Source organism: Pseudonocardia sp. Ae505_Ps2 (assembly GCF_001932425.1).
GTDB lineage: Bacteria > Actinomycetota > Actinomycetes > Mycobacteriales > Pseudonocardiaceae > Pseudonocardia.
Genome location: NZ_MCIP01000001.1, coordinates 5,283,159 through 5,393,332 on the forward strand (window position 1 = coordinate 5,283,159; position 110,174 = coordinate 5,393,332).

Consider the following 110,174-nt stretch of genomic DNA (forward strand, 5'->3'; position numbering starts at 1 on the left):
CACCACAGGTCGACCCCGGGGGTGAGGCCGAGCGCGCGGCACCGGTCGGTGGCGATCAGGGTGCCGTCGAGATTCACGTGGGTGTGCCCGGCTGTGCGGGCGGCGAGCAGGGCTCCGTGCAGGCCGGGTGCGGCCGCGGCGAGGACGTCGATGCCTTCGTGCAGGTAACGGTAGGCCGTTGCAGTGCTGATCGCGTTGTCACCGGCCGAACATCGGACCCGGGTAGCATCACAGAACCAGCGGATCACCAGCACTGCCTGGGCGAACGGGGTCAACGCCCGCCGCCGGGTGCCACGTCGACGGCGTTGAAGGACCAGGAGCCGCGCCAGATAGGCCACGGTGCGCTCCCCGATCGGGAGGACAGCGGTGTAGGTGACAGGATCAGACATGCAGGACCTCGGTGACGGTGTCGATCTGTGCTGGACCGAACCGATCTACCGGGGTCCTGCCCCGTTCCCGCTCATCTCACCACCCTCGGCGTGTCGCCACGACCTGCCACCCCGCTACTGAGAACACCTCAGTGAGCAACCGTGGCATCACCTTGACCGTGACCGACGCCCGCGCAGTCGACTCGATCCAGATGAACGAGTCCAGTTTCCGACCGGGCTCGGGCTACGAGAAGTACACGAAGACGACGCCACAGACAGGCGGCCGATTCGTCTCCGTCACCGCGCACGTCGTCAACAACGCCAAAGTGGGCCTCGACCTCACCTGCAGCCTGCCGATCAACACCAAGCTCGTCGACTCGCAACAACGCAACTTCGACGCCATCGACGACCTCTACAAACTCAGGGGCAACCCTGAGTGCAACGATCAGCTCCAGCCGGGCTTTGAGGCCGACATGACCTGGGTCTACCTCGTGCCGCAGAGCGCCAAGGTCATCGGCTGGGGCTTCCAGGACACCACCGACTTCTCGGGCACGGTCGACTTCACCACGGTCCGCTTCGACGCCTGATCCGAGTGGTCCCGCCCCCTCCTCGTCGTACTGACCGAACCGCCCTGGTGGCCGCGACCGGGGCCAAGGAGATCCTGGAGGTCCTAAAAAGACATCGACCCCCGGAACCCACTAGTAGTGGACTTCCTGGGGGTCGATCTTGAGTCGCTACCCGGGTCAAGCTATCGACCTCGGAAAATGCTCCTCCGATTGGACTCGAACCAATAACCGCCCGATTAACAGTCGGGTGCTCTGCCATTGAGCTACGGAGGACCGTTCATGCCGCTCCAGGTGGTGTTCCCGGCGACGAGAAGAACTCTACAACACCCCGCACAGTCGTCTCGCAACCCCCCGTTCGGCCGCTGTTCCCGCAGGTCGGAGCCCCATCCGGGTGGCGGTCGGGCAGCGGCCGCGGTCCGGGTACGGTCGCGGTCGGAGGTGAGGGGAATGGTCAGATTCCTCGTGGGTGTCGCCGTCGGGTACGTCCTCGGCACCAGAGCCGGTCACGAGCGCTACGAACAGCTCGTCCGCGCCTATCACCGGGCGGCCGACCACCCCGCGGTGCAGGGCGCCGCAGGCATCGCTCGGGCGGGCGTCGAGGGCGCGATCGACAAGGTGCGCGGGGGCCAGAACACCGGGCGCTGAGGCCCGCCCCGTCCCATGACCCCCGTCCCGGGGGCGCGGGACAGGGCGGCTCAGCGTGTGCGGGCGACCGCGAAGACGCGGCGGAACGGGAACCAGGTGCTGCCGTCGGCGCTCGGCGGGTAGGCCGCGCGCAGCCGAGGAGCGAGCTCGCGGACGAACGCGTCGTAGGCGTCGTCGTCGAGGGCGTCGCGGACCGGGCGCAGGGCGGTGCCGGAGATCCAGCGCAGGACCGGGTCCTCGCCGTCGAGCCGCTGCAGGTAGGTCGTCTCCCACACGTCGACGTCGGCACCCGTGGCGGCCAGGAGGTCAGCGTAGCCGAGCGGGTCGAGTACGGTCCCGTCGCCGCGCAGCACGATCCGGTCGCGCCAGTGCGGCAGCGAGGCGACCTCGCGGGTCAGCACGTGCGAGGGCGCGTCGAAGTTGCCGGGGACCTGCACCGCGATCCACGCACCGGGCGCGAGCGCGGCCGTCCAGCGGCGCAGCACCTCGGGGTGCTCGGGCACCCACTGCAGCACCGCGTTGGACACGAGCACCCCGGTGTCGCGGGGCGGGGTCCAGTCGCGCACGTCGATCTGCGCGGCGTCGACGCCCGCGGCCCGGGCCGCGGCGACCATGTCCGGGGAGGAGTCGAACGCCTCCACCGTCGCCGTCGGCCAGCGGTCGGCCAGCAGCCCGGTCAGGTGGCCGGGACCGCAGCCGGCGTCGACGACCCGGTTCAGGGCCGGGTCGGGCTCCCCCACCCGGGCCAGCAGGTCGAGGAACGGGCGGGAGCGGTGGTCGTCGAAGGCGCGGTAGAGGGCGGGGTCCCAGCTGGTGCTCACGGGTCCTCCGGCAGGCGGGCGGCGATGCCCTCGGCGAGGCGGCGCGCGGCGACGGGGTCGGTGCCCGGGTCGGGCCGCACCTGGAGGACCAGCCCGTCGCGGCCGGGGACCCGGCGCTGCAGCACCCAGGCCCCTCCCCCAGGAAGCTCGCGCCGGTTGCGGGTGCGGATGGACTGGGTGACCCGTTCCTGCACCGCCTGCGGCACCTTCCCCGGGTCGGCGAGCCGGAACCGCAGCGGGCGCCCGTCGGCCAGCAGCTCGGTGCCGGGAGCGATCTGCTCGGCCGAGGTCGGCGTCACGACCAGGCTGACCTTGTCCCAGGTCGCCTTCGCGATCTCGTGCCAGCCCAGCCGCTCACCGCCGGGGGGCCAGATCCCCCACGAGGTGACCACGAGCATCCCGTCCGGGGCCTGCGCGGTGGCGACGACGGCCTCGGAGTCGGCGAGGGCGTCGGCAACCGTGTCGGGCACCGGCTCGCGCCCGAGCAGCCGCGCCCAGAAGCCGGTCACGACGCGACCCCGGAGGCCTGCTCGCGCAGCTGGATCTTGTACTGCTCCAGCGGGACGAGCACCCCGAACAGGTCCATGTACTCGTCGTGGTCGGTCTCGGCATTGGTGCGCTGCAGCTGCGACTTGAGGTCGGCGATCTCGCGCTCGACCAGGCCGAGCCGGACCCCGGCGAGCACGCCGTTGACGTAGCGGACCTCGTCGGTGTTGCGCTTGGGGAGCTCCAGGTCCTCCACGGCCAGCTCGCTGACCAGGCGTTTCACGTCGTCGCCCGCACTCTCGGCGACGACGGCGTCGAGCCAGTCCGACCCGTCCAGCCCGGCGCACACCCCGCCCGCGGCCATGATCGCCCGGTGCACCGCGGCCAGCTGCGGGTGGGTGAACCCGGCCTCGGGCAGCTCGTCGAACGCGGGGCCCACGACGCCGGGGATCTGCAGGGCCGCCTTGAGCGCCTCGCGCTGCAGGTGCAGCTGGGTGTCGTCGCGCTTGGGGGCGGGCAGCGGGGCCCGACGTCGGGAGCGGCCCCCCTCCGGCGAGACCCCGGCGCTCTCGCGCACCCGGCGCACGACGACGGCGATGTCGTCCCAGCCGACCCAGCCGGCGAGCCGGCGCGCGTACTCGTCCCGCAGGTCCTCGCGCTTGATCTGCGCGACCAGCGGGACGGTCCGCTGCAGCGCCGCGACCCGGCCCTCGGCGCTGGCGAGGTCGTGGCTGCGCAGCTCGGTGCGGATGGCGAACTCGAACAGCGGCTCACGACGGGCGACGAGGTCCCTCACGGCCGCGTCGCCGTGGTTGTTGCGCAGGTCGCAGGGGTCCTGACCGTCCGGTGCGACGGCGACGAAGGTCTGCGCGGCGAAGTTCTGGTCGCCCTCGAACGCCTTCATCGCGGCGCTCTGGCCCGCCGCGTCGCCGTCGAAGGTGTAGATGACCTCCCCGCGGTCGAAGGAGTCGTCGCCGATCAGCCTGCGGATGACCGAGACGTGCTCGGTGCCGAACGCCGTGCCACAGGACGCGACCGCCGTGGTCACCCCGGCCAGGTGCATCGCCATCACGTCGGTGTAGCCCTCGACGACGACCACCTGCCGGGTCTTCGCGATCTCCCGCTTGGCCTGGTCCAGGCCGAACAGCACGTGGGTCTTGCGGTAGACCGGCGTCTCGGAGGTGTTGAGGTACTTGGCCTCGATGCCGTCGTCGTCGAACAGCCGGCGCGCGCCGAAGCCGACCACGTCGCCGCCCAGGTCGCGGATCGGCCACAGCAGGCGCCGGTGGAAGCGGTCGATGGCGCCGCGGCGGCCCTCCTTGGAGATGCCCGCCTTGATCAGCTCGTCGAGCTGGTAGCCCTGGGACAGCAGGTGCTTGGTGACGACGTCCCAGCCGGCCGGGGCGTAGCCGCAGCCGAACTTCTCCGCGGCGGCCTCGTCGAACCCGCGGTCGGCGAGGAACTGCATCCCGGCCCGCCCGGCGGGGGTGCGCAGCTGCTCGGCGTAGAACGCCTGGGCCTTCTTGTTGATCTCCAGCAGACGGCTGCGGGTACCGCGGTCGCGCTGCACCGAGGAGCCGCCGCCCTCGTAGGTGAGCCGGACCCCGCACCGCTCGGCGAGCCGCTCGACGGCCTCGGGGAACCCGATGACCTCCATCTTCATGACGAAGTCGATGACGCTGCCGTGCTCACCGCAGCCGAAGCAGTGGAACGTGCCGTGCGAGGGACGGACGGTGAACGACGGGGACTTCTCGTCGTGGAACGGGCACAGGCCCTTCAGCGAGCCCGCCCCGGCGCGGCGGAGGGCCACGTACTCCTCGACGATCTCCTCGACCCGCGTGCGGTTGCGGACCTCGGTGATGTCGGCGTCCCGGATCCGTCCTGCCACGACGGCCAGTCTAGGCGCCTCCGGCCCGGCGTCCCGGTCCGCCCGCCGGCGGTGCGGCGGTGTCGGCGTCCGGCCGCTCCACCGGGGCGGCGGCGACGGTGTCCGGCTGCTCTGCGGGGACGGCGGCGTCGGCCGTCACCGGGTGACCGCGCAGGCCGGGCACCCGACCCAGGCCGACGAACATGCCGACCAGCGCGATGCCGAGGCCCAGCACCGCCTGCACGGTGAGCGGCTCCCCGAGCACGGGCACGGCGACCAGCGCCGTCGTCGCCGGGACCAGGTTCAGCAGCGACGACACGAAAACCGTGGACCGCAGGCGTAGCAGCACGAACATCAGCACGAAGGCGCCCGCCGAGTTCACGACGCCCAGGAAGGCCACGGCCGCCCACCCCGACGGCGCCCGGGGCAGCCAGTCCGCACCGAGGAACGGCCAGGCGACCAGGGTCGCGATCAGCGAGGTGGCCATCTGGACCACGACGCTGGTCACCACGGGCGTGCCGTCGTTGAACCGCTTCTGGTAGAGCGTGCCGGCCGCCAGCGACAGCATGCCCAGCACCGGGAAGACGAGGTTGCCGCCGAGACCGGCACCGAGGTCGTCAGCCAGTACGACGTAGACGCCGGTGGCGCCGATCAGCAGGCCCAGCACCGGTCCGACGCCCAGGCGGGTCGCCAGCAGCAACGGGGTCAGCAGCCCGACCAGCAACGGCGCCATCCCGAGGATGAGGCTCGACAGCCCGGCGGGCACACCCGAGGCGAGCCCGCTGTAGACGAAGCTGAACTGCCCGACCTGCAGCAGCAACGCCGTGACCGCGAGGTGCAGCCAGGCCCGGCCGCGTGGCAGGCCCGGCCGCTGCACGGCGACGGCGACGAGCATCACGACCAGCGCGATCACGAACCGCCAGAACAGGACCGCGGGGACGTCGGTGGAGCCGGTCGCGATCTTGCCGGCGATGAAGCCGGACGCCCAGAGCGGCACGAAGAGCACGGCCAGCACCGGGACGAGCCAACGCGAGGAGGTCACGCCTTCACTTCATCGCAGTGCTAACGACCGGGGCAAGCCGGGGTGGGGGGAGCCTCACCCCACCCCGGTCCGATCAGGCCGCGACGACGACCGACGACGGCAGCTCGGCGAGCGCGGAGTCCAGGTCCGGGTGGTTGCGCATCCCGTGCAGCACCGCCCGGACGTCCGGCACCGTCCGCGGCGCGACGCGGGCGGCGCCGATCAGCCGAACGTCCAGACCGCGGTTGCGGGCCACGTGCCGCAGATGGTGCAGCGCCCGCGCGCCGCGCGCGGTGACCCCGGTACCGAGATCGACCAGGACGTGCCGGACCGGCGACCACCCGGCACCGGCGACGGCGAGGTGCGCATCGACCTGGCGCAGCAGCGACGCACCTGCCGCCGCGTCCAGCTCGCCGTCGACGCGGACGTGGAGGACGTCCTCGCGGGGGCGGTCGGTGCGGACCCTGCTCCTGTTCATCGCGTTCTCCTTCCGGATCGTCATCTCTCCAATACCTCTAGCGTATGGTTAAGATTTTCGCCATCACGTGGCCACACTCAGGTTCGCGGACGACCGGCTCCGGCACCCGAGCGTGCGCCGCGGACCGCGAGGGAGGAACCGACATGGCACTGGACCGGCTCGACGACCCCGACTACCCGACCGTCGCGATGGGCCAGGCCGCGCACCTGCTGGAGGTCGAGCCCGCGTTCCTGCGCAGCCTCGACAGCGCGGGCGTGGTGAACCCGCACCGCTCCCCGGGCGGGCACCGCCGCTACTCGCGCAACCAGCTGGAGCAGGCCGCGCGCCTGCGCACCCTGCTGGACGACGGGCATCCGCTGGGCTCGGCGTCCTGGATCGACCGACTGCGCGGCGAGCTCGCCGACAGCGAGAACCGCCTCGGCGCGGCACACCGCGAGATCGAGCGCCTGCGCACGGAACTCGCACGCCTGCGCACCGAGCTCGGCGACACGAATCCAGAGTAGCCCTTGACAACAGAAAATCTCCAGCTATAACTGAAGATATCCGGAGCGGGACTCCGGAGGACCGACATGACGAAGGACAACGAGGAGTCAGCCGGTCGGTCGTGAACCGGCACGGCTGGAAGGGAGTGGTTCGAGATGCTGCTGCGTACCGACCCGTTCCGAGCCCTGGACCGCATCGCTTCGCAGGCGTTCGAGTCCGGCGGCACCTGGTCGCGCCCGGCGGCGATGCCGATGGACGCCTGGCGTCACGGTGACGAGTTCGTCGTGGAGTTCGACCTCCCCGGCATCGACCCGGACGCCGTCGATCTCTCCGTCGAGCGCAACACCCTGACGGTCAAGGCGGAGCGGCGGCCCGCCAACGCCGGGACCGACCAGGTCGAGTGGGTCGCCTCCGAGCGGGCCTACGGCGTGTTCGCCCGCCAGCTGTTCCTGGGCGACAACCTCGACACGTCCTCCATCCACGCGTCGTACGACGCCGGGGTGCTGCGCATCCGCATCCCGGTCGCCGAGGCGGCCAAGCCGCGGACGATCGCCGTCGAGTCCGGGCACGACTCCGACCGGGCCGCGATCAACGCCTGATCTCGGTTCCGGGCCCGGCCGCGTGCCGGGCCCGGAACCGGCGTCGGACCGGCGGGACGGCCGGTCGACGGCGCCGTCACGACGAGCACGCGTAGCCCGAGCGTGCTCCCGCCCCACCCCGGCCGTGGTGGCCCGAGGGCCTGTGAGCGTGATCACGAGGCCACCGACCACCCCGACCCTGTGAACGGACCGACCCCGTCCTGGCAAGTCACTTCACCCTGAGTGACGAACACGCGGCGTGTTGGCGTGGTTCCGGCGTTCGCATTCGCGAACATCTCCGGTGTGCGTGTTCGAGGTGTGCGGGTCGCCGGACTGCTGGCGACGATGATGGTGATGGCCGGGTGCGGATCCCCCGGATCGTTCGTGGACGTGCTGGACGCGGCGCTCGACACCGGCGGCGTCGACGTCGGCGCGATCGCCCCGGTGACCCCCGGGACCGTGGAGGGTGCGGCCGCGGGCAGCGCGTCGGCGACGCTGAAGACGCTGGCGGTGAAGGGCCGGGCACCGAAGACCGGCTACACGCGCCAGCAGTTCGGGCGTAGCTGGGCCGACATCGACCGGGACGGTTGCGACCAGCGCAACCAGGTACTGGCCCGGGACATGGACCGCGAGACGTTCAAGGCGGGCACGCACGACTGCGTCGTGCTGACCGGGACGCTGCGTGACTCCTACACCGGCACCACCATCGCGTTCACCCGTGGCCAGGGCACCAGCGAGAAGGTGCAGATCGACCACGTCGTCGCGCTGTCCGACGCCTGGCAGAAGGGCGCCCAGCAGCTCGACGCGGCCACCCGGGAGAAGATCGGGAACGACCCGCTGAACCTGATCGCCGTCGACGGGCCGACCAACGGCCGCAAGAGCGACGGCGACGCCGCGACCTGGCTCCCGCCGGACAGCCGCTACCGCTGCGCCTACGTCGCGCGGCAGGTCGCGGTGAAGAAGAAGTACAAGCTGTGGGTGACCAGCGCCGAGCGCGACGCGATCGACCGGGTCCTCGGGACCTGCCCGACCCGGGCCGTGACCAGCGAGGCCGACGCGGCGAAGCCCGCGATCACCCTGCGCTGAGCCCCGCACCGACCCCGGCCACCCGGCCCCGCCGCCCCACCCGGACGGCGGGGCCGTCGGCGTCTCGGGGCCGGCCGGTGTCGGGGGCCGGCAGGTGTCAGGGGCCGGCAGGTGTCAGGGGCCGGCAGGTGTCAGGGCCGGCAGAGGGTGCGGTGCCAGGCGTGCGCCTGCGGGTCGGTCAGCGTCGCGACCTGGTCGATCACGACACGCAGCCGCGACCGGTCGTCGGGGGCGGCGGCCCAGTCCTCCGCGCGGGCCGGGTCGAGGGCGTCGGGCCCCCGGTCGTACAGCGCCGCGACGAGGTCGTGCAGCAGGTCGCGCTGGCGGGACTGCATCGCCAGCCGCCGCGGGTCGCTCATCACGTAGCGGGTGGCCAGCGCCTTGAGCACCACGACCTCCGCCACGGCGACGACCGGCACCACCAGGTCCGCGCGGTGCCGGGCCAGCGGCGCGTCGCCGTAGGTGTCCAGGGTCGCGTCGGTCGCGGCGAGGGCGAACCGGCCGACCAGCTCGGAGGTCATCCGCTTCATCGCGACCAGGTCGTCGCCCGCGGCGGTGGCGGCGTCGAAGCCGCGGACCGCGCGGACCACCGGCAGCGCGTCGAGCCGGGCGGCGGCCTCGGCACAGGCACCCTCGTCCTCGCCGAAGCGCAGCGACGCCTCCACCGCGAGCGCCGCGCGCTCGGCCGGCGAGGACAACACCGCCAGGTCCATCCGGCCGGCGTGCACCGCGTCCTCGACGTCGTGCACCGAGTAGGCGACGTCGTCGGCCCAGTCCATCACCTGGGCCTCCATGCTCCGCACCCCCGGCCGTGCCCCGGCGCGCACCCACTCCAGGGCCGGCAGGTCGTCGGCGTAGGCACCGAACTTGCGTTCCGCGCCGCGGCGCGGCCACGGGTACTTGGTGGCGGCGTCCAGGGTCGCCCGGGTCAGGTTGAGCCCGCCGGGGACGCGGCCGTCGCCGGAGCGGGCCTTGGGCTCCAGGCGGGTCAGGATGCGCAGGGTCTGGGCGTTGCCCTCGAACCCGCCGCAGTCGGCTCCCGCGACGTCGAGCGCACGCTCGCCGTTGTGCCCGAACGGCGGGTGGCCGATGTCGTGGGCCAGCCCGGCGGCGTCGACGACGTCGGGGTCGAGCCCCAGCTCCTCGGCGATGCCGCGGCCGATCTGGGCGACCTCGAGCGAATGCGTCAGCCGGGTCCGCGGGATGCCGCTGACCTCGGCGCCCTCCCCCGGCCCGACCACCTGGGTCTTGCCCGCGAGCCGGCGCAGCGCCGCGGAGTGCAGCACCCGGGCCCGGTCGCGGGAGTAGGGACTGCGCCGCTCGACGCGGCCGCGCTCACCCAGCCCGGAGCCCTTCGGTGCCTCCGGATGGCGGCGCTCCGCGTCGGCGGCGGTGTATCCCGGGTCGACCGGGGCGTGCTGGAGGGTCATCCCAGCCCGCTGCTCGCGGTGTCGACCGACGCGTGGGTCAGCTCGTAGAACAGCAGCGCGCCGGTCTCGCGGTAGATGTAGCGCAGCTGGGTCTCCCGGGTCTGCACGATCGGGCCGCTGCGCGTCGGGGAGGTGTAGGCCTCCAGCCCGGCGTCGCGCGCCATGGTGCGGGCACGGAGGCTGTGCCACGGGTCGGACACCAGCAGGGCCAAGGACCAGCCCTGCTGCCGCGCGGTCGCCGCGACCGCCTGCAGGCTGCCGAGCGTGTCCGCACCTTCGGGGACGGCCTCGACCGCCGAGGACGGCACGCCCTGCTCGACCAGCCAGTCCCGGCTGGCCTCGGCCTCGGTGTACCGGTCCCCCGTGCGACCGCCGCCGACGGTGACGATCCGCGGGGCCACGCCGTCGCGCCACAGCTGCTCGGCGTGCTTGAGCCGGTTGGCCAGGACCGCGCTGGGCTCACCGTTGTACTGGGCCGCGCCGAGGACGACGACGGCGTCGCTGGGGCGCTGGTCGTCGTCCCGGGCGACCTGCCACACCCGCAGCGCGGTCACCCCGACCACCGCGACGAGCATGACCAGACCGCCGACGAGCAGCCGCGCGCCCCAGGTCATGCCGGTCCGCACCGGACGGCGCACGGTGCGCCGGTCCGGACCGGGCTCCGGCGGGGCGCCGCCGAGCCCGCGCCACGACGAGGTGCCGGTCATCCGCCGATCCGACCGGCCGAGGAGGCGAGCGCCGAAGCCGAGCGCCCGGCGCGCAGCGCGACGACCTGGGCGACGATCGACACCGCGGTCTCGGCCGGGGTGCGGGCACCGAGGTCGAGACCGACCGGCCCGTGCACCGCGGCCAGGGCGTCCTCGGTGACCCCGGCGGCGAGCAGCCGCTCGCGGCGCGCGGCCTGGGTGCGCCGCGACCCGAGCGCTCCGAGGAACCCACGGCCGTGGGCCAGGCCGTCGAGCAGGACCGCGTCGAAGGCCGGGTCGTGGTCGAGCAGCACCAGCACGTCGGCCTCGGTGAAGGCGGCGACGGCGGCACGCGCGTCCTCGACGGTGGTGACGGTGCGGGCGCTCCAGCCGAGCAGACCGGCCTGGGCGTGCAGCGCCGCGCCGAGCGCCCCCTCGCCGACGACCAGCACCGACGGGACCGGCACCAGCAGGTCGACCAGCACCGCGGTGCCGTCGACGTCGAGCCGCTCGGTGGCCGTGGCGCCCCGGCGCAGCAGCGCGCGGGTCTGCTCGGCCGCCGCGGCGGTGACCCCGCCGAGGTCACCGGTGGCCTCCTCCAGGCCGGGCCCGGTGAGGACCAGGGCCGCGCCGGTGTCCACGACCGACAGCAGCGCGGCGGGCCGCCCGGTCTCCAGCGCCTCCCCGAGCGCGGCGGCGGGACCGGCGGCCAGCGGGTGGGCGAGCAGCGTCGCCCCGCCCGCGCAGGCGAGCCCGGCCGCGACCGCGGAGGCCTCCCCCACGTGTGCCTCGCGCACCGTCGCCACCCCGGACGCCGCCTGCACGGCGAGCGGATGCGCGGAGTCGTCGAGGGCGCCGAGGTAGAGCAGGCCGCCGACCTCGCCGTCGGTGGTGCCCGCGACCAGCTGGCCGGACTCGACGGAGCCGAACCCGTGCCGGTCGAGCACCCGGACGACACCGATCCCCGAGCCGCCGATCCCCGACCCGCCGGTCACCGCCCATCGGCGCAGGGCCGCGCCCAGGTCACGACGGGGGTCGGCCGGTGGCCGTGCCGCGGAGGAGGTCGCCGAGGTGCTCACGGTCGCCAGGGTAGCGACGGGGCCTGACGGTGAGCTGAGAACGGGCGGGACGTGGCCACGACGGGACGATCCGCGGCGCCGGTGCGTCGACACCGGTACCGCCGTTCGGGCCATGAGAGAGTGATCAGCGCGACGGCAGCGTTCCGGAACCGTGCGATTCCGGCACGCGTTGAACGCCACGTACGCCCATCAGACCGCGAGTCAGGAGTCATGGACCCCACCTGCAGTCCGCGCGCCGACCGTCCCCGTGACGGCCGGCGACCCCGCATCGTCCTCGTCCCCGCCCGCGCCGTGCACCTCCCGGCCGGGCCCGAGACCCGGGCGGTGACAGCCCGGTGATCGGAACGATCCTCGGCATCCTCCTGGGCATTCTGGTGGTCCTCGTGATCACTGCCCTGACCGGCTACTTCGTGGCCCAGGAGTTCGGCTACATGGCCGTGGACCGCTCCCGCCTCAAGGCCCGTGCGGCCGAGGGCGACACCGGAGCGTCCCGTGCCCTCGACATCACCCGTCGTACGTCGTTCATGCTGTCGGGCGCCCAGCTCGGCATCACCGTCACCGGTCTGCTGGTCGGTTACGTCGCCGAACCGCTGATCGGCAACGGCATCGCCGAGCTGCTCGGCCTCGTCGACGTGCCCCAGGGGGTCGGCCTGGCGATCGGCATCACGGTCGCGCTGCTGTTGGCCACCGTCATCCAGATGGTGTTCGGCGAGCTGTTCCCGAAGAACCTCGCCATCGCCCGGCCGGAGCCGGTCGCGCGGTGGCTGGCGCTGTCCACCAAGACCTACCTGGCGCTGTTCGGGTGGATCATCCGGATCTTCGACGCGGCCTCCAACCTGCTGCTCCGCTCGCTGCGGATCGAGCCGGTGCACGACGTGGAGCACTCGGCGACCCCCCGCGACCTCGAAGCGATCATCGACGACTCGAAGGACTCGGGTGACCTCAACCCGGAGCTCGCGGTGCTGCTGGACCGCGCCGTCGACTTCGGCGACCGCACCGCGCGGGCCGCGATGATCCCGCGGCCGCGGGTGTCGTGGGTCCGTGCCGACGCGACCGTCGAGAGCCTGGTCGGCCAGATGGCCGTCCAGCACTCGCGCTACCCGGTGCTCGGGCCCCCCGCCGAGGCGGCGGACCCGGAGAACGCCGAGAACGCCCTGGAGCTGGTGGGCGTGGTCTGCCTGAAGGACGTGCTGGCCCTCGCCGACCGCGACGACCGGCCGTTCGACGAGGTGCTGGTCTCCGACCTCATGCGGGCCCCGGTGCTGGTGCCCTCGTCGCTGCCGCTGCCCCAGGTGCTGGCCCAGCTGCGCGCCGACGACGAGGAGCTGGCGTGCGTGCTCGACGAGTACGGCAGCCTGGCCGGCGTCATCACCGTCGAGGACGTCGCCGAGGAGCTCGTCGGCGAGATCACCGACGAGCACGACCAGGCCGGGACGGACCAGGCACTGCGGTCCGACGACGGCTGGGTCGTCCCGGGTGACCGGCACGTCGACGAGGTCGGCAGGCTGATCGAGGCCGAGCTGCCCGAGGGTGACTACCAGACCGTCGGCGGTCTGGTGATGGCCGAGCTGCAGCGGCTGCCGGTCGTCGGGGACGCGGTCGTCGTGACGATCGCGGCGGAGGGCCCGGACGACGAGGACCGCGCCCTGCGGCTGGTGGTGCAGGAGGTCGACCGGCGGGTCCCGTCGGCGGTCGCCCTGGAGTGGACCGAACCGGTGGCCGCCGGTTCCGAGCAGGACGGCGACGACCGGGAGGTACGGGCATGAGCGTCTTCGAGATCGTGGTGTCGATCCTGCTCATCGCGGCGAGCGCGTTCTTCGTGGCCGTCGAGTTCGCGCTCGTCGCCGCCCGGAACTACCGCCTGGAGGAGGCCGCGCAGACCTCGGCCTCGGCGCGGGCTGCGTTGCGCAGCGCCAAGGACATCTCGCTGCTGCTGGCGGGGTCCCAGCTGGGGATCACGCTGTGCGTGCTGGGGCTCGGTGCGATCACCAAGCCGGCGGTGGACTACGCGCTGCGCCCGCTCCTCGAGGGCTGGGGCGTCCCCGGTGGGGTCGCGGGTGTGGCGTCGTTCGTCATCTCGCTGATCGTCGTGACGTTCCTGCACCTGGTCGTCGGGGAGATGGCCCCGAAGTCCTGGGCGATCTCGCACCCGGAGAAGTCGGCGATCATGCTGGCGCTCCCGATGCGCGGGTTCATGATCGTCGCGCGGCCGCTGCTGCTCCTGCTCAACGGCGCGGCCAACCGCTGCTTGCGCTGGTGCGGCGTCGAGCCCGTCGACGAGATGGCCTCGGGCCGCAACGCCGACGACCTGCGTCAGCTGGTCGACCACTCGGCGAAGACCGGCACCCTCGACCAGGGGCGCCGTGACCAGCTGGTCACGGCCCTGGAGCTGGAGCGGACCCCCCTGGGCGAGCTCGCGCGCGAGCCCTCCGGGGTCGCCGCGGACGACGACGTCGCCGCCGTCCAGGCGACCTGTCGCCGGACCGGCCACCTCCGGCTGGTCGTCTGGGACGGGGACACCCCGATCGGGTACGTGCACGTCCGCGACACGCTGACGCGGGCGCCGGAGACCCGGGCCCGGGACCTGATGCGCCCGCTGCTCACCCTGCCGGCGGACACGCAGTACCACACAGCGGTGAACACGATGCGTGAGCAGCGTGCGCACCTGGCGCTGGTGGAGTCCGACGACCGCCCGGTCGGCATCGTGACCCTGTCCGACCTGGTGGAACGCCTGCTGCCGGAGCCGGTGTAGGAGCACTCCCCGGACCGGGTGCCCGAGCTGCGCCCGGTCCGGGACCGCCCTACCCTGGGTCGCCTCCCGATCACCCACGGAGGTTGTGATGACCGCTCCGACGCTGCGCCCCGCCGATCTCGACGAGGCGGCACTGGCCAGGCTGAGGCAGCTCGAGGACCGCATCGGCGGCCCGCTCGTGGCCTACCGACCCGAGTCGCCCTACGCCACGCTGTCCGCCGAGCAGCTGGAGGAGGTGCGCCGCACCGAGGCCGAGCTGGGCGTGCAGCTGCTGGCCTACCGGCGCTGACCCCCTCGACGACGAACGCCCCCGCCCGGGATCCGGGTGGGGGCGTTCGTGGCGCGGGTTGGTCCCAGCGTCGTCTCAGCAGCCGAGCAGGCGCGTCGCCAGGTAGGTCTCGACCTGGTCGAGGGCGACCCGCTCCTGCGCCATCGAGTCGCGCTCGCGGATCGTCACCGCCTGGTCGGTGAGGGTGTCGAAGTCGACCGTGATGCAGAACGGGGTGCCGATCTCGTCCTGGCGGCGGTACCGGCGGCCGATGGCGCCGGCGTCGTCGAAGTCGACGTTCCAGTTCTTCCGCAGCTGCGCGGCCAGGTCCTTCGCCTTCGGCGACAGGTCGGCGTTGCGCGACAGCGGCAGCACCGCGGCCTTGACCGGTGCGAGCCGGCGGTCGAGCTTCAGCACGACGCGCTTGTCCACACCACCCTTGGCGTTGGGCGCCTCGTCCTCGGTGTAGGCCTCGATCAGGAACGCCATCATCGACCGGCCGACACCGGCGGCGGGCTCGATCACGTACGGCTTGTAGCGGGTGTCGGAGGCCTGGTCGTAGAACGACAGGTCGACGCCCGAGTGGTTCGAGTGCGCCGTCAGGTCGAAGTCGGTGCGGTTCGCGATGCCCTCGAGCTCGCCCCACTCCTGGCCGGTGAAGTTGAACCGGTACTCGATGTCGACGGTGCGCTTCGAGTAGTGGGAGAGCTTCTCCTTGGCGTGCTCGTAGTGCCGCAGGTTCTCCGAGGAGATGCCCAGGTCGGTGTACCAGCGGGTGCGCTCGTCGATCCAGTACTGGTGGATCTCCTCGTCGCTGCCGGGCTCGACGAAGTACTCCATCTCCATCTGCTCGAACTCGCGCGTGCGGAAGATGAAGTTGCCCGGGGTGATCTCGTTGCGGAAGCTCTTGCCGATCTGGCCGATGCCGAACGGCGGCTTCTTGCGCGAGGTCGTCTGCACGTTCAGGAAGTTCACGAAGATGCCCTGCGCGGTCTCCGGGCGCAGGTAGTGCAGCCCCTCCTCGGACTCCACCGGGCCGAGGAAGGTCTTGAGCATCATGTTGAACTCGCGGGGCGCGGTGAACCGGCCGCGGGTGCCGCAGTTCGGGCAGGGGACCTCGGAGAGGTCGTTCTGGTCGGCCTGCTCCGGGTCGCGGCCCTTGCGCTCGGCGAACTCCTCGGCGAGCTGGTCGGCGCGGTAGCGCTTGTGGCAGGACTCGCACTCGACCAGCGGGTCGGAGAAGGTGCCGACGTGGCCCGAGGCGACCCAGGTCTGGCGCGGGAGGATGACCGAGGAGTCCAGGCCGACGACGTCGTCGCGGCCGGTCACCATGCTCTTCCACCACTGGCGCTTGATGTTGTCCTTCAGCTCGACGCCGAGGGGCCCGTAGTCCCACGCCGACCGGGTACCGCCGTAGATCTCACCGGAGGCGAAGACGAATCCGCGCCGCTTGGTCAGCGCGACGATGGTCTCGATCTTGGCTGAGGTGGGCTTGCTGGCCACTGGCGGCGCTCCAGAGAAGGTGGTTCGGAGGTCCCCGGATACGGGGCATCCCAGATTACCGACCCGCCATGTATCCCCACTCCCTGCCCCTGCCCCCCGACCCCGCCGCGGTGGCTCCGCCCGACCGACCTCGCACAGGTTCCTGCGACCTCGCACCGTGTGCAACGGCTGCGAGGTCGCAGGACGGTGCGCGAGGTCCGAGGGTCAGCTCAACAGGCTGGGGTGGTGGACGGGCGCGGCGCCGGGGGTCACGGTCACCAGGGACTCGTAGGTCGCCTCGGTGGTCGTGTCGGCCTCGGCCAGCAGCGGGTGCACGTGCTCGCGGACCTCGAACGGCCCCAGGGCACGCCGGTAGGCGTCGACGGAGTCGAAGCGGACGGTCAGGACCCACTGCCCGGCGTCCTCGATCGCCCGGCCCGCCTCACCCCCGCGGAAGCCCGGCCGGGCGGCGAGGAGTTCCAGGGCGCGGGCCACACGCGCGGTGAACGCGGCCTCCTCGGAGGGAGACACGCGGAAGCGGCAGACCAGCAGCACGGCGCGACGATAACGAACACGCCTACCATGTCGGGTGCGGCCTGTACGGCACAGCAGCGCCGGAGGGTGTGGCCGCCGCCTCCGGGGGAACGGACGGGTCCACCACATGTCTGCCGCAGCCCAGACCACGCACGCACCGGGAGCCGGCCCGGGCGCGGACGACGACCACCACCCCGCGCCCGAGCCGGGCCCGACCCGCGACCCGCGCACGCTGGCCGCCGCGGGCGACCTGCTGCGGGCACTCGCCGCACCGGTCCGGATCGCCATCGTGCTGCAGCTGCTGGAACACTCGCGGTGCGTCCACGACCTGGTGGACGCGCTCGGGGTCACCCAGCCCCTGATCAGCCAGCACCTGCGGGTCCTCAAGGCCGCCGGGGTGGTCGAGGGCGAGCGGAAGGGCCGCGAGGTGCTGTATTCGCTGGTGGACGACCACCTGGCGCACATCGTGGTGGACGCCGTCGCCCACGTCGAGGAGGACACGTGACGGAGACGACCGGCCGGACGACCGCGGCGGCGGTCACCGAGCGGTCCACCGCCGGGCCGCGCGGCATCCGCGCCACCCGGCAGCGGGCCGCCGTCACCGCGCTACTGGACCGGCTGGACGACTTCCGGTCCGCCCAGGAGATCCACGAGGAGCTGCGGCGCGCCGGCGAGGGCATCGGCCTGACCACGGTCTACCGGACCCTGCAGACCCTCGCCGACGGCGGCGAGGTCGACGTGCTGCGGGTCGCGTCCGGCGAGGCCGTCTACCGGCGCTGCGAGACCGAGCACCACCACCATCACCTCGTGTGTCGCCGGTGCGGCGCCGCCGTTGAGATCGAGGGGCCGGCGGTCGAGTCCTGGACCGAGTCGGTCGCCCAGAAGCACGGCTTCACCGAGGTGTCGCACACCCTCGAGATCTTCGGCCTCTGCGGCCGCTGCTCGGCGGGCTGAGGCCCGGGCTCAGTCCCCGCAGCCGGGGACGGCGGGCAGCTCCCGGTCGCGGGCGAACGGGTCCGCCGGGCGCGGGTCCGGGGTCGGCGCCCACCGGCCGTCGACGAGGGCGTAGGTCCAGGCCGGGCCGCGCCGTGCCAGATCGGTCAGCGCGTCGACCAGCCGGTCGACGTCGGAGGAGCCGGTGCGCAGGCCCAGCGACGCGCGCACGGCGTCGCGGCCGCCGGTGAGCCGCGCCAGCAGCGGGTGGGCGCAGAACCGGCCGTCGCGGACCCCGATGCCGTACTCGGCCGACAGCGCCGCCGCGACCAGCCCGGCGGGCAGCTCGCCCAGGGTGAACGAGACGGTCGCGGTGCGGTCGCCCGCGTCGTCGAAGCAGGACAGGGCCCGCAGGCCGGGGACCGTCGCCAGGCCGGCGTGCAGACGGTCGGCGAGCTCGCGCTCGTGGGCAGGCACGATGTCGTCGATCAGCGGGTCCAGGGTCCGGCAGGCCGCGCCGAGTGCGGCGGTACCGAGGACGTTCGGGGTGCCGCCCTCGTGCCGCTGCGGCGACGGCAGCCACTCCGTGACCGTGCCGCCGCCCGGGCCGTCGGCGACGGACACGGATCGGACCGCTCCCCCGCCCGCGACGTGCGGTTCGGCGGCGTCGAGCCAGTCCCGGCGGCCGACGAGGACCCCGGCGCCGTAGGGCGCGTAGAGCTTGTGCCCGGACAGCGCGACGTAGTCCGCGTCCCACCCGGCCAGGTCGACGCGCCGGTGCGGGGCGAGCTGGGCGGCGTCGACGCACAGCCGGGCACCCGCGGCGTGCGCGATCCGCGCGATCTCGGCGACCGGGAGGAGCTCGCCGGTCACGTTGGACGCCCCGGTGACCGCGACCAGCGCGGCGTCGGGACGGGCGGCGAGCTCGGCCCGCAACGCATCGAGCGTCGAGGCAAGGGTGGCGGCGGCGGGCACGACGCGGTGCTCGCGGTCGCGCCAGGCCAGCAGCGTCGCATGGTGCTCCAGGTCCAGCGTCACCACCGGGCCGGGGACGGCGCGGGCGAGCAGGCCGAGCGCATCGGTGGTGTTGCGGGTGAACACCACGACGTCGTCGGCGCGGGCCCGGACGAACCGGGCGACGTCGGCGCGGGCGTTCTCCACGAGCGCGGTGCAGACCTTCGAGGTCCAGCCGGCGCCGCGGTGCACGCTGCCGTGGTACGGCAGCACCTCGGCGACGTGCGCGGCGACCGGCTCCAGCGCCGGCGCGGACGCGGCGGAGTCGAGGTCGCAGTAGCGGGCCCACCGGCCGTCGACGAGCGGGACCGTGAGGTCCGCACCGACGACGCGGGGCAGGGCGTGCTGGACGGGACGTGGCAGGGCGAGGGTCATGATCGGGCCTCCGGCCGATCTCGGGGACCCGGCGTGGCGCACGGATCCGCGCTTGCCGACTGCGGGTGTCGCGTCGGCCCGGTCATCACCCGGGGCACCCCACCGCGGAGGAGGGTTGCCGTCCAGCGAGCCGGGGCTTCGCGCTGGCACTCGTGACCTTCGGCGACGAAACTAGCAGACCGTCTCAGATGGAGACACGTGAGCATCGCCACCCCGGATAGCGTCTGACCGATGACGGACACGCACCCCGCGCCCACCACGGTCCGGCGGATCGACGTCCCGGAGTCCGGCGAGCTGGCCCAGCTCGCCGCCGTCTTCGAGGACCTGCAGTACGTGCTGCGCTGCTGCGAGCACCTGGTCACCGCCCTGGGCGGACCCGAGTCCGGGCCGGTGCGGGTGGACGCCGACCCAGCGCTGGTCGAGGCCCTGTGGACCGGCGCCCTGATCGGCTACGTGCGGTGCTTCTCCGGCCGGACGAAGACGCTGACCACCGACGACCTGACGTCGCTGGAGCTCGACGGGGACGTCAGCGGGTTCCACGACATGGTGTTCAAGCTCCGCGACCACTACGCCTCCCGGCACGTGAACCCGCGCGAGTCGTACTCGATCGGCGTGGCCCAGTCCAACGACGGGACGCCCCGGGGCGTCGCCGTCGTCTCCACCCCGCGCCCGCTCGTCGACGAGACGACGGTCCGGCTGCTCGGCCGGGTCGCCTACAGCCTGTCCGGCCTGGTGGACGCCCGGATGAAGAAGTCCCAGAACGACGTCCTCGGCGTCGCGCACGGGATGACCGCGGGCCAGCTGGCGGGGCTGCCGCTGGTGCACCTCGACGGCAGCGGCGAGGCGGCCCCGGAGGACGCGGTGACCCGGGACGGCACCGCGGACGGCCCGGGGAACTGATCCCCGCCGGATGCATCATCCGGCGCACAGCGGCTACCCGGTCGGGACACATCCCGACGAGAGGTGACCTCATGACCACTCGCACGACGACGTCCGACGCCGTCCGCACCGCCCTGCACGGCCTGGAGTTCCCCGCCGGCAAGGACGACCTGGCGTGGACCGCCGAGCGCAACGAGGCCGACGCCGCGACGGTCGAGGCCCTGCGGGCGGTGCCGGCCGAGGAGCACTACGCCTCGATCGCCGCCGTGGTGGCCGCCGTGGACCTGGCCGACGACGACCCGGCGCGCCAGACCTCGGGCGACACCGCGGACGAGTCGGCCGAGGAGACCGAGCAGCTGCGCGCGCAGCGGCGCACCGAGCACACCCGTCCCGGGCTGTCGGAGTCCACGAAGGACGTGGACCCGGTCAACCCGATCGCCGAGGAGCTCGGCACCAACCGCAAGAAGTGACCCGCGCGGCCGGGGCGGGCACCGCCCTGGCCGGCCGGTCAGCCGCCGACGAGCTCGGCCCGCATGCTCGACGCGGAGGACACGACGAGCATGAGCAGCGTCCCCATCGGACCCTCGCCCAGCCCGGCCGCGGGGAAGGCGTAGCGCAGCGTCACGTCCCAGCCGCGCTCGCCGCGCACCACCCGGGGCGTGCCGAACAGGCCCTCCCCCACCCCGAGCCCGACCCGTCGCGGCACGTCGTGCTCCGGGTCGGCGGAGTCCGGCAGGTCCCACGCCACGACGCAGGTCAGGTTGAGGACGGGCAGCCCCTCCTCCAGCTCCGTCCCCTGCACCACGCACAGCACGCCGCCGTGGGCGAAGGTCAGCGCGCCGTCGTCGTCGGCGGTGACGTCGTGGAACCGCTCCAGCGCACCCTTCGCGGTGGCGAGCATCCCCGTGATCACATCGGTGGTCACGGTGTCACCCCCGTCGCGGCGTCGCCCGTCGCGGCGTCCACGGCCCCGCCGAAACGCCGGTCCCGGCGTGCGTAGATCTCGATCGCCTGCCATATGTGGCGCCGGTCGAAGTCCGGGAACAGCGTGTCCAGGAAGACCATCTCGGCGTAGGCGCTCTGCCAGAGCAGGAAGTTCGAGGTCCGCTGCTCCCCCGAGGAGCGCACGAACAGGTCGACGTCGGGCATGTCCGGCTCGTCGAGGTGGCGGGCCAGCATCCGCTCGTCGATCTTGTCGGGGTTGATCCGGCCCTCGGCGGCGAGCCGGGCGATCTGGCGCACCGAGTCGACGATCTCGGCGCGGCCGCCGTAGTTGACGCACATGGTCAGATTCAGCACGTCGTTGCCGCGGGTGCGCTCCTCGGCGATCTCCAGCTCCTTGATCACCGAGCGCCACAGCCGCGGGCGGCGGCCCGCCCAGCGGACCCGGACCCCCATCGCGTCCATCTCGTCGACGCGGCGGCGGATGACGTCGCGGTTGAAGCCCATCAGGAACCGGACCTCGTCGGGGCTGCGCCGCCAGTTCTCGGTGGAGAACGCGTACGCCGACAGCCAGCGCACACCGAGGTCGATGCAGCCGCGGGCGACGTCCATCAGCGACGCCTCGCCCCGCTTGTGCCCCTCCGTGCGGGGCAGACCACGGGCGTTGGCCCAGCGGCCGTTGCCGTCCATGACGAGGGCGACGTGGCCCGGCACCAGCTCCGGCGGGATCGCCGGGGGCCGGGCACCGGACGGATGCGGTGCGGGAGGCTGGAACGGCACGTCACCGACCCTACGTCGGGGCCGATGGCCGGGCTCGGCCGCGGTGGTCGGGCTCAGTCGCGCTGGTCGGGCCGGGGCCAGGCCGGCACGGCCGGGTCCTCCAGCCGCTCGATGGTCTCGCGCAGCCGGCGCATCCCGCGGTGCCCGTGGACCCGGTCGACCTCCGACAGCGGTTCGGACTCGTCGGGCCGGATCACCGGCAGCATCGGGATGGCCGGCCAGGCGCCGTCCTCGGTGCGGGCCCGGACCTGACGCATCGCACGGGTCGGCCCGTCCTGCGGGGACTCCGGCATGACCTCGGTGCGGGCCGGGAGCTGCTGGGTGGGCGGCACCGGGATCCGCTGCGTCGCGGCCGGGAGACGATGGGTGCGAGCGGTGTGGTCGTCGTCCGGCGGCGGTGTGTGGGGTCGGTTCACGACTGCCTCTCCGACGGGGCTGGGGTCCCCTCGATCACAGGAGGATAACGAGACCGCGCAACCGGTTGCCTGTCCTGAGCGACGTTCACCCGGTGGAGTCGGCGGAAGCGCCGTGCGCCGCGACCGGCGGCACCGCGGCGGGCGGCGCACCGGGAACGTCAACCGCTCGACGAAGCATACGGGCCGCTCACGGCAGCCCGATCGGGACACCGGGCCGATCGCACTAGTCGGACAGCGCGTCCGGAGGTGTCGGCGCACCGCCGTCCGGCGGTTCCGGGGCGGTCCCCGGCGCACCCGGCGCGACGACGGCGGCGGGCCGGACCCGGGCGCGGCGGTCGACCAGGGGCAGCGAGCGCAGCTGGCGCTCCAGGTGCCACTGCAGGTGCGCCGCGACCAGGCCGCTGGCCTCCCGCCGGGTCGGGGTGCCCGAGGCGTCGGCGGTGTCCCAGTCACCGTGCAGCAGCGCCATGAGCAGGGCCACCGTCTCGGGGGCCGGGGTGACCGAACCCGGCGGGCGGCAGCGCGGGCACACCATGCCGCCCCCGGCGACGGTGAACGACCGGTGCGGGCCGGGCGTCGCACAGCGCGCACAGTCCGACAGCGACGGCGCCCACCCCGCATGGCTCATGGCCCGCAGCAGGAACGCGTCGAGCACCAGGGCCGGTTCGCGGGCGCCGTCGGCCAGCGCCCGGGTGGCACCGAGCAGCAGCAGGTAGACCCGCAGGCTCGGCTCGCCCTCCTCGGACACCAGCCGGTCCGCGGTCTCCAGGATCGCGCAGCCGCAGGAGTAGGCCGACCAGTCCGCGACGATCGCCGGCGCGAACGCGTCGACGGTCTGGGCCTGGGTGACCACGTCGAGCGTGCGCCCGGTGTAGCACTGGACGTCGACGTGGTTGAACGGCTCCAGCCGGGCGCCCCACCGCGACCGGGTGCGGCGCACGCCCTTGGCGACCACCCGGATCTTGCCGTGCTGACGGGTCAGCATCGTGATGATCCGGTCCGCCTCGCCCAGCTTCTGCACCCGGAGCACGATCCCGGTGTCGCGGTAGAGCTGGGCCATCCACCCAGTCTAGGTTCTCCTCAGAACCCCAGCTTGCGCAGCTGCTTCGGGTCCCGCTGCCAGTCCTCGGCGATCTTCACGTGCAGGTCCAGGTGCACCCGGGTGCCCAGCAGCTTCTCGATCTGGCGACGGGCGTCGCTGCCGACCTGCTTGAGCCGGGCACCGCCCTTGCCGATCACGATGCCCTTCTGGCTGGACCGCTCGACGTAGATGATCGCGTAGATCTCCAGCAGGTCCTTCTTCTCGATCGTCTCCTCGACGACGACGGCGATCGAGTGCGGCAGCTCGTCGCGCACGCCCTCCAGCGCCGCCTCCCGCACGAGCTCGGCCACGAGCACGTCGGTCGGCTCGTCGGTGAGGTCGCCGTCCGGGTAGAGCTGCGGGCCCTCCGGCAGCAGCCCGACCAGCAGGTCCGACAGCAGCGAGACCTGGAAGCCCGACTTCGCCGAGGTCGGCACGACCTCGGCGAAGTCCATCAGCGCCGCCACCTCGGTGAGCCGCTCGGCGACCTGCTCGGGGCGGGCGGTGTCGGTCTTGGTGACGACAGCGACCACCGGGGTGTGCGCGGCGATCCGGCTCAGCTCCTCGGCGATGAACCGGTCGCCCTTGCCGACCTTCTCGTTCGCGGGCACGCAGAACCCGACGACGTCGACCTCGGACCACGTCTCGCGCACCAGGTCGTTGAGCCGCGACCCGAGCAGGGTCCTGGGTCGGTGCAGGCCCGGGGTGTCGACCAGGACGATCTGGGCGTCCGGTCGGTGCACGATCCCGCGGATCGCGTGCCGGGTGGTCTGCGGGCGCGAGGAGGTGATCGCGATCTTCTCCCCGACCAGCGCGTTGGTCAGGGTCGACTTGCCGGCGTTGGGCCTGCCGACGAAGCAGGCGAACCCGGACCGGAAGCCCTCGGGCTGTGCGCCGGTCATGCCGCACCGAGCCGGTCGAGGATCTCGCGGCCGATCGGCAGCGCCGCCGTCGCCGCCGGGGACGGTGCGTTCAGCACGTGCAGGATCGAGCCGGGGCGGCCCGCGCCGTCCGGACCGGCCTGGTCGAGGAACAGGAAGTCGTCGACCAGCGTGCCGTCGGCCTTCACGGCCTGGGCCCGCACCCCGGCGCCTGCCGGGTGCAGGTCGGAGGCGGTGACCTCGGGCAGCATCCGCTGGATCTGGCGGACCATCGCGCGCGTCGACAGCGAGCGGCGGACCTCGCCGATGCCGTAGCGCCAGTGCGTGCGCGCCACCTTCACCATGCCCGGGTAGGTCAGCGTCCCCAGCAGCTCCTTCGGCTTGACCGTGCGCCAGTCGTAGCCCTCGCGGGCCAGCGCGAGCACGGCGTTCGGGCCGGCGTGGACGGTGCCGTCGATGCCGCGGGTGGCGTGCACCCCGAGGAACGGGAACGCCGGGTCCGGGACCGGGTAGATCAGGCCGCGGACCAGCGAGGCGGCCCGCTCGGAGAAGCCGGAGTACTCGCCGCGGAACGGGATGATCCGCACACCGGGGTCGGCACCGGCGAGGCGGGCGAGCTCGTCGCAGCGCAGTCCGCCGCAGACCACGGCGCGGGTGCCGAGCAGGTCACCGCGGGTGGTGCGCACGACGACGTCGGACGGGCGGCGGGCGAACCCGGTGACGGTGCGGCCGAGGTGGACCTCACCGCCGTTCTTCTCCACCAGCTCGCCCAGCTTCTCCGCGACCAGCCGGTAGTCGGTGATGCCGGTCGAGGGCACCCAGAGCGCGGCGAGGCCACGGACGTCGGGCTCGTAGGTGCGGATGCCGTGCTCGTCGAGGCGGTGGTTCTCCACGCCGTTGGCGTCGCCGCGGCGGGCCAGCTCGTCGAGCCGGGGCAGCTCCTCGGGCTCGGTCGCGACGACGAGCTTGCCGCACACCTGGTGCGGCAGGTCGTGCTCGCGGCAGAACGCGATGGTCTCGGCGCAGCCGGCGACGGCCAAGCGGGCCTTGTAGCCGCCGGGCGCGTAGTAGAGCCCGGAGTGCACGACGTTGGAGTTGTTGCCGGTCTGGTGGTTCGCCAGGCGCTGCTCGCGCTCGACGACGGCGACGCTCAGCCCGTTGCGGGTGGCGGCGTACGCGGTGGCCAGGCCGACGATCCCGCCCCCGACGACGACGAGGTCGTAGCGCGGTGTCGCGGGCAGCCCGGTCACCGGGCACGCTCCGCGGGGATGGTCGTGCGGGCAGCCATCAGGTCCTCCTCGCGTCCCGCCCGCGGCGGGACGGTCACGTCCGTCGGTCGTTCCCCGTGCCCGGGGACGGCCAGGTCAGGGCCGTTCAGTGCCGGTCAGTGCCGGTCGGCGCCGGCGTGCTCGGTGGGGTCGCCCGCGACGTGGTCCGGCACGTCGGACTCCGAGGCGCCCTGGCGCGGCCCGTCGTGGCCGGTGTCCTCGGTCTCGGCCGGCTCCAGCGGGCTGACCAGCACCGAGGTGATGCGGACCCGGCCGCGGGCGTCCTTGCCGCCCTCGCCCTGCAGTCGCAGCAGGCCGTCCAGCTCGGCGGTGGCCCCGGGCAGCGGCACCTTGCCGAGGCGCTGGGCGAGCAGCCCGCCGACGGTGTCGACGTCGGCGTTCTCCAGTGCCTCGTGCAGCTCGTCCTCGCGCGGGGTGCCGCGGAACCGCCCGGCGAACAGCTCCTCGAGGTCCTCGACGGGCAGCCGGGCCGCGACCCGGAAGGCGCCGTCGGAGACCTCGGCGACCTCGGGCACCTCCTCGGAGTCGTACTCGTCGGTGATCTCGCCGACGATCTCCTCCAGGATGTCCTCGATCGTCACCACCCCGGCGGTGCCGCCGTACTCGTCGACGACGACGGCCATGTGGTTGCGGGTGCGCTGCATCTCGCGCATGAGGTCGTCGCTGCGCTTGGAGTCCGGCACGAAGGCCGCGGGGCGCAGGATGTCGAGCAGGGCGACCTCGCGCTCGCCGCGCCGGGCCTCCTCGCGGGCCCGCACCAGGTCCTTGAGGTAGGCGATGCCGATGACGTCGTCGATGCCCTCGCCGAGCACCGGGATGCGCGAGTAGCCGCTCTTGAGCGCCAGCCGCAGCACCTTCTCCACCGGGGTGTCGCGCTCGGTCCAGATCAGGTCCGGCCGCGGCACCATGATGTCGCGGACCGGGGTCTCCCCCAGCTCGAACACCGAGTGGATCATCTTGCGCTCGCCCTCGTCGACGACGCCGCGGTTGCTGGCCATGTCGACGAGCTCGCGCAGCTCGACCTCGGTGGAGAACGGGCCGTCGCGGAAACCGGGGCCCGGGGTGATCGCGTTGCCCAGCAGGATGAGCAGCTTCGCCAGCGGCGAGAGCACCGTGCCCAGGGCACGGATCGGGGCGGCGAGCAGCAGCCCGATCCGGTACGGGTGCTGGCGGCCCAGGGTGCGCGGCCCGACCCCGACCAGCACGTAGCTGGCCAGCACCATGAGCACCGCGGCGAGCAGCAGCCCGATCCAGGGCGCGGAGAACAGCGGGGCCAGCGCGATCGCCAGCAGGATCACCGCGACCGTCTCGCAGGCGACGCGCAGCAGCATCAGCAGGTTGACGTGCCGCGGCCGGTCGGCGACGACGGCCGACAGCGCCCGCGCACCGGCCCGCCCGGACCGCACGACGGCGTCCACCCGGGCACGGGAGATCGACATCAGGGCCGAGTCCGCGGCCGCGAACACCCCGGCCAGCAGGACGAGCAGGACCGTCGCGACGATCAGCCAGACGGGGGTCACTTCTGCTCCTCGGAGAACGGGGTCGTGGGTCGTCCGGTCACCGGCCGACCTCGTCCTCGAAACCGGCGGCACCGAGCAGCCGGTCGTCGCTGCGCTTCTGGGCGTCCCGGGCGCGCTCGCGGGCCCGGTCCTCCCGCCAGCGGACGAGCAGCCGGTTCTGCAGCGCGAACATCTCGCGCTCGTCCTCGGGCTCGAGGTGGTCGTAGCCGAGCAGGTGCAGGATGCCGTGCACGGTCAACAGGTGCAGCTCGTCGGCCAGGGTGTGCCCGGCCTTGCGCGCCTGGTCCCGGGCGAAGGCCGGGCAGAGCACGACGTCACCGAGCAGGGCGGGGCCCAGGTCCGGTGCGTCGGGCCGCCGGGTGTCCTCGGCGAGCGCGTCCATCGGGAAGGCCATGACGTCGGTGGGGCCCGGCTCGTCCATCCAGCGGACGTGCAGCTCCTCCATCGCGTCCAGCCCGACGGCGGTGATCGCCAGCTCGGCGGACGGGCTCACCTTCATCGCGTCCAGCGCGTACCGGGCGACCGACACGATCTGCGCCTCGTCGACCGCGACCCCGGACTCGTTGACGACCTCGATGCTCACGTCGCCGCTGCCCTGCCCCTGCTCGCCGATACGGATGTACGGGGCAGCCTAGACGGCCGCACCGACGGTCCCGGGCGCCACCCGCCCCTGGCCACCGTCCCCGGTCACCGCCGCCGGTCGGGACGCCGCGCGGGGCCGTTGCGGGGTGCGCCGTTGCCGACGGCGGCCGCGCGGTGCTCGACGGCGTCGAACCGGGCGTAGGCGTCGACGATGTCGGACACCAGGCGGTGCCGGACCACGTCGGCGCTCTCGAGCCGGGAGAAGTGCACGTCGTCGACGCCGTCGAGGATGTCCTGCACGACCGCCAGCCCGGACCGGGCGTTGCCCGGCAGGTCGACCTGGGTGATGTCGCCGGTGACCACGATCCACGAGCCGAAGCCGAGCCGGGTGAGGAACATCTTCATCTGCTCGGGCGTGGTGTTCTGCGCCTCGTCGAGGATGATGAACGCGTCGTTGAGCGTCCTGCCACGCATGTACGCCAGCGGCGCGACCTCGATCGTCCCGGCGGCCATCAGCTTCGGGATCGACTCCGGGTCGATCATGTCGTGCAGCGCGTCGTAGAGCGGGCGCAGGTACGGGTCGATCTTCTCGAACAGCGTGCCGGGCAGGTAACCCAGCCGCTCCCCCGCCTCGACCGCGGGCCGGGTCAGGATGATCCGGTTGACCTGCTTGGCCTGCAACGCCTGCACGGCCTTGGCCATCGCCAGGTAGGTCTTGCCGGTACCGGCCGGGCCGATGCCGAAGACGATGGTGAACGCGTCGATGGCGTCGACGTAGCGCTTCTGGTTGAGCGTCTTGGGCCGGATGGTCTTCCCGCGCCGGGACAGGATGTCCAGGCTCAGCACCTCGGCCGGGGACTCGCCGAGCCGCTCGTCGGCGGTGTTCTCCGCCGAGAGCATCTGCACCGTGCGGCGCACGGTGTCCGCGCCGACCAGCTGGCCGCGCTCGGCCAGGGTGATCAGCTCGGTGAAGACCCGCTCGGCGAAGGCGACGTCGCCGGGGTCCCCGGACAGGGTCAGCTCGTTGCCGCGGACGTGGACGTCGGCGGTCAGCTCCTCCTCGGCGGCGCGCAGGCTCTCGTCGCGCGAGCCGAGCAGGGCGAGGAGGGCGGTGTCCGGCACGGCCATCCTCGACCGGACGGTCCCGCCCGGTGCTGCGTCGGACCGCTCGTCGGTCCGAGGGGTGGGGCCGGGTTCGGTGCCGGTCAAGAGTGTGTTCGCCTGCCTCGTACGTCGGGTCGCCGGACTGCGCCGATCGTACCGGTCGGACCGCGGACGGCACCCGCGGATTCGGCAGCGGGTCAGGCGGGCGCGCTCAGGCGTTCCACCGCCGCCAGCGCCGCCGCCCAGCCCGGATGGCGCACGTCGATGAGCTGCAGGTGGTTCGCGCCCTCGACCCGCACGAGCTCCGAGCGGTCCCCGGCGGCCGTCGCGGCGGCGACGAAGTCCTCGCTCTGGGAGAGCGGGACGACCTCGTCGGCGGTGCCGTGCACGCACACCGACGGCACCCCGAGCGGGACGGCCTCCATCGGGCTGGTCGCGCGGAACCGGGCCGGGTCGGCGGCCGGGGTCGCCGCGACGAGGTCGGCGACGGCGCCGTCGCCGAGCAGCATCCCGCCGGCCAGGTCGAGCACCCCGGCCAGCGAGACCACCCCGGCCGGCCGCACCGCGGGCGCGGCGCCCGGGTCACCGGGGGTGAGCTTCGCGCGCATCGCGAGCCAGCCCGCGAGGTGCCCGCCCGCCGAGTGCCCGAGTACGACGAGCCGGCGCAGGTCCAGGCGGGTGGAGCGCAGGGTGGCGAGGTGGTCGGCGGCCATCGCGACGTCGTCGAAGGTGGAGGGCCAGCCGACGCCGGCGTTCACCGTGCGGTACTCGATGTTCCAGACCGCGAAGTTCGCCGCGACCAGCGCGTCGACCACCGGCCGCATGACCGTGAGGTCGGTGCCGGCCCGCCAGAACCCGCCGTGCACGACGAGCACGGTGCCGCGGGGCAGGTCCCGGGTGGCCGGGAAGGTCAGCTCGCCGAACTGCTGGGGCTGGCCGCCGTAGGCCATCCGCTCGGTCCGCGGTACGGCTTCGTCACGCGGGGGTCGGCGCGGGGCCGCGGGGGCGTCGTTGCCGCAGGCGCCGAGCAGCGGGGAGGCGGCGAGGCCGGCCAGCAGCGCGCGACGTCCGATCCGGGGAGCATGGTCACTCACGCGGCGGATGATGGCATCCGAACCCGGCCCACGACGACGGAATCGCCGGAAAGAGACGGCCCCGGCGGGGTCAGCGGGCCCAGCGGCCGGTGCGCACGGCGAGCGCGCCGAGCGCGACGCAGGCCGCGGTGGAGGCCCGCAGCACCTCCGGTCCCATCCGGACCGGGACGGCGCCGGCGTCGGCGAGGCGGTCGAGCTCGGCGTCGTCGACGCCGCCCTCCGGTCCGACGGCGAGCAGCACCTCCCCCGCGGCGGGCAACGCGACCGAGGCGAGGTCGTCGCCCGCGGACTCGTGCAGCACCAGCGCGGTGTCGGCGGCACCGACCCGGGCGGCGAGCTGCGCGGTGGTCACCGGGTCGGCGACCCCGGGCTGCCACGGCCGCCGGGCCTGCTTGGCCGCCTCCCGCACGGTGGACCGCCAGCGTTCGAGGGCCTTCGCCCCGCGCGGGCCGTCGTCCCAGCGGGTGACGCAGCGCGCCGCCTTCCAGGGGACGAACCCGTCGGCACCGGCCTCGGTCGCGGTCTCCACGGCGAGCTCGCCGCGGTCGCCCTTGACCAGCGCCTGCGCGACGACGACGCGGACCGCGGGTGCGGGCACCCGGGTCACCTCGTGCAGCCGCACGGTCAGCGCGTCCCGCCCGGCGACGTCGACGACCTCGGCGCGGGCGAGCCCGCCCCGGCCGTCGGAGAGCACCAGCGCCTCGCCGGGGCGCAGCCGTCGCACGGTCGCGGCGTGCCGCCCCTCCGGGCCGTCGAGCACCGTGTCGGAGCCCGGGCGCGGGAGGGACGCGACGTCGTCGACCAGGAACAGCGGCGCCGTCGTCACCGGGTCAGCGTCCGGTCCAGCTGTCGCGCAGCTTGGAGAACAGGCCGTGACCGTTGCGCGAGCCACCGATCAGGTCCGGCTGTGCCTCGCCGCGCAGCTCGGCGAGCTTGCGCAGCAGGTCGGTCTGCTCCTTGTCCAGCCGGGTCGGCACCACCACCTCCACGTGCACGAGGAGGTCGCCGTGGCCGTCGATGCGCCCGGTGGAGCGCAGCCGGGGGATGCCCTTGCCGCGCAGCGTGCGGACCGTGCCGTGCTGGGTGCCCGGCTCGACGTCGATCTCGGCGATCGTGCCGTCGAGCAGCGGCAGCGGCAGCGTGGTGCCGAGCGCGGCCGCGGTCATCGGCAGCGGGAGCGTGCAGTGCAGGTCGGCGCCGTCGCGGGTGAACAGCTCGTGCGGCGCCTCCTCCACCTCGACGTAGAGGTCACCGGCGGGACCGCCACCGGAGCCGACCTCACCCTGCCCGGACAGGCGCACCCGCATGCCCTCGGCGACACCGGCCGGGATCTTGACCGAGACGGTGCGTCGCGACCGGACCCGGCCGTCTCCCGCGCACTGGCGGCACGGGTCGGGGATGACCTCGCCGAACCCGCGGCAGGTCGGGCAGGGCCGCGCGGTGACGACCTGCCCGAGGAACGAGCGCTGCACGCTCTGGATCTCCCCGGAGCCGCCGCAGGTGTCGCAGGCGGTGGGACGGGTGCCGTCGGCGCAGCCGGAGCCCTGGCACTGGGTGCACAGGACCGCGGTGTCGACGGCGAGGTCGCGCTGCACACCGGCGGCGCACTCCTCCAGCGTCAGCTCCATCCGGATCAGCGCGTCGGCCCCGGGCTGGACCCGGCTGCGCGGGCCGCGCCCGCGTCCACCGGCCGCGGTGCCGCCGAAGAACGCGTCCATGATGTCGCTGAAGCCGCCGAACCCGGCGAACGGGTCACCGCCGCCGCCACCCCCGCCGCGGGCGTCGAGGGGGTCGCCACCGAGGTCGACGACCCGGCGCTTCTCCGGGTCGGTCAGCACCTCGTGGGCGGCGCTCACCTCCCGGAACCGCTCCTGGGCGCCGGGATCGGGGTTGACGTCCGGGTGCAGCTCACGGGCGAGCTTGCGGTACGCCCGCTTGATCTCCGAGGCGTCGGCGCCGCGCTCGACGCCCAGGATCCCGTAGTAGTCGCGTGCCACCTGGCTCTTTTCCTCTGAGAAGTACCTACAACGACGATGAAAGGGCCTACCGACCGGTCAGGATCTCACCCACGTACCGGGCGACCGCATGCACCGCCGAGATCGTGCCCGGGTAGTCCATCCGGGTGGGCCCGACGACGCCCATCCCGCCCAGTGGGGTCCCCGAGCCGTACCCCACGGTGACCACGGACGCGGTGCGCAGGTCCTCGGCCTCGTTCTCCTCGCCGATCCGGACGGTGACCAGCCCGGACTCCTGCGACGCCGCGAGCAGCCGCATGACCACGACCTGCTCCTCCAGCGCCTCCAGGACCTGGCGCAGCGAGCCGGGGAAGTCGGCGTGGCTGCGGGTCAGGTTCGCCGTGCCGCCCAGCACCATCCGCTCCTCGGGGTGCTCGACGAGGGTCTCGATGAGCACCGTCGCGAGGTGCAGCAGCGGGGTGCGCAGGTCCTCCGGCGCGGTGTCGGGCAGCTCGGCGACGGCCGCGGAGGCCTCGGCGAGCTTGCGACCGTTGAGGGCGTTGCCGAGCATCTCGCGCAGCCGGGCGACGTCGTCGTCGGCGAGCACGTCCCCCAGGTCCACGACGCGCTGGTCGACGCGCCCGGAGTCGGTGATCAGCACCAGCATCAGCCGGGCCGGGGTCAGCTGCACGACCTCCAGGTGGCGGACCGTGGAGCGGGTCAGCGTCGGGTACTGCACGACGGCGACCTGGCGGGTCAGCTGCGCGAGCAGCCGCACCGAGCGGCGCAGCACGTCGTCCAGGTCGACCGCACCGTCCAGGAACGTCTGCACGGCCCGCTTCTCCGCCGACGACAGCGGCTTGACCTGCGAGATCCGGTCGACGAACTGACGGTAGCCCTTGTCGGTCGGGATCCGGCCGGCGCTGGTGTGCGGCTGGGCGATCAGCCCGTCCTCCTCGATGACGGCCATGTCGTTGCGGACCGTCGCGCTCGACACCCCGAGGTTGTGTCGGTCGACGATGGCTTTGGAGCCCACGGGCTCCTGCGTCGACACGTAGTCGGCCACGATGGCCCGTAGTACGGCGAAGCGCCGTTCGTCGGCGTTCATCTCATCGCACCTCCCCCGGTATGCCCCGTCCATCCTAAGCTCCGCCGCGGCCGCGGCACACGGCGTGGCACGGTGGGTGGGGTGATGTCCGCACGCCGCTTCGGCCGGCGCTCCCTGATCGTCGGCGCCGGCGCCCTCGCCCTGGTCGCGGCCGGTACGACCGACCGCTGGCTCCCCGTCGACGGCGTCGCCGGGACGCCGGACCCGGTCGCGCTGCGGGCCCGGATCCTGGCGGGTGTCGTCCCCCACTCCGGGCTGGCGACGGCGACCGGCCGGCTCGGGCTGCCCACCGTCGCGCCGATCGGGTCCGCGGCCCGGCTGCTCTCCACCACCACCCGGATCCGCGTCCAGGTCGCCGACGCCGGCCGCTGGCGGGTCGACGAGCTGACCCCGGTCGGCGAGGTCGACACCTACCGCGACGGGCAGGTCGAGCAGGTCTGGGACTACGGCGCGAACCGGCTCACCACGATCGAGCCACTCGCCCCGGTGCGGTTCCCGCGGGCCTCGGACCTCGCCCCGGCCGACCTGGCCCGCCGGCTGCTCGGCGCCACCCCGGACGACCCGGTGATGGCGCTGCCGCCGCGCCGGGTGGCCGGGCTCGCCGCGGCCGGGCTGCGAGTGACCCCCGCCGACCCGGACAGCCTGGCCGGCCGGATCGACGTGTGGTCGGTCCCCGTCGGCGACGGCGCCCTCCCGGTCGCTGTCGAGATCGCCGCCCGGGACGGCGCGGGCCCGCTCCTGGAGACGGCGTTCGAGGCGGTGGAGACCGTCCCGCCGGCCGGCTCCGGCCTCGTCCCGGCGCCGCCGTCGTCGGCGGAGCGGGTGCGGACCCGCCCGGACGACCTGACCGGGTCGCTGCAGGGGGTCGGTGCGGTCCCGCCGCCGGACCGGCTCGCCGGCCGGGACCGGGTGGAGCTGCCGCTGTCCGGGGATGTCCCGGCCGCCGATCTGCTGCCCGGGGTCGGCGTCTACGGGACGGGGGTCGGCCGGTTCGTGCTGGTCCCGGCCGGACCGGAGGTCGTCGACGGGATCGTGCGCGGCTCGGCCGCCGCGGGCGGGGTGGACGTGCCGGGCCTGCCCGGCGGCTCGGCCGCCCGGGTGGCGACGCCGCTGCTCAGCCTGGTCGTCGCCCGTCGGCGACGGCGCGGGGTGCTGCTGGCCGGGACGGTGCGGCCCGGTGTGCTGGAGTCGGCCGCCGTCGAGCTGATGGGGGCGGGCCGGTGAACGACCCGGTGGTGGCGACGCACGCCCTGACCAAGCGGTTCGGCCGGGTCACCGCCGTCGACGGCGTCGACCTGGCGGTGCCCGCCGGGTCGCGGTTCGGGCTGCTGGGCCCGAACGGCTCGGGCAAGACGACGCTGGTGCGGATGCTGCTCGGACTGGTGCACGCCACCTCGGGGTCGATCGAGGTGCTGGGCTCGCCGATGCCGCGTGCCGCGGCCACGGTGCTGCCCCGGGTCGGGGCGCTGGTCGAGTCCCCCGCCGCCTGGCCGGGACTGTCGGGGCGGGCGAACCTGACCCTGCTCGACGCGGCGGGCTCGGTGGGCGGCCCGCTGCAGCGGCCCGCCGACCGGCGACGACGGGTGCAGGACGCGTTGGACCAGGTCGGCCTGGGCGGGGTCGACCGCCGCCCGGTGCGGGCGTACTCGCTGGGGATGCGCCAGCGCCTGGGCATCGCCTCGGCGCTGCTGCGCACCCCGGAGCTGCTGCTGCTCGACGAGCCGACCAACGGCCTCGACCCGCGCGGCATCGGGGAGATGCGTGCACTGCTGACCGCACTGAACGACCGGGGCACGACCGTGGTGCTGTCCAGCCACCTGCTCGCCGAGGTGGAGACGCTGTGCACCCGGGTCGGGGTGATGGACGCCGGGCACCTGGTGCTCGTCCAGGACCTCGACGAGCTCCGCGCACCCACCGGCCGGGTCGTGGTCCGCACCCCGGCCCCGGCGGCCGCGGCGCGGGTGCTCGGCCGGGCGCTGGAGTCCGCCGACGGCGACCGGCTCGTGGTGCGGGCCGTCGACCCCGCCGACCTCAACGCGCACCTGGTGCGGGCCGGGGTGCCGGTGGCGTCGCTGGAGCCCGAGCGCCGCACTCTGGAACAGGTGGTGCTGGAACGCACCGGTGACGGCTCGGACCGGGTGGCGACGGCCGGGCGGGAGGTGGCGCGGTGATCCTCGTCGAGCTGGCGCTGCTGCTGCGCCGCACCCGGGTGTGGCTGTGCTGGCTGCTGCTGTGCGCGCTGCCGGCGCTGGTCGCGGTGGTCGTCTCGGCCACCGGGATCCTCCCGCCGCCGGGGCAGGGACCGGCGTTCCTGTCCGCGGTCGCGACGAACGGGCAGATCTTCCCGGCGTTCGCGCTGGCGCTGGTGCTGCCGATCCTGCTCCCGATCACCGTGGCGGTGGTCGCCGGGGACACCATCGCCGGGGAGGCTGCCGCGGGGACGCTGCGCTACCTGCTGATCCGGCCGGTCGGACGGCTGCGGCTGCTCGTGGCGAAGCTGGTGTCGGTGGCGTTCTTCGTGGTCACCGCGGTGACCCTGGTGGTGCTGACGTCGTACGTCGTGGGGATCGCGGTGTTCGGCACCGGCACCACCACCGCCACCGGGGGCCTGACCCTGCCCCCGGTCGACGCCGGGCCCGGCTCGGTCGCGTCGCTGTCCGGGACGGTGATCGAGCCGGCGGACCTGGCGACCCGGACCGGGCTGACCGTGGCCTACCTGGCGCTGTGCATGCTCACCCTGGGCGCGCTGGGGATCTTCTTCTCCACCCTGACCGACTCGCCGCTGGCGGCGGCGCTGGCGGTGCTCGCGGTCGTGGTGACCAGCGCGTCGCTGCAGGCCCTCGACGCCTCGGCCGCGTTCGTCGACTTCCTGCCGACGGCACACTGGCTCGCCTGGATCGACCTCTACCGCGACCCGGTCCTCTACGACGCCGCCCGCACCGGGGCGTGGGTGCAGGCCGGCTGGGTGGCCGTCGCCGTCGGGGCGGCGTGGGCGAACCTGGCGACCAAGGACATCGCGAGCTGAGCGCCCGCCCGCAGCAGCCCGCCTCAGCTCCGCCCGCCTGAGCTCGCCCGGCTCGGCCCGCCCACTTCAGCCCGCGGCGCGCAGGGTGCCGCAGTCGGCCGGTGCCGCCTCGATCGGTGCGGTGGACAGCGCACGGACGACCAGACCGATCACGGCGTCGTCGGCGGGCAGGGCGCCGTGGCCGACGGTCGAGCCCGGGCACAGCTGCTGCAGCTCCACGTTGACCGCGCCGTCGAGGCGGGCCGAGGTGGGCGGGGTGACGACCCGGTCGCGGTCGGTCCACACCGACAGCCACGGCACCGCCGTCCCGGCACCGGCGAGCTCCCCCAGCAGCGCCGAGCCCGGGACGAGCTGGCGGCAGGCCTGCGGGCACGCCTCCGGGGCGAGCGCGGCGGCGGACCCGGCGACGGTCGTCCCGGCCAGCGGGGAGCCGATCGACACGATCCGCCGGGCCCGGGCCGGGCCGTCGTCGCGGACCGCCCACAGCCCGGCGACGACGCCGCCCGCGGAGTAGCCGACGACGTCGACCGACGGCGCCCCGGAATCGGTGGCGACGGTGACCGCGCGGTCCAGCACGTCCACCTGCCGGTCGAGGTCGCCGGTGCCGTCGCCGTCGAGGGCCAGGACGCGGGCGTCGCGGCCCTGGGCGCGCAGGGCCCCGGCGAGGACCTCCAGGCCGGTGCGGTCGCCGCCGTAGCCGGGGACGAGCAGGACCGGTCCCGGCCGGTCCTGGGCGACGGGCCCGCGCGCGCCGCGGGACGCGCCGGGCAGGGCGACGACGACCGCGGCCACCACCCCCACCGCGACCAGCAGCGCGACGACGACCAGCAGCGCCCGGCGGCGCGGGCTCACCGGACCCCCGCCGGGCCTGCGGTGCCGAGCACCCCCGCGGTGGCGGGACCGCTCGCGGTGGCGGGACCGGTCGCGGCGGGTTCCTCGTCGGCGATCAGCAGGTCGGTGACGACCCGGTCGGCCAGCAGCCGTCCGCGGTCGGTCAGCACGGCGCGGCCCGCCGCGTGCGCCACCGGGTCCAGCAGCCCCTCGGCGACGGCGCGGGCGGCGGCCGCGCGACCGCCGTCGTGCAGCAGGGTCAGGGCCATGCCCTCGGCCAGGCGCAGCCGCAGCATGACCCGCTCGGTGTGCCGCTCGTCGGCGGTGAGCTCCTCGCGTCCGCCCTCGGGCGTCTCCCCCGCGGCGAGCGCGCCGGCCCAGCGCGCCGGGTGCTTGACGTTCCACCAGCGCGTCCCGGCCAGGTGGGAGTGGGCACCGGGGCCGATCCCCCACCAGTCGCCGTCGCGCCAGTAGCCCAGGTTGTGCCGGCACTCGGCCCCGGGCAGCGACCAGTTCGAGACCTCGTACCAGGCGAGTCCGGCGTCGCGCAGCCGCGCGTCGAGCAGCTCGTAACGGGTGGCGGCGACGTCGTCGTCGGGGGCGGGCAGCTCGCCGCGGCGGACCCGGCGGGCCAGCGCGGTCCCGTCCTCGAAGATGAGCGCGTAGGCCGAGACGTGGTCGACACCGGCGTCGAGGACGGCGTCGGCGGAGGCGCGCAGGTCGTCGTCGGTCTCGCCGGGGGTGGCGTAGATCAGGTCCAGGTTGACGTGGGCGAACCCGGCGGCACGGGCCTCCCGGGCGGCGGCGACGGCGCGCCCGGGGGTGTGCGTGCGGTCGAGCACGGCGAGCACGTGCGGGGCGGCGGACTGCATACCCAGCGAGATGCGGGTGAACCCGCCGGCCCGCAGCCGGTCGAAGAACTCCGGGGAGACCGACTCGGGGTTGGACTCGGTGGTGACCTCGGCGTCCTCGGCGAGCGGGAGGTGCTCGCGGACGCAGTCGAGCATCGCGACGAGCCGGTCGGCGCCGATCAGCGACGGGGTGCCGCCGCCGACGAACACCGTCTCCACGGTGCGGTTCCCCACCGTCCGGGCGGCGAGCGCGATCTCGGTGCGGGCGGCGGCGAGCCAGCCGTCCGGGGACGCGGCGTCACCGGCCAGCTCGGAGGCGGTGTAGGTGTTGAAGTCGCAGTAGCCGCAGCGGGTCGCGCAGAACGGCACGTGGACGTAGAGCCCGAAGGCCGGCGGCACGGAGGTCACGTCCGGCGAGTGTGCCACTACCGGGTCGGACGGGTCGGCACCCGGACCTCGACCGGGACGCCGAGGGCGCGGGCCACCGCCGGGACGTCGAACCCGTCGAGCGGGTACTCCACGATCCCCGGATCGGTCTCCAACAGCTCGTACACGGCGTCACCGACCGGCGGCACCGACAGCTCCAGGCGCAGGAACGCCGGGACCGGGAGCAGCCGGGGCGTGGACCGCATCGCGGTGTGCACGGTGACCCGGCGGACGACGCCGCGGGGCAGCCGCACCGGACGGTCCGGCTCGACGGGGGCGACCAGCTCGACGGCGTCCGGCCCGACGACGACGCGGCGGGCGAGCCGGATCCGCGCGGCCGTGCCGAAGAAGGCGACCGCCACCACCAGCGCGATCAGGCCGAACACCAGGCCGATCAGCCGGGTCACGACGGTGTTGCCGGGGCGGCCGTCGTCCATCACCGACCAGCCGGTGGCCGCCGCCCGCAGGAAGGCGATCGCGGCGAGCATCGCCACGGCCGAGACCACGACCCCGACCGCGCCGCGCACCGGCTGCGGCCGAAGACGCACCACGTCCGTCGACGGGGTCGGGTCGTGCTGCCAGGGGGTGGCGTCGGGCGTCGTCATGGGCGGAGAATGGCCGAACCGGCACCCGCAGCGTGGCGTTTCCGGCCGGAACGGCCGTCCCGGCGGTGAACGTCCGGACCTATCCACCCACCTCTCCCAGGATGCGAACATCACTTTGTGGCGAGTCCGGACACCGTGGCACCCTGTATCCGTGCCCGCACTCCGTCTCCGCCTCGTGGCGCGTCGCCACGTGGACCTGAACCGGACCCGTAGCGCGCTCTGTCGTCGGCACTGACCCGACGGCCCCTTCTGAACCGCCCGGGCCGCTCCGCGCCCCGTCCCGGGCCGGAGTGCGCCCGAACCCACATCGGAGCACCCACCACATGGCGCCCTCGAAGACCGCACCCCGCCGCCCGAAGGGCCAGGGGCAGTGGAAGCTCGGCCACCGCGAACCGCTGAACCCCAACGAGCGCAGCAAGCGCGACGACAACCCGCTCAACGTGCGCGCGCGGATCGAGAACGTCTACGCCAAGCGCGGCTTCGACTCGATCGACCCCGCCGACCTGCGCGGCCGGTTCCGCTGGATGGGGCTCTACACCCAGCGCAGGCCCGGGATCGACGGCGGCTGCACCGCGGCGCTGGAGCCCGAGGAGCTCGACGACTCCTACTTCATGATGCGCGTGCGCCTCGACGGTGGCTCGGTCTCGGTCGAGCAGCTGCGCGCGCTCGGTGAGGTCTCGCAGCGCTACGGCCGCGACACCGCCGACGTCACCGACCGGGAGAACATCCAGTACCACTGGATCCGCGTCGAGGACGTCCCGGCGATCTGGAACCTGATCGAGCCGCTGGGCATGCAGACCACCGAGGCCTGCGGCGACTGCCCGCGCGTGGTCATGGGCTCCCCCGTCGCCGGCGTCTCCGCCGACGAGGTGGTGGACCCCACCCCGGCGATCGACGAGATCGTGCGCCGCTTCATCGGCGACCGTGAGCTGTCGAACCTGCCGCGCAAGTTCAAGTCCGCGATCTCCTGGCAGCAGGACGTCGCGCACGAGATCAACGACATCTCCTTCGTCGGCGTGGAGCACCCCGAGCACGGCCCCGGCTTCGACCTGTGGGTCGGCGGTGGCCTGTCGACCAACCCGCGGATCGCGGAGCGCCTCGGCGCCTGGGTCCCGCTGGACGAGGTGCCCGACGTGTGGCACGGCGTCATCCAGGTCTTCCGCGACTACGGCTACCGCCGCCTGCGCCACCGCGCCCGCATCAAGTTCCTCATCGCCGACTGGGGCCCGGAGAAGTTCCGCCAGGTCCTGGAGGACGAGTACCTGGGCCGGAAGCTGGTCGACGGCCCCGCCCCGGCGGTCCCCGAGCGCCCGATCGACCACGTCGGCGTCCACAAGCAGAAGGACGGCCGCAACTACGTCGGCGTCGCCCCGCCCTCGGGCCGGGTGTCGGGCACGACGCTGCTCGCCGTCGCCGACGCCGCCGAGCGCGCCGGGTCGGACCGCATCCGGTTCACCCCGTACCAGAAGATCGTCGTGCTGGACGTGGCCGACGACAAGCTCGACGGGCTGGTCGAGGACCTGAACAAGCTCGGGCTGCCGGCCCGGCCGTCGACCTGGCGTCGCGCGACGATGGCCTGCACCGGCATCGAGTTCTGCAAGCTCGCGATCGTCGAGACCAAGGAGCGGGCGATCCGGCTGGTCGAGGACCTGGAGAAGCGCCTCGCCGACGTCGTCCCCGACGTGCCGATCACGCTGCACCTCAACGGCTGCCCGAACGCCTGCGCCCGCACCCAGGTCGCCGACATCGGCCTCAAGGGCCAGATCGTCACCGACGCCGACGGCAACCAGGTCGAGGGCTTCCAGGTGCACCTGGGCGGCGGCCTCGGGCTCGACTCCGGGTTCGGCCGCAAGCTGCGCGGGCTCAAGGTCACCAGCGCCGAGCTGGGCGACTACGTCGAGCGGATCGTGCGCCGCTTCGCCGAGCAGCGCGACGGCGACGAGCGCTTCGCCCAGTGGGTCCTGCGGGCCGACGAGGCGGACCTGAAATGAGCGAGCGCGCCGCGACGTTCTACTGCCCGTACTGCGGCGAGGAGGACCTGCGTCCGGCCGAACGGTCGGACAAGGTCCCCGGCGCCGCCTGGTGGTGCGCCGGCTGCCTGCGCACCTTCGTCGTGACCTTCGTGGGGATCGGCGTCCCCGAGACCTCGGGAGCGGAATCATGAGTGTTGCCCTGGAGACCGACCTGCGGGTCACCGCCGAGCGCGGTGCCGCCGACCTCGGTCCCGACGCGACCGCCGAGCAAGTGCTCGCCTGGGCCGCGGAGACCTTCGGTGACCGGCTGATCGTCGCCTCCAACATGCAGGACGCCGTGCTGGTCGACCTCGCCCAGCGGGCGAAGCCGGACGTCGACGTGCTGTTCCTGGAGACCGGCTACCACTTCGCGGAGACCATCGGCACCCGCGACGCGGTCGACGCCGTCTACCCGCAGCTGCGCATCGTGAACGCGCAGGCGGACCAGTCTGTCGCCGAGCAGGACGCCGTGTACGGCAAGGACCTGTTCGCCCGCGAGCCGGACCGCTGCTGTGCGTTGCGCAAGGTCGTCCCGCTGGAGCGGACCCTGTCCGGCTACGACGCCTGGGTCACCGGCGTCCGCCGGGTGGAGGCCCCGACCCGGGCGAACACCCCGCTGGTCACCTACGACGAGAAGTTCGGCCTGGTGAAGGTCAACCCGATCGCCGCCTGGTCCGACGACGACATGGACGCCTACATCGCCGAGCACGGGATCCTGGTGAACCCGCTGGTCGACGCCGGATACCCGAGCATCGGCTGCGCCCCCTGCACCGCGAAGCCGAAGCCCGGCGAGGACCCCCGCTCCGGTCGCTGGGCCGGTCGCGCCAAGACCGAGTGCGGGCTGCACGCATGACCGCCCTGGAGGAGACCGCCGTGACCCCCGCCGTCACGACCCCGGCCCTGGACGCGCTCGACGCCCTGGAGTCCGAGGCGATCCACGTGTTCCGCGAGGTCGCCGGCGAGTTCGACCGCCCGGTGATCCTGTTCTCCGGTGGCAAGGACTCGACACTGCTGGTGCACCTGGCGATCAAGGCGTTCGCGCCGGCCAAGGTGCCGTTCGGTCTGCTGCACGTCGACACCGGGCACAACTACCCCGAGGTCATCGAGTTCCGGGACCGGGTCGCCGCGCAGCACGGGCTGCGCCTGGACGTCGACCGCGTCGAGGACTACCTCGCCGACGGCCGGCTCGTCGAGCGCGCCGACGGCACCCGCAACCCGCTGCAGACCCAGCCGCTGCTCGACGCGATCGCCGAGCACCGCTACGACGCCGTGTTCGGCGGCGGGCGGCGCGACGAGGAGCGAGCCAGGGCCAAGGAGCGGATCATGAGCCTGCGCGACGCGTTCGGCCGCTGGGACCCGCGCAAGCAGCGCCCGGAGCTGTGGAACCTCTACAACGGACGGCACGCCCCCGGCGAGCACGTTCGTGTGTTCCCCATCTCCAACTGGACCGAGCTCGACGTCTGGCGCTACATCCGGCGCGAGGGCATCGAGCTGCCGTCGATCTACTACGCGCACGAGCGCGAGGTGTTCCAGCGCGACGGCATGTGGCTCGCCGAGGGTCCCTGGGGCGGAGCGCGCGACGGCGAGAAGCTGGAACGCAGGTCGATCCGCTACCGCACGGTGGGCGACGGCTCGTGCACCGGAGCCGTCGAGTCCACCGCCACCACCCTCGACGAGGTCATCGCCGAGGTCACCGCGTCGCGGCTCACCGAGCGTGGCGCGACCCGGGCCGACGACCGGCTGTCCGAGGCCGCGATGGAGGACCGGAAGAAGGAGGGCTACTTCTGATGACGGGCACTGCCGACACCGCCTCCCGGTCCCTGCTGCGCTTCGCCACGGCGGGCTCCGTCGACGACGGCAAGTCCACCCTGGTCGGGCGCCTGCTCTACGACACCAAATCGGTGCTGGCCGACCAGATCGAGGCCGTCGAGCGCGCCTCGGTCGACAAGGGGATGTCCACCCCGGACCTGTCGCTGCTCGTCGACGGCCTGCGCGCCGAGCGCGAGCAGGGCATCACCATCGACGTCGCCTACCGCTACTTCGGCACGCCGACGCGGGAGTTCGTGCTCGCCGACACCCCGGGTCACGTGCAGTACACCCGCAACACCGTCACCGGCGCCTCCACCGCCGAGCTGGCGGTGCTGCTGGTCGACGCCCGCAACGGCGTGGTCTCCCAGACCCGCCGGCACGCCGCGGTGCTGTCGCTGCTGCGCGTCCCGCGTCTGGTCCTGGCGATCAACAAGATCGACCTCATCGGGTACGACGAGGCCAAGATCGCCGACATCGAGCGCGAGTTCACCGAGCTCACCCGCTCGCTCGGCTTCGACGACGCCGCGGTGCAGGTCATCCCGGTGTCCGCGCTGGTCGGGGACAACGTGGCGTCCCGCAGCGGGCACACCCCCTGGTACACCGGGCCGACGCTGCTGGAGCACCTGGAGTCGGTCCCGGTCGAGGGCCCGGACACCACGGCCCCGTTCCGGATGCCGGTCCAGTACGTGATCCGGCCCCGCACGGACGAGCTCCACGACTACCGCGGCTACGCGGGCCAGGTCGCCTCGGGCACCGTCCGTCCGGGCGACGAGGTCGTCGTCCTGCCCGAGAGGCACCGCACCACGGTCTCCGAGGTCCGGACGGCCGACGGCCCGCTGGCGGCCGCCGGGGCCGGGCTCAGCGTCACCGTGCTGCTCGCCGACGACATCGACGCCCCCCGCGGCGCCCTGATCGCGGCCGCGTCCGACGTCCCGGAGGTCACCTCCGAGATCGACGCGACGCTGTGCTGGCTGGCCGAGAAGCCGCTGCTGCCCGGCGCGCGACTGCTGCTCAAGCACGGCACCCGCACCACCCAGGTGATCGTGGGGGCGCTGGGGTCGCGGCTGGACACCGAGACGGTGTCCTACGCCCCCGCCCCGGAGAAGCTGGAGATCAACGACATCGGACGGGTGTCGCTGCGCGTCGCCGACCCGCTGCCGGTCGACGCCTACGCCCGCGTCCGCACCACCGGCGGGTTCCTGCTGATCGACCCGCCGACGGGCAACACGCTCGCCGCCGGGCTGGTGGGCGACCCGCTCGCGGCGGTGCCGGCCGCCGGCTGACGGTGACCACGCCCGACGGCCCCGCACCCGCTCCGGGTGCGGGGCCGCGGTCGTCCCCGGCCCCGCGACGACGACCGCGACCGACGGGACCGTGGCGTCGCGACCCGGCGATGATCGCGACGAGTGAGGGGATCGGTGCCCGAATCGGCACCGATCCCCTCACTGCTGGCGATCACCGGGTGGGCGCGACGGCGCACGGTGTCCGGACCGGCCCCGGTGTGTCGGGTCACAGCCGTGGCCCACGACAGCGATTCGTCCACGCCTCCGCCCGGACACCGGCTGGTCACAGGAGTTGTCCGGACACCTTCACCGCGGTCCCGACCTGCGGACGTCGGCTTGTCGACACCCCGCTCGCGTTCCACCATGGATCGGTGACCACCACCGCCACGCCCGCCGACCGGGTCCTGTCGCCCGGCCGCTCGCAGGCGGATCCGGCGGTGTCCTGGCACCTCGTCGCGCACCTCGAGCGGTTCTGGCCGTCGCGCCGGCTCGACGCGTTCGACGAGTTCTGTCGCGCTCGCTGACCCGTCCCACGGCGCCGAGCGCCACCCCACCACACCACCGGTCACCGTGACCGCGGCCGCCCCGCACCCGCGTCCCCCACCGGGACGCGCCGGGGCCCGGGACCGCGTCCGCCGGCAGTCCGGGAAGGATCGTCCGTGCCCACACTCATCGTCTTCGCCCTCGTCGGCCTCGCGGCCCAGCTGGTCGACGGCGCGCTCGGCATGGCCTACGGCATCACCTCGACCTCGCTGCTGGTCTTCGCCGGGATCAACCCGGCCACCGCGAGCGCCTCGGTGCACCTGGCCGAGGTCGGCACCACGCTCGCCTCCGGCGCCTCGCACTGGCGCTTCGGCAACGTCGACTGGAAGCTCGTGCTCAAGCTGGGCGTGCCGGGCGCGGTCGGCGCGTTCCTGGGAGCGACGCTGCTGTCGGCGCTGTCCACCGAGAACGCCGCCCCGTTCATGTCGGGGATCCTGCTCGCCCTCGGCGTCTACGTCCTGCTGCGCTTCAGCGTGCGGCCGCCGAAGGTCGCCACCGCCCGCACCTCCCCGCACGGCGCCCGGTTCCTGTCCCCGCTCGGCCTGGTCGCCGGCTTCGTCGACGCGTCCGGCGGCGGCGGGTGGGGCCCGGTCTCCACCCCGGCCCTGCTCGGCGCCGGACGGACCGCACCGCGCACCGTCGTCGGTTCGGTCAGCGCCTCGGAGTTCCTGGTGGCGCTCGCCGCGAGCGCCGGGTTCCTCGTCGGGCTCGGCCACGAGGTGCTCGACCCCTCCACCATCGGCGGGCTGCTGATCGGCGGGGTGCTGGCCGCGCCGCTGGCGGCCTGGCTCGTCACCCGCATCCCGGCGCCGGTCCTGGGCTCGGCGGTCGGCGGCGTCATCATCCTCACCAACGCCCGGACGCTGCTGCGGGCCGCCGACGCGAGCGGGGCGGTGACCGCGGCCGTCTACGCCGTCATCCTCGTGCTGTGGGCGCTGGCGATCGGTGCGGCGGTCATCCGGCTGCGCCGCAGCCGGACCGAGGACGCGGCGACGCCGGTCGACCAGGAGCAGCCGGTCTCCACCAGCTGACCTCCCCACGGGCCGGGCGGATGCGGTGTCCGGACACCCCGTCCGTCCCGTGGGCGACACCTTGTCCGCTTCGTCCCGACGGCGCACGATCGGGGCCATGACCGCCCCGGTGTCCCGTCGCTGCGCGACGCACCCCGCGGTCCTCGCGTACCTCGCGCGACACCGGGAGGAGTTCTGGCCGTCCCGGCGGCCGCACGCCTACGACGAGTTCTGTCCACGGTTCTGACGCGCGTGGCCCGGCCGGGCCACGCGCCGCCGTGTACCCGCACCCACTCGTCGTGGAGGAACTCCATGTCCCGCACCACCTCCGGGGGCCACCCGTGAGCACCCCGTCCGACACCCCGCCCGGCACCCGCGCCGGCACCGACCACGAGCCCGGGGACGTCCCCGCACAGCGCCGGCTCGCCCTGAACGAGGACTGGGCCGCGACGGTCGTCGGCCTCCTCCTGCTCGTGCTGATCCTGTCCGGGCTCTGGCCGGGGTGGCTGGTCCCGTGACCGACCAGCACGCCGGCCGACCGGCCGAACCCCAGACCCCACCGCCGCCCCAGCCGGAGACCGGGCCCGACTCCGGGTCCGGCTCCGGGACACAGGCGTCGACCCGCTCCCCCGTCCTGTGGGGGCTCGGCGGCGTCGCGGTCGTCCTCGTCCTCGGCGGACTCGTCCGCTTCCTCGAACAGACCGTCCCGGACGCCGCCGAGGGCACCGCGCTGTCCGGGATCGCCGACGCGATCGAGTACCCGGTCTACGCGATCGCGCTCGGGCTGCTCGGCAACGTCGTGCTCACCCTGACCGGGCTGCGCGAACGGCTCTCGGGCGGCTTCCGCACCGAGTTCTTCATCAAGACCGGTCTGGTCCTGCTCGGCGCCTCGATCGACTTCTCGGTCATCGTCCGCGCCGCCGGACCGGCCGTGGTGCAGGCGGTCGTCCTGATCACCGTGGTCTTCGGCTTCACCTGGTGGCTCGCCGGGCGGGCCGGGGTCGACGACAAGCTCCGCGCCCTGCTGGCGTCCGCGGTGTCCATCTGCGGCGTCAGCGCGGCGATCGCGGCCGCCGGCGCGGTGCAGGCCCGCAAGGAGCAGCTCGCCTACACGGCCAGCCTGGTGATCCTCTTCGCGCTGCCGTCGATCTTCCTGCTGCCCGCCGCCGTCGGGGCGCTGGGGTTGTCGCCCGCCGTCGCCGGTGCGTGGATCGGCGGCAACATCGACACCACCGCCGCGGTCAGCGCGGCCGGGGCGATCGTCGGCGAGGAGGCGCTGCAGATCGCGACCATCGTGAAGACCACCCAGAACGCGCTGCTGGGCGTCGTCGCGGTGGCGCTGACGGCCTATTTCACGCTGAAGGTCGAGCGCAGCGGCTCGGCGGGCCGGCCGGGCCTGCGCGAGTTCTGGGAGCGCTTCCCCAAGTTCGTGCTCGGGTTCCTCGCCGCCTCGGTGATCGCGACCGTGTTCGTCGCGACCGCCGGCTCCGACGTCGCGAAGCCGCTGATCAGCGACGTCAACGCCTTCCGGACGACGTTCCTGATCCTGGCCTTCGTCTCGATCGGCCTGGAGTTCCGGGTGGCACCGCTGCGGGAGGCCGGGTGGCGCCCGATCGGGGTGTTCGCCGCGGCGACCGGGGTCAACCTGGCCGTCGGCCTCGGACTGGCGGTCCTGCTGTTCTCCGGTCTGACGGTCTGAGTCCGGTCCCGCCCGGGGCACACCCCGGGCGGGACGGCTCAGGCCGCCGGGACGGCGCGGGCCGCGGCGCCGGGCAGGGCCCCCAGCACGGCCCGGGCGACGGCGTCGTTGTAGCGCAGGCTCTGCGCGTTCATCCCGGGCCGGGTGAACGCCCCCGCGACCTTGACCGTGGTGTGCGGCCCGACCGCGAACCGTCGCTCGTGCACCCCGCCGTCCGCGGTGTGCAGTGCGCCGTCGGCCGGGCGGACCGACAGCAGTCCGGTGTTGCGCAGCGGGGCGCCGTCGTCGTCGTACAGGACCTCTTCGACGGCCTCACCACGGGCGAGCAGCCCGCCCAGCAGCCCGTCCACGGTGCGCGAGACGCTCGGGTCGGGCAGCCGGGCGTCGACCAGCACCCGGGAGGTGACCGGCTCCGCGCCGGCGAGGGTGGTGCTCGTGGCGTGGAACCCGTCGGCGTCGACGTCAACGGTCATCCCCGCCCCGAGGAACCGCAGGTACCCGGCACGGGAGAGCGCGAGCATCTGGCGGACCCGGAACCCCGGCGGGCCGGAGGCGACGGAGTTGAAGAACGACTGCCACCACGGCAGGTCCCGCGCCCGCGAGCGCGGGGAGAGCACCCCGGCCCCGGCGAGGCGGGTGGTCTCGGTGTAGACCGACAGCATCGCGACGAACGCGCCCAGGTGCGGGGTGTGCCGCTCGTCCACGTGCTGGCGCAGGTCCTCGGCGATGCGCTCGCGCACCAGCGGTTGCAGCGTCTCCAGGTCCGGGGCGTGCACGCCGTCGAGCGGCCGGTCCAGCGCGGTGAGGTCGAGGCGGTCGAGCGGGTCGGGCACCAGCTCGGCGATCAGCGCCGTCTCCTCGGGCGAGCCGTGCGCGACGGCCGCGAAGCGCTCGGCGAACTCGTCCCACCCGGCGCGGACACGGTCGGGGTGGCCGACGAACAGCTCGTGGTACCAGCCCCAGCCGATCTCCTTCGCCATCAGCGGCCACACCTGGGTGGCGACGTCGACCGGGCCACCGGAGGCGATCAGGGCGTCGACCACCTCGGGCGTGAGGAACCGCGGCAGCGGCGGACGCCCGCCCCGCAGCTGGTAGTGGGTCTTGGAGTGGTAGATCGCGCCGCGCGGGGACCCGCCGACCAGCACCGGCTCCCGCCCGCACGGCTCGTAGCGCAGCCGGTCCGGGTCGGTGTCGTCCGGGTCCGCCACGAAGCGCCCGCCGCGGCCCTCGAACAACAGCACCACGAGGTCGACGAACGCCAGCCCCAGCCCGCGGGCCAGCACGGTCTCGCCCGGGGCGATGACCGAGAGGTCGGAGTCCGAGGTCTGCTCGGGGGGCAGGTAGAGCAGGCCGAGCTCGGCGGCGCGGGCGGCGAGCGCGATCTCGTCGTCGGTGGGGGTGGCGTCGAGGTGCCCGGAGGCCAGGACGACGGCGTCGCCGCGCAGGACGGTGCCGTCGGCGAGGGTCACGACCTGCCGGCCGTCGGCCTCGTCGAGGGCCTCGGCGGTGCTGCGGTGCACGTGCACGCGCATCCCGGCCGGCGCCCGCTCGACGACCTCGCGCAGCACCGCGGCGAGGTAGTGGCTCTGCAGCCGCCGCGACGGGAACGTCGACGCCGTGACCTGCGCCAGCTCGTCGGCGAGCTCCGGACCGAGCTCGGCAACCGGGTCACCGTGCTCGCGCAGGTCCCGTGCCCAGTCCCAGAACGACGGGCCGGGCGCCACCGGGCCGTCGCAGACGACCGAGTCGTCGGTCCACATCGTGACGTCAGCGGCCATCGAGTTCATCGCGAGCAGCGGGGACTGCGCGTGCCGCCAGATGCGGCCCGCCCCGGCCGGGAACGGGTCGACGAGGTGGACGTCGACGCCGGGGCCCGCGAGGGCGTCGGGCAGCAGCTCGGGGGCACTCGTGACCATCCGCTCGAGCACACCGGCCCCGCGGGGGCCGGCGCCGACGATCACGACGGACGGGGCGTGCGGAGTACGGGACATGGGGGCGCTCCTGGTTCGGCGGGCGGAGGGGGACGACCCCTCACAGCGCCCACCGCAGGCGGCACAGGTCGACGTGCCTGCGCCTCACCAGCCGGAGACCCATGGCGTCCACGGTAGGTCTCCTCCCCGTCCACGGCCACCCGTCACGGACCGTTCCTCGGGGTCAACGTCGTGACGCACCCCTGGGATTCCGGGCGTGGCGGTTCAGGTCGCCGGACCCGCCAGGGTGACCCGCAACGGCCGGTCGGTGCCCGCCGTCGTCTCGACGGCCTCGGCGAGGATCTCCAGGACGGCCGCGTGGGTGCCGGGGTCGGCCGCGGCGAGCGGCCCGTCGGCGACGACGAGCTCGACCGGCCCGGGGGGCAGCCAGGACAGGTCGCCCAGGCAGTCCGCCAGCGCGTCGAGGTTGTGGCCGTAGTACTCGGGGAAGCTCAGCGCCCGGCCGAGGGCGGACAGGACCGCGGTGCGGTCCGCGGCCCCCTCGACGACGGCGACGAGACCGGAGCCACCGGCCCGCCCCCGGGCCGCGTCGACGGCGGGGGCGGTTCCGGCGCTCTCACGGGGAAGGGTGCTCACCTCGAGACGTCTACCACGACGAACGAGGCGTAGTGGTCGGCCGTGTAGTAGTACTCCCCGCCCGATCCGGTGACGATCCGCCGGGCACCGCGGGTGCTCGACCCGGGGGTCGTCACGGTGAACTCCTTGTAGTAGCCCGAGGACTTCGCGGGCAGGATCCCCTCCCGGTTCTGGAAGGTCGTCCCGTCCTGGCTGTACGGGTACGGCCCGCCGGAGCGGATCAGCCGGTAGGTGTCGGTGGCCTGCGACGGCAGCGACGACAGCGCCCGCACCGGCAGCCCGGACTCCTCCTCCCCCGGCACGGCGGCCGGGGCGGCGGGAGCGGCGACGGCGGCCGGCGCGGCCGGGGCGGGTGCGGCGACGGCCGCGGCGGGCAGGGCGAGGCCGAGGACGGCCAGTACAGCGACGAGCGCCCCGACGATCAGGGCACGCAGCCCGGTCCGCGCATCCGGTCGAATGATCATGGTCCGGACGCTAGGTTGCGTCACCCTTTCGGGTACAGGTGTCGCAACGAACCGTCACGGGCTCGTCACCCGCCGTTTCCATGACCGGCGCGACGACCACCCTCCGTTCGCCCGCCGACCGCGCCGACCGGCCCCTGACAGGCGATGATCACGACCGGTCACCGCGCCGGCGCACCCGGTCACCGTGTCCTGCGTCGCACCGGTGTTCTACGCACAGTAAAAGAGCGTTGGAGCGGGTACAACGGAGTTCGAGAGACCAGGAACGACTGCGCATGACACGCCCCGACCCCGACACGTTCAACGGAGAACGTCGCATGACCGCAGAGTTGATTCACCCCCTGCCCGAGGCTCCCCCACCCGTGGAGACCCCGGCACCCCAGGCCGGCCGCTCGACCGTGGACCGGCTGCTGGACTCGATCGACGACCTGGTGCGCCGCCACCGCGCGCTCGCCGCACACGACGACGCCTCCGCCGCCCTGCACGCCGAGCTGATCGCGGCCGAGCTGGACCAGCAGGTCGCGATCCTCCGGACGATGCCCCGCCAACCCGGCGGCTGACCGGACGGGTCAGAGTTCGGCGGCCGCCGGGATGATCTCCGACCCGAACACCCGCAACGGCTCGATCGCCGCCACGTCCGGCACCATGGTGTGCACGTGCTGCACGCCGAGTGCCGCATAGCCGCGCAGCTCCTCGACCGCCGCCTTCGGATCGGCCGGGTCGAGCCGCGTCATGACCGTCTTCTCGATCTCGTCGTAGTCGCGCCCCACCTCCTCGCAGCGGGTGCGCAGCACGTCCAGCTTGCGCTCCAGCTCGGGGCCGCCGAACAGGTTGCACGCGTCGGCGTACTGCGCGACCAGGCGCAGCGTCTTCCTCTCCCCACCACCGCCGATCAGGATCGACGGGTGCGGCCTGCGCAGCGGCTGCGGCGTGTTCAGCGTGGCGCCGAGCCGGTAGTGGGTGCCCTCGAAGGGGCCGTCGTCGTCGCTCCACATCTGCCGGGCGATGCGCAGCGTCTCCTCCAGCCGCTCGAACCGCTCCGCCGTCGGCGGGAAGAACAGTCCGAGCCCGGTGGCCTCCTCGTCGTTCCAGGCGGCTCCGATGCCCAGCATCGCGCGGCCCTTCGACAGCACGTCCAGAGTGGTCACGGCCTTCACCAGCAGACCAGGGTCGCGGTAGGTCACCGCGGTCACCCAGGCCAGCAGGTCGACCTTCTCGGTGCGGGCCGCCAGGTAGCCGAGCACGGTGTAGGCCTCGAGCATGTCGGTCTCGACCGGTCCGACCGGCCGGATCTGCCAGAGGTGGTCCATGACGCTCACCCGCGCGAAGCCCTGTTCCTCGGCCGCCGCGGCGATCCGGGACAGGTCGTCGGCCAGCCCGGCCGGGCCGGCCGGGTAGGTGAAGTCCGCGATGTGCAGTCCGATCCTCACAGCTGTCCTCCCATAAACGGAGCAATCTCCGTTTACGAGCGTAGCCCTCTCCCGACGACGGGCGCCACCGCACGCATCGGACCACGGGCGTCGCCGGTTCGGTCGACTCCATCACGTCGCGCACAACCGTTCGGTGCGGTTCACTGGCGTCGTGATCGCGCTCGTGCGGAGGCTGCACATCGACCTCGCCCGGACGGCCGGGGCGCTCTGTCCGTGTCCCTGAACCGCCGCCTCTGATCAGCGGCCCCCGCACACGTATCGCACCCCTGGGAGTTTCACCCATGCCCCTCGTCACCTTCGCCGTCAGCGGTCAGGGCACCGGCGTCGCGCAGACCGTCGCGGTCGACGGCGCCGACTACGTCATCGAGACCGACGCCTACCCCGCCTTCGGCGGCAAGGACGAGCACCCCAGCCCGCTCGCCTACACGCTCGCCTCGCTGTCGTCGTGCAACCAGGTCACCAGCTCGATCGTCGCGAAGGAGCTCGGCATCACGATCGAGCACGTGCGCTTCGACGTCGCCGCCGACTTCAACCCGACGACGATGACCACCGGCACCCACCGCGACGGCGAGACCACCTTCCAGAACCTGCGGATCGACGCCGTCATCACCACCGACGGCACCGACGAGCAGGTCGCGCAGCTCGCCAGCGAGACCGAGCGCCGCTGCCCGGTGTCGCAGCTGTTCGCCCTGGCCGGGGTGTCGATCACCAGCACCTGGACGAAGGCCTGAGGTCCTAGTACTGCAACGGCAGTTGATCAGCTCGGGGGTCGTTCGCCGCGTCGGCGGTAGTGGCAGTCGCGGGCCTGTTGTTGGCGTTCACGGCGCCAGGTCGACCAGTGCATGACGTGGTCGATGCAGGTGAGCGGGGTGAAGGCGAGCGCGGCGAGGAGACGGCGGATCTCGTTGCCCGACAGCTGAATCAATGCGCGCCGGCTGGCTGAGGATCCCCCTTTTCGGCCTCGCGTGCGTGTTCGGCGGCGCGGGTGACGGCGAGGTAGGCCGCGGTGAGCATGGCCAGGGTGATGTGGGCGTGCCAGGCTCGGTAGGAGCGGACTTGGTAGTGGTCGAGGCCGGCCTCGTTCTTCGCGGTCTGGAAGCATTCCTCAATCGCCCACCGCGCCCCGGCGACTCGAACGAGGTCGCGCAGCGGCGTGTTCGCCGGGGCGGCGCAGCGGTAGAACGCCAGCTCACGGATGGTCTTGCCCTCTGCGGGCTCGGTCTGGCGGCGCACCAGCAGCCAGTGCCCCCAACCCGCCGGGAGGCCGTCGATGGCCAGCGCAACCGCGGTCCAGTCATAGACCCGCATCCCGTGCGCGCCCGGCCCGATCGCGCGGCGCTCCCACCCGTCGTGCCCGGTGTCGAGATCACGCGCCCCGGCGATCGTGGCCAGGGCCTTGGCCGGGCGACGATTCCCGTCCGGGCTGGTGAGCATGTCGTCATTGCGGGTGGCCAACACGAACGGGATCTCCCGCTCGGTGAGCCAGTCGCGAAAGCCCGGGTTCTGCCCGTAGACCTCGTCCGCGGTCACCCACGACCCGGACGTGAGTGCCCCAGCGGCGTACGTGCGGGCCAGCATCGCCGTCCCCAGCTGCGGTTTCGTGGCGAACTCGACGTCATCGGGGACATCCGCGCGCTCGCAGCGTTCGCGGTCCTCGGTCCACGAGGTCGGCAGGTAGAGCTCCCGGTCGATCAACGCCCGCCCCCGCTTCGAGGCGTAGGCCAGGAACACACCGAGCTGACAGTTGTCGATCTTCCCGCTGGTGCCGGTGTACTGGCGCTGCACCCCGGCCGAACGCAGGCCCTTCTTGATGAACCCGGTCTCGTCCACGATGAACACCCCCGACGCGGTGTCGGTGAGATGTTGCAGGACGTAGCCGCGCAGGTCGTCGCGGACCCCGTCGACGTCCCAGTCCGCGGTGCGCAGCAGCCGCTGCATCCCGTCCGGCGACATCGCCCCGGCGTGTTCGGCGAGGGTCCAGCCGTTCTTCCGCTCGAGCCCCGCGAGCAGGCCTCGCAGGTAGGTTCCGACCCGCCGGCGCGGCTCGACCCTGCGGAAACGGCCAGAGATCAGCTCCACCACCGCGTCCAACGAGGCCACCCACCCGGCAAGATCAACCACGCGGTGATCATCACCGCCGAACGGCCGTCAGCCTCTCACCACACGCCGAACTGCCGTTGCAGTACTAGTCTGCGGGGGTGGCAGACACCGTCGACTCCCCCGCACTCGTCCACCTGGCCGTCGAGGCCGGGATCGCGACCATCACCCTGGACTCGCCGCGCAACCGCAACGCGCTCTCGGCGCAGCTGCGCCGGGAGCTGATCGCGCACCTCGACGCGGCGATCGCCGACGACGCGGTGCGGGTGATCGTGCTGACCCACACCGGCACGGTGTTCTGCGCGGGCATGGACCTGCGGGAGTCGCGGGGCGCGGGCGCCGAGCAGCAGGGTGTCACCGAGGTGCCGCGGATCCTGACCACGCTGTGGGACTCCCCGAAGCCGGTCGTCGCCCGCCTGTCGGGGCCTGCCCGCGCCGGCGGGGTCGGGATCGTGGCGGCGTGCGACATCGCCGTCGCCGCCGAGTCGGTCACCTTCGCCTTCTCCGAGGTCCGGATCGGGGTGGTGCCCGCGGTCATCTCGGTGACCGTCCTGCCCCGGCTGTCCGCCCGCGCCGCGCACGAGCTCTTCCTCACCGGCGAGACCTTCGACGCGCGGCGCGCGGTGGCCGTCGGGCTGATCAACAGCGCCGTCCCGGCCGAGGCCCTCGACGACGAGGTGGCCCGCTACACCGGGATGCTGCGCCTCGGTGCGCCCGGCGCTCTGGCCGGGACGAAGGCGATGCTGCGGCGCGAGCGCCCGGCGGCGATGAGCGACGACTTCGCCGCGATGAACACGCTGTCCGCGTCCTACTTCGCCTCCGAGGAGGGGCAGGAGGGCATCCGGGCCTTCGGGGAGAAGCGGACGCCGTCCTGGGTGCCGCAGGGCTGAGCCCGTTGCCCCCGGCCCTGGCCCGGCCTGCCTGGCCCGGCCTCGCCTCGCCCCGCCCTGGCCCGGCGCGCCTGGCCCCGCCTCGCCCTGACCCGGCCCGGCCCGCCCACGCCCTGGCCTGAGCCGGCCCGGCCCGGCCCGGCCCGGCGAGTGGCACGTCAGGCACCTCGGACCCCCTCGGACGGGTTCACGACGTACCACTCGGCGCGTGGTCCAGGGCCCGGCCGATCTCCGCGACGATGCGCCCGGGCTCGTCGCGCAGGTCGAACCGGGTGTAGCGGTAGATCCGCCACCCGGCGTCGACGAGGCGGGTCACCCGGGCGGCGTCGCGCAGGACCCGGTCGGGGCCGGTGTGGTCGGCACCCTCGTACTCGATGCCGACGCGGGCCGCGGGGTAGGCGAGGTCGAGCCACACCGCGCGGCGCCGGACGTCGTCGCGCACCGGGTGCTGGGCCTGCGGTCTCGGCAGCCCGGCCCGGACCAGGAGCAACCGCAGCCGGGTCTCGGGTGGCGACGCGGCGCGCCGGTCGGCGAGCCCCAGCACGCCGGGGACCCTGGACACCCCGCGCAGCCCCCGGTAGCGGACCGCGAAGTGCAGCAGCAGGTCCGGGGAGAACCCGTGCCGGAACGCCAGCGCGTCCACCGCGACGACGGCGTCGGTCTCGTCCTCACCACGGGCGAGGTCGAACGCGGTGCGCAAGGGCGTGGTGACCCGGATCCCGTCGCGCCACTCGATCTCACCGGGGTGCAGCCGGTCGCGGCGCACGCGCACCCCGGCCGGGGCCCGGGCCCGGACCGGGAGCAGCACCTCGACCGGCGCCCCGGCCGGCGCCCCGGCCGGCGCGCACGGAGCACCGGACAGCTCCGCCGCGGCCCATCCCGCGATCACCCCGCGACCGCCGGACCAGCGGGACACCGCCCGGCACCGGTCGGCGTGCCCGAGCGGGACGAGGTGTCGGGCGGCCCAGGTGTCGGGCAGCACCCGGACGAACGCCGGCCCCTGCAGCCGTCGCGCCGTCACGAGACCGGCTCGGACAGCGGCCGAGCCGCGGAAGATCAGGGGCCACCCCGGTACGTCCACCGGCGCAGGATCGCCGGGACACCGCGCCGGCGGGGCCGTTCGGCGTCCCTGGTGTGCGATCGCGAACCAGTTCGGTCGCCGGGGTGCGCCGAGTGGCACACCACGGACCCGGGACCGGCCCCGACGGGTTCACCGCGTACCACTCGGCGGGCCCGTTCGGCGCCCCGGCGGGGCCGAGCGCGTGCGGCGGGGCGAGAGGCGCGCGGCAGGCAGGGGTGCTCGGCGGAGCGGGAGGTGGAGCGAAGGGGCGGCAGGGCGGAGCGGTGACGCCGGCCGTCGGAGCGCGGGGTGCCGCCGGGCGCGCCTACTCTGGAAGGCATGCCCTCCCCCGCCGTCACCACCGACCCGGGTGCGGCGCTGGATCTGCTCGCCGGGCGACGCCTGGTCGTCCTCACCGGGGCCGGGCTGTCCACCGACTCCGGCATCCCGGACTACCGCGGCCCGGGCTCGCGCCCGCGCAACCCGATGACCTACTCCGAGTTCGTCTCCGGGAAGCCCGCGCAGCAGCGGTACTGGGCGCGCAGCCACGTCGGCTGGGCCCGAATGCGCCGCGCCGACCCCAACCCGGGTCACCGCGCGCTGGCCGCGCTGGGGGCCGCGGGCGTCGTCGACGGGCTGGTCACGCAGAACGTCGACGGCCTGCACACGGTGGCCGGCAGCCGCGGCGTCGTCGACCTGCACGGGCGCATCGACGAGGTCGTCTGCCTGGACTGCCGGCGGATCACCGCCCGCGACGCGCTGGCGGCCCGGCTCACCGCGCTGAACCCCGGCTTCACCGAGGCGCACAGTGCGCAGGTCGAGACCGCCCCGGACGGCGACGCCGCGGTGGAGATCACCGACGGGTTCCGGATCGCGCCGTGCGCGTCCTGCGGCGGGGTCCTCAAGCCGCATGTCGTGTTCTTCGGGGAGAACGTGCCGAAGGACCGGGTGGCGCGGTGCTACGCGATGGTGGCCACGCTGACCCCCGAGGACGGTGCGCTGCTCGTCGCCGGGTCCTCGCTGACCGTCATGTCGGGGCTGCGGTTCGTCCGGGCCGCCCACCGGGCGGAGGTGCCGGTCGTGATCGTCAACCGCGGGGCGACCCGGGGCGACGAGCTCGCCGACCTGCGCGTCGACGCGGGCTGCTCGGAGGCCCTGACCGCGCTGGCGGCCCAGCCGGTCTGAGTGCTCAGGCCCCGCCGTCGCGGCGCCCGCGGGGCGTGTCGAAGCGCCGGGTGGCGCGGTCGGCCCCGATCGCGACCAGCGCGCACGCGGGCAGGACCACCACCGTCACGAACACGACCTGCACCACGAACGGCAGGCCGGTGAGCCACAGCTCGAACGCGTCCCAGCCGTCGATGATCGTGCGCACACTCCACACGGTAGTCCCCGCGCCCAGGCATTAGGTTCGGGGCCATGTTCGCTGTCTACGCGCAGGAGCCCAACGCCGACGCTCCCCTCGACTCCCTCGTCGTGGGCGAGCGGCCCGACCCCGAGGTCCCCGACGGCTGGGTCTCCGTCACCGTCTCCGCCGCCAGCCTCAACATGCACGACCTGTGGACGCTGCGCGGGGTCGGCATCAAGCCCGACCAGTTCCCGATGATCCTCGGCTGCGACGGCGCCGGGACCCTCGACGACGGCACCGAGGTCGTCCTCTACCCGATCATCGGCGACCCGGACTGGCGCGGCGACGAGACCCTCGACCCGAAGCGCACCCTGCTCACCGAGCGCCACCAGGGCACGATGGCCGAGAAGGTGATCGTCCCGGCGCGCAACGCGGTCCCCGCCCCGACGGGCCTCACCCCCGGCCAGGGCGCCGTGCTCGGCACCGCCTGGCTGACCGCGTACCGGATGCTGTTCACCAAGTCGGGCCTGCAGCCGGGCCAGACCGTGCTCGTCCAGGGTGCCTCCGGCGGCGTCTCGACGGCGCTGATCCAGCTGGGCCGCGCCGCGGGCCTCCAGGTGTGGGTCACCGGCCGCGACGAGGAGAAGCGCGCGCTGGCCGAGCGGCTCGGCGCGCACGCCACCTTCGAGTCCGGCGCGAAGCTGCCGGGCAAGGTCGACGCCGTCATGGAGTCGGTCGGCGAGGCCACCTGGAAGCACTCCATGCGGGCGCTGCGCCCCGGTGGCCGCATCGTCATCTGCGGCTCCACCTCGGGCCCGAACCCGCCCGCGGACCTCCAGCGGCTGTTCTTCCTCCAGCTCGAGGTGGTCGGGTCGACCATGGGGACGCGGCAGGAGCTCGTGGATCTCATGAACTTCGTCGCGACGGCCGGGATCGCGCCGGAGATCGGGACCGAACTGCCGATGGACTCCGCGAAGGAGGCGTTCGAGGCGATGTCCGCGGGGCGGACGGCGGGGAAGATCGTCCTGACCCGCTGATCCGTTACGAGATCCGGGTGTGATGCATTCGTGATGTCGTTGGGTCACGTCAAGCGGTCTACGAAATGCCTGGTCGTCGCCCTGTCGGTCATCGCTGCGTGACGACCGCCCGGCGCTCGGGGGACGTTTGCCCAGGACAGGGTCGGATTTCGCCCGCTCGGCAAGTACAGTGCGTCATCGTGACCGAGCCTTTCAGTCGACGGGCGTCGGGGACTGCCACCATGGCTGCCCCGACGCCTGGAGCCGCGGGTGTCGTCGAGTTCCTGGACCGGGTCGACCACGCCGTGGCCACAGCCCTGTCCACCAACCCGTCCTCGACGGACGTCAGCCGTGACGGCTGGCGCGTCCTGTTGATGCTCGCCCGCGGCACCGGCCGCAGCATGGGCGAGGTCGCGGGACACACGTCGCTGCCCGCCCCCACGGCCACCCGGATCGTGGACCGCCTCGTCGAGAAGAAGCTGGCCTACCGGTCGGCCGACCCGCTCGACCGGCGCCGTGTGCTGGTGCACCTGTCTGCCGAGGGACGGACGGTCGTCGAGTCCGTCTGCCAGCGGGTGCAGCGCATCCTGTCGCCGCGCCGTGCCCCCGCCGCCCGGCCCGCGCCGTGCGACGGGCCGATCCCCGGCCCCCGGGCAGGCCTGGCCATGTAAGCGGCCCCCGCGCTCCCCGCCCCCCCCACCACGTACACGTCGGGCCCGACTCCCCCGCTGGGAGTCGGGCCCGCTTCGCGTCCGGGGCTACTTCTTGGGCTTCTCGGTGGCCGTACCGCCCCCGGTGGACAGCGCGGCGACGAAGGCCTCCTGCGGGACGTCGACGCGGCCGATCGTCTTCATCCGCTTCTTGCCCTCCTTCTGCTTCTCCAGCAGCTTGCGCTTGCGGGAGATGTCGCCGCCGTAGCACTTGGCGAGGACGTCCTTGCGGATCGCGCGGATCGTCTCGCGGGCGATGATCCGGGCGCCGACGGCGGCCTGGATCGGCACCTCGAACTGCTGGCGCGGGATGAGCTCGCGGAGCTTGGTCGCCATCGAGGTGCCGTAGGAGTACGCCGACTCCTTGTGCACGATCGCGGAGAACGCGTCGACGGCCTCGCCCTGCAGCAGGATGTCGACCTTGACCAGGTCGGCGACCTGCTCGCCGGCCTCCTCGTAGTCGAGGCTGGCGTAGCCGCGGGTGCGCGACTTCAGGTTGTCGAAGAAGTCGAAGATGATCTCACCGAGCGGCATCGTGTAGCGCAGCTCGACGCGGGTCTCGGACAGGTAGTCCATCCCGCCGAGCTGGCCGCGCCGGCTCTGGCACAGCTCCATGATGGTGCCGACGAACTCCGACGGCGCCAGGATGGTGATCTTGGTGATCGGCTCGCGGACCTCGGCGACCTTGCCCACCGGCCAGTCGCTGGGGTTGGTCACCTCGATCTCCTCGCCGTCGTCGGTGGTGACCTGGTAGACGACGTTGGGCGCGGTGGAGATCAGGTCGAGGTCGAACTCGCGCTCGAGGCGCTCGCGGGTGATCTCCAGGTGCAGCAGGCCGAGGAAGCCGCAGCGGAAGCCGAAGCCGAGCGCGGCCGAGGTCTCCGGCTCGTAGGTGAGGGCGGCGTCGTTGAGCTGCAGCTTGTCCAGCGCCTCGCGCAGGTCGGGGTACTGCGACCCGTCGATCGGGTAGAGCCCGGAGTAGACCATCGGCTGCGGCTCGCGGTAGCCGGTCAGCGGGTCGGTGGCCCCGTTGCGCTTGGAGGTGACGGTGTCGCCGACCTTGGACTGGCGGACGTCCTTCACCCCGGTGATGAGGTAGCCGACCTCGCCGACGCCGAGGCCGTCGGACGGTTTGGGCTCCGGGGAGACGATGCCGATCTCGAGCAGCTCGTGCTCGGCGCCGGTGGACATCATCTTGATCTTCTCGCGCGGCGAGAGCTTCCCGTCGACGACGCGGATGTAGGTGATGACGCCGCGGTAGGTGTCGTAGACCGAGTCGAAGATCATCGCCCGGGCGGGCGCGTCGGCGTCGCCGACCGGGGCGGGGACCTGGGCGATGACGGCGTCGAGCACCGCCTCCACACCCTCACCGGTCTTCGCGCTGCACCGCAGCACGTCCTCCGGCTCGCAGCCGGTGATGTGCGCGATCTCCGCGGCGTAGCGCTCCGGGTCCGCGGCAGGCAGGTCGATCTTGTTGAGGACCGGGATGATGTGCAGGTCCTTCTCCATGGCCAGGTACAGGTTGGCCAGGGTCTGCGCCTCGATCCCCTGCGCGGCGTCGACCAGCAGGATCGCGCCCTCGCACGCCTCGAGCGCCCGGGACACCTCGTAGGTGAAGTCGACGTGGCCCGGGGTGTCGATCAGATGCAGCACGTGCTCGGTCTCGACGCCGTCGGCGTTCTTCGCGGTCCACGGCAGCCGGACGTTCTGCGCCTTGATCGTGATGCCGCGCTCGCGCTCGATGTCCATCCGGTCCAGGTACTGGGCCCGGGCGTCACGATCGCTCAGTACCCCCGTGACCTGCAGCATCCGGTCGGCCAGGGTCGACTTCCCGTGGTCGATGTGGGCGATGATGCAGAAGTTCCGGATGCGCTCCGGCGGGGTGAACGTGCGGTCGGCGTACGTCGTCACTCGGCTGTACTCGGCTTTCGCTCATGCGTGGGGCTTCGGGCACTTCGGGTGCTCAGGGCACTCGGGGCTCGGGGCACTGGGACCCATCGTCCCATGTCGGGCCGGGCGGCCGCCGTGGTGGCACCGCAGGTCGTCACACGCTGTTCACGCCGGGCGTCCCCGCGTTGCCCCGACGCGGCCGATCGCGCACGATCGAACGGCCAGGAGCCCAGTCCCCAACCCGGAGGAGTCACCGTGTCGGTCACCCCCGTCCCCCCGCTCGACCGGCTGAGCGCGGCGCGTGTCGTGCTCGCCCGGAAGAAGAAGCTGGGCCTGACCTGGGACAAGATCGCCGAGGCACTGGGCCGCTCGCTGGAGTGGTCCACCTCGGCCCTGCTCGGGCAGCAGACGCTGACCCGCGAGCAGGCCGAGGCCGCAGGCTCCCTGCTGGACCTGGACGACGACGTCGTCGACGCCCTCACCCTCCCGCCGGAGCGCGGCGCGGCCGCGGTGGACCTCACCGACCCGCTGGTCTACCGCCTCTCGGAGATGGTGCAGGTGTACGGCACGACGATCTCCGAGCTGGTCCGCGAGGAGTTCGGCGACGGCATCGTGTCCGCGATCGACTTCGAGCTGGACCTGCAGCGCGTCGCCGACCCGAAGGGCGACCGGGCCGTGATCACGCTGAACGGGAAGTTCCTGCCCTACCGCGTCTGGTGACCCGGAACAGGGGGCGAGGACGCCGCTGGTAACCTTGTGCGTCGAGCGCTCGGCGTGCTCGCCCGAAACGGCCTGGACCCTCTCTCCAGTGATGCTGTTCGGTGCCGCCGGAGCGGACCCGGACGTACACAAGACCAGCCGACCAGCAGGCAGGAAGACCAGAGGCAGACGTGGCCAACATCAAGTCGCAGATCAAGCGTGTCAAGACCAACGAGAAGCGCCGGCAGCGCAACAAGTCGGTGAAGTCGTCGGTCAAGACCGCGATCCGCCACTTCCGCGAGGCCGCCGACTCCGGCGCCGACAACGTCGTGGAGCTGCAGCGCAAGGCGGCCAAGGCCCTCGACAAGGCGGCCGGCAAGGGCGTCATCCACAAGAACCAGGCAGCGAACCGCAAGTCGGCCCTGGCCAAGCGTCTCAACGACGTCCAGGCCTGAGCCACCCCGGTTCCCCACGACGGCGCCGCCCCATCGGGGTGGCGCCGTCGTCGTGTTTCCGGACCTGTCGTGCCCCCGGGCCGGAGCCCGTGCGCGTGCTGCGGGCGCGGGGCTCAGCGCGGGGTGCGGGCGGACACGACCGCCAGCACGGCCCGCTCCAACGCGTACCCCGCGTCCGCGGCGACGCCCTTGACGTCGGCGTTCACCCGGGCGGTCGCCGCGATGGCGACGGCGAGCTGCTCCGGACGCCACTGCCGGACCGTCTGTTGGGCCTTACGGATCTTCCACGGAGGCATGCCCAGCTCACCGGCCAGCCGGTTCGGGTCGCCCCGCCCGGCCGAGCCGACCTTGGCCAGGGTGCGCACCGAGTCCGCGAGCGCGTCGGCGATCAGGACGTGCGGGACACCGAGCACCAGCGCCCACCGCAGCGCCTCCATCGCCGCCCGCCGGTCCCCCGCGACCGCCGCGTCGGCCACCGCGAAGCCGGAGGACTCGGCCCGGCCGCGGTGGTAGCGCCGCACCCCGGCCTCGTCCACGGCGCCGCCGGTGTCCGCGACGAGCTGCCCGGCCGCAGCCGCCAGCTCCCGCAGGTCCGACCCGACCGCCTCGACCAGTACCGCGAGCGCACCGGGAGTGATGGTGCCGCCGTGGCGACGCACCTCGTCGCGCACGAAGTCCGACCGCTCGTCGGCGCGGGTGATGCGGTTGCAGGTGACGGTGTGCGCCCCGGCCTTGCGCATCAGGTCCAGGACCGCCTTGCCCTTCGCCCCCCCGGCGTGCTGGACCACCAGCACGATCCCGTCGGCCGGGTCCTTCACGTAGTCGGCGAGGGCGGCGGTCATGTCCTTGTTCGCATCCTGGCCATGAGTGAGCACGATCACCCTGCCCTCCGCGAAGAGCGAGGGGCTGAGGTGCCCGGCGAGCTCGCCGGGTGCCACCTCGGAGGTGCGGAAGCGGCGCAGCTCGGTCTCCGGATCGCGCTGCCGGGCGCGCCGGACCAGGTCGGACACCGCCCGCTCGGCCAGGAACTCCTCGTCCCCGACGACCAGCTGCAGCGGGCCCGGTTCGCTCGTGCTGCTCACACCCCCATGGTGGCCCACACCCCCGACAACGGGTGAGCCGCGTCCCGGCACGACGACCTCGTCTGGCGGTGCGGTGCCCCGTTCGCGTACCGTCGTCGTCGATTCCGGCGCTCGGCGTCCGGAGCACCACAACCGCATATGGCTCATCCAGAGGGGCAGAGGGAACGGCCCGTTGAAGCCCCGGCAACCGGCGTCGCACGACGATCCGCCCAGACCTGCGCCTTCCGCGCGGCGAGGACGTCGACGAACACGGTGCCAATTCCGGCCCGCCACCTCCGGCGGGACAGATGAGGAGATCTCGTGACTCTCACTGCTGCGCCCGAAACCACCTCTGCCTACGACCTGGGCTCCGCGCGCGCTCTCGCGTGCCGCGAGTGCCGCCACGAGACCCCGCTCGCCGCGGAGTTCGCGTGTCCGCGCTGTTTCGGCCCCCTCGAGGTGGCCTACGACTTCCCGACGGTCACCCGCGCCTCCATCGAGGCCGGCCCGAAGTCGATCTGGCGCTACAAGGACCTGCTGCCGGTCCCCTCGACCGTCGAGCAGCACGCGAACACCGAGCCCGGCCTGACCCGGCTGATCGAGGCCGACAACCTGGCCCGCGCGCTCGGCGTCCGCAAGATCTGGATCAAGGACGACACGGGCAACCCGACGCACTCGTTCAAGGACCGCGTCGTCGCCGTCGCGCTCGCCGCCGCCCGTGAGCTCGGCTTCTCGGTGCTGTGCTGCCCCTCCACGGGCAACCTCGCCAACGCCGTGGCCGCCGCGGCCGCCCGCGCCGGCTGGGACTCGGTCGTGCTGGTCCCGTCCTCCCTGGAGCAGGCGAAGATCGTCACCACCGCGGTCTACGGCGGCACCCTGCTCGCCGTCGACGGCAACTACGACGACGTCAACCGGCTCGCCACCGAGCTGGCCGCCGAGCACGAGGACTGGGCGTTCGTGAACGTCAACGTCCGCCCGTACTACGCCGAGGGCTCGAAGACCCTGGGCTACGAGGTCGCCGAGCAGCTCGGCTGGCGGCTCCCGCAGCAGGTGGTCGTCCCGGTCGCATCCGGCTCCCAGCTCACCAAGATCGACAAGGGGTTCACCGAGCTCGGCACCCTGGGTCTGGTCGAGCCCACCCCGTACACCGTGTTCGGTGCCCAGGCCACCGGCTGCTCGCCGGTCGCGCGGGCCTTCGAGGCCGGTCACGACGTGATCCAGCCGCAGAAGCCGGACACCATCGCGCGCTCGCTGGCGATCGGCAACCCGGCCGACGGTCCGTACGTCCTCGACTCGGTGCGCCGCACCGGCGGCTCGGTCGGGCACGTGTCCGACGAGGAGGTCGTCGCCGGCATCCGGCTCCTGGCCCGCACCGAGGGCGTGTTCGCCGAGACCGCGGGCGGGGTCACCATCGCGACCACCAAGAAGCTGCTCGAGGCCGGGGCGCTCGACCCCGACGCCGAGACCGTCCTGATGATCACCGGTGACGGGCTCAAGACCCTCGACGCCGTCTCCGGCGAGGTCGGCCCGACGGCGACCGTGCCGTCGACGTCCTCCGCGGTCCGCGAGGCGCTGGCGAACCGGGGCTGACCGGCCCCGCCGGCCGGGAGCCGGACGGGGGTCGCCACGCGCGACCACCGTCAGCCCGGCCGGGTCGTCGCCGGTCAGGGCCAGGTCACCGGACCGGTCGGTGCGTGCGACGACGACGCCCGCCCCGGCCAGCCGGTCCACCAGCTCCGGGTTGGGGTGCCGGTAGCTGTTGCCGTTGCCGACGCTGATCACCGCCGCACGCGGCGCGACGGCGGTGATCAGGTCCGGGACCACCTTGCGGGACCCGTGGTGGGGCATCTTCAGGACCTCGGCCCGCAGGTCGACCCCGGAGTGGAGCAGGTCGTCCTGGGCCGCCAGTTCGGCGTCGCCGGTCAGCAGGATCGTCGCGGCCGGGGTGGTGGCGCGCAGCAGCAGCGAGATGTCGTTCACCGCCGTCCCGTCGCCGCCGTCGACCGTCAGGGGCGGGTGGACCGGGCCGAGGACCTGCAGGCGCAGCTCCGGCCACCCCAGCTCCATCCCGCGAACGAGCCCCACCACCGGAGCCCCGGCCCGCTCGGCGTGCCGGGTGATCTCGCGCAGCCCCGACGCCGGTTCCCGCACCGGCCCGACGGCGATCCCGCCCGCGGCCCGACCGCGCAGCGCGCCGGCGAGGCCGCCGTCGTGGTCGGCGTGGAAGTGGGTGATCACCACGAGCTCCAGGACCCGGACCCCGAGCCGGTCCAGGCAGGTGTCGACGGCGTCGTCCGTCGGCCCGGTGTCGACCAGGACGGCGTGCCCCGGGGTGCCGGTGGCGAGGACGAGCGCGTCGCCCTGACCCACGTCGCAGGCCACCATCCGCCACCCGGTGGGCGGCCAGCCGGGCGGGGCGAACCGGGTCGGGACGAGGACGACGAGGAGCCCGACCAGCAGCGCCAGCAACAGCGTCCGCAGGCGCGGCACCCGGCCCATCGCCAGCAGCACGACGAGCACCCCGGTGAGCAGCAGCGCGCCGCCCGCGCCCGCGGGCCACGGCACCGTGGCACCGGGCACCGCGGCGGCCCGGTCCCCGACCACGACCAGCCACCACACGAACGGCCCCGCCAGCCAGGCGCAGCACCACGCTGCGGCCGGGCTCACCGCGGACAGCACCGCACCGAGCACGCCCAGCACCGTCGCGGGGGCGACCGCGGGCGCCGCGAGCAGGTTCGCCACCACGGTGACCAGCCCGACTCCCCCGTTGAGCCCGGCGATCACCGGCGCGGTGGCCAGCGCCGCGGCGACCGGGACGACCAGCGCCTCGGCCGGCCCCGACGGCAGCCCGCGCCGTCGCAGCGCCGCCGTCCACCCCGGCCCGAGCAGCACCAGCGCACCGGTGGCGACGACGGACAGCACGAAACCCGCGTCGACGGCCAGGGCGGGGACGGCCAGCAGCAGGCCGAGCACGGCCACTGCCAGCGCGGGCACCGCGGACCGCGCCCGGCCGGCGGCGAACGCGATGAGCACGACCCCGCCCATCACCGCCGCACGCAGCACCGACGGCGACGGCCGGGCCAGCACGACGAACCCGACCAGGGCGACCATCGCCACCGCGGCCGCGATCCGCGGGTCGGTCCGGAACAGGCGCAGCAGGAGCAGCACCGCCCCGGTCACGATCGCGACGTTGGCGCCGGAGACGGCCGTGAGGTGCGCGAGCCCCGCGGTCCGGAAGTCCTGCTCGGTCTCGGCGAGCTGGGCGCGGGTGTCCCCGATCGCGAGCCCGGGCAGCAGCCCCGCCGGTGCCTCGGGCAGTGCGGCGACCGCCGCGTCGCGCAGGCCGTCGCGCAGGGCCCCGGCCCCGGTCTGCCACCACGGCGGCGCGGTCACGTCCTGCGGTGCGCCGCGGACCTTCAGCACGGCGACCGTGAGGTCGGGACGCTGTGCGGGCATGAGCAGCCCGGCGGCGGAGACCTCCTGACCGGGGAGCAGCCCGGTCCACTCCGCTGCCGGGGCCAGGAGCAGGAGCTTCCCGCCGGTGGTCGCCCGACCGCCACCGACGGTGGCCGTGACGAGCTCGGTGGGGACCAGCGCCATCGCCCGGGCGGCGCCGGACTCGTCGCCACCACCGGTGGTGCTGCGCAGGATCCGGGGGTCGTCGGTGAGCCGGACGCGGACCTCGGCGGCGGCGCCGCGGTCGGCGGGCCCGCGCAGCGGGTGCGACGCCAGCGCGGCCGCGTGGACGGTGCCCAGGACGGCCGCGACGAGCGCGCACCCGGCCGCGGCGAGCACGATCGAGGACGGCGCCGCGGCGCGGGCGCTGGTCCGGGCACGGAGCAGCGTGACCGTCAGGGCGAGCGCCGCGAGGACGGCGGCGGTGATCCCGCCCGCGGTGCCGCCGAGCAGCCCGGCGAGGACGGCGGCCCAGGTGGCGAGCGCGGCCGGGACGAGGCGCAGGTCGGGTGGGGCGGGACGTTCCTGCTGCTCCGCACGCTCGTCGTCGCGCTCCCCGGGCACCGGTTCGGGCCGGCGGGCTCCGGCGCGGGTCACACCCGCACCAGTTCCTGGAGCTGGGCGAAACGGCGCTCGCCGATGCCGTCGATCTCGCGCAGCTGCTCGACCCGGCTGAAGCGCCCGTTGGCGCTGCGCCAGTCGATGATCTTCTTCGCGGTGACCGGGCCGACGCCGGGCAGGGCGTCGAGGTCCGAGAGGGTGGCGGTGTTCAGGTCGATCTTCCCGCCGGGTGCGGCGGGTGCGGCGGCCGCGCCCGGTTCGGCGCCCGACGCCGGCTCGGAGCCCGGGGCGGGCAGGACCGGGGCGGCGTCGGGCGCCGGTGGGACGCCGACCGCGATCTGCTCCCCGTCGCCGAGGCGGCGGGCCAGGTTCAGCGCGCCGAGGTCGACCTCGGGCAGCGCGCCGCCCGCGGCGTCGAGGGCGTCGGCGACGCGTGCGCCGTCGGGGACCCGGACGAGACCGGGCCGGGCGACCCGCCCGACGACGCTCACGACGAGCGGCCCCGCGGTGACCGGTGCCGCCGCGACGGGCGCCGGCCCACCAGGACCCGCGGACCGGTCCGTCTCCCCCGTCGCCGCCCCACCGGGCACCGCCGTCACCTCGGGCAGGCCGCCGACGGGCTGCACGGTGGGACGGTCGAGCCACACCCCCACCCCGGCGACCAGCGCCCCGGCGAGCACCACCGCCACCAGCGCGAGCGCACCGGGGCGGCCCGGGTCCACCCGCGCCCCGGCCAGCGACGGCGGCAGCCACCGCTGGGCTCGGCGGCGCAGCCACGACGGCCGCCCGCCGTGCGGGACGTCGTCGCCGAGCTCCTCGGACGGTGCGGGGTCGTCCCGGGCCAGCAGGGCCAGGGGGTGGCCGGCATCGGGGTCGGCGGTCCACACCGGTGCCGGCTCCTCCGGCGCGACGGGGCCGGTCGCTCCGCGGTGCGTGGCGGAGGGATCGGCGGTCCACACCGGTTCCGGCCCGTGCGGGGCGGCGGAATCGGGCCGGCCCGGTGTCGCGCCGTGCAGGGTGGCGGGGTCGTGCCGGAGGGGCGTCGCACCGGGCCAGGTGCCGGGCCGGGACGCGGACGGCGCCGCCACGGGCGGCCCGGCAGCGCGGTGGGCGCGCGGCGGAGGCGGCCCGACGGCGCCCGGTCCGTGGGCGGGCGGTGATCCGGGACGTGGTCCGGACGCGCCGGGAGCCACCGGCAGCGCGGGCAACGGGACGGTCGGGGGATCGAGCCGGTCCGCGACCGCGTCCACCCGCCCGCGCGTCCCGATCCCGGCGAGCCGCCGGGCCGGGTCGAGGGAGGCGTCGGTCCTGGTCACGCACCCGACGCTAGGTGCGCCACCCCCGTTCCGACCGGCCGATGCCGGGCCTGTGGACGGATCGATCGATTGGGGACCGATGCGCTGCCGTGGGCCACGGCGCGGCCGGATCGTCGGCGGTCCGTGCTACACACCGGCGGGGCCTGTCGGCCCGGGGCGAGAGCCGGGCATGTCGGCGTCACCCGGAGCATCCGACGGCCTCGCGCGACGACCCGAGAGATCATCGCCCGGCGGTCAGACGGCGGGCACCACCACGATCCCCACCAGACCGGCTCCCACGTGCGCCCCAATCACCGCGCCGACCTCGGAGACGTGCACCTCGGCGGCGTCGGGCAGCTGTTCGCGCAGCCGGTCGGCGATGTCCTCGGCCCGGTCCTCGGCGCCGAGGTGGTGCACGGCGAGGTGTGCGCCCGGACCCGCCTCGGCGACGGCGAGCGCGACGAGCCGTTCGGTCGCGCGCGAGGTCGTCCGCACCTTCTCCAGCGGCGCGATCCGGCCGTCGCGCAGGTGCAGGATCGGCTTGACCGACAGGGCCGTGCCCATCAGCGCGGACGCGGCGCCGATCCGGCCGCCGCGGCGCAGCCGCTCCAGGTCCTGCACCGCGAACAAGACCCGTGCCCGTGCGGCGACGGCGCCGGCCACGGCCTCGACGTCGTCGGCGGTGGCGCCGGCTCCGGCGGCGTCGGCGGCGGCGAGCACGGCGAAGCCGAGGCCCATCGCGATGGCACCGGAGTCGACGACCCGGATCCGGTCCGGGGCGACCTCCTGCGCGGCGAGCCGGGCCGCGTCCCAGGTGCCGGACAGCGCGCGCGACAGGTGCACGGCCACGACGGCGGGGACGCCGTCGTCGAGCAGGGCGGTGAAGCGCTCGGCGAACGCGGCCGGGGTCGGGCGCGAGGTCTGCACGAGCAGGGTGCGGTCGGCGAGCGCGACGATCAGCTCGGCGGCGGAGACGTCGACACCGTCGCGGGCGGTGCGCTCGCCGAGCCGGACCTCCAGCGGGACGACGTGGATGCCGCGCCGTTCCGCGACGCCGGGCGGCAGGTGTGCGGTGGAGTCGGTGACCACGGCGACCGGCGAGGGGGGCACGGCCGGACCCTATCCACCCGGCGGGCGGAACAGCGGTGCCAGTGCCCGCTGCGCGGCGAGGTAGCGGCCGTGCGCGTCGTCCAGGCGGCCGCGGGTGCGCGGGTCGGGGGTGAACTCGCGGTCGACCCGCACCATCCGTCCGGCGAGCTCACCGACCGAGGCGGCCCGGCCGGTCGCGAGCGCGGCGAGCATCGCCGCGCCGAGCACCCCGGCGTCGCGTTCGGCGGTGCGGCGCAGCGGCCGGTCCAGCACGTCGGCCTTGATCTGGCACCAGAGGTCGCTCGCCGCGCCACCGCCACAGGCGGCGATGGTCTCGGGGCGGCGGCCGGCGGCCGACTCCAGCGGGCCCAGGACGTGCCGGGCGGCGTGCGCGACCCCCTCCAGCACGGCGCGGCCCAGCTCGGCGGACCCGGTGGCGAAGCTCGCGCCGAGCCAGTGCCCGCGCAGGTCGGGGTCCCACAGCGGGGCCCGTTCCCCGGCGAGCTGGGGCAGGAACAGCACCCGCCCCGGTTCGGCATCGGCGGCCCGGGCCAGCAGCTCGGCCGGTGCGACGCCCAGCACCGCGGACGCCCAGGTCAGCGCGTCGCCGCCGGCCTGGGTGGGTCCTGCGTGCACGTGCAGCCCGCGCCACGGCGGGAACGTGACGATCCCCGGGGCGCCGCCGCCGGGCGCCGCGGCGAGGGCCAGGACCTCCGAGGTGCCCGCGATGTCGATCGCGTCGCCGGGGGCGGCGATCCCGCCGCCGAGCAGCGCCGCCCAGGCGTCCATCGTCCCGACGGCGACGGGCAGCCCGGCCGGGAGCCCGCCCGCGCCGGTGGTCTCCCCCGCGACCGACGCCGGGTCGGCCAGGGGCGCCGGCATCGAGCGCAACCCGGGGACGAGCAGGTCGAGCCACTCCGGGTACCGGCCGTCGGGGTCGAGGAGTCCGGTCGAGGAGAGCGGATCGGCCACTGCGGTGCCGGTGAGGCGTTCGAGCAGCCAGTCCTTGGGCGCGAGCACCCTGCGCGCGCGGGCCCACGCGTCGGGCCGGTGTTCGGCGAGCCAGGCGGCGCGGGCGGCCGCGTGCGAGGCGTCGACGGAGCCGGTCCCACCGCGGCGCCGGGCCCGGTCCGCGGACGACAGCCGGTCGGTGAGCGTCGCCGCGACCGCGCCGCACCGACCGTCCTGCCAGGTGATCGCCGGGTGCACCGGCGCGCCGGCCCCGTCGACGAACAGGTGGGTGTCGACCTGGGCGCACAGCCCGACGGCGGTCACCCCGGCCAGTGCCGGGCCGAGCGCGCCGACCACCTCCGTCAGCCCGGACCACCAGTCGTCCGGGTGCTGCTCGGCGTGGCCGGGCGCGGGACGCGCGGTCGGGTGCGTGGCGCGGGCCGCGGCGACGCGGACGCCGTCGTCGTCGAAGACCGCCGCCTTGACCGAGGTGGTGCCCAGGTCGATGCCGAGCAGGGTCACGGCCGGGCCACCGTGGGCTCCAGGAGCCCGGCCAGCGCCTCCCCGACGGCGGAGTGTCCCGCCCAGCCCCAGTGCAGGCCGTCCGGGTTGCCGTGTCCGCCGAGGACGTGCTCGCCGACCAGCGCGGGCACGTCGAGCACGGTCACGGCCGGGGTGCCGGCCGCCCAGCGGCGGACCGCGGCGTCGGTGGCGGCGCGGTGCGGGTGGGCCAGGCCGTAGTCGGCGGCGCGGTGCACCGACGGGGCCAGCGCCACCACCGGCAGCCCGGGCCGCAGCGCGTGCACCCCGGCCCGGCAGCGTTCCAGGTAGGCGGCCGTGAGACGAGGCGGCAGCGTCGCCGGTCCCCCGCCGGGCAGCCGCGCCAGCACCGGGGCGATCCGCGGCTGGGCACGCCGGTAGGCGGTGCGGACGGTGTGCCGCAGCGGGGCGGGGCGCAGCACCGGGATCAGCTCGCGCAGCGCCGTCGGCAGCAGGGACGGCAGGGAGTCCATCCCGGACACCCCGAGCACGACCGCGCCGACCCGCGGCAGCGCCGCCCACACCCGTGGGTCCCCGCTGATCGCCGACCAGGCGTGCCGGGCGGTCCACCCGGCCCGGGCGACGATCTCGGCACGACCCCCGAGCCGGGCGGCGGCGACGTTGGGCCACAGCCGCGGCTCGTCGGCCGGGCAGGGTCGCTCGGGTCCGTGGAAGGCCAGCGAGTCGCCGACGACCAGCAGGTCAGGCACCGATGTTGTACCCCGCCAGGCGCCAGCGGGGGTGGTCGTCACGACGGGCGACGACGGCCCAGCGCGTGTTGCCCAGCCCGCCGATCACCGGCCAGGACGACTGCGGGAGGTCGAGCAGCCCGCACACCATCCCGGCGATCATGCCGCCGTGCGCGACGAGCAGCACCGAGCGGTCCTCCGGGTCGGCGGCGTACTCCAGGTCCAGCTCCTCGACGACCGGCAGCGACCGGACGACGACGTCGACCCGGGACTCGCCGCCGGGCGGGGTGAACCGCGGGTCGGACCGCCACTCGGCGATCGCGCCCGGGTCGTCGACGCCGATCTCGTCGATCGTGCGCCCCTGCCAGTCCCCGAGGTGGGTCTCCCGCAGCCGCTTGTCCACCGACAGCGGCAGCCCGACGGCCTCGGCCACCGCGGTCGCGGTGTCGTGGGCGCGGGTCAGGTCCGAGGTGATGATCCGGTCGAACCGCTCCTGCGCGAGCCGCGGCGCGACGGCCGCGGCCTGCGCGCGGCCGACGTCGGTCAGCCGGGTGTCGAGATGTCCCTGCATCCGGCCGACGGAGTTGTACTCGGTCTGCCCGTGCCGCAGCAGGGTGACCCGGCGCAGCGTCATGCAGTGCCGTCCGGGTCGCCCTGGGGGTCGGGCACCTCGATCGCCGGGCAGTCCTTCCAGAGCCGGTCCAGGCCGTAGAAGCCGCGCTGCTCGGTGTGCATGACGTGCACGACGATGTCGCTGAAGTCCAGCAGCACCCAGCCGTTGTCGTTGTCGCCCTCGCGCCGGGTCGGCTTGCTGCCGCGCTCGCGCAGCTTCTCCTCGACCTCGTCGACGATGGCCTGGACCTGACGCTCGTTGGCCGCCGACGCCAGCACGAAGCAGTCGGTCAGCGCGAGCTGGTCGGACACGTCGAGCGCGACGATGTCGACGGCCTTCTTGTCGGCCGCGGCGGCCGCGGCCACCTTCGCCAGCTCGACCGCCTCCGGTGATGCCGTCACCACACTGTTCCCTTCACGACCACGATTGACCTCGACAGTGTGTCAGCCGGGCACCGGGGACTTGGGCGGCGGGCACCGGGCGGGATAGGTTTCCGCCTCACGGTGGAACGTCGAAGGAGACTCCCCATGCCCCTGGCGCCCGATCTCGAGGGCACGCAGTGCGAGCCGGTCAGCTTCGCGTGGGCACGGGACGACGTGCTCCTGTACGCGATCGCCGTCGGAGCGGGGGGTGAGGACCCCACCGCCGAGCTGTCGCTGACCACGGAGAACACCGCGGGCGTGCGGACGGCGGTGCTGCCGTCGTTCGCGGAGATCGTCACCGCGGGCGCGAAGGTCGACCTGGGCGAGGTGGACGCCGCCCGTGTCGTGCACGCCGAGCAGGCGTTCCGGGTGGTCGCGCCGCTGCCGGTGGAAGGACGGGTCCGGGTGACCGCGACGGTCACCGAGGTGCTGGACAAGGGGTCCGGGGCGCTGGTGCGCACCGAGGCCGATGCCGTCGACGCGAGCACCGGGGAACTGGTGCTGACCAGCAGGAAGACGTTGTTCCTCGGCGGGGAGGGCGGCTTCGGCGGCACCCGCGGGGACAGCGTGCCGAGCCCGGTTCCCGACCGCGCGCCCGACCACGAGGTGACCTACCGGACCACGCCGGGCCAGGCGCTGCTGTACCGGCTCACCGGGGACCGCAACCCGCTGCACAGCGACCCGGCGTTCGCCGCGAAGGGCGGGTTCGACCAGCCGATCCTGCACGGCATGTGCACCTACGGGTTCACCACCCGCGCGCTGGTCGCGACCGTCTGCGGCGGCGCCCCCCGCCGCCTCCTCGCGATGGACGCCCGGTTCACCCGGCCGGTCGTGCCCGGGCAGTCGCTCACCGTCTCGGTGTGGGACACCGGCGGCGGCACGGTCGCGTTCCGGACCGCCGTCGACGGCGAGGTGGTGCTGGACCGCGGCAGCGCGGAGATCAGCACGGAGAGCACCGCGTCGTCGCCGGCCGCCTGAGCGCTCAGGACGGCGCCGCGGTCACACTCGGCGGCGCCGGGTACCCCGGGTGGTCCCGCCCGCCCCGACGAGCCAGGGCGGACAGCGCGTCGAGCGCCGCCAGCTGCGGGTAGCTGCGCTCCGGGTCGTCCCGGTGCGGCCACCGGTGGTCCAGCTGGCGGAAGGTCACCGCGCGATGCAGGGTGATGCCGAAGAAGCGGGGGTTGTCGCGCACGAACCGGGCGTAGGCGTCCCGGAGGCCGGGATCGCGGTCCAGCTCGGTGCGGACGAACCGGTCGACGTCGGTGCCGATCTCGTGGACGTACTCCCCGCACGGCGCCACCACGAACGGCACCACCCACGCCTCGGGCACGCCGAACAGCTCGCGCACGGCACGCTGGCGGTGCCCGGCGTTCTCGCTGCGCGACATCCACGCGGCGACGACGGCGCGGCGGCGCGGGCTCAGCCGGCCGAGGACCGCAGCCGGCGGCCAGGGGAACGACACCCGGAACGGGATGTGGACCGGATCGCCGTCGACGTGCACGTCGTGGTCGGCGACGCCGCCGCCGGAGTCCTGGACGAGCTGGGCTGACACCGCACCCCACGGGGCGAGGACGTGCATCGCGGCGTGCGCGTCCCGGCGTACGGGCTGGGGCACCGCGCGGAGCAGCAGCCCGGCCACCGACGGGGTGGGGACAGCGATCACGAGGGGCACCGTAGCCCGATCGGCGCAGCTCGGCGTCACCGACGGCCGATTATCGCGCTGCGTCGTCACCCTTTCGGCGCTGCGTGACCGGCAACCGGTAGAGCGCGGCCACCGGTTCGCGGCCGTCCGGGAACCGCCACCCGGCGGGTGCCGTACCGGTGCGGAGCCAGCCCACGGACCGGTAGAGGCGTTCGGCCGGGACGGACTCGACGACGTCGAGCACCCCGTCGCGGCCGCGGGCCGCGAGTTCGGCGGTGATCCCGTCCAGCAGGGCACGGGCGTGGCCGGCCCGGCGGACGGCCGGGTCGACGAACACCCGGGTCAGCCGCAGCGCTCGGGGTTCGTGGTCGTCGGTCAGCAGGGCGGCGTGCCCCGCGACCCGCCCGCCGTGACGACCAACGCGGTGACCAGCCCCGGCGGGGACAGGAACGCCACCGGGTCGGCCGGCCAGGTCGACGGGTACCGGTCGGTGTCGTGCACGGCGCGCAGCACGGTGACGCAGGCGGGCAGGTCGTCGTCGGTGCGGGGGCGCGGGGCAGGTGGCACGACGGGGGTCACGACCGGCGACCGTACCGCCGCGTCCGGGCCCGGCCGGGTCAGCGCGGGGTCACCCCGGCCGGGTAGACGGCGTCGACCTCGACCTCCACCAGCCAGCCCGGGACCGGCAGGCTCGCCACCTCCAGCGCGAACCGGCTGGGCCGGGCGGGGTTGCGCACCAGCGGCGCGGCGGGCGCGGCCGTCCCGGTCGGGACCAGCACCGTCTCCCCGGTGGTCAGGTCGGTGTTGGCGAAGTACTGGCGGTAGGCGCGGTTCCAGCCGGCGTAGTCGGCGCGGGTCGTGCCGGGCGCGTTGTCGAGGAACACCCGCATCGAGGTGACGTCGTCGAGGCGCAGGCCCCGGGCCTCGAGGTTCTCCTTGATCCTGGCCAGCACGTTCATGCCCTGGGCCTCGGTGATCGTGACCCCGGCGGGGAGGGTGCCGCCGGGGAACTGGCCGGCGTCGATGTAGGCCTGCGGGGTGCCGTCCGCGGCCGCGGGGTTCGCCGCGGCCGGGCCGAGGCCGCTGGACTTGTACAGCGACGCCCCGCTCACCAGGCTCACCCCCTCGGCGATCATCGGGTTGGCCTCGCCTGCCTCCAGCACGGGCAGGGCGGGCGGGCCGGGCTCGGCGGCGTCGGGCGCGGCGCCGGCGCAGCCGGTGGCCAGCGCGGCGGTGACGGACAGGGCGATCAGGGCGGGAACGGGACGTCGCATCGTGACTCCTCGGGGGAACGGGGGTGGGGTCAGGCGCCGCCGGCGACCCGGGCGTGCAGCGCCGAGACCGTCGAGCGGGCGGAGGTGAACGCGCCGTGCTGCCAGGCGATGGCGTGCGAGAGGTGGTCACCGGCGAACCAGATGCGGCCGGCGGGCTGGGTGAGCAGCCGGTACTCCGGGCTCGTGGCCTCCCAGCTCGCCCAGGCCGACTCCGACCAGCGGGTCACCGCCCACGAGCCGGAGAACGACGACGCGATGTCGGAGCGGTACTTCTCGCCGTGGATCGCGGCGCCCTCGTCCAGGGCCTTCGCGAGCCGCTGGCGGTGGGTCAGGGACTCGAAGGCCCGCTGCCGCTTGCCGGAGCTGTAGTAGCCGACGACGACGCCCCGGTCGGCGTGGAAGTGGTCGTAGGGGAACATGATCTGGGCGATGTCGCGGTCGGTGTTGCTGGCGCCGCCGTAGATCCGCTCGTCGGTCTCCCACCAGCGGCGGGTGTACTCGATGCCGAGCTTGCCCGAGGAGCTGGGCTTCGCCGCGCGCTGCGCGGCCAGCACGGCGGCGGGCAGGTTGGTGTCGAGCCGGGTCACCAGGTGCGGCGGCAGGGTGCAGACGACCTCGTCGGCCACCAGCCGTTCGACCGGGCCGCCCGCGGCCGGGACGACGTCGACGGTCACCCCGTCCGGCGTGTTGTGCAGCCCGGTGACGGCCGTGCCGTAGCGGATCCGGTCCGCGCCGATCCGTTCGGCGAGCGCGTAATGGATCCGGTCCATCCCGCCGACCGGGGTGAACATCATCGTGGCCTGGTCGTACTCGTAGTCGAAGGCGAAGTTCCGGCCGAGTCCGCTGCGGATCACCGAGGAAATCGGGTACGGAACCGTGGGGGTGCCCGCGTCGGTCCCCGCGCCGGGCTCACGGGCGTAGCCGCGCCGCGGGGAGCCGAGGTAGCGGCCGTCGGAGGACAGGTCGCCCAGCGAGACGAGGAACTCCGAGAGCGCCTCCTTGTCCGCGGCGCTCAGGACGTCGTCGAGCGCGCCGCGCGCGGTGGCCTTGTGGAGCAGCTCGGAGACGTAGCCGAAGGTGTCGGCCTTCGCCGCGCGGTAGGTGACCGAGGTTCCGGCCAGCGCCCCCGCGTCGGTGTAGTTGACGACGGTGTTGGCGTTCTGGTTGCCGAACGGCTGGATCTCCACCCCGAGCTCGCGGCAGTAGTCCAGCGTGACGTGGCTCTGCGGGATCCGGGTCGCGCCCAGGTTGAAGAAGTGTCCTGGCGCGAACGTGCAGCGTTGCGTCTCGCCGTTCAGGTCGGCCTCCTCGGTGCCCGCACGCACCGACCAGACCCGCCCACCGGGCCGGGTGCGGGCCTCGACGACGGACACGTCGTAGCCGACCTTGCCGAGCTCGTGGGCCGCGGCGAGCCCGGCGGGCCCCGCGCCGAGGACGAGGACGCGGCGGCCGGCCGCGGCGGCGTCGCGCGACGGTGGCGTCCAGGCCGGGTCGTCGCCGGCGCGCGGGGCGAGCCCGATGGTCGCCATGGCCTCGTACGCGGCGCCGGCCCCACCGGCCAGCCCCAGCGCCCTGATGAACGTTCTGCGGGTCACGGTCACAGCGGTGATACTCGGAACCGGCGGCGACGGTCGCGGGTCGCCGGCGCTGCGTTCACGGCAACCGGACCGGGAAGACCGGCGGCGGGTTCCCATCGCGGGTTCGACGTCCGACGCGCGGGCGCAACACCCGGGCAACAGCGCGGTCCTAGCGTCGCCGTCCGTGTCCGACCTCGACAGGGCCATCGCGCGGTCCTTCTCCCCCGGCCACACCCAGCTGCGGGCAGAGTCGCCGATGGCACCGCTCGGGCGGCGCCGGATGGGCGCGACCGAGCTGGTCGCGCAGTCGGTGGCGACGACCGCGCCCGCCGCGTCGATGGCGATGCTGCCCCTGGTCGTGGGCCGGCTCGCCGACCCGCTGTCCGGGCTGCTCGTCATCGTCGGCGCCACGGTCGCGGTGACGATGGTGGCGCTCTGCCTCGGGCAGTTCACCCGACGCCAGGCCGCCGCGGGCGGTGTCTACAGCTTCGTCTACCAGGGGCTCGGTGCCCGGGCCGCGCTCGTGACGGCCGTCGTGATCGGGGCGAAGTACCTGGGCAGCGCCGCGATCACGCTCTACGCCGGCGGCCGGGCCCTGACCGCGCTCGCCGGGGCGGCCGGGGTCGACGTGAGCGGGGCCGGCGCGCAGGTGCTGCTGCACCTGGTGGTCGCGGTGGGGATCGCGACGGTGCTCGTGCGGGGGCCGCGGGTCGCCGCCCTCACCCTGCTCGGGGTGGAGATCGGCTCGCTGTTGCTCGTCGTCGCGGTGCTGCTGGTCCCCGCTCCGCACCTCGCCGCCCCGGTCCCGGCCGGGCCGGTGCCGGACCTGCTCGCCGTCGCGCTGATGGCGATGTTCATGCTCGCCGGCTTCGAGTCGGCGACCTTCTTCGGCCCGGAGACGCGACGTCCGCTGGTCACGGTGACCCGGGTGGTCCTCTGGACCCCGCTGCTGTGCGGGGCGCTGCTGTCGTTCGCGGCCTGGGCGAGCTGGACCGGCCGCGCCACGACCCTGGTCGCGATCCTGTCCGACCCCGGGGCGTCGGGCGCGCCGACCGCGCTGGTGGTGGCGTTGCACGCCGGTCTGGCCTGCTCCTACCTGGCCTCGGCCGCGGCCTCGGCGCACGCGGCGTCACGGGTCGCGTTCTCCCTCGGGGTGGAGCGGCTGCTGCCGCGTGCCCTCGCGACGGTGCACCGGCGGTGGCGCACACCGCACCGTGCCGTCGTCGGGATCGTGGCCGTGGTCCTGCTCGGCGGGCTGCTCGCCGACCTGGCCCCGGCCGGGACGGACGCGGTGCGCCACCTGGTGCGGGCGCTCGTCACCCTCATGTACGTGCTGGTCGCGGTCGCGGCCGTCGCGTTCCTGCTGCGCATCCGGGAGCACACCCGCCCGGTGCTCGTGCTGGGGTGCACGGTCGCGGTGCTCGGCGGCGCCCTGCTGGTGCTGCGGCTGCCCGGTCTGCTCGACACCCCCGAGGGGACCGGCGCCGCGGTGGCCCTCGCGGTCTGCTGCGCGGTGGGACCGGTGTGGTGGCGGTTCCTGCGACGTCACCCGGACCGGCTGGCGAGGATCGGGGTGTTCGACCAGCCCGGCAGCGACGACGTCCTGCCCGGGGCCGGCGACTTCGTCCCGGACGCCTCGGGGACGCCGCGGCTGGTCCGGCGGAGCCCGCGAGCCGGGGACCCGCCGTGAGCGAGCCGGGCGCCGCGAGCCGGGCCCTGGAGCTGCTGGAGGCGGTGGCGAGGATCGGGCCGGGCGCGACGGCGCGCGAGCTGTCGCGCACGACGGGCATCCCGTCCGCGACGGCGTACCGGCTGCTCAACGTGCTCGTCGACGACGGCTACCTGGTCCGGATCAGCGACCTGTCCGGGTTCGCGCTGGGGCGCCGCACCCGGGAGCTGGCCGGCGCGGCCGAGGGACCGCCGCAGCTGGCCGAGGTCGTCGCCGGGATCCGCGGCCGGGTCCGGTTCGGGTTGTTCGTCGCCGACTGGCCCGCGGGCACGCTTCGGCTGGTCGACCGCGACCCGGACCACGAGCTGCCCGGGGAGCGGACGCTGCTCGCCCACCCGCACGCCTCGGCCATGGGGAAGATCATGCTGGCCGCGCAGCCGGAGCTCGTCCCCGACCGGCCGCGGGCGCTGACCCGGCACACCGTGACCGCCGGGGCCGCGCTGGCCGCGGAGCTGCGGACGGTGGCGCGCACGGGGGTGGCCACCGAGGTCGACGAACTGCGGTCCGGCCGCTCGTCGGTCGCGGTCGCGGTGCGCGACGCGGCGGGCGGGGTCGTCGCCTGTCTCGCCGCGCTCGGCCCGACCGGGCGGCTGCCGGTCACCGACCCGGACCTGACAGCGCTGCTGCGCGCGGGGGCCGACCGGATCGGCGGTCTCACGGGCGCGCGGGCACCGGGTCAGCGCGGCCGCAGGACGTAGCCGGTGTAGCCGTACTCGGTGCCGAACCGCTCCCGGACGGCGATCTCGCCGCCCACCTCGTCCAGCGCCGCCGGGTCGACGCCGTCCTCGCGCAGGGTGGCGATCCGGCGGGCCAGCGGGCGGTAGTAGGCGTCCCAGTCGGAGTCGGGGAGCAGGTAGACCGCCTGGACCGTGTACCCGGCGCGCTGCGCGGCGGCGACGTTCTCCGCGGTCGTCCGCATCCCCGGGTAGCCCGCGTCCCAGAACTCCCGAGCGCCGGGCGACGGCTCGGTGGTCGTCCACTCGGCCTCGGTGAGGACCACCACCCCGCCCGGGGCGAGCAGCCGCCGCCAGCCGGCGAGCGCCGCGTCGAACCCCATGACGTAGGCGGCACCCTCGGACCAGACGAGGTCGGTCTCGCCGTCGGGCAGCGGCAGGTCGTCCATCGCGGCGACGAGGGGGCGCACCCGTTCCCCCAGCCCGGACGTCGCCGCGCGGCTGCGCAGCCGCTGGAGGAAGGGTTCGTGCAGGTCGACGGCCACGACCTCGCCGCCGGTCGCCGCCGCCAGCGGCAGCGTCGCCGGACCGGTCCCGCAGCCGATGTCGACGATCCGCGGACGCTCCGGCAGGTCCCCGGCCAGGCGCAGCAGCAGTGCCGTCGTCTCCTCCGATCCCGGCGCTTCGCGGGGCAGGTCGTCGTGGGCGGCCCAGAAGACCTGCTCCAGCGGTGTGCTCACGTCCGCGCATGATGCCCGCACCGGGCCGCCACCGCACCACCGATACGTGTGCATGATGGGGTGGTGCACGTCGACACGTTCCTCCTGGCGATCCCCCCGCTCGCGATCTACTTCCTGTGCGCGGGTGTGGTCGGTGTCGAGAGCATCGGGGTGCCGCTGCCCGGTGAGATCGTGCTCGTCGGCGCGGCCCTGCTGGCCGCCCGCCCCGGCTCGCCCATCGACCCGGTGGCCGTCGCGGCGTCGGCGACGGCGGGGGCGATCGTCGGCGACTCGATCGGCTACTCGGTGGGCCGTCGCTACGGCACCGGTCTGCTCGACCGGCTCGGCCGCCGGTTCCCCAGGCACCTGGGTCCGGCGCACATGACCGTGGCCCGGCGGATCTTCGACCGGCACGGGGTCTGGGCGGTGCTGTTCGGCCGCTTCGTGGCGATCCTGCGCATCCTCGCGGGCCCGCTGGCCGGGACGATGAAGATGCACTACCCGAAGTTCCTCGCCGCGAACGCGACCGGCGCGGTGCTGTGGGCGGGCGGCACGGTCGCCCTGATCTACCTGCTCGGGATCGTCGCCGAGACGTGGCTGAAGCGGTTCTCCTGGATCGGGCTGATCGTCGCCGTGGTCGGCGGGCTGCTGGTCTCGCGGTACGTGCGGCACCGGGTCGAGCGGGCCGCCGCGCAGGAGGAGACGGCGCCGTGAGCCCCGCCGTCGGGCCGGGCGGGCGGACGCCGTCGGCGAGCCGACCGGTCCGGGCCGCGACCTGCTGACGGGACGGATCGCTCAGCGCAGCGCGTGAGCGGTGTAGGTGACCGCGCCGAAGGTCCGCGAGTCGAGCAGCGGCAGGTGCTCGGTGGACCATCCGTCCGGGAACAGCCGCCGGCCCGCACCCTGGACGACGGGATGGTGGAACAGCCGGATCTCGTCGACGAGCCCGGCCGCGATCAGCGTGTGGCACAGCGTGATGCTGCCGGTGCAGACGATGTCGGCGCCCGGCCGATCCTTCAGTGCCGCGACCTCGGTGACCGGGTCCCCGGACAGGACGGTCGAGTTCTCCCACTCCGGGTCGGTCAGCCTCGACGACACCACGTACTTGTCGACCTGGTTCAGGTAGTCGGTGATGCCGGTGGTGTCGTCGGTCCGGGCGGGCCAGAAGCCGCGGAAGTCGCAGAACGTGCGGCGCCCGAGCAGCGTCGCGTCGGAGGCGGCGTCCTGGCGGTGCAGCTCGGCGAGAACCTCGTCCTGGCCGTCGGCGGTGGGGTCGAACCAGTCGCCGAGGAACTCCACGGCGCCGTCGAGGGTGATGTTCTGGGTGATCGCGAGGGTGCGCACGGGAGATGCCTCCACGGTCGTCGGTGCGTAGACACCAGGGTCGACCGCGGAGGCGTCCCGAACTCGTCGGTCGCCGCCGGCTCAGCCCTCGACGACGGTGATCGCCGCCGCCGGGCAGCCGGGCGCGGCGTTGCGCACGGCCTGCTCCTGACCGTCCGGCGGGGTGTCGGTGAGCAGCTCGACGACGGCGTCGGAGTCGCGCTGGTCGAACACGTCCGGGGCGGTGAGCAGGCACTGCCCCGACCCGACACAGGCGTGCTGGTCGACCTCGACCTTCATCGCGGGTACCTCCCTCACCAGCGGACCGGCAGGCTCCGGACCCCGCCGGTGATGTGGTCGGTGCGCACGTCGAGCTCGTCCATGCCGACGGCGAGCTCCAGGTCCGGCAGCCGGCGGGCGAGCGTGGCGAACACCGCGCGCAGCTCGGTGCGGGCCAGGCTCGCGCCGATGCAGAAGTGCGGCCCGTGCCCGAAGCCGACGTGCCCGCGCTCGGCGCGGTCGGGGTCGAAGGTCTCGGCGTGGTCGAAGACGTCGACGTCGCGGTTGGCGGCGTTGACCGAGAGGATCACCGCGTCGCCGCGCGCGATGGTGACCCCGGCGACCTCCACGTCTTCATGGGCGTAGCGCAGCAGCCCCAGGTCACCGGGCGCCCCGAGGCGCATGACCTCCTCGATGACGGCGTCGACCCGGCCCTCGGGGTCGGCGGCGAGCTTGTCCCACTCGTGCCGGTTGCCCATGAGGAACAGCATGCCCAGCCCGATCCGGTTCACGGTGGTCTCGTGCCCGGCGAACAGCAGCCCGACGCAGAGCCGGATCATCTGGTCGTAGCCGAAGGTCGGGTCGGCGGCCTGGGCCGCGACGAGGTCGCTGATGACGTCCTCGCCGGGCTCGGCGCGCTTGCCCTCGGCGAGCCCGGCCATGTAGCGGCCGAACTCCTCGCGGGCGGCATGGGCGTCGTCGCCGGAGTAGGTCGCCATCCGGTCGGACAGCCCGCGGAAGTACTCGCCGTCGGACTCGGGGACCCCGAGCAGCGAGCAGATCACCGCGACCGGCAGCGGGAAGGCGAGGTGGGCGTGCAGGTCGACCACGCCGTCGGCGGACGCGTCGTGGTCGGCGACCATCGCGTCGACGTAGCCGTCGACGAGCTCCTGCACGTGCCCGGACAGCCGGCGCATGCGCTTGGCGGAGAACGCCGGGGTGAGCAGCCGGCGCATCCGGCCGTGCTCCTGCTCCTCGGTCTCGTAGGTACCGGTCGGCCCGTCCTGGACGGCCGCGGTGCTGATCCTCGACGCCTTCTCCGGTTCCGGGTGCGACCGGCCGAACCGCTTGTCGCCCAGCAGCTCGCGGACCTCGGCGAACCGGGTCACCAGCCACGCCGGGTCGCCGGCCGGGGTGGTCACCGGCGCGATCGGCGCCTCACGGCGCAGGACCTCGTAGAAGGGCGCGAGGTCGAGCAGGTTCGGTCGGGTGAACGGCAAGCGGGGACGCTCGGCGGCGAGGGTCATCGACACTCCTGGGGTCGTGGTGGTGACCCCAGCCTACGATTTACTGGCAGTATCTGCCACGAATGTGCCCGGAGTGCACCGGACCGTCCCCGAACGGGCGGGTCGGGGACGGCCCGGGCCCGCGGTCACGCCGGGCTGTCGAGCAGCTCCTGCAGGTACTGGTCGATCTGCGGCATGTAGGTGGGCGCGACACCGAACAGGGCGAGGTGCCCGAGCAGGTCGTCGACGACGCGGATCGTCGCGTGCGGGGTCAGCTCCAGCTCGGCCTCGTGGTCGCGGACCGGGAAGAACATGTCCTCGTTGATCGGGATGACCCGGGTGACGGCCTCGTTGCGACCGAGTGCCTCGGCGAGGTTCCCGCCGGTGTGGCGGGCGACGTCGCCGCGCTGCCACTTCCACGCCATGCAGAGCAGGTCGTTGGGGTCCATCGCGGTGAAGTACGGCTCCAGGAAGCGCGCCATGAAGGCCTCCTTGGAGTCGAACTCCAGGGCGCGCCAGACCTCCTGCTTCCAGAACTCGGTGGAGAAGCCCATGACCGCCCAGATGCCGGCGTGGCGCCGCAGCCCGGCCTCGACGTCGGCGTTGCTCGCGTAGTTCCCGCCGTTCCAGCCCGGGTCGGAGGTGATCGCCTCGACCAGGGCCTTCGTGTAGAGGAAGTCGTGCGGGGTGTTCTGCGCGGTCCCGGCGATCGGCGCGGCACGGCGCACCTTGTCCGGGAACCGCACCATCCACTCGTAGGTCTGCTGCGCACCCATCGATCCGCCGACGACGAGCGCGAGCCGGTCGATCCCGTAGTGCTCGCGCAGCAGCTGCTCCTGGGCGCGGACGTCGTCGCCGATCCGGACGTGCGGGAAGTTCGACATCGCGATGCCGGCGTTCGCGCCCGAGGCGTTGTGCGGGCTGGTCGACAGACCGTTGCCGATCTGGTTGACCACGACGATGAAGTACCGCTCCGGGTTCAACGCGTGGTCCGGGCCGATGTAGACGTCGCGGAAGATCTGGTGCGTCCCCGAGTACCAGGTCGTCACCAGGATCGCGTTGTCCTTCGCCGCGTTCAGCGTGCCGAAGGTGGCGACCGCGAGCTGCAGGTCGGGGATCACCCCGCCCTCCTCCAGCGCGAACTCGCCGACGCTGATCAGCTCGTAGTCGCCATGGAACTCGTGGGTGTAGAAGGGATTCTCGATCGCGGCCGGCTGCGCTGTCGTCACGGTCGTCACTGCTCTGTCACGCTCCTGCTCCGTCGAAGACGCGGACCGGAGCGACTCTTCACCTTTGTGACGCGCGGCACAAGATCCCGTCCGGGCGGGGATCAGCTCCAGGCGACGACGAGCACCAGCATCGTCACGACGATGCCGAGCCCCAGCATCATCATCAGCAGCCAGGCCCCGGCGTTCGGTGGCGGCTCGGCGGGCGCCGGACCGGTGCTGCGGCGCAGCTCGGCGAGCTGGGCGCGGTCGAGGATCGGCATGGTCAGGTCATCGGAGTTCACATGGTGGTAACGCGCGAAGTCGGGTCGTGGGCACTGAGCTCCCAACTCTCGTGTGCCGCAACAAGATCGATGTCGCGGACGGTGCCGCGCGTACTTCCACCGGTATCACGGTGCGTCGACCTGAGCCCGACGGTCCGTCACGTACGGTCATCAGCAGCGGCCGGCCGGAGAGGTCGGTGAACACCGGTGAGACGCCCGGGACTGCCCGGTCGGTCAGTCCTGCCCGCGCCGGGTCAGCACCCGGGGGCCGTCCTCGGTGATCGCGACGGTGTGCTCGGAGTGCGCGGTGCGCGAGCCGTCGGCGGAGCGGATGGTCCAGCCGTCGGGGTCGAACACGATCCGGTCGGTGGTCCGTGCGAACCAGGGTTCGAGCGCGAGCGTCAGCCCCGGTCGCAGCGTGAGGCCGCGACCGGCCCGACCGGTGTTCGGGATGTGGATGTCGCCGTGCATGGTGCGGCCGAGGTCGTGCCCACCGAACTCGGTGTTGACGGGGTAGCCGTAGTCGCGGGCGACCCCACCGATGGCGGCGGAGATGTCGCCGAGCCGGTTGCCCGGCCGGGCCGCGTCGATCGCGGCCTCCAGGGCGTCCTCGGTGGCACGGATGACACGTCGGTCGCCCTCGTCGGCCGTGGTGCCGACGATGATCGTCCGGGCGGAGTCGGCGACCCAGCCGTCGATGCTGACGGCGATGTCGGCACTGAGGACGTCGCCGTCGCGCAGGACGTAGTCGTGCGGGAGCCCGTGCAGCACGGCGTCGTTGACCGAGAGGCAGATGACGTTGCGGAACGGGCCGCGCCCGAAGGACGGGGCGTAGTCCCAGTAGCAGGACTCGGCGCCGCGCTCGGCGAGCATGCCGCGCACGTGCAGCTCGATGTCGAGGAGGTTCACGCCGACGTCGGCGATCCGGCCGACCTCGGTGAGCACCTCGGCGACGAACCGGCCGGTCGTGTGCATCCGGTCGATCTCGGCCGGCGTCTTCAGTTCGATCACGGTATTACTATACCGGAGCGCCAACGCTTGCCGGTACAGTAATACCGACCTTAGTCTCGTCCCATGGTCCGCCACCCCCTCACGCCCGAGCAGATCGACGCCGGTCGCCGTCTGGGTGCGCTGCTGCGCCGGGCCCGGGGCGACCGCGACCCCGTCGAGCTCGCCCGGGCCGCCGGGGTCTCCCCCGAGACCCTGCGCAAGATCGAGACCGGACGCCTGCCGAGCCCGGGGTTCGGGACGATCGCCTGCCTCGCCGAGGCGCTCGGGATGCCGATGCAGGAGCTGGCCGACACCTGGCGCGGCAGCGACGTGGCGGACGTGGCGATGGAGGCCGCCGGGTAGCGGTGCCCGCACCTCCGGCACCGCTACCCGGCTACTGACCGGGACGCAGCTCGTAGAGGTGTCCCCGCCCCGCCTTCTCGCTGTACCAGCGCGTCGCCGGCGGGGTCGTGGTGCCGTCCGGCGAACCGCCGACCGGCCACCCGTTCCTCCGGTCCTCGCCGTCGACGACGCACCAGCCTGCACCGTCGAGCCACCGGCACCACACGACCCCGTCCGCCCGCCGGTAGACCGGCCGCCCGTTCGTGTCGGCCGCCTCGCGGTGGAACCGGTACACGAGCCCGTCGGACAGGCGGACGAACTCGAAGGACTCCACAGGTCCTGGGTACCCGGCGCGGCCGGGCCCGTCGACCGGGGCGAGGCCCGCCGGAATGGCCGACGACGGGGCGAGGTTGACCCCAGCGGTGCCGGACGGCACCGGACACCTCCTGGAGGAGCACGAGATGAGTGACGCGTCGGCCCCGTTCGACCTCGCGGCGATGAACCGCGCCGTGATCGAGGAGTTCCGGGCGACCGGAGGACGAGCGGGCGGCATGTTCGAGGGCAAGCCGCTCGTGCTGGTCCACCACACGGGAGCCCGGTCCGGCACCGAGCGGATCGCGCCCCTGGTCCCGCTCCTCGACGGCGAGCGGATCTTCATCTTCGCCAGCAAGGGCGGCGCCGACACCAACCCGGACTGGTACCACAACCTCCTGGCGAACCCCGACACCCGCGTCGAGCTCGGCACGGAGACCCTACCCGTGCGGGTGCGGGAGGTCACCGGTCCCGAGCGGGACGAGGTCTACGCCCGCCAGGTCGCGCTGGAGCCGCAGTTCGGCGAGTACCAGCGCTCGACGGAGCGGATCATCCCGGTGCTGGAGCTGCAGCGGGTCTGAGTTCGGACGCTGCACGGGGATACCGGGAGCCCATGCTCCGCAACGAGAGGCATGCGACGCCCCAGTTTCCGTGCAGCCCCGGGACCCCGACCCACCTCGTCCGTACGCTGTGACCGACGACGACCCCCGGCCCACCGGCCGGTACACCGTTCCGATGGTGAACCGATCGGTCCAGAATCGGTAGCATCGCGTCATGCCGCGTCCCCGCCAGTTCGACGAGAAGCGGGTCCTGTCATCCGTGCAGGCGGCGTTCTGGGACAAGGGGTACGCAGGTACCTCGCTCGACGACCTCCTGGCCGCCAGCGGCCTCGGCAAGGGAAGCCTGTACGGGGCGTTCGGGGACAAGCGGAGCCTGTTCCTGCGCGTGCTGCGCGAGTACGACGACGCCAACGACGCGATGCTGCGCACCCGTCTGGAGCAGAGCGACCGCGCCGTCGACGTCGTTCGTGACTTCGTGACCGGCCCACTGCGCGATCCCGACGGAGCGGAGGCACGGCGGGGCTGCCTGCTCGCCAACACCGCGATGGAGCTGTCCACCGACGTGGCCGAGGTGGCCGCCGAGGCCCGGCGCAGCTACGCCGCGACGACGACCCTGCTGGCCGAAGCCGTACGACGAGCGCAGCGCGAGGGCGACGTCACCCCCCACGTCGACCCCGAGGAGACCGCCCACGCGGTGCTCGCCGGGCAACTCGGCCTCCTGGTCCTCGGCCGGGTCGGCCAGGACCCGGCCATCCTGTCGACCATGGCCGGGACCCTGCTCCAGGGACTGCTGCCCCCGCCCTGATCGGCTCCGGAGAGTCGACCACCCCCCGTTGTTGACTGATCGGTCCATATCAGGTGTTATGGACCGATCAGTCAACAACGGGAGCGGAGAGCTGACGTGACGGTTCTGCAGGACAAGGTCGCCGTCGTGACCGGTGCGAACGCGGGCATCGGGCGCGCGATCGCCCGGGCCTACCACGCCGAGGGAGCACGGGTGTTCGTCGCCGGCCGCCGTCGGGAACAGCTCGACGAGGTCGAGGCCGAGCTCGGACACGGCGTCACCGGCGTCCGCTGCGACGTCGGCCGGATCGACGACCTCGATGCGCTCTACGCGACCGTCGCCGAACAGGCGGGCCGGATCGACGTCCTGGTCGCCAACGCCGGGATCGGGATCGTGGCGCCGCTCGGGGAGATCACCGAAGAGCAGTTCGACGCAATGTTCACCACCAACGTCAAGGGGTCGCTGTTCACCGTGCAGAAGGCCCTGCCCCTTCTCGCGCCGGGGGCGTCGATCATCCTCACCGGATCGACGGCGGCGTCGCGTCCCGAGCCGTTCCTGCCCGTCTACGGCGCGACCAAGGCCGCGCTCCGGAACCTGGTCCGCGGGTTCGCCCACGACGCCGGGACACGCCGGTACCGGATCAACATGCTCTCCCCCGGCGCCACGCACACCCAAGGACTGGTCGACCTGCTGCCGGCCGACGCGCTCGCCGCCGCGGGGCCGTCGGTCCCGCTCGGCCGGCTGGCCGAGCCCGAGGAGATCGCGGCCGCGGCGGTCTTCCTCGCCTCGGACGCGTCCAGCTACGTCAACGGGTCCGAACTCGCCGTCGACGGCGGCTCCGCCCAGGTCTGAGGAGCACCACCCGGACTCGAGCCCCCGGGAGAACGCAGCACCTCCGACGGCTCCAAGACCATCAGGGGAACGCCGACCGGCCGGCCACCGATCTGCGGAGTCGCCGGCGGAGGCCGGTCGCCGTCGGACATCATCGGCGAGGCTGGTGTGTACCGGATCTGTACCCGAGGACCGTCAGGACACAGGATTGGACGAGTGGGAGAGCACAAGGAACGCATGCTCCGCAACGACTGGTACCTCGACGAACCCGACCTCGTCGACGACCGACGTCGCTGCTGGCGCCTCCTCGACCGGTTCAACGCGACCGGCGCCGATGACGACGACGAACGCGAGACACTCCTCCGCCGGATCGCAGGACGACTCGGCGACGGCGTCGTCGTACTTCCCCGGTTCCAGTGCAGCTACGGCACCCACATCACCCTCGGCAACCGCGTCTTCGTCAACCACGACGCCCTCTTCATGGACGACGCCACGATCACGATCGGCGACGACGTCCGCATCGGGCCGCGCACCCAACTCCTGACGGCGCAACACCCCGTGGAGGACCACGACCGCCGTCGCCAGGGCTGGGAACGTCCACTTCCGATCGACATCGGGAGCAACACCTGGCTCGGAGCCGGGGTCATCGTCTGCCCGGGCGTGACCATCGGGGCAGACGCCGTGGTCGGGGCGGGGAGCGTCGTCACCCGCGCCGTCCCTGATCGCGTGCTCGTCGCAGGCAATCCGGCCCGACCCGTCCGCCAGATCTGAGCGAACGACACGGTGCCCCGGGAGCCGGAGCAGGCTGCCTGACCGCAGGCACTGAACGGGCACCGGTCGGCCTGTTCGACACACAGGAGGCCTGCCTCCTCCTCCGCCGGCGACGCGAGCGACTCACGACACGGCTCACCGACGTCACACGCGAGCACGCCCGAGCACTCGACTCGGGTCAACCGTGGACGCACCTCGCCGAGGTCGACTACGCGCTCTCGCAGACCGCAGCAGCCATAGCGTGGCTGGACCGCACGGTCGACCGCCTCCAGCGTTGAGCGATCTTGTACCGGATCTGTCCCGGGCGGGATCCGGCCGAGGAAACCCCAGTTCAGCGGCCTGGATCCAGGTAGAGGCTGCGCTTGGAGATGTACTGCACCACCCCGTCCGGAACGAGGTACCAGACCGGCCGCCCCGAGGCCACCCGGTCCCGGCACTCGCTCGACGAGATCGCCATCGCCGGCACCTCCACCGTCGTCACCGACCCCTCGGGCAGGTGCCCGTCGGCCAGCTCGTACCCGGGCCGGGTCACGCCGACGAAGTGCGCGTAGCGGAACAGCTCGTCGACCTTGTGCCAGGACAGGATCTGCTGGAGCGCGTCGGCGCCGGTGATGAAGAACAGCTGCGCGTCGGGCATGGCGTCGTGCAGGTCGGCGAGGGTGTCCGCGGTGTAGGTGGGGCCGTCGCGGTCGACGTCGACGCGGCTGACCGAGAACCGCGGGTTCGACGCCGTCGCGATGACCGTCATCAGGTAGCGGTCCTCGGCGGGCGAGACGTCGCGGGCGCTCTTCTGCCACGGCCTCCCGGTCGGTACGAAGATCACCTCGTCGAGGGCGAAGCGGTCCGCCACCTCACTGGCGGCGACGAGGTGGCCGTGGTGGACGGGGTCGAACGTCCCGCCCATCACGCCGATCTTGCGCTGCATCGACGCAGACTATGTCGGCCCCCCGCCCGCCGGCATCCCCGGATACAGGTGCCGGAACTGGACGCTGATGCGCGGCCCGCTGCGCGCCACCTTCGGCACGCTGTGCTGCCAGGTCCGCTGGCACGTCCCGCCCATGACCAACAGGTCCCCCGAGGCGAGCGGGAACGACACCGAGGCGCCGCCGCCGGTCGGGCGCAGCCGCAGCGGCCGCGTCGCACCGAGGGCGACCAGTGCGACGACGGCGTCGGGCCGCTCACGGGCGACCCGGTCGCCGTGCCAGGCCACGCCGTCGGCACCGTCGCGGTAGAGGTTCACGCCGATCTGAGTGAAGGCGTGGCCGTAGCGCTGCCCCAGCGTGCGGCCCATGTCGCGCAGCCGGCGGGGCACCGTGTCGTCGGGCAGCACCCAGCGGTGAGTGAGGCGCGGTTCGTCGACCACGCGGTCGTACATGCGGCGGCGGTGACCGCGGAACGGCACGGTCGCGCGCAGCAGCGCGAACAGCTCGTCCGGGTCGGGGACCCAGCCGACCGCGACGTCGACCCACGCCCCGTCGGCGAGCTCGTGCCGGTACGCCGGGGCCGCACCCCCGGCGGTGAAGAGCGAAGCCTGCCCGCCGACGTCCACCTCCGGAACGCTACGCTGGATCGAACGAAAGTTCGAGTGGCGGCTCTGCGACGATCGTCGTCATGTCCTCGCGTGCCGACGGTGCCGTGCTGTCCTACCTGGGTCTGCGGCGCGCCGTCGGCGTGATCGGGATCCTGCTCCCGTTCGTGCTGGTGGGGGGTGACCTGGCCCTCGGCGGCGACGGACTGCGGGACTCGATCAGCCGCTACTACTACTCGCCGATGCGCGACGTGTTCGTCGGCTCGCTGTGCGCGGTCGGCATCTTCCTCTACTGCTACCGCTACGACCGGCCGGACAACCGGCTCGCCAACGTCACCGGGACGGCGGCCATCGCCGTAGCCCTGCTGCCCACCCGGCCCGACGGCGCGACGACGACGGCGGCGACCGTCGTCGGGTACCTGCACCTGGCCGCGGCGACGGTGTTCTTCGCGGGCCTGGCCTGGTTCTGCCTGGCCCTGTTCACCCGCGGGGAGTCCGGAACCCCGGGCAAGGCCGCACGCAACGTCGTCTACCGGGTCTGCGGCGCGACGATCGTGGCCTGCCTCGTGCTGGCCGCACTGGACACGGCGCTGGTGCCCGACGCCGTCGCCGAGCGGTTCCACACCCTGTTCTGGCTGGAGGCCGTCGCGATCCTGGCGTTCGGTGTCGCGTGGTTCGTCAAGGGCGACACGATCCTCAGGGACCAGCCGACGCAGGACCCGGCGCCCGTGATCTGACCGCCCCCGCAAACGACGGACGGGCCGGTCCGGACACCCCTCGAGGGTCCGGACCGGCCCGTCACGGGACCGGGTTCGGTCAGCCGACCGGCAGCGACGGAAGCGACGGGAGCTCGCCACCGGTGGCACCGGTGACCAGGTCGACGACGCTGTCCAGCGGGGCCGGCAGCGCGAGGTCGTGCTTCTTGTCCTCGTGCTTCTTGTGGTCCCACTTCTTGTGGTGACCCTTGTCCTTGTCACCCTCGTGCTTCGAGTGACCCTTGTCCTTGCCACCCTCGTCGTAGCCGGTGCCGCCGGCGAAGGCCGCGGCGGGCGCCGCGACGGCCAGGGGGAGCAGCGCTGCACCGACGAGCGCACCGCGAACGGACTTCCGCATCTCACAACCTCCATGGTTGATCGTTGGACCGTCGCACACGGTCTCGCCTGCTCAACGAGGACGGACGGGGCCCGCAACGGCCGTTCACCCGTTAGCGTCACCAGCACGAATAACCGATAGTCAGGTGTCGACTACGGCAGCCGGGGGATCCGGCTCAGCTGCGCGAGCGGGCGGCCGCCTCGGCCAGGATCGGCAGGTAGGCGTCGAGCACCCAGGGGATCGACAGGACCGACGGCGCCGAGCTCGCCACCACCCGGTCGGCGCCGACGACCGGGGCGAACCCGCCGCGGGCCATCGCCGGCAGCAGCTCGACGCCGGGCGCAGTGCGGAACGTCTGCTCCTCGGCCTGTGTCGCGAAGAAGCCGATGACCAGGTCGGACTCGACGCGCGAGAGCAGCTCGCCGCTCACGGTGTAGTAGACCTCCCCGCCGCCCGGAGCGTTCTGCTCGACGTAGGGCGCCAGGGTGAGCCCCAGGTCGGTGACCAGCTGGACGCGGACGTCGCCCGCCCGGAACACCCCGAGCGCACCGGCGTCCATCCCTCCGGTGTAGACGAACGTGGCTCCCGCCAGCTGCTGGTACCCCTGCGCCGCGGTGCGCAGCCGCTGCCCGGTGGAGTCGATCAGCTGCTGTGCCCGTGCCGGGTCCCCGAACACCTGACCGGCGATGCGGGTCTGGTCCCGCCATCCGGTGGAGTACGGGGCGTCGGGATAGGCGACGGTCGGGGCGATCGCCGACAGCTGGTCGTACTCCGCCCGGCTCAGCCCGGAGTACGTGGCCAGCACCAGGTCCGGGCGGGCCGCGGCGACCTGCTCGATCGGCGTCGCCGACAGGTCGTCGGAGCCGATGACCTGCGGGAACGGGCCGCCGTGCGCGGTGATCGCGTCGCGCACCCAGGGCAGCACGCCCTCGGCGTCGCCGCCGTAGACGGTGCGCGGGATCGCCACCGGCAGGACGCCCATCGCCAGCGCGACGTCGGTGTTCGCCGCGCTCAACGTGACCACGCGCTGCGGCCGGTCCGGGACGACCGTCTCCCCCAGCGCGTGCCGCACCGTCACCGGGTAGCCCTCCGCGACCGCATCCCCCGCCCCCTGCCCGTCCTGCGGCCGGGCGCCGCACCCGGCGAGGACGAGCAGGCCGGCGGCGCCGGCGAGGACGCCACGACGGCTCACGGAACGGGCGGACAGGGGTGCTGCAGCGAGCGGCACGACGAACCTCCTCAGGTCAAAAGGCAAGCCTAACCTGACCCAGCACGATGCCGACTCCTGCGCCAAGTCCCGAACGTGCGACACGGGATACGGCTTGCGACACGGGTTCGGACCCCGTGCCGGAAGCCGGATCCCGTGTGGGGCGGGCTCGGGTCGGCGGTCGTTCTGGTCGCTCGGCGCGCCGGGGGCCGCATCCGTCGCGTGGGACGGGCGCCCCGGCCGGAGGGTCCGAACCCGCGGGTAACGTCGCGGCCATGCGTGCTCCGGACACCGGCGACCGGGCCGACCGCGACGCCGGCCCCCGCTCCCCCGCGCCCGGTCCCCCGGCCCCTCCGCCCGCATCCGGCGGACAGGGGCGGCCGTACGAGCCCGCGTCCCCGCCGCCCGTGCGGCCACCGGGGACACCCGGCCCGGTGGCGGCCCCACCCGCCCCGCCGGCACCCGAGGTCCGCACCGACGGCCCCGACGGCCGGGGCGGCGACGTCCGGGCCGACGACCGGGCCGACGGACTGCGTGACGGGCGGGCGGCCGCAGCCACCGCCGTCGTACCGGCCGGGCCGTGGCCGACCGTGCGGCCGCCGTCGCTGCGGGCCGTCATCCTCGGCCGGGTCGCGGCGGGGGTCGCGGCGGTGTGGTTCGGCGTCGTCTACTCGATCACCACCGACGTGCACGCCCGGGCCGACCACCTGCTGGCCGCGATCGTCGTCGGCGGGCTGCTCAGCCTGCTCGGTGTGGTGCTGCTGTGGCTGTCGGCGTCGCGGATCCCGGTGCGGGTCGCCCCGGCCCGCGGGCCGGACATGGGGCTGGTGCGCGACCGTGCCGCGGCACGCAAGGTGCTGCGGTCCGGGGGCACGCCCGACGGCGAGCAGCGCAGGCTGATCGCCGTCGACGTGCTCGCCGACGCCCGCCTCCCGCAGGTCACGGGCGCGGTGTTCGCGCTGCTCGGCCCGCTGGTGATAGCCGCGGTCAACGCCTCGGGGCCGCTCGGCTGGGCGGGGCCGCTGACCGCCGGGCTGATCGTGGTGGTGCTGGCCCTGCTGGGGTGGCGGACGTGGACGGCGCACGCGCTGCACCGGCTCGCCGACCGCAGGCACACCGTCCCGCGCTACGAGGAGTCCGGCGCCCCCTGGCGCCCCTGGCCCTGACCCGCCCGGGGAGCGCCGCTACAGGCCCGCGGCGACGAAGGACAGCTCGGCCTCCATGTCGGTGCGGTCGTCGTCGCCGTGCCGGTCGAGGGCGTAGCGGTGTCCGATCGCCGCGGCCAGCAGCCGCGCGGCGGCGCGGATCCGGTCCGGCGCCCCGCCGCCGGCGGCGAGGACCTCGTGCACCGCGTCCTCCAGCTCACCGGCGCGGCGCAGCAGCGCGTCGCGGACGACGGGATGGGTGTCGGCCTCGCGCCACAGCAGGTGGGACAGGACCGAGGACGCGTCGAGCGCCCGGTCCAGCGCGGCGACCAGTGCCCGCAGCCCGGCGAGTGCGTCCCCGGCGACGGCGACGTCCGCCCCGCGCACCGGGTGCGGGAGCCGCTCGACGAGCGCCTCGAGCAGGTCGGGCTTGCGACGGAAGTAGTAGTGCACCAGGCCCTTCGGCACTCCGGCGCGCTCGGCGATCCGCGAGGTGGGCGTCGCGTCGAACCCGTGCCGGGCGAACAACTCCTCGGCCGCGTCGAGGATGCGGTCCCGGGCGGGTGCGTCCGGGTCGAGCTCGTGGTCCACAGTGCGATCCTCCCCCGGACGCGGCGGGGGCCGCGACCCCTGCGGGTCGCGGCCCCTCACCTGGTCGTCCGGCTGTCGGACGGTCGGTTCTGTCGGATCGATCGGTTGTGTCGGCCCTGTCGGCCCTGTCGGCGCGGTCAGTGCGCGGCGAGCGTGCGGTGCTCGGCGTTCGCCGCGGGCAGCGCCGAGGCCGCCACGACGACCGCGAGGACACCCGCCACCCAGGACGTCCACGACGCCCCGGCCAGCGCGCTGTAGCCCATCACCCAGGGGGCGAGGAACAGCAGCACGCCGAGTACACCGTGCACCCACTCGCTCGCCACCGAGCCGGGCACCGCGAGCGACCAGAGCGACGTGGCGGCGAGCACCACGCCCAGTACGACCATCGTCCACGCAGCGGCGGCGTTCGTCGTCGTCACGAGAGGCGAGAGGGCCGTCAGTACACCGATCACGAGAGCTGCCCAGTCCTGCCAGCGCTGCCAGGTACGACCAGTGGTCCCAGCCATCGTCAGTCACCTTCTCCTTGTGAGGTCCCTGTGGGGATACCTCCGGTCTACTCTTGATTGGCCGGCCGGTCAAGACCCGACGAACGGTGACGCAAGTGACGTGCAAGTCCCCGGCCAGCGGGTGGGCGCACGGTCTGCGGTGTCGAGAGACCGACCGTCCCGAACCCGTAGGAGACCCCCGGTGACCACCGCCCGCGACACCCGTACCGCCGACCTGGTCGGCATCACCCTCGCCCACCGCGTCATGCGCGCCGACCTGCACCGCCTCACCGACGCCGCCCGCGCGATCGCCGACGGCGCGTCCTGCCCGGACCGGCGCGCCCGCGCGCTGCAGACCTGGCTGGCACATCTGGAGCACGAGATTCACGGCCACCACACCGCCGAGGACGAGATCGCCTGGCCGGTGATCGCCCGGCACGCGGGACACGCCGTCGACCTGGCCGAGCTCAGCGACGACCACGGCCGCCTCGACCCGCTGCTGGCCGCCGTGCGCGAGGCGGCGGCGGGAGTCGTCGCCGCGGCGGAGGGACCCGGCCGGGCGGGGGCGGCGGGGCTGCTCGCGGACCGGCTGGCCGTGGTCCGCGACGAGATCGACGAGCACCTCGACGCCGAGGAGCGCGACCTGTTCCCGGTGATCGAACGCCACGTGCCCGCCGCCGACTGGGACGCGGTCGTCGCGCAGGTGCAGAAGTCCGGGCCGGGCCTGCGGTTCATGCTGCCGCGGATCGCCGCGGTGACCACCCCGCAGGAGTGGGCAGGGATGCGTCGCGAGGCCGGGCCGGTGGTCGTGCTGATGGAGCGGCTGCTGCGCGGCGGCTACCGCAGGCGCTGTGCGCTGGTGTTCGGCACGTCCTGAGCCGCGGCCCGTCCGAGCAGCCGCCGGGCGCGGTCGCGCCACACCGGGGCCCCGAGCTCCGTCGCGACCCGTTCGGCCTCGTGCAGGTGGCGGACCCGGGCGCCGCCCGCCGGGTCGAGCATCTCCTCCAGCGCGGCGAGCACCAGGTCGGTGGGGCCGGTCGCGATCGTGCCCGACGACAGCCCCGCCACCGATCCCGTCCACGGGCGGAGCCGGGCGCGGCACTGGTCGGCGACGGCGCGGTCGCCCAGCCCGACTGCCACCTCGGCGCGCACGCACGTCCACAGCAGCCAGTAGTAGCTGCGAGCGAGCTCACTGTCCGGGACCCAGACCTCCCGGGCCCGGACCGGGTCACCCGCGTGCAGGTGGGCGAGCGCGAGGAAGTCCCCGAAGGCCGGCGGCAGGCGCGGTGCGACCGCGTCCAGCTCGGGGGCGAGCTCGCCGAGGCGGCCCTGGGCGTGGCGGACGGCGAACCGTCCGAGCAGCCCCATGAGCGCGGCGTTGACCTGCCCGGAGCCGCCCAAGCGGTCGGCGAGCACGGCGTAGCCCCGTTCGGCGGCGTCCAGCTCACCCGCGACGAGCGACCGCAGTGCCGCGAAGATGTGCGCCCAGCCGAGAGTGAACTCCAGCTGCCCGCCGGGGGCACCGGCGACGGCGGCCTCCGCGTGCCGCGACGCCGCGTCGAGGTCGTGGCGACCGGCGGCGACCATCAGCTGCAGGTGGTGGGCCTGCGTGCGGTAGCCGGCGTGCCCGGCCCGGCCGCCGAGCTCGGCCAGCTCCTCGCCCACCGGGGCCAGCTCGTGCCACAGGTCCGGGGCGAGGACCGCGAAGAACCGGGCGTTGAGCGCCCGGCAGCGCAGCAGCGGGTCGACCCCGCGCGCGGTGAGCGCCATCGCCTCGGCCGAGGCCGAGCGGACCCGGTCGTCGTCGTGCCCCTCGATCTCGAACACCAGGGCGGCCAGCAGCCGTACCCGCCGGTCGACGGCGTCGGGCGGGGTCGCCGCGAGCTCGGTCTCGATGAGGTCGATCAGCTCGGCGTCGATGTTCTGCCCCGGCCGGATGGTCCAGCTGACCGGGGTGTCGTAACTGGTCAGGGCGGCGCCGAGCCACTGCGGTGCGGCCACCCGCGCCCGCTCGACGGCCGTCCGGCGTTCGGTCAGGGCGGTGTGGCCGTCGCCGCCGCGGGCGAGCTCGGCGACCAGCGCGCACCGCAGGGCCAGCTCGTCGTCGACGCCGGTCCCGACCCGCCCGGCGAGCTCGACGGCGTGGCCGTGGAACCGGGCGGCCTCGCGGTGCGAGCCGAACCCCGCGGCGGCCGCCGCGGCGGCACGGACCGCGGCCAGGGCACGGTCCGGAGCGACGGCGGACCCGGCGGCGAGCGCGTGGTGGGCGAGCGGCACCGGGTCGTCCGGCCGCCTGCGGCTGAGGATCGCGTGGGCCGCCGCGTGCAGCCGGGCACGACGCAGGTGCGGGATGTCGCCGTAGAGGGTGTCCCGGACCAGGTCGTGGGAGAACCGCAGGCGCCCCGGCTCGGGTTCGAGCAGCATCCCGCCGAGCACCGCGGGCTCCAGGGCGTCCAACGGGTCGTCGCCGTCGGCGGAGGCGGCGAGGTCGAGGGCGTCGTCGGTGTCCAGCTCCCGGCCCAGCACCGAGACCCTGGCCAGCGCGGTGCGGGTGCTCGCGGGCAGCCGGGCCACGCGTCGGCGCAGCACCTCGCGGACCCCGGCCGGGACGGCGTCGGCCGCGGCGGACGGGCCCTCGGCGGCGACGAGGCGCGCCAGCTCGCGGACGAACAGCGGGTTCCCGCCGGTCCGTTCGGTGATCCGGGCGACCAGCTCGGGAGTGGCGGCGGGCACCCCGTGCCGGTCCAGCATCCCGGCGACATCGTCCGTCGTCATCGGCGCAGGCTCGATGCGGTCCACGGTGGGCTCGGCGAGGGCGGCGAGCGCGGCCTGCAGCTCGGCGCCCGCCTCGGCCGGGCGCAGGCCCGCGGCGACGAGTACGGGCAGCTCCGCGGCGCCGGTGACGACCGCACGCAGCAGCGCGAGGGTCTCGGACTCGGCGCGGTGCAGGTCGTCCAGGACCAGCAGCAGCGGTCGCTCCCGCCCGGCGACGGCGAGCAGCTCCACCACCGCCCGGGCCAGCCAGAACGTGACCTCGGCGCCGCCGGGCCCGGCCGGGGAGCGCAGTGGCGCGAGCCGCTCGACCAGGTCGGCGGGCGGGTCGTGCGCCGTGACGAGGGCGTCGACGATCTCCCGCCACGCCCAGGCCGGCGGGGCGCCGTCGATCTCGGGGCAGCGGCCGGTGACGGCCGTCCAGCCGTCGGCGGTCGCGGCGGCGGCGAACGCGGCGAGCAGCGCGGACTTGCCGGCGCCCGCGTCGGCAGCGACGAGCACCAGCTGGGCACCGCCGCGGGCCCGCTCCGCGGCGGCCGCGAGCCTGCCGAGCTCGGGCCCGCGCCCGAGCAGCGACGGTGTCCTCGCCGGCGGCTCGGCCGGCGCCGGCCCGGGTGGCCGCGCCGTCGGGAGGACCGCGGGCGCGTCGGTGCCGCCGGCCGGGTCGCGGTGGGCGAGCACGTCCGCCTCGATCGCGCGCAGCCCGGGGCCGGGGTCGACGCCGAGCTCGTCGGCGAGCAGCCGCCGGGTGCGGGAGAGCACGGCCAGCGCGTCGGCCTGCCTGCCGGTGCGGTACAGCGCGACGGCCAGCAGCCCGACCGCGTCCTCGCGCAGCGGGTGCTCCCCCACCAGCGTCGTCAGGTCGGGGACGACGGCGTCGGCCCGGCCCAGCCGCAGCCGCGCGCGGGCCCGACGCTCCAGCGCGACCTGACGCAGCTCGTCGAGGCGTTCGGCCTCGGCACGCGCCCAGGAGGCGTCGGCGAACTCGGCGTAGGCGGGCCCCGCCCACAGCGCCAGGGCCTCGCCGAGCAGGGCGTCGGCCCGGTCCGGCGTGGCCGCGGCGGCACGGTCGAGGAGGTCGGTGAAGGCACGCGCGTCGAGCCCGTCGGGACCGAGTGCCAGCGCGTAGCCGGGTGGGCGGCTGACCAGCACCGTCGGGACCGCGCGCGGGGACCGGTCGGGTTCGAGCAGCCGCCGGAGCCGGGAGACGTGGACCTGCAGCCCGCCGTGCGCCTGCGCGGGCGGCGCGCCCTGCCACAGGTCCTCCACCAGCGTGTCGACGGCGACGACCTCACCACCGGCCGCGGCGAGCCGGGCCAGCAGCTCGCGGCGGCGACCCGAGCCGACCGCGACCGACGTGCCGTCGGCCGTCACACGGAGCGGGCCGAGGACCCGGACCGTGACCTCCTGCACGCGGGGAATCTAGGCCCACGGTGCCGCGCGTGTCAGCCCCCGTGGCCCGGCGGTCAGACCGGCAGCAGCGCCTGGACGACGTCGGTGAGCTGGGCGGCGGTACGGCACTCGTGCATCGGGAGCACCTCGCCGTAGCGGGTGGCGGCCGAGTCCCCGGAGCCCCAGCTGCGCTCGGGCTCGGGGTTGAGCCAGTGCGCGTGCCGGACCCGCCCGGCCATCATCGCCAGGGCCCGCAGGTTGGGGTCGCGGTAGTTGGTGCGGCCGTCGCCGAGCACCAGCAGCGACGCCTTCGGGGTGAGTGCGTCGCCGTGGTGCTCCAGGAAGTCGCCGAACGCGCTGCCGTAGTCCGAGTGCCCGTCGAACGCGGTGAGCGTGGCCTCGCGCAGCACCCGCTGCATCACCCCGGACAGCTCCGCACCGGGCTCGAACAGGTGCGTGACCTCGTCGGTGCGCTCGATGAACGCGAACACCCGCACCTTCGAGAACTGTTCGCGCAGCGCCTGGACCAGCAGCAACGTGAAGTGGCTGAACCCGGCGACGGACCCGGACACGTCGCACAGCAGCACCAGCTCGGGGCGGCCGGGGCGCCGGACCTTGTGCGCGGGGTCCATCGGCACGCCGCCGGTGGACATCGACCGGCGCAGCGTGCGGCGCAGGTCGAGCTGTCCGCGGTTCGACCGGCGACGCCGCGCCGACAGCCGCGACGCGAGGCGGCGGGCCAGCGGCTGCACGGTGCGGCGCAGGTCGGCGAGCTGGGCGGCGTTCGCGGTGAGGAAGTCGACCTGGTCGGTCTGGGTGGGGGTGGTGGTGCGGGCGATCTGCTCGCGGCCGCGCTGCTCGGCGGTGCGGCGGCGGACCTCCTCGCGGACGATGTCGCGGAAGCGGGCGATGCGGTCGCGGATCTCGCGGCGGCGGACCTCGGAGACGAAGTCGGTGTCCCCCTCCTCGCGCAGCCCGTCGAGGATCCGGGCGAGCAGGGTGTCCGGGGACAGCGCGTTCAGCGCCTGGTAGGCCGACCAGTTGGGCTTGGCCGTCTGCCCGCGGACGCCCTGGCCCGCGGCGCCGGAGTTCCCGATCGCGTCGACGGCGGCGCGGGCGAGCTCGCGCAGGGTCTCCTCGTCGCCGTCGCGCAGCAGGTCGGCGAGGATCTCGCGCAGCGCGTCGACGTCGACCGGGCCGGTGCCCTCGCCGGACTCGTCGTCGATCCGCGGGACGTCGACGTCGGAGGACCCGGCGCCCAGCGCGGGCGGGAACCACAGGTCGAACAGCGCGTCGAAGGTGTCGCGCTGCCCGGAGCGGCGCAGCAGCGCCGCGGCGAGCCCTTCCCGCAGCTGGTCGCGGTGCAGCAGGTCCAGGGCGCCGAGCACGCGGGCCGCGTCGACGGTCTCCCCCGGGCCGACCGCGACGTGGTGGCGGCGCAGTGCGGAGACGAAGTCGACGAGGTGCCCGGGCAGGCCGTGCTCCGGGGCGAGCGCGGCGGCGGGCGGGATCGTCACCCGTCCATCATGCGCGACGCGCGCGTGATCAGCGAGAGTGGTCGGCCAGCCCGCCACTGTCGGAACATGCGCCGACGCTCCGGTCGAGCCGCCGAGCCACGACCGGAGCGCCGGGGTGCACCGCGGTCCCACACCGCGGGAGCTTCCGCCTAGAAGGCGGGGTCGATCGGCACCGGCTGCGGGGTGAACGGGCGGTCGCCCTCGACCAGGCGCAGTGCGCCGCCGAGACCGCCGGGGCCGTTGGCGTAGTCGAGCATCTTCCGCAGGTCACTGATGCCGTTCGTGCCGGGTGCCGGGGCCAGGTTCAGGGTCGAGAGCACACCGAGGGCGCGGCCGTCGGCGGTCAGGTAGCCCGAGCCGGAGTCACCGGGCACGCCCGGCGGGACGGTGACCACGGTGTGCGTCCAGCCGCCACCCGCGGCGCCGGTGGAGGTGCCGGTCTTGGGCCGCAGTGCACGCACGCCCTGGCGCAGCGAGGAGTTGCCGTAGCCGTAGACGACCCCGCCGGTGGCGACGCCGTCGGCCACCCCGGTCGGGCCGCCGTAGAACGGCACCGCGGGGCTCGTGCGCGCGGCGTCCTCCGGGGCGAGCTCGACCAGCGCGAAGTCGTTGAACAGGCAGGTGTCCGGGTCGGTCTCGCCCCGCTCCTGCATGCTCAGCCACGAGGAGTAGGCGAGCCGGCCCGGTGCCGTGGCGCCCTCGACCTCGACCGGGGTGCCGAGCGGCAACGAGTCCGCCTCGCACCCGTCCACGTCGGTGGAGCTGCCGGTGCCCGCACAGTGTGCGGCCTGCCCGAGGTAGGTCGCGGACCCGTCGGTGAACACGAAGTTCGCGGTGCACTGGGCCCCCTCGGGCCCGGTGCGGGTCATGACACCCGGGTGCACGTCGATGTCCGGTGCCCCGTCCTGCGCCGACGCGGTGCCGGCGGTGGCGAGCCCGACCGCGAGCGCGGCACCGGCGGCCAGTCCGGCGCGCAGCAGACGGCGGGCGGTGAGGGACAGTTCCGGGAGGGCGGTCATCGGTGGGCCTCCGGTCGCTGGGGAGCGTGTAACCGGCACAACTCGCGCCACCCGTCCCGGTTACGCCCGGCAGGCCGATCGATCCGATCTTCACTCCATAGGGGCGAAGACCTTGACGGCCGATCAGCGGTACGGTATTGGCCCGTTCGGCACAGGTGCGCCGTTCAGTTCAGCCGGAGCTCGGCGGCGGCCTTGTCGGCGTCGGAGCGGTGCTTCAGGACGACACCGAGGGTGGCGCGGACGGCGTCGTCGTCGAGGGTGTCGAGGCCGAGCGCGAGCAGGGTCCGGCCCCAGTCGATCGTCTCGGCGACGCTCGGGGCCTTGCGCAGCTCCATCGCCCGCAGCACCCGCACGGTGCGCACCAGGGCGTCGGTGAGCTGCTCTGTGAGCTCCGGGACGCGGGTGAGCACGATCCGGCGCTCCAGGTCGGCGTCGGGGAAGTCCAGGTGCAGGAACAGGCAGCGGCGCTTGAGCGCCTCGGACAGCTCACGGGTGGAGTTCGAGGTCAGCAGCACGAACGGGCGCCGGTTCGCGGTGACGGTGCCCAGCTCGGGGATGGAGACCTGGAAGTCGGACAGGACCTCCAGCAGGAGGCCCTCGACCTCGACGTCGGCCTTGTCGATCTCGTCGATCAGCAGCACGGTCGGGTCGGTGCGCCGGATCGCGGTGAGCAGCGGACGCGGGAGCAGGAACTCCTCGGAGAACACGTCGTCGCGGGTGGCGTCCCAGTCCGCGCCGTCCTCGCCGCGCTGCCCGGCGGCGATCCGCAGCAGCTGCTTGGCGTGGTTCCACTCGTAGAGCGCCCGGGCCTCGTCGATGCCCTCGTAGCACTGCAGGCGCACGAGTCCGGACCCCGTCGCCGCGGCGACGGCCTTGGCCAGCTCGGTCTTCCCGACCCCGGCGGGGCCCTCGACCAACAGCGGCTTGCCGAGCCGGTCGGCGAGGAACACCGTCGTCGCGACGGCGGTCGAGGCCAGGTAGCCGGCGTCGGCGAGCCGGGCGGTCACGTCCGCCACGGAGCCGAAGACCGGGCGGTGGGCAGGACTGTCGGACGACACGCGATCATCCTGCACGCCCGGACCGCCACGCGTCGGACGGGTGGCCCGGCTCACACCCCGGCGGCCCGCGGCGGATCGTTGTCGGGGGTCGGGTCCACCATGGGTGCCGTGACCACCGCATCGAGCACCGACCTGCGCGAGCGCGCGGAGACCGTCCTGCAGCAGCTGGCCGGGCCGCAGGCCCGGCTGCGCGAGGACCAGTGGACCGCGATCGAGGCGCTGGTCGCCCAGCACCGCCGGGCCCTGGTCGTGCAGCGCACCGGCTGGGGCAAGTCCGCGGTCTACTTCGTGGCCACTGCGCTGCTGCGTGCCCACGGCGCCGGCCCGACGGTGATCGTGTCGCCGCTGCTGGCGCTCATGCGCAACCAGATCGACGCCGCGATCCGCTCCGGGATCGTGGCGGTCACGGTGAACTCGGCGAACGCCGACGAGTGGGACGCGGTCTACGCCGACATCGCGAACGGGGACGTCGACGTGCTGCTCGTGTCCCCCGAGCGGCTCAACAACCCCGACTTCCGCGACCGGGTGCTGCCGAAGCTGGCGGCGAGCGCCGGGATGCTGGTGGTCGACGAGGCGCACTGCGTGTCCGACTGGGGCCACGACTTCCGGCCGGACTACCGGCGGCTGCGCACGCTGATCGCCGAGCTGCCGTCGGGGATCCCGGTGCTGGCGACGACGGCGACGGCGAACGACCGGGTCGTCACCGACGTGTCCGAGCAGCTGGGGATGGGGCACGGCCAGCAGGACACGCTGGTGCTGCGGGGGTCGCTGGACCGCGAGTCGCTGCGCCTGGCCGTGGTCCGGCTGCCGACCCCGGCGCGACGGCTGGCGTGGCTCGCGGCGAAGCTCGACGAGATGCCCGGCGCCGGCATCATCTACACCCTCACCGTCCAGGCCGCGGACGACGTGGCCGAGTTCCTGCGCGAGCGCGGGGTCGCGGTGCGCTCCTACTCCGGGCGCACCGATCCCGAGGACCGCCTGGCCGCCGAGTCCGACCTGATGGAGAACCGGGTGAAGGCCCTGGTCGCGACCTCGGCCCTGGGCATGGGCTTCGACAAGCCCGACCTGGGGTTCGTCGTGCACCTCGGGGCGCCCGCCTCGCCGGTCGCCTACTACCAGCAGATCGGCCGCGCCGGTCGCGCGCTGGACCGGGCCGAGGTGGTGCTCCTGCCCGGCCGCGAGGACCGCGACATCTGGGCCTACTTCGCGTCGCTGGCGTTCCCGCCCGAGCCCCTGGTCCGCCAGACCCTCGCCGTGCTGTCGGACCGGCCCCAGTCCACCGCGTCGATCGAGACCCGCGTCGACCTGTCCCGCACCCGGCTGGAGATGCTGCTCAAGGTCCTCGACGCCGACGGTGCCGCGAAGCGCGTCAAGGGCGGCTGGATCGCCACCGGCCGGGAGTGGGTCTACGACACCGAGCGCCACGAGCGCGTGAACGCCGCCCGCCGTGCCGAGCAGCAGGCGATGCTCGACTACATCGCGACGACCGAGTGCCGGCTGGTGTTCCTGCGCCGTCAGCTCGACGACCCGGACCCGACGCCGTGCGGGCGCTGCGACACCTGCACCGGCACCGTCTGGTCCGACGAGGTGTCCGCCGACGGCGAGCAGGCCGCCACCGAGCGCCTGGCCCGGCCCGGGATCGAGATCGCGCCACGGAAGATGTGGCCGTCCGGGATGAAGGACATCGGGGTCCCGCTGTCGGGGAAGATCGCCGCGGGCGAGCAGGCCGCCACCGGCCGGGCGATCGGACGGCTGTCCGGCATCGGGTGGGGCACCCGGCTGCGCGAGCTCGTCACCGGCGGCGACGACCCGGTGCCGGCCGACGTGCTCGACGCGCTGGTCCGGGTGCTCGCCGGGTGGGGCTGGGAGCAGCGACCGGTGGGTGTGGTCGGGATCGGCTCGCGGACCCGTCCGCACCAGCTCGACCACCTCGCCCGGCGGATCGCCGAGATCGGCAGGCTGCCGCTGCTCGGCACCCTCTCCCCCGTCGGCGAACGTCCCGCGGCGGCCGAGAACTCGGCCCGGCGGCTGGCCGCGGTGTGGGAGGGGCTCGACGCCGCCACCGTGCCGGACCTGTCCGGGATCGACGGGCCGGTGCTGCTGGTCGACGACGTCGTCGACTCGGGCTGGACGATGACCGTCGCCGCGCGGGCGCTGCGGCGGGCCGGGGCGCCGGAGGTGCTGCCGCTCGTGCTGGCCGTCGCCGGGTGAGGTCTCCCGTGGAGGACGACGCCCACCGACCGAGCCCTACCCGTCGGTAGGCTCGGGGCATGAACCCGCCCGACTTCGCACTCAAGGCCATGAACGCCGGCCATCGGCTGCTGATCCGGCTGACCGGCGGGAAGATCGGCCACTCGGCGATGGGGATGCCCGTCGTCGAGCTGACCACCCGTGGCCGACGCTCCGGTGAGCCGCGCACGGTGCTGCTCACGGCCCCGCTCCACGGCGACGGGAAGTACGTCGTCGTCGCCTCCCGGGGCGGCGACGACCGCCACCCCGCCTGGTTCCTCAACCTGCGTGCCGACCCGGACGTCGAGGTCGCCGTCCAGGGCGGCCCACGGGTGCCGATGCGCGCCCGGATCGCCGACCCGGCCGAGCGGGCGACGCTGTGGCCGCAGGTCACGGAGCGGTACCGCAACTACGCCGGCTACCAGCGCAGCACCAGCCGGGAGATCCCGCTGGTCCACCTGGAGCCGCGCGGCTGACCGGCCGCGCATCATCAGGGCAGATGATTCCGGGGATCCGGATCACCTTCGTAGGGTCGGCACATGCCCGGTCGTGCCGGTCGGCCCACGCCGGGGCCCGCTCAGCCCCCGGCGTGGGCCGGACCCCAGCGCAGGGTCAGCCGGGTACCCGCACCGTCCACCAGCACCTCGCCCGGCCCGGCCCCGGGCGCTCCGGCGGCGCTGGTGGCGCTGTCGGCGCCGTCCCGGGGATCGGCGAGCGACGGGACGACCGCCTCGATGCGCAGGTCCGCCGCGTGCGGCCGGCCCGCGTCGACCCACCCCGCGATCAGCCCGGCCAGCCGCTCGGCGGCGAGGTCACCGTCCGGCCCGCAGGCCCGCACCGTCGCCTCCGGGGCCGCCAGCAGCACCGCACAGCCGTCGCCGGCGACCAGGCCCAGCGTCGCGCGGACGCCACCGAGGTCGAACAACGCCGGCGCGGCCCCGCCCTCGGCCGGGCCGAACAGCCGCACCACCCCCGGGTCGGCGACCGCGGCCCACAGCCCGAGCCCGTCCCACAGGTCCGCCACCGTGCCCGCCGCGGCGACGGGCCGGTCGGTGCCCTCGCCGGTGGTCGCGCGGGCCAGTGCCCGCGGGTCCGGGTCGTCGGCGTCGTCGGAGCCGCAGGCGGGCTGCACCCGCCACCGTCCGTCGGGCAGCGAGACCTCGGCCCCCTGGTCCGCGCCCTCCCCGCGCAGCCGGACGAACGCGCAGCTGCGCACCGAGCTCGACCGCAGCCGTCCCGGGGCGGTGTGGACGAACGCCACCGACAGCTGGCTGCCGCGGACCGTGAGCGGCAGCAGCAGCCGGCCGCCGGGCGCGAGCTGGGCGACCCACTCCGGCCGGACGCCGGTGGAGCCGACCGTCAGCTCGATGCGGTCGTAGGGCGCTCCGGGCGGGTAGCCGAGCGCCCCGTCCCCGGCGACGACGTCGACGTCGTCGAACCCGGCGGTGTCCAGGTTCGCCCGGGCCCCGGCGACCAGGTCGTCGTCGATGTCGAGGGTGGTCACGGCTCCGTCCGGGCCGACCAGCTCCGCCAGCAGCGCCGCGTTCCAGCCGGCCCCCGCACCGACCTCCAGCACCCGGTGCCCCGGCGCGGCCCCCAGCTGTTCCAGCATGATCGCGACCATCGACGGCTGGGAGACCGAGCTGACCGTCACGCCGTCGTCGACCTTGATCGGGACGGCGACGTCGGCGTAGGCCTCGCCGGGGTCGAGGGCGGGCAGGAACAGGTGGCGCGGCACCGTCTCCAGTGCCGCGCGGACCGCGGGGGTGCGCACCCGGCCGGCGCTGACCAGGGACGCGACCAGCGCGGAACGGGCGCGGTCGGCCGACATGCGGGCATTGTGCCCCTGCGGCCGCCTAGAGCAGAACGAGGTCGTCCGCGTGGACGAGTTCGCGCCGCTGTTCGGGGGGCAGCTCGCGGCTCCGGCGGCCGATCATGTGCGGCAGCTCGGTCGCGTCGTAGGACACCACGCCGCGGGCGATCGGGCGGCCGTACGGGGCACGGAGCTCGACCACGTCCCCCGCGACGAAGTCGCCGGAGACCCCGTGGACACCCGCCGCGAGCAGCGAGCGACGCCGCTTCCGGACGGCCTCGACCGCGCCGTCGTCGAGGTCGAGGGCCCCGCGGACGTCGGCGGCGTGCCGCAGCCAGAACCGGCGGGCGCTCATCCGGGTCCCGGCGGCGCGGAACACGGTGCCGACCTTCGGCCCGTCGTCGGTGCAGGCCAGGGCGTCGGCGATCCGGTCGGCGGCGGTCAGGAGCACCGGGATCCCGGCGGCCGACGCCATCGCGGCCGCCTCGACCTTGGTGGCCATGCCGCCGGTGCCCAGCCCGGACCCGGGACGAGTCACGCTGACCCCGGCGAGCTCGGCCGGGTCGTCGACCTCGGGGATCAGCGACGTGCCGGGGTCGCGCGGGTGGCCGTCGTAGAGGCCGTCGACGTCGGAGAGCAGCACGAGCGCGTCGGCGCCGACGATGTGCGCGACGAGTGCGGCGAGCCGGTCGTTGTCGCCCACCCGGATCTCGGCGGTGGCGACGGTGTCGTTCTCGTTGACCACCGGCAGCGACCCGAGCTGCAGCAGCCGCTCCAGCGTGCGCTGGGCGTTGCGGTAGTTCGAGCGGCGGATCATGTCGTCGGCGGTGAGCAGGACCTGCCCGATGCCCTGCCCGTGCCGGGCGAACGACGCCGAGTAGGCGTGGGCGAGCAGCAGCTGCCCGACCGACGCGGCGGCCTGCTGGGTCGCGAGGTCCCGCGGCCGCCTGCGCAGCTGCAGCGGCGCGAGCCCGGCCGCGATCGCCCCCGAGGAGACGAGCACCACCTGTGTGCCGGCGGCGCGGCGCCCCATCAGGGCGTCGACCAGCGCGTCGAGCCGGGCCGGGTCGAGCCCGCCGGTCAGGCTCGTCAGCGACGACGACCCGACCTTCACCACGATCCGCTTCGCGGCACCCAGCGTGGCGCGCGTGCTCACGCCGGTCTCACTCCTCGATCTCGTGGTCCGACGAGTAGCGGGCGCCCGCGGCGAGCTCGGCGTCGGACAGGTGCGCCCGGCGCGCCACCCGGGCGCGCTTGCGCTCGGCGGCGCCGACCCGCTCGTTGCCCTCCAGCCGGATGTCGGTGCCGCGCCCGGTGAGCAGGGCGGCGACGCCGGCCGGGGTGGACGGCTCCCAGTCGAAGGTGACCTGGCCGATGGTGACCGGGCAGCCGGGAACGGCTCCGGCCTTGGCCAGCGCCTCCTCCACGCCGAGCCGGGCGAGCCGGTCGGCGAGGTAGCCGACGGCCTCGTCGTTCTCGAACGCGGTCTGGCGGATCCACCGCTCGGGGCGTTCCCCGCGCACGATGAACCCGCCGTCGAGCTCCGGGTCGGGTGTGATGGTGAAGCCGGTGTCGTCGACGGCGCGCGGGCGCAGCACGATCCGGCTCGGCTCGGCCTCCGGGCGCGCGGCGCGGGCCGCGGCGACCCGCTCGGCCATCGCGAAGCTCAGCTCCCGCAGGCCGGCGCGGGACGCGGTGGAGATCGCGTACACCGGCCAGCCGAAGCGCTCGGTCAGGTCGTCGCGGACCATGTCGACCAGGTCGGCGGCGTCCGGGACGTCGATCTTGTTGAGCGCGACCAGACGCGGCCGCTGGTCGATCCGCTCCCCCAGCGCGCTGGTGCCGAGCGCCTCGGCGTAGTGCGCCAGCTCGGTCTCCAGCGCCTCGATGTCGGACACCGGGTCGCGCTCGGTCTCGAAGGTCGCGCAGTCCACGACGTGCACCAGCACCGAGCAGCGCTCGATGTGGCGCAGGAACTCCAGGCCGAGGCCACGGCCCTCGGCGGCGCCGGGGATGAGGCCAGGGACGTCGGCGACGGTGAAGGTGTCGTCGCCGGCGCTGACCACGCCGAGCTGCGGCACGAGGGTGGTGAACGGGTAGTCGGCGATCTTCGGACGGGCCGCGGACAGCGCCGCGACCAGCGAGGACTTGCCCGCGCTGGGGAACCCGACGAGGCCGACGTCGGCGAGGCTGCGCAGCTCCAGGGTCAGTTCGACCTCGTCGCCGGGCTCGCCGAGCAGCGCGAACCCGGGGGCCTTGCGGGCGGCGGAGGCCAGCGCGGCGTTGCCGAGCCCGCCCCGTCCGCCCTCGGCGGCGACGAACCGGGTGCCGACGCCGACCAGGTCGGCGACGACCTCGCCATCGGCGTCGAGCACGACGGTGCCGTCGGGCACCCGCAGCTCCAGGTCCGGGGCGTTGGCGCCTTGTTTGAACGCCCCCTGCCCCTGGGTGCCGTTCTTCGCCTCCGCGCGGGGGCGGTGGTGGTAGTCGAGCAGCGTGTGCACGCCCGCGTCGACGACGAGCACGACCGAGCCGCCCCGGCCGCCGTTGCCGCCGTCGGGGCCGCCGAGCGGCTTGAACTTCTCGCGGTGTACCGAGGCGCAGCCGTTGCCCCCGGCACCCGCGGTCGCGTGCAGCACGACGCGGTCCACGAACCGGGACATGACGGTGCTCCTGTCGGTGTCGTACCGCGGCGGGGCCGCGGTGGGTGGTGACACGACGAACGGCGGGCCCCCCGTTACCGGGGTGACCCGCCGTCGGCGTCGCTGTGCTGGCGGGTCGCTCAGACCTCGGCCGGCACGATGTTCACGGTCTTGCGGCCGCGCTTGGAACCGAACTCGACGGTCCCGGCGGCGAGGGCGAACAGCGTGTCGTCCTTGCCGCGCCCGACGTTGACACCCGGGTGGGTGGCGGTGCCGCGCTGACGGATGAGGATCTCGCCGGCCTTGACCGACTGGCCGCCGAAACGCTTCACACCCAGGTACTGGGCGTTGGAGTCGCGACCGTTACGGGAGCTGGACGCACCCTTCTTGTGTGCCATGACGCGGGCTCCTTACTTGCCGATCGCGGTGACCTGGACCTTCGTCAGGGGCTGACGGTGCCCCTGACGCTTGTGGTACCCGGTCTTGTTCTTGAACTTGTGGATCCGGATCTTCGGACCCTTGGTGTGCTCGACGACGGTGGCCGTCACCGCGGAGGTGAGGCCGCTGGCGTCGGTGGTCACCTGGTCGCCGTCGACGAGCAGCACGGCGGGCAGAATGATCTCGGCGCCGGGCTCACCGTCGAGCTTCTCGACGGTGACCACGTCGTCGACGGCCACCTTGTACTGCTTGCCGCCGGTCTTGACGATCGCGTACATCGCTGACGCACGACTCCTGAACATCGGGGGCGCATCTGGTGCGCTCGGGCTGTGACAGCTCGCGCCGGTCCCGGCGCGCACACCACGGCCCCCGTGCCGAACACTGTCGTGTGCAGAGGCGTGGCTTCTGTCGGTCAAGGTTACGCGACCCCGTCGGAGTGCTCTCCGGCGGGGTCACTGTCACCCTCCGTCCTGGGGCGGACCCGCCGGGCGGGAGGCCGCCCGGCGCGAACGGCGGGTACGGGTGACGACCGCGGCGGGCTCCGGCTGCGCGGCGACGGCCGGGACGGCCGCCGGTCCCGCGTCGGCCGGTGTCGCCGTGGCGGCCGGCGGAGTGGACTCCTCCGGCGTGGAGGCGGTCGTGATGACCACCGGCTCACCACCGCGGACCGGGCCGGCGGAACGGCTGGCCCGGCGGCGGCGCGGTGCGGGTGCCTCGGGCTCCGGGGCGGACCCCGTCGCCGTCGGCTCC

The 110,174-nt window shown here is 74.2% G+C and carries 120 protein-coding genes, 1 tRNA gene, 2 pseudogenes and 2 riboswitches (1 of these 125 only partly in view); of the genes and pseudogenes, 48 read left to right on the forward strand and 75 right to left on the reverse strand.

The features are described from left to right. A pseudogene (locus Ae505Ps2_RS33715) lies at positions 1–389 on the reverse strand (IS5/IS1182 family transposase); the annotation flags it as partial. A 158-nt stretch (positions 390–547) separates the two neighbouring features. On the opposite strand from Ae505Ps2_RS33715, the gene Ae505Ps2_RS24520 reads away from it, so the two are divergent. Beyond that, complete coding sequence (locus Ae505Ps2_RS24520) at positions 548–955, forward strand: DUF4352 domain-containing protein (protein ID WP_139318976.1); 408 nt, start codon at positions 548–550, stop codon at positions 953–955. A gap of 180 nt (positions 956–1,135) precedes the next feature. Here Ae505Ps2_RS24520 and Ae505Ps2_RS24525 read toward each other — a convergent pair. Further along, positions 1,136–1,207: transfer RNA gene (locus tag Ae505Ps2_RS24525), tRNA-Asn, on the reverse strand. A gap of 174 nt (positions 1,208–1,381) precedes the next feature. Here Ae505Ps2_RS24525 and Ae505Ps2_RS24530 point away from each other — a divergent pair. Next, positions 1,382–1,579 (forward strand): hypothetical protein, encoded by a 198-nt coding sequence (locus tag Ae505Ps2_RS24530; protein WP_020625200.1) that lies wholly within the window; start codon positions 1,382–1,384, stop codon positions 1,577–1,579. A 50-nt stretch (positions 1,580–1,629) separates the two neighbouring features. Here Ae505Ps2_RS24530 and Ae505Ps2_RS24535 read toward each other — a convergent pair whose 3' ends face one another. The 5 genes from Ae505Ps2_RS24535 to Ae505Ps2_RS24555 form a co-directional block, all read right to left on the reverse strand. After that, entirely contained in the window at positions 1,630–2,400 is a 771-nt protein-coding gene (locus Ae505Ps2_RS24535) for a trans-aconitate 2-methyltransferase (protein ID WP_075311417.1), read from the reverse strand. After that, a complete protein-coding gene (locus Ae505Ps2_RS24540) occupies positions 2,397–2,909 on the reverse strand; it encodes a hypothetical protein (protein WP_075311415.1) in 513 nt (170 codons plus the stop codon). The genes Ae505Ps2_RS24535 and Ae505Ps2_RS24540 overlap by 4 nt, the downstream gene beginning before the upstream one ends. Continuing rightward, entirely contained in the window at positions 2,906–4,774 is a 1,869-nt protein-coding gene (gene dnaG / locus Ae505Ps2_RS24545; RefSeq protein ID WP_020625197.1) for a DNA primase, read from the reverse strand. Before dnaG ends, Ae505Ps2_RS24540 begins: the two co-directional genes overlap by 4 nt. Before the next feature lie 10 nt (positions 4,775–4,784). After that, complete coding sequence (locus Ae505Ps2_RS24550; RefSeq protein ID WP_020625196.1) at positions 4,785–5,795, reverse strand: DMT family transporter; 1,011 nt, start codon at positions 5,793–5,795, stop codon at positions 4,785–4,787. 73 nt (positions 5,796–5,868) lie between these two features. Continuing rightward, the gene (locus Ae505Ps2_RS24555; RefSeq protein ID WP_139318975.1) at positions 5,869–6,252 is read right to left on the reverse strand and encodes a hypothetical protein; all 384 of its coding nucleotides are present in this window, start codon (positions 6,250–6,252) and stop codon (positions 5,869–5,871) included. Between the two features lie 143 nt (positions 6,253–6,395). Here Ae505Ps2_RS24555 and Ae505Ps2_RS24560 point away from each other — a divergent pair, with 143 nt between their 5' ends. The 3 genes from Ae505Ps2_RS24560 (at position 6,396) to Ae505Ps2_RS24570 (ending at position 8,399) form a co-directional block, all read left to right on the forward strand. Next, positions 6,396–6,755 carry a MerR family transcriptional regulator gene (locus Ae505Ps2_RS24560; protein ID WP_075311411.1) on the forward strand — a complete coding sequence of 120 codons (360 nt, stop codon included), beginning with the start codon at positions 6,396–6,398 and terminating at the stop codon, positions 6,753–6,755. A gap of 135 nt (positions 6,756–6,890) precedes the next feature. After that, positions 6,891–7,334, forward strand: coding sequence for an Hsp20/alpha crystallin family protein (locus Ae505Ps2_RS24565; RefSeq protein WP_020625193.1), 444 nt, complete (start codon positions 6,891–6,893; stop codon positions 7,332–7,334). A 282-nt stretch (positions 7,335–7,616) separates the two neighbouring features. Then, positions 7,617–8,399: an HNH endonuclease family protein gene (locus Ae505Ps2_RS24570; protein ID WP_249265343.1), complete on the forward strand. Its 783-nt coding sequence runs from the start codon at positions 7,617–7,619 to the stop codon at positions 8,397–8,399. Between the two features lie 131 nt (positions 8,400–8,530). Here Ae505Ps2_RS24570 and Ae505Ps2_RS24575 read toward each other — a convergent pair whose 3' ends face one another. The 3 genes from Ae505Ps2_RS24575 to Ae505Ps2_RS24585 all read right to left on the reverse strand — a co-directional run bounded on the left by Ae505Ps2_RS24575 (position 8,531) and on the right by Ae505Ps2_RS24585 (position 11,594). Then, positions 8,531–9,829 (reverse strand): deoxyguanosinetriphosphate triphosphohydrolase, encoded by a 1,299-nt coding sequence (locus Ae505Ps2_RS24575; RefSeq protein WP_075311409.1) that lies wholly within the window; start codon positions 9,827–9,829, stop codon positions 8,531–8,533. After that, on the reverse strand, positions 9,826–10,443 hold the full coding sequence (locus Ae505Ps2_RS24580) for a YdcF family protein (protein ID WP_075313058.1): 618 nt from the start codon (positions 10,441–10,443) through the stop codon (positions 9,826–9,828). Before Ae505Ps2_RS24580 ends, Ae505Ps2_RS24575 begins: the two co-directional genes overlap by 4 nt. An 89-nt stretch (positions 10,444–10,532) precedes the next feature. Then, on the reverse strand, positions 10,533–11,594 hold the full coding sequence (locus tag Ae505Ps2_RS24585; RefSeq protein WP_233147481.1) for an XdhC family protein: 1,062 nt from the start codon (positions 11,592–11,594) through the stop codon (positions 10,533–10,535). 335 nt (positions 11,595–11,929) lie between these two features. Here Ae505Ps2_RS24585 and Ae505Ps2_RS24590 point away from each other — a divergent pair, with 335 nt between their 5' ends. The 3 genes from Ae505Ps2_RS24590 to Ae505Ps2_RS24600 all read left to right on the forward strand — a co-directional run bounded on the left by Ae505Ps2_RS24590 (position 11,930) and on the right by Ae505Ps2_RS24600 (position 14,635). After that, a complete protein-coding gene (locus Ae505Ps2_RS24590) occupies positions 11,930–13,360 on the forward strand; it encodes a hemolysin family protein (protein ID WP_020624585.1) in 1,431 nt (476 codons plus the stop codon). After that, positions 13,357–14,346, forward strand: coding sequence for a CNNM domain-containing protein (locus Ae505Ps2_RS24595; protein WP_075311405.1), 990 nt, complete (start codon positions 13,357–13,359; stop codon positions 14,344–14,346). The genes Ae505Ps2_RS24590 and Ae505Ps2_RS24595 overlap by 4 nt, the downstream gene beginning before the upstream one ends. An 88-nt stretch (positions 14,347–14,434) precedes the next feature. Then, positions 14,435–14,635 carry a hypothetical protein gene (locus Ae505Ps2_RS24600; RefSeq protein WP_020624587.1) on the forward strand — a complete coding sequence of 67 codons (201 nt, stop codon included), beginning with the start codon at positions 14,435–14,437 and terminating at the stop codon, positions 14,633–14,635. Between the two features lie 75 nt (positions 14,636–14,710). Here the strand turns inward: Ae505Ps2_RS24600 and Ae505Ps2_RS24605 are convergent, their stop codons facing one another. Further along, positions 14,711–16,117, reverse strand: coding sequence for a glycine--tRNA ligase (locus tag Ae505Ps2_RS24605; RefSeq protein ID WP_020624588.1), 1,407 nt, complete (start codon positions 16,115–16,117; stop codon positions 14,711–14,713). Positions 16,118–16,321: 204 nt separating this feature from the next. Further along, a complete protein-coding gene (locus Ae505Ps2_RS24610) occupies positions 16,322–16,651 on the reverse strand; it encodes an antibiotic biosynthesis monooxygenase family protein (protein ID WP_020624589.1) in 330 nt (109 codons plus the stop codon). Between the two features lie 106 nt (positions 16,652–16,757). Here Ae505Ps2_RS24610 and Ae505Ps2_RS24615 point away from each other — a divergent pair, with 106 nt between their 5' ends. Together Ae505Ps2_RS24615 and Ae505Ps2_RS24620 are read left to right on the forward strand one after the other, a co-directional pair. Continuing rightward, positions 16,758–17,135 (forward strand): metalloregulator ArsR/SmtB family transcription factor, encoded by a 378-nt coding sequence (locus Ae505Ps2_RS24615; RefSeq protein WP_020624590.1) that lies wholly within the window; start codon positions 16,758–16,760, stop codon positions 17,133–17,135. Then, on the forward strand, positions 17,132–17,584 hold the full coding sequence (locus tag Ae505Ps2_RS24620; RefSeq protein WP_020624591.1) for a Fur family transcriptional regulator: 453 nt from the start codon (positions 17,132–17,134) through the stop codon (positions 17,582–17,584). Before Ae505Ps2_RS24615 ends, Ae505Ps2_RS24620 begins: the two co-directional genes overlap by 4 nt. 9 nt (positions 17,585–17,593) lie before the next feature. On the opposite strand, the gene Ae505Ps2_RS24625 is transcribed toward Ae505Ps2_RS24620, so the two are convergent. After that, the gene (locus tag Ae505Ps2_RS24625; RefSeq protein ID WP_075311403.1) at positions 17,594–18,952 is read right to left on the reverse strand and encodes an aminotransferase class V-fold PLP-dependent enzyme; all 1,359 of its coding nucleotides are present in this window, start codon (positions 18,950–18,952) and stop codon (positions 17,594–17,596) included. Positions 18,953–18,995: 43 nt separating this feature from the next. Next, positions 18,996–19,110: riboswitch (SAM riboswitch) on the reverse strand. A 73-nt stretch (positions 19,111–19,183) separates the two neighbouring features. Between Ae505Ps2_RS24625 and Ae505Ps2_RS24630 the strand changes: the two genes are divergently transcribed. Together Ae505Ps2_RS24630 and Ae505Ps2_RS24635 are read left to right on the forward strand one after the other, a co-directional pair. Next, positions 19,184–19,852, forward strand: a complete 669-nt coding sequence (locus Ae505Ps2_RS24630) for a hypothetical protein (protein WP_020624612.1) — start codon at positions 19,184–19,186, stop codon at positions 19,850–19,852. 71 nt (positions 19,853–19,923) lie between these two features. Next, positions 19,924–20,301 (forward strand): DUF2795 domain-containing protein, encoded by a 378-nt coding sequence (locus tag Ae505Ps2_RS24635; RefSeq protein WP_020624613.1) that lies wholly within the window; start codon positions 19,924–19,926, stop codon positions 20,299–20,301. Between the two features lie 38 nt (positions 20,302–20,339). On the opposite strand, the gene Ae505Ps2_RS24640 is transcribed toward Ae505Ps2_RS24635, so the two are convergent. From Ae505Ps2_RS24640 to hrcA, 13 genes are all read right to left on the reverse strand, one after another. Next, positions 20,340–20,732 carry a hypothetical protein gene (locus tag Ae505Ps2_RS24640; protein ID WP_086002328.1) on the reverse strand — a complete coding sequence of 131 codons (393 nt, stop codon included), beginning with the start codon at positions 20,730–20,732 and terminating at the stop codon, positions 20,340–20,342. Positions 20,733–20,752: 20 nt separating this feature from the next. Then, positions 20,753–21,553 carry an isoprenyl transferase gene (locus Ae505Ps2_RS24645; RefSeq protein WP_060712708.1) on the reverse strand — a complete coding sequence of 267 codons (801 nt, stop codon included), beginning with the start codon at positions 21,551–21,553 and terminating at the stop codon, positions 20,753–20,755. Between the two features lie 53 nt (positions 21,554–21,606). After that, complete coding sequence (locus Ae505Ps2_RS24650; protein ID WP_020624616.1) at positions 21,607–21,969, reverse strand: hypothetical protein; 363 nt, start codon at positions 21,967–21,969, stop codon at positions 21,607–21,609. Positions 21,970–22,192: 223 nt separating this feature from the next. Continuing rightward, positions 22,193–23,029 carry a DNA repair protein RecO gene (gene recO / locus Ae505Ps2_RS24655; protein WP_075311402.1) on the reverse strand — a complete coding sequence of 279 codons (837 nt, stop codon included), beginning with the start codon at positions 23,027–23,029 and terminating at the stop codon, positions 22,193–22,195. 20 nt (positions 23,030–23,049) lie between these two features. Next, positions 23,050–23,952: a GTPase Era gene (era, locus tag Ae505Ps2_RS24660; RefSeq protein ID WP_075311401.1), complete on the reverse strand. Its 903-nt coding sequence runs from the start codon at positions 23,950–23,952 to the stop codon at positions 23,050–23,052. Beyond that, positions 23,949–25,181: an L-2-hydroxyglutarate oxidase gene (lhgO, locus tag Ae505Ps2_RS24665; protein WP_075311400.1), complete on the reverse strand. Its 1,233-nt coding sequence runs from the start codon at positions 25,179–25,181 to the stop codon at positions 23,949–23,951. Before lhgO ends, era begins: the two co-directional genes overlap by 4 nt. 134 nt (positions 25,182–25,315) lie before the next feature. After that, a complete protein-coding gene (locus Ae505Ps2_RS24670) occupies positions 25,316–26,740 on the reverse strand; it encodes a hemolysin family protein (protein ID WP_020624620.1) in 1,425 nt (474 codons plus the stop codon). Positions 26,741–26,777: 37 nt separating this feature from the next. Then, complete coding sequence (gene ybeY / locus Ae505Ps2_RS24675; protein WP_020624621.1) at positions 26,778–27,323, reverse strand: rRNA maturation RNase YbeY; 546 nt, start codon at positions 27,321–27,323, stop codon at positions 26,778–26,780. A 104-nt stretch (positions 27,324–27,427) separates the two neighbouring features. After that, positions 27,428–28,531 (reverse strand): PhoH family protein, encoded by a 1,104-nt coding sequence (locus tag Ae505Ps2_RS24680; RefSeq protein ID WP_075554034.1) that lies wholly within the window; start codon positions 28,529–28,531, stop codon positions 27,428–27,430. 92 nt (positions 28,532–28,623) lie between these two features. Then, a complete protein-coding gene (locus Ae505Ps2_RS24685) occupies positions 28,624–29,520 on the reverse strand; it encodes an alpha/beta hydrolase (protein WP_249265345.1) in 897 nt (298 codons plus the stop codon). Positions 29,521–29,590: 70 nt separating this feature from the next. Beyond that, complete coding sequence (locus Ae505Ps2_RS24690) at positions 29,591–30,346, reverse strand: 16S rRNA (uracil(1498)-N(3))-methyltransferase (RefSeq protein ID WP_075311399.1); 756 nt, start codon at positions 30,344–30,346, stop codon at positions 29,591–29,593. Between the two features lie 4 nt (positions 30,347–30,350). Further along, positions 30,351–31,517, reverse strand: coding sequence for a molecular chaperone DnaJ (dnaJ, locus tag Ae505Ps2_RS24695; protein WP_075311392.1), 1,167 nt, complete (start codon positions 31,515–31,517; stop codon positions 30,351–30,353). A gap of 46 nt (positions 31,518–31,563) precedes the next feature. Beyond that, positions 31,564–32,583 carry a heat-inducible transcriptional repressor HrcA gene (gene hrcA / locus Ae505Ps2_RS24700; protein WP_075554035.1) on the reverse strand — a complete coding sequence of 340 codons (1,020 nt, stop codon included), beginning with the start codon at positions 32,581–32,583 and terminating at the stop codon, positions 31,564–31,566. Between the two features lie 84 nt (positions 32,584–32,667). On the opposite strand from hrcA, the gene Ae505Ps2_RS24705 reads away from it, so the two are divergent. Genes Ae505Ps2_RS24705 through Ae505Ps2_RS24715 form a run of 3 tightly spaced genes read left to right on the forward strand, consistent with a single transcriptional unit; the run spans position 32,668 to position 35,608 of the window. Next, positions 32,668–33,807, forward strand: coding sequence for a hypothetical protein (locus Ae505Ps2_RS24705; RefSeq protein ID WP_139318974.1), 1,140 nt, complete (start codon positions 32,668–32,670; stop codon positions 33,805–33,807). Next, positions 33,804–34,754 carry an ABC transporter ATP-binding protein gene (locus tag Ae505Ps2_RS24710; protein ID WP_249265346.1) on the forward strand — a complete coding sequence of 317 codons (951 nt, stop codon included), beginning with the start codon at positions 33,804–33,806 and terminating at the stop codon, positions 34,752–34,754. The genes Ae505Ps2_RS24705 and Ae505Ps2_RS24710 overlap by 4 nt, the downstream gene beginning before the upstream one ends. Further along, on the forward strand, positions 34,751–35,608 hold the full coding sequence (locus Ae505Ps2_RS24715) for an ABC transporter permease (RefSeq protein ID WP_020624317.1): 858 nt from the start codon (positions 34,751–34,753) through the stop codon (positions 35,606–35,608). The genes Ae505Ps2_RS24710 and Ae505Ps2_RS24715 overlap by 4 nt, the downstream gene beginning before the upstream one ends. Before the next feature lie 66 nt (positions 35,609–35,674). Here Ae505Ps2_RS24715 and Ae505Ps2_RS24720 read toward each other — a convergent pair whose 3' ends face one another. From Ae505Ps2_RS24720 to Ae505Ps2_RS24730, 3 genes are read right to left on the reverse strand one after another with little or no spacing between them, the layout of a single operon-like run. Beyond that, positions 35,675–36,460: a lipase gene (locus tag Ae505Ps2_RS24720; RefSeq protein ID WP_233147479.1), complete on the reverse strand. Its 786-nt coding sequence runs from the start codon at positions 36,458–36,460 to the stop codon at positions 35,675–35,677. Then, positions 36,457–37,698: a radical SAM family heme chaperone HemW gene (gene hemW / locus Ae505Ps2_RS24725; protein WP_233147478.1), complete on the reverse strand. Its 1,242-nt coding sequence runs from the start codon at positions 37,696–37,698 to the stop codon at positions 36,457–36,459. The genes Ae505Ps2_RS24720 and hemW overlap by 4 nt, the downstream gene beginning before the upstream one ends. Positions 37,699–37,715: 17 nt before the next feature. Continuing rightward, positions 37,716–38,321, reverse strand: coding sequence for a hypothetical protein (locus Ae505Ps2_RS24730; RefSeq protein ID WP_075554036.1), 606 nt, complete (start codon positions 38,319–38,321; stop codon positions 37,716–37,718). Positions 38,322–38,644: 323 nt separating this feature from the next. On the opposite strand from Ae505Ps2_RS24730, the gene Ae505Ps2_RS24735 reads away from it, so the two are divergent. From Ae505Ps2_RS24735 to Ae505Ps2_RS24765, 10 genes are all read left to right on the forward strand, one after another. After that, positions 38,645–40,312: a nitrite/sulfite reductase gene (locus Ae505Ps2_RS24735; RefSeq protein ID WP_075554037.1), complete on the forward strand. Its 1,668-nt coding sequence runs from the start codon at positions 38,645–38,647 to the stop codon at positions 40,310–40,312. Beyond that, a complete protein-coding gene (locus Ae505Ps2_RS24740; RefSeq protein ID WP_020624363.1) occupies positions 40,309–40,485 on the forward strand; it encodes a hypothetical protein in 177 nt (58 codons plus the stop codon). Before Ae505Ps2_RS24735 ends, Ae505Ps2_RS24740 begins: the two co-directional genes overlap by 4 nt. Continuing rightward, positions 40,482–41,186, forward strand: coding sequence for a phosphoadenylyl-sulfate reductase (locus Ae505Ps2_RS24745; RefSeq protein ID WP_020624364.1), 705 nt, complete (start codon positions 40,482–40,484; stop codon positions 41,184–41,186). The genes Ae505Ps2_RS24740 and Ae505Ps2_RS24745 overlap by 4 nt, the downstream gene beginning before the upstream one ends. Continuing rightward, on the forward strand, positions 41,183–42,121 hold the full coding sequence (gene cysD, locus Ae505Ps2_RS24750; RefSeq protein WP_075554038.1) for a sulfate adenylyltransferase subunit CysD: 939 nt from the start codon (positions 41,183–41,185) through the stop codon (positions 42,119–42,121). The genes Ae505Ps2_RS24745 and cysD overlap by 4 nt, the downstream gene beginning before the upstream one ends. Continuing rightward, positions 42,121–43,425: a GTP-binding protein gene (locus Ae505Ps2_RS24755; RefSeq protein ID WP_075311380.1), complete on the forward strand. Its 1,305-nt coding sequence runs from the start codon at positions 42,121–42,123 to the stop codon at positions 43,423–43,425. The genes cysD and Ae505Ps2_RS24755 overlap by 1 nt, the downstream gene beginning before the upstream one ends. Before the next feature lie 371 nt (positions 43,426–43,796). Further along, positions 43,797–43,949, forward strand: a complete 153-nt coding sequence (locus Ae505Ps2_RS32145; protein WP_020624367.1) for a hypothetical protein — start codon at positions 43,797–43,799, stop codon at positions 43,947–43,949. Between the two features lie 135 nt (positions 43,950–44,084). Beyond that, positions 44,085–44,999 (forward strand): sulfite exporter TauE/SafE family protein, encoded by a 915-nt coding sequence (locus Ae505Ps2_RS24760; RefSeq protein ID WP_075311378.1) that lies wholly within the window; start codon positions 44,085–44,087, stop codon positions 44,997–44,999. A 97-nt stretch (positions 45,000–45,096) separates the two neighbouring features. Continuing rightward, a complete protein-coding gene (locus Ae505Ps2_RS34070) occupies positions 45,097–45,225 on the forward strand; it encodes a hypothetical protein (RefSeq protein WP_020624369.1) in 129 nt (42 codons plus the stop codon). A gap of 94 nt (positions 45,226–45,319) precedes the next feature. Beyond that, positions 45,320–45,496, forward strand: a complete 177-nt coding sequence (locus Ae505Ps2_RS32150) for a hypothetical protein (RefSeq protein ID WP_020624370.1) — start codon at positions 45,320–45,322, stop codon at positions 45,494–45,496. Beyond that, complete coding sequence (locus Ae505Ps2_RS24765; protein ID WP_083695089.1) at positions 45,493–46,677, forward strand: putative sulfate exporter family transporter; 1,185 nt, start codon at positions 45,493–45,495, stop codon at positions 46,675–46,677. Before Ae505Ps2_RS32150 ends, Ae505Ps2_RS24765 begins: the two co-directional genes overlap by 4 nt. Before the next feature lie 38 nt (positions 46,678–46,715). On the opposite strand, the gene Ae505Ps2_RS24770 is transcribed toward Ae505Ps2_RS24765, so the two are convergent. The 3 genes from Ae505Ps2_RS24770 to Ae505Ps2_RS24780 form a co-directional block, all read right to left on the reverse strand. After that, complete coding sequence (locus Ae505Ps2_RS24770; RefSeq protein WP_075311376.1) at positions 46,716–48,668, reverse strand: FAD/NAD(P)-binding protein; 1,953 nt, start codon at positions 48,666–48,668, stop codon at positions 46,716–46,718. 204 nt (positions 48,669–48,872) lie between these two features. Beyond that, entirely contained in the window at positions 48,873–49,244 is a 372-nt protein-coding gene (locus tag Ae505Ps2_RS24775) for a barstar family protein (RefSeq protein WP_075311374.1), read from the reverse strand. Further along, a complete protein-coding gene (locus Ae505Ps2_RS24780) occupies positions 49,241–49,708 on the reverse strand; it encodes a ribonuclease domain-containing protein (protein WP_075311372.1) in 468 nt (155 codons plus the stop codon). Before Ae505Ps2_RS24780 ends, Ae505Ps2_RS24775 begins: the two co-directional genes overlap by 4 nt. A 314-nt stretch (positions 49,709–50,022) precedes the next feature. Here Ae505Ps2_RS24780 and Ae505Ps2_RS24785 point away from each other — a divergent pair, with 314 nt between their 5' ends. Further along, positions 50,023–50,265 carry a hypothetical protein gene (locus Ae505Ps2_RS24785; RefSeq protein ID WP_139318973.1) on the forward strand — a complete coding sequence of 81 codons (243 nt, stop codon included), beginning with the start codon at positions 50,023–50,025 and terminating at the stop codon, positions 50,263–50,265. A gap of 9 nt (positions 50,266–50,274) precedes the next feature. On the opposite strand, the gene Ae505Ps2_RS24790 is transcribed toward Ae505Ps2_RS24785, so the two are convergent. Next, the gene (locus tag Ae505Ps2_RS24790; RefSeq protein WP_075554039.1) at positions 50,275–51,135 is read right to left on the reverse strand and encodes an LLM class F420-dependent oxidoreductase; all 861 of its coding nucleotides are present in this window, start codon (positions 51,133–51,135) and stop codon (positions 50,275–50,277) included. 281 nt (positions 51,136–51,416) lie between these two features. Between Ae505Ps2_RS24790 and Ae505Ps2_RS24795 the strand changes: the two genes are divergently transcribed. Continuing rightward, complete coding sequence (locus tag Ae505Ps2_RS24795) at positions 51,417–51,866, forward strand: OsmC family protein (protein ID WP_075311368.1); 450 nt, start codon at positions 51,417–51,419, stop codon at positions 51,864–51,866. Positions 51,867–51,892: 26 nt separating this feature from the next. Here the strand turns inward: Ae505Ps2_RS24795 and Ae505Ps2_RS32155 are convergent, their stop codons facing one another. Next, on the reverse strand, positions 51,893–52,060 hold the full coding sequence (locus Ae505Ps2_RS32155) for a hypothetical protein (RefSeq protein WP_170917006.1): 168 nt from the start codon (positions 52,058–52,060) through the stop codon (positions 51,893–51,895). Further along, positions 52,057–53,256 (reverse strand): IS701 family transposase, encoded by a 1,200-nt coding sequence (locus tag Ae505Ps2_RS24800; protein WP_075311481.1) that lies wholly within the window; start codon positions 53,254–53,256, stop codon positions 52,057–52,059. The genes Ae505Ps2_RS32155 and Ae505Ps2_RS24800 overlap by 4 nt, the downstream gene beginning before the upstream one ends. Before the next feature lie 77 nt (positions 53,257–53,333). Here Ae505Ps2_RS24800 and Ae505Ps2_RS24805 point away from each other — a divergent pair, with 77 nt between their 5' ends. Then, on the forward strand, positions 53,334–54,122 hold the full coding sequence (locus tag Ae505Ps2_RS24805) for an enoyl-CoA hydratase-related protein (RefSeq protein WP_075311366.1): 789 nt from the start codon (positions 53,334–53,336) through the stop codon (positions 54,120–54,122). A gap of 187 nt (positions 54,123–54,309) precedes the next feature. Here Ae505Ps2_RS24805 and Ae505Ps2_RS24810 read toward each other — a convergent pair whose 3' ends face one another. After that, positions 54,310–55,203 (reverse strand): hypothetical protein, encoded by an 894-nt coding sequence (locus tag Ae505Ps2_RS24810; RefSeq protein ID WP_075554040.1) that lies wholly within the window; start codon positions 55,201–55,203, stop codon positions 54,310–54,312. A gap of 318 nt (positions 55,204–55,521) precedes the next feature. Between Ae505Ps2_RS24810 and Ae505Ps2_RS24815 the strand changes: the two genes are divergently transcribed. Further along, the gene (locus Ae505Ps2_RS24815; RefSeq protein ID WP_075311362.1) at positions 55,522–56,367 is read left to right on the forward strand and encodes an NAD-dependent protein deacetylase; all 846 of its coding nucleotides are present in this window, start codon (positions 55,522–55,524) and stop codon (positions 56,365–56,367) included. Positions 56,368–56,371: 4 nt separating this feature from the next. On the opposite strand, the gene Ae505Ps2_RS24820 is transcribed toward Ae505Ps2_RS24815, so the two are convergent. Then, positions 56,372–56,554: a hypothetical protein gene (locus Ae505Ps2_RS24820; RefSeq protein ID WP_020626278.1), complete on the reverse strand. Its 183-nt coding sequence runs from the start codon at positions 56,552–56,554 to the stop codon at positions 56,372–56,374. 44 nt (positions 56,555–56,598) lie between these two features. On the opposite strand from Ae505Ps2_RS24820, the gene Ae505Ps2_RS24825 reads away from it, so the two are divergent. After that, positions 56,599–57,564 (forward strand): zinc-binding dehydrogenase, encoded by a 966-nt coding sequence (locus Ae505Ps2_RS24825; RefSeq protein ID WP_075311360.1) that lies wholly within the window; start codon positions 56,599–56,601, stop codon positions 57,562–57,564. Between the two features lie 221 nt (positions 57,565–57,785). Then, complete coding sequence (locus Ae505Ps2_RS24830; protein WP_020626280.1) at positions 57,786–58,214, forward strand: MarR family transcriptional regulator; 429 nt, start codon at positions 57,786–57,788, stop codon at positions 58,212–58,214. An 87-nt stretch (positions 58,215–58,301) separates the two neighbouring features. Here the strand turns inward: Ae505Ps2_RS24830 and lepA are convergent, their stop codons facing one another. Then, complete coding sequence (lepA, locus tag Ae505Ps2_RS24835; RefSeq protein WP_075311357.1) at positions 58,302–60,164, reverse strand: translation elongation factor 4; 1,863 nt, start codon at positions 60,162–60,164, stop codon at positions 58,302–58,304. 234 nt (positions 60,165–60,398) lie between these two features. Between lepA and cynS the strand changes: the two genes are divergently transcribed. Further along, positions 60,399–60,863: a cyanase gene (gene cynS, locus Ae505Ps2_RS24840; protein ID WP_020626282.1), complete on the forward strand. Its 465-nt coding sequence runs from the start codon at positions 60,399–60,401 to the stop codon at positions 60,861–60,863. A gap of 170 nt (positions 60,864–61,033) precedes the next feature. Then, entirely contained in the window at positions 61,034–61,297 is a 264-nt protein-coding gene (gene rpsT, locus Ae505Ps2_RS24845; protein WP_020626283.1) for a 30S ribosomal protein S20, read from the forward strand. Between the two features lie 113 nt (positions 61,298–61,410). Here rpsT and holA read toward each other — a convergent pair whose 3' ends face one another. Next, complete coding sequence (gene holA, locus Ae505Ps2_RS24850) at positions 61,411–62,379, reverse strand: DNA polymerase III subunit delta (protein ID WP_020626284.1); 969 nt, start codon at positions 62,377–62,379, stop codon at positions 61,411–61,413. A 140-nt stretch (positions 62,380–62,519) separates the two neighbouring features. Beyond that, positions 62,520–62,673: riboswitch (SAM riboswitch) on the forward strand. 6 nt (positions 62,674–62,679) lie between these two features. On the opposite strand from holA, the gene thrC reads away from it, so the two are divergent. Beyond that, positions 62,680–63,948, forward strand: coding sequence for a threonine synthase (thrC, locus tag Ae505Ps2_RS24855; RefSeq protein WP_043280683.1), 1,269 nt, complete (start codon positions 62,680–62,682; stop codon positions 63,946–63,948). Positions 63,949–64,191: 243 nt separating this feature from the next. Here the strand turns inward: thrC and Ae505Ps2_RS34310 are convergent. The 7 genes and pseudogenes from Ae505Ps2_RS34310 to rsfS form a co-directional block, all read right to left on the reverse strand. Next, a pseudogene (locus Ae505Ps2_RS34310) lies at positions 64,192–65,958 on the reverse strand (ComEC/Rec2 family competence protein); the annotation flags it as partial. Positions 65,959–66,407: 449 nt separating this feature from the next. Next, positions 66,408–67,691 carry a helix-hairpin-helix domain-containing protein gene (locus Ae505Ps2_RS34315; RefSeq protein WP_337819493.1) on the reverse strand — a complete coding sequence of 428 codons (1,284 nt, stop codon included), beginning with the start codon at positions 67,689–67,691 and terminating at the stop codon, positions 66,408–66,410. 234 nt (positions 67,692–67,925) lie between these two features. Beyond that, positions 67,926–68,780, reverse strand: a complete 855-nt coding sequence (locus tag Ae505Ps2_RS24875) for a DegV family protein (protein WP_075311352.1) — start codon at positions 68,778–68,780, stop codon at positions 67,926–67,928. A gap of 9 nt (positions 68,781–68,789) precedes the next feature. Then, positions 68,790–70,232 carry an FGGY-family carbohydrate kinase gene (locus tag Ae505Ps2_RS24880; protein ID WP_139318972.1) on the reverse strand — a complete coding sequence of 481 codons (1,443 nt, stop codon included), beginning with the start codon at positions 70,230–70,232 and terminating at the stop codon, positions 68,790–68,792. Continuing rightward, a complete protein-coding gene (gene octT / locus Ae505Ps2_RS31420) occupies positions 70,229–70,960 on the reverse strand; it encodes a diglucosylglycerate octanoyltransferase (RefSeq protein WP_139318971.1) in 732 nt (243 codons plus the stop codon). Before octT ends, Ae505Ps2_RS24880 begins: the two co-directional genes overlap by 4 nt. After that, positions 70,953–71,573 (reverse strand): histidine phosphatase family protein, encoded by a 621-nt coding sequence (locus Ae505Ps2_RS24890; RefSeq protein ID WP_075311350.1) that lies wholly within the window; start codon positions 71,571–71,573, stop codon positions 70,953–70,955. The genes octT and Ae505Ps2_RS24890 overlap by 8 nt, the downstream gene beginning before the upstream one ends. Further along, positions 71,570–71,953 carry a ribosome silencing factor gene (gene rsfS, locus Ae505Ps2_RS24895; protein WP_020625811.1) on the reverse strand — a complete coding sequence of 128 codons (384 nt, stop codon included), beginning with the start codon at positions 71,951–71,953 and terminating at the stop codon, positions 71,570–71,572. The genes Ae505Ps2_RS24890 and rsfS overlap by 4 nt, the downstream gene beginning before the upstream one ends. Positions 71,954–72,079: 126 nt before the next feature. Here rsfS and Ae505Ps2_RS24900 point away from each other — a divergent pair, with 126 nt between their 5' ends. Then, positions 72,080–72,952, forward strand: a complete 873-nt coding sequence (locus Ae505Ps2_RS24900; protein WP_075311348.1) for a MaoC family dehydratase — start codon at positions 72,080–72,082, stop codon at positions 72,950–72,952. 4 nt (positions 72,953–72,956) lie between these two features. On the opposite strand, the gene Ae505Ps2_RS24905 is transcribed toward Ae505Ps2_RS24900, so the two are convergent. The 5 genes from Ae505Ps2_RS24905 to Ae505Ps2_RS24920 are packed head-to-tail and all read right to left on the reverse strand — an operon-like array spanning position 72,957 to position 76,485. Beyond that, positions 72,957–73,637 (reverse strand): hypothetical protein, encoded by a 681-nt coding sequence (locus tag Ae505Ps2_RS24905; RefSeq protein ID WP_075311346.1) that lies wholly within the window; start codon positions 73,635–73,637, stop codon positions 72,957–72,959. 49 nt (positions 73,638–73,686) lie between these two features. Next, positions 73,687–74,088: a GNAT family N-acetyltransferase gene (locus tag Ae505Ps2_RS24910; RefSeq protein WP_349289848.1), complete on the reverse strand. Its 402-nt coding sequence runs from the start codon at positions 74,086–74,088 to the stop codon at positions 73,687–73,689. Further along, entirely contained in the window at positions 73,992–74,195 is a 204-nt protein-coding gene (locus Ae505Ps2_RS33725; protein ID WP_233147476.1) for a hypothetical protein, read from the reverse strand. Before Ae505Ps2_RS33725 ends, Ae505Ps2_RS24910 begins: the two co-directional genes overlap by 97 nt. 38 nt (positions 74,196–74,233) lie before the next feature. Then, on the reverse strand, positions 74,234–74,890 hold the full coding sequence (locus Ae505Ps2_RS24915) for a Rid family hydrolase (protein WP_075554041.1): 657 nt from the start codon (positions 74,888–74,890) through the stop codon (positions 74,234–74,236). A gap of 29 nt (positions 74,891–74,919) precedes the next feature. Further along, a complete protein-coding gene (locus Ae505Ps2_RS24920) occupies positions 74,920–76,485 on the reverse strand; it encodes an FAD-dependent oxidoreductase (RefSeq protein WP_198932145.1) in 1,566 nt (521 codons plus the stop codon). A 166-nt stretch (positions 76,486–76,651) separates the two neighbouring features. Between Ae505Ps2_RS24920 and Ae505Ps2_RS24925 the strand changes: the two genes are divergently transcribed. Both Ae505Ps2_RS24925 and Ae505Ps2_RS24930 read left to right on the forward strand, forming a co-directional pair. Beyond that, positions 76,652–78,157 (forward strand): APC family permease, encoded by a 1,506-nt coding sequence (locus tag Ae505Ps2_RS24925; RefSeq protein ID WP_020627098.1) that lies wholly within the window; start codon positions 76,652–76,654, stop codon positions 78,155–78,157. After that, the gene (locus Ae505Ps2_RS24930) at positions 78,154–78,894 is read left to right on the forward strand and encodes a helix-turn-helix domain-containing protein (protein WP_075554042.1); all 741 of its coding nucleotides are present in this window, start codon (positions 78,154–78,156) and stop codon (positions 78,892–78,894) included. Before Ae505Ps2_RS24925 ends, Ae505Ps2_RS24930 begins: the two co-directional genes overlap by 4 nt. On the opposite strand, the gene Ae505Ps2_RS24935 is transcribed toward Ae505Ps2_RS24930, so the two are convergent. Beyond that, the gene (locus tag Ae505Ps2_RS24935; RefSeq protein ID WP_075311342.1) at positions 78,873–79,610 is read right to left on the reverse strand and encodes a class I SAM-dependent methyltransferase; all 738 of its coding nucleotides are present in this window, start codon (positions 79,608–79,610) and stop codon (positions 78,873–78,875) included. The genes Ae505Ps2_RS24930 and Ae505Ps2_RS24935 overlap by 22 nt on opposite strands. 63 nt (positions 79,611–79,673) lie before the next feature. On the opposite strand from Ae505Ps2_RS24935, the gene Ae505Ps2_RS24940 reads away from it, so the two are divergent. Then, positions 79,674–80,303, forward strand: a complete 630-nt coding sequence (locus Ae505Ps2_RS24940; RefSeq protein WP_075313040.1) for a DedA family protein — start codon at positions 79,674–79,676, stop codon at positions 80,301–80,303. A gap of 81 nt (positions 80,304–80,384) precedes the next feature. On the opposite strand, the gene Ae505Ps2_RS24945 is transcribed toward Ae505Ps2_RS24940, so the two are convergent. From Ae505Ps2_RS24945 to map, 6 genes are all read right to left on the reverse strand, one after another. Then, complete coding sequence (locus tag Ae505Ps2_RS24945) at positions 80,385–80,933, reverse strand: dihydrofolate reductase family protein (RefSeq protein WP_075311341.1); 549 nt, start codon at positions 80,931–80,933, stop codon at positions 80,385–80,387. 81 nt (positions 80,934–81,014) lie between these two features. Continuing rightward, positions 81,015–81,212, reverse strand: a complete 198-nt coding sequence (locus Ae505Ps2_RS24950) for a ferredoxin (RefSeq protein WP_075554043.1) — start codon at positions 81,210–81,212, stop codon at positions 81,015–81,017. A gap of 14 nt (positions 81,213–81,226) precedes the next feature. Beyond that, positions 81,227–82,438, reverse strand: a complete 1,212-nt coding sequence (locus tag Ae505Ps2_RS24955) for a cytochrome P450 (RefSeq protein WP_043281436.1) — start codon at positions 82,436–82,438, stop codon at positions 81,227–81,229. A 125-nt stretch (positions 82,439–82,563) separates the two neighbouring features. After that, positions 82,564–83,646 carry an alpha/beta fold hydrolase gene (locus Ae505Ps2_RS24960; RefSeq protein ID WP_249265347.1) on the reverse strand — a complete coding sequence of 361 codons (1,083 nt, stop codon included), beginning with the start codon at positions 83,644–83,646 and terminating at the stop codon, positions 82,564–82,566. 101 nt (positions 83,647–83,747) lie between these two features. After that, entirely contained in the window at positions 83,748–83,906 is a 159-nt protein-coding gene (locus Ae505Ps2_RS32160) for a hypothetical protein (protein WP_158071467.1), read from the reverse strand. 234 nt (positions 83,907–84,140) lie between these two features. Further along, on the reverse strand, positions 84,141–84,917 hold the full coding sequence (gene map / locus Ae505Ps2_RS24970; protein WP_020627089.1) for a type I methionyl aminopeptidase: 777 nt from the start codon (positions 84,915–84,917) through the stop codon (positions 84,141–84,143). A 63-nt stretch (positions 84,918–84,980) separates the two neighbouring features. Between map and Ae505Ps2_RS24975 the strand changes: the two genes are divergently transcribed. Beyond that, complete coding sequence (locus Ae505Ps2_RS24975; protein ID WP_020627088.1) at positions 84,981–85,259, forward strand: helix-turn-helix transcriptional regulator; 279 nt, start codon at positions 84,981–84,983, stop codon at positions 85,257–85,259. 31 nt (positions 85,260–85,290) lie between these two features. Here the strand turns inward: Ae505Ps2_RS24975 and Ae505Ps2_RS24980 are convergent, their stop codons facing one another. Next, positions 85,291–85,674, reverse strand: a complete 384-nt coding sequence (locus tag Ae505Ps2_RS24980) for a hypothetical protein (protein ID WP_083702287.1) — start codon at positions 85,672–85,674, stop codon at positions 85,291–85,293. Positions 85,675–85,699: 25 nt separating this feature from the next. Here Ae505Ps2_RS24980 and Ae505Ps2_RS24985 point away from each other — a divergent pair, with 25 nt between their 5' ends. From Ae505Ps2_RS24985 to Ae505Ps2_RS25000, 4 genes are all read left to right on the forward strand, one after another. After that, entirely contained in the window at positions 85,700–86,131 is a 432-nt protein-coding gene (locus Ae505Ps2_RS24985) for a nitroreductase/quinone reductase family protein (RefSeq protein ID WP_043281432.1), read from the forward strand. A 193-nt stretch (positions 86,132–86,324) separates the two neighbouring features. Next, positions 86,325–86,915 carry a TetR/AcrR family transcriptional regulator gene (locus Ae505Ps2_RS24990; RefSeq protein WP_075311339.1) on the forward strand — a complete coding sequence of 197 codons (591 nt, stop codon included), beginning with the start codon at positions 86,325–86,327 and terminating at the stop codon, positions 86,913–86,915. Between the two features lie 96 nt (positions 86,916–87,011). Next, a complete protein-coding gene (locus Ae505Ps2_RS24995; protein WP_075554044.1) occupies positions 87,012–87,746 on the forward strand; it encodes an SDR family oxidoreductase in 735 nt (244 codons plus the stop codon). A 195-nt stretch (positions 87,747–87,941) separates the two neighbouring features. Then, a complete protein-coding gene (locus tag Ae505Ps2_RS25000) occupies positions 87,942–88,496 on the forward strand; it encodes a sugar O-acetyltransferase (protein WP_075311335.1) in 555 nt (184 codons plus the stop codon). A gap of 331 nt (positions 88,497–88,827) precedes the next feature. Here the strand turns inward: Ae505Ps2_RS25000 and nadD are convergent, their stop codons facing one another. Further along, positions 88,828–89,421, reverse strand: coding sequence for a nicotinate-nucleotide adenylyltransferase (nadD, locus tag Ae505Ps2_RS25005; protein WP_075311333.1), 594 nt, complete (start codon positions 89,419–89,421; stop codon positions 88,828–88,830). 9 nt (positions 89,422–89,430) lie between these two features. Beyond that, the gene (locus tag Ae505Ps2_RS25010) at positions 89,431–90,045 is read right to left on the reverse strand and encodes an alpha-ketoglutarate-dependent dioxygenase AlkB (protein ID WP_075311331.1); all 615 of its coding nucleotides are present in this window, start codon (positions 90,043–90,045) and stop codon (positions 89,431–89,433) included. A gap of 62 nt (positions 90,046–90,107) precedes the next feature. On the opposite strand from Ae505Ps2_RS25010, the gene Ae505Ps2_RS25015 reads away from it, so the two are divergent. After that, positions 90,108–90,761 (forward strand): hypothetical protein, encoded by a 654-nt coding sequence (locus Ae505Ps2_RS25015; RefSeq protein WP_075311329.1) that lies wholly within the window; start codon positions 90,108–90,110, stop codon positions 90,759–90,761. A gap of 79 nt (positions 90,762–90,840) precedes the next feature. Here Ae505Ps2_RS25015 and Ae505Ps2_RS25020 read toward each other — a convergent pair whose 3' ends face one another. Next, positions 90,841–91,137: a hypothetical protein gene (locus tag Ae505Ps2_RS25020; RefSeq protein WP_020627074.1), complete on the reverse strand. Its 297-nt coding sequence runs from the start codon at positions 91,135–91,137 to the stop codon at positions 90,841–90,843. Positions 91,138–91,291: 154 nt separating this feature from the next. Beyond that, on the reverse strand, positions 91,292–92,344 hold the full coding sequence (locus Ae505Ps2_RS25025) for an ABC transporter substrate-binding protein (protein WP_170917086.1): 1,053 nt from the start codon (positions 92,342–92,344) through the stop codon (positions 91,292–91,294). A gap of 254 nt (positions 92,345–92,598) precedes the next feature. Here Ae505Ps2_RS25025 and Ae505Ps2_RS25030 point away from each other — a divergent pair, with 254 nt between their 5' ends. Continuing rightward, on the forward strand, positions 92,599–93,489 hold the full coding sequence (locus Ae505Ps2_RS25030; RefSeq protein WP_075554045.1) for a hypothetical protein: 891 nt from the start codon (positions 92,599–92,601) through the stop codon (positions 93,487–93,489). A gap of 18 nt (positions 93,490–93,507) precedes the next feature. Here the strand turns inward: Ae505Ps2_RS25030 and Ae505Ps2_RS25035 are convergent, their stop codons facing one another. Beyond that, on the reverse strand, positions 93,508–94,059 hold the full coding sequence (locus tag Ae505Ps2_RS25035; RefSeq protein ID WP_075333150.1) for a TetR/AcrR family transcriptional regulator: 552 nt from the start codon (positions 94,057–94,059) through the stop codon (positions 93,508–93,510). Positions 94,060–94,196: 137 nt separating this feature from the next. Beyond that, positions 94,197–94,565: an SPW repeat protein gene (locus Ae505Ps2_RS25040; RefSeq protein WP_043281558.1), complete on the reverse strand. Its 369-nt coding sequence runs from the start codon at positions 94,563–94,565 to the stop codon at positions 94,197–94,199. A 181-nt stretch (positions 94,566–94,746) separates the two neighbouring features. On the opposite strand from Ae505Ps2_RS25040, the gene Ae505Ps2_RS25045 reads away from it, so the two are divergent. Further along, positions 94,747–95,421: a hemerythrin domain-containing protein gene (locus Ae505Ps2_RS25045; protein ID WP_083702285.1), complete on the forward strand. Its 675-nt coding sequence runs from the start codon at positions 94,747–94,749 to the stop codon at positions 95,419–95,421. Here Ae505Ps2_RS25045 and Ae505Ps2_RS25050 read toward each other — a convergent pair. The 4 genes from Ae505Ps2_RS25050 to Ae505Ps2_RS25065 all read right to left on the reverse strand — a co-directional run bounded on the left by Ae505Ps2_RS25050 (position 95,382) and on the right by Ae505Ps2_RS25065 (position 102,302). Further along, positions 95,382–98,729, reverse strand: a complete 3,348-nt coding sequence (locus Ae505Ps2_RS25050) for a BTAD domain-containing putative transcriptional regulator (protein ID WP_212567669.1) — start codon at positions 98,727–98,729, stop codon at positions 95,382–95,384. The genes Ae505Ps2_RS25045 and Ae505Ps2_RS25050 overlap by 40 nt on opposite strands. A 53-nt stretch (positions 98,730–98,782) precedes the next feature. Next, positions 98,783–100,225, reverse strand: coding sequence for a VWA domain-containing protein (locus Ae505Ps2_RS25055; RefSeq protein WP_075311321.1), 1,443 nt, complete (start codon positions 100,223–100,225; stop codon positions 98,783–98,785). A 149-nt stretch (positions 100,226–100,374) separates the two neighbouring features. Further along, positions 100,375–101,244 carry a hypothetical protein gene (locus Ae505Ps2_RS25060; RefSeq protein ID WP_084786426.1) on the reverse strand — a complete coding sequence of 290 codons (870 nt, stop codon included), beginning with the start codon at positions 101,242–101,244 and terminating at the stop codon, positions 100,375–100,377. Positions 101,245–101,408: 164 nt separating this feature from the next. Further along, a complete protein-coding gene (locus Ae505Ps2_RS25065; RefSeq protein WP_075554046.1) occupies positions 101,409–102,302 on the reverse strand; it encodes a MoxR family ATPase in 894 nt (297 codons plus the stop codon). A 99-nt stretch (positions 102,303–102,401) separates the two neighbouring features. Between Ae505Ps2_RS25065 and Ae505Ps2_RS25070 the strand changes: the two genes are divergently transcribed. After that, positions 102,402–104,513: a RecQ family ATP-dependent DNA helicase gene (locus tag Ae505Ps2_RS25070; RefSeq protein WP_075311317.1), complete on the forward strand. Its 2,112-nt coding sequence runs from the start codon at positions 102,402–102,404 to the stop codon at positions 104,511–104,513. Between the two features lie 59 nt (positions 104,514–104,572). Beyond that, positions 104,573–105,007, forward strand: a complete 435-nt coding sequence (locus Ae505Ps2_RS25075; RefSeq protein WP_075311315.1) for a nitroreductase/quinone reductase family protein — start codon at positions 104,573–104,575, stop codon at positions 105,005–105,007. 101 nt (positions 105,008–105,108) lie between these two features. Here the strand turns inward: Ae505Ps2_RS25075 and Ae505Ps2_RS25080 are convergent, their stop codons facing one another. The 6 genes from Ae505Ps2_RS25080 to Ae505Ps2_RS25105 all read right to left on the reverse strand — a co-directional run. Then, the gene (locus Ae505Ps2_RS25080; protein ID WP_075311313.1) at positions 105,109–106,362 is read right to left on the reverse strand and encodes a methyltransferase domain-containing protein; all 1,254 of its coding nucleotides are present in this window, start codon (positions 106,360–106,362) and stop codon (positions 105,109–105,111) included. A gap of 25 nt (positions 106,363–106,387) precedes the next feature. Beyond that, positions 106,388–107,500, reverse strand: a complete 1,113-nt coding sequence (proB, locus tag Ae505Ps2_RS25085) for a glutamate 5-kinase (RefSeq protein WP_075311311.1) — start codon at positions 107,498–107,500, stop codon at positions 106,388–106,390. A 7-nt stretch (positions 107,501–107,507) separates the two neighbouring features. Then, positions 107,508–109,007 (reverse strand): GTPase ObgE, encoded by a 1,500-nt coding sequence (obgE, locus tag Ae505Ps2_RS25090; protein ID WP_075311309.1) that lies wholly within the window; start codon positions 109,005–109,007, stop codon positions 107,508–107,510. Positions 109,008–109,126: 119 nt separating this feature from the next. Next, positions 109,127–109,384, reverse strand: coding sequence for a 50S ribosomal protein L27 (gene rpmA / locus Ae505Ps2_RS25095; protein ID WP_020624745.1), 258 nt, complete (start codon positions 109,382–109,384; stop codon positions 109,127–109,129). A 12-nt stretch (positions 109,385–109,396) separates the two neighbouring features. Further along, positions 109,397–109,702, reverse strand: coding sequence for a 50S ribosomal protein L21 (gene rplU, locus Ae505Ps2_RS25100; protein WP_020624746.1), 306 nt, complete (start codon positions 109,700–109,702; stop codon positions 109,397–109,399). Positions 109,703–109,882: 180 nt separating this feature from the next. Further along, positions 109,883–110,174: the 3' end of a translation initiation factor IF-2 N-terminal domain-containing protein gene (locus tag Ae505Ps2_RS25105; RefSeq protein WP_075333147.1), read on the reverse strand. Its footprint extends 3,212 nt past the window's final position; the window shows 292 of its 3,504 coding nt (coding positions 3,213–3,504); the start codon falls outside the window, past its right edge; its stop codon occupies positions 109,883–109,885.

Excerpts from the sequence above, each read along its gene's own strand:
- Ae505Ps2_RS24565 (WP_020625193.1), top strand. The coding sequence starts at position 6,891 with ATGCTGCTGCGTACCGACCCGTTCCGAGCCCTGGACCGCATCGCTTCG.
- Ae505Ps2_RS24745 (WP_020624364.1), top strand. The coding sequence starts at position 40,482 with ATGAGTGTTGCCCTGGAGACCGACCTGCGGGTCACCGCCGAGCGCGGT.
- Ae505Ps2_RS24735 (WP_075554037.1), top strand. The coding sequence starts at position 38,645 with ATGGCGCCCTCGAAGACCGCACCCCGCCGCCCGAAGGGCCAGGGGCAG.
- Ae505Ps2_RS24950 (WP_075554043.1), bottom strand. The coding sequence starts at position 81,212 with ATGAAGGTCGAGGTCGACCAGCACGCCTGTGTCGGGTCGGGGCAGTGC.
- Ae505Ps2_RS24555 (WP_139318975.1), bottom strand. The coding sequence starts at position 6,252 with ATGAACAGGAGCAGGGTCCGCACCGACCGCCCCCGCGAGGACGTCCTC.
- Ae505Ps2_RS24770 (WP_075311376.1), bottom strand. The coding sequence starts at position 48,668 with ATGTCCCGTACTCCGCACGCCCCGTCCGTCGTGATCGTCGGCGCCGGC.
- Ae505Ps2_RS24890 (WP_075311350.1), bottom strand. The coding sequence starts at position 71,573 with ATGACGCTGCGCCGGGTCACCCTGCTGCGGCACGGGCAGACCGAGTAC.
- Ae505Ps2_RS24615 (WP_020624590.1), top strand. The coding sequence starts at position 16,758 with ATGTCTGCCGCAGCCCAGACCACGCACGCACCGGGAGCCGGCCCGGGC.
- Ae505Ps2_RS25075 (WP_075311315.1), top strand. The coding sequence starts at position 104,573 with ATGAACCCGCCCGACTTCGCACTCAAGGCCATGAACGCCGGCCATCGG.
- nadD (WP_075311333.1), bottom strand. The coding sequence starts at position 89,421 with ATGCAGCGCAAGATCGGCGTGATGGGCGGGACGTTCGACCCCGTCCAC.
- Ae505Ps2_RS25080 (WP_075311313.1), bottom strand. The coding sequence starts at position 106,362 with ATGTCGGCCGACCGCGCCCGTTCCGCGCTGGTCGCGTCCCTGGTCAGC.
- rplU (WP_020624746.1), bottom strand. The coding sequence starts at position 109,702 with ATGTACGCGATCGTCAAGACCGGCGGCAAGCAGTACAAGGTGGCCGTC.
- Ae505Ps2_RS24990 (WP_075311339.1), top strand. The coding sequence starts at position 86,325 with ATGCCGCGTCCCCGCCAGTTCGACGAGAAGCGGGTCCTGTCATCCGTG.
- Ae505Ps2_RS24955 (WP_043281436.1), bottom strand. The coding sequence starts at position 82,438 with ATGACCCTCGCCGCCGAGCGTCCCCGCTTGCCGTTCACCCGACCGAAC.
- recO (WP_075311402.1), bottom strand. The coding sequence starts at position 23,029 with ATGGCCCAGCTCTACCGCGACACCGGGATCGTGCTCCGGGTGCAGAAG.
- Ae505Ps2_RS24530 (WP_020625200.1), top strand. The coding sequence starts at position 1,382 with ATGGTCAGATTCCTCGTGGGTGTCGCCGTCGGGTACGTCCTCGGCACC.
- Ae505Ps2_RS24780 (WP_075311372.1), bottom strand. The coding sequence starts at position 49,708 with ATGATCATTCGACCGGATGCGCGGACCGGGCTGCGTGCCCTGATCGTC.
- Ae505Ps2_RS24595 (WP_075311405.1), top strand. The coding sequence starts at position 13,357 with ATGAGCGTCTTCGAGATCGTGGTGTCGATCCTGCTCATCGCGGCGAGC.
- Ae505Ps2_RS24625 (WP_075311403.1), bottom strand. The coding sequence starts at position 18,952 with ATGACCCTCGCCCTGCCACGTCCCGTCCAGCACGCCCTGCCCCGCGTC.
- obgE (WP_075311309.1), bottom strand. The coding sequence starts at position 109,007 with ATGTCCCGGTTCGTGGACCGCGTCGTGCTGCACGCGACCGCGGGTGCC.
- Ae505Ps2_RS25040 (WP_043281558.1), bottom strand. The coding sequence starts at position 94,565 with ATGGCTGGGACCACTGGTCGTACCTGGCAGCGCTGGCAGGACTGGGCA.
- Ae505Ps2_RS24705 (WP_139318974.1), top strand. The coding sequence starts at position 32,668 with ATGTCCGCACGCCGCTTCGGCCGGCGCTCCCTGATCGTCGGCGCCGGC.
- Ae505Ps2_RS25020 (WP_020627074.1), bottom strand. The coding sequence starts at position 91,137 with ATGCGGAAGTCCGTTCGCGGTGCGCTCGTCGGTGCAGCGCTGCTCCCC.
- Ae505Ps2_RS24825 (WP_075311360.1), top strand. The coding sequence starts at position 56,599 with ATGTTCGCTGTCTACGCGCAGGAGCCCAACGCCGACGCTCCCCTCGAC.
- Ae505Ps2_RS25030 (WP_075554045.1), top strand. The coding sequence starts at position 92,599 with ATGCGTGCTCCGGACACCGGCGACCGGGCCGACCGCGACGCCGGCCCC.
- Ae505Ps2_RS24630 (WP_020624612.1), top strand. The coding sequence starts at position 19,184 with ATGACGGACACGCACCCCGCGCCCACCACGGTCCGGCGGATCGACGTC.
- Ae505Ps2_RS24600 (WP_020624587.1), top strand. The coding sequence starts at position 14,435 with ATGACCGCTCCGACGCTGCGCCCCGCCGATCTCGACGAGGCGGCACTG.
- Ae505Ps2_RS24755 (WP_075311380.1), top strand. The coding sequence starts at position 42,121 with ATGACGGGCACTGCCGACACCGCCTCCCGGTCCCTGCTGCGCTTCGCC.
- Ae505Ps2_RS24830 (WP_020626280.1), top strand. The coding sequence starts at position 57,786 with ATGGCTGCCCCGACGCCTGGAGCCGCGGGTGTCGTCGAGTTCCTGGAC.
- rpmA (WP_020624745.1), bottom strand. The coding sequence starts at position 109,384 with ATGGCACACAAGAAGGGTGCGTCCAGCTCCCGTAACGGTCGCGACTCC.
- cysD (WP_075554038.1), top strand. The coding sequence starts at position 41,183 with ATGACCGCCCTGGAGGAGACCGCCGTGACCCCCGCCGTCACGACCCCG.
- era (WP_075311401.1), bottom strand. The coding sequence starts at position 23,952 with ATGACCGGCGCACAGCCCGAGGGCTTCCGGTCCGGGTTCGCCTGCTTC.
- hrcA (WP_075554035.1), bottom strand. The coding sequence starts at position 32,583 with ATGAACGCCGACGAACGGCGCTTCGCCGTACTACGGGCCATCGTGGCC.
- Ae505Ps2_RS24730 (WP_075554036.1), bottom strand. The coding sequence starts at position 38,321 with ATGACGACGCCCGACGCCACCCCCTGGCAGCACGACCCGACCCCGTCG.
- Ae505Ps2_RS24985 (WP_043281432.1), top strand. The coding sequence starts at position 85,700 with ATGAGTGACGCGTCGGCCCCGTTCGACCTCGCGGCGATGAACCGCGCC.
- Ae505Ps2_RS34070 (WP_020624369.1), top strand. The coding sequence starts at position 45,097 with ATGACCGCCCCGGTGTCCCGTCGCTGCGCGACGCACCCCGCGGTCCTC.
- Ae505Ps2_RS24975 (WP_020627088.1), top strand. The coding sequence starts at position 84,981 with ATGGTCCGCCACCCCCTCACGCCCGAGCAGATCGACGCCGGTCGCCGT.
- Ae505Ps2_RS24795 (WP_075311368.1), top strand. The coding sequence starts at position 51,417 with ATGCCCCTCGTCACCTTCGCCGTCAGCGGTCAGGGCACCGGCGTCGCG.
- Ae505Ps2_RS24635 (WP_020624613.1), top strand. The coding sequence starts at position 19,924 with ATGACCACTCGCACGACGACGTCCGACGCCGTCCGCACCGCCCTGCAC.
- Ae505Ps2_RS24900 (WP_075311348.1), top strand. The coding sequence starts at position 72,080 with ATGCCCCTGGCGCCCGATCTCGAGGGCACGCAGTGCGAGCCGGTCAGC.
- Ae505Ps2_RS24785 (WP_139318973.1), top strand. The coding sequence starts at position 50,023 with ATGACCGCAGAGTTGATTCACCCCCTGCCCGAGGCTCCCCCACCCGTG.
- Ae505Ps2_RS24560 (WP_075311411.1), top strand. The coding sequence starts at position 6,396 with ATGGCACTGGACCGGCTCGACGACCCCGACTACCCGACCGTCGCGATG.
- Ae505Ps2_RS24580 (WP_075313058.1), bottom strand. The coding sequence starts at position 10,443 with ATGACCTGGGGCGCGCGGCTGCTCGTCGGCGGTCTGGTCATGCTCGTC.
- Ae505Ps2_RS24575 (WP_075311409.1), bottom strand. The coding sequence starts at position 9,829 with ATGACCCTCCAGCACGCCCCGGTCGACCCGGGATACACCGCCGCCGAC.
- Ae505Ps2_RS25070 (WP_075311317.1), top strand. The coding sequence starts at position 102,402 with ATGGGTGCCGTGACCACCGCATCGAGCACCGACCTGCGCGAGCGCGCG.
- Ae505Ps2_RS24640 (WP_086002328.1), bottom strand. The coding sequence starts at position 20,732 with ATGCTCGCCACCGCGAAGGGTGCGCTGGAGCGGTTCCACGACGTCACC.
- Ae505Ps2_RS25060 (WP_084786426.1), bottom strand. The coding sequence starts at position 101,244 with ATGACCGCCCTCCCGGAACTGTCCCTCACCGCCCGCCGTCTGCTGCGC.
- Ae505Ps2_RS24815 (WP_075311362.1), top strand. The coding sequence starts at position 55,522 with ATGCCCTCCCCCGCCGTCACCACCGACCCGGGTGCGGCGCTGGATCTG.
- Ae505Ps2_RS32160 (WP_158071467.1), bottom strand. The coding sequence starts at position 83,906 with ATGCCGATCCTCGACCGCGCCCAGCTCGCCGAGCTGCGCCGCAGCACC.
- Ae505Ps2_RS25015 (WP_075311329.1), top strand. The coding sequence starts at position 90,108 with ATGTCCTCGCGTGCCGACGGTGCCGTGCTGTCCTACCTGGGTCTGCGG.
- Ae505Ps2_RS24915 (WP_075554041.1), bottom strand. The coding sequence starts at position 74,890 with ATGCGACGTCCCGTTCCCGCCCTGATCGCCCTGTCCGTCACCGCCGCG.
- Ae505Ps2_RS24740 (WP_020624363.1), top strand. The coding sequence starts at position 40,309 with ATGAGCGAGCGCGCCGCGACGTTCTACTGCCCGTACTGCGGCGAGGAG.